This is a genomic window from Agrobacterium sp. O3.4 (assembly GCF_041414895.1).
GTDB classification, from domain to species: Bacteria; Pseudomonadota; Alphaproteobacteria; order Rhizobiales; family Rhizobiaceae; genus Agrobacterium; species Agrobacterium cucumeris.
In genome coordinates this window covers 171,711-287,053 of the sequence record NZ_JALPZP010000002.1, presented here as the reverse complement: position 1 = coordinate 287,053, position 115,343 = coordinate 171,711, and the positions used below count along the sequence as shown (strand labels likewise).

Genomic DNA, 115,343 nt, shown 5'->3' with positions numbered 1-115,343 from the left:
AACTGCCTCGTGCCGGTTGTGAAGGTTCTCGATGACGTCGTTGGCATCGACCATGGTTTCATGACCACGATCCACTCCTACACGGGCGACCAGCCGACGCTGGACACCATGCACAAGGATCTGTACCGCGCCCGCGCCGCAGCCCTGTCCATGATCCCGACCTCGACCGGTGCAGCCAAGGCCGTTGGCCTCGTTCTGCCGCACCTCAAGGGCAAGCTGGACGGCACGTCCATCCGCGTTCCGACCCCGAACGTTTCGGTTGTCGACTTCAAGTTCATCGCCAAGCGCGACACGACGGTTGAAGAAGTCAACGAAGCGATCAAGTCCGCTTCCAACGGCAAGCTGAAGGGCATTCTCGGCTATACCGAAGAGCCGCTGGTTTCCCGCGACTTCAACCATGACAGCCATTCGTCGATCTTCGCGATCGACCAGACCAAGGTCATGGAAGGCCGGTTCGTGCGCGTTCTGTCCTGGTACGACAATGAGTGGGGCTTCTCCAACCGCATGTCGGACACGGCCGTCGCCTTCGCGAAGACCATCTGAGCATAAATCGCTCCATCAAAAGACCGGCAGGAGCAATCCTGCCGGTTTTTGTTTGCCGAAAAAAAGCCGGCGGGATTGAGGGATCCCGCCGGCGCCGATCCTGAAGCAAGGCGGGGACGCTTCGGATCGAAAACGGTCGCCGGCCGAAAAACTGGCCGTTCCCCAATACGACGGATGAGACAATCGCATCCGTCATCTTTTATTGTTGATGATGACCGGGCCACGGTCGCCGGCATTGCTCCAGATCGTATCGAAAGTCTGCTGCCGCAGTTCGCTTTGCTGCATCGAAAGCTTCATCATGCAGTCTGCAAAATCACGCGAACCTTCAGGGTAACCAAATACCCGACAGCGTTCGCGTTGGGCGGCCATGTTTTCAGCTGTCTGCTCCGTGCTGGAGCAACCCGAAACAATCGAGCCTGCCGCCAGTAATATAATGATGGATATTCGTTTCATCCGATCGCTCCGGTAATGATGAAAAGCAATTCGGAGGTGACAACTAGCGCAGCTGGATTATCGCTATGTTACGTGAAAACACGGCTGACGAATCTATTTCGGCAATCTTCCTGTCCACCCCAAGCAAAAGCTTCAGACGCAGAACAGACGTTGCTTCAAGCGGTGCACCTTCATCCGCTCGCCGAAAAAATTCCCATTTCCTGCCTTTGTCTGGTCCATTTTGAGACCGACAAGAAACACAGGGACAACGGTCGTGCGCAATGCACTTCGGCCCTGCCGTATCATTCGATACACCCCGCCTTGCGTCGCCTTTCAACGCCAACAACTCAAGCGCTGACAGACCGCAACCCGTGGCGCATTGGCTGCAGACGCGCAGAGCATTCATTGCGGCAGCCAACGCGGTTTGAATGAGGCGGTGGACGTGGAATCATTTTATCTTCTGTTGCTGGTGGCAACTGTTCTGGTTCTCGTCGCAGCCTTTTCCAGCCTCATCGCCTTCCGGTTCGGCGCGCCGCTGCTACTGCTCTTTCTGATGATCGGCCTTGCCGCGGGCGTGGATGGCCTCGGCATCGAATTCACCAACAATCCGCTCGCCTATATGCTCGGCTCGCTTGTGCTTGCCGTCATCCTTTTCGATTCCGGTTTTGGCACGTCGATACAATCCTTCCGGCTTTCGGCAGCACCCGCTGTCGCACTCGCCACAGTCGGCGTCATCCTTACTTCCGTCTTTTTCGCTGGCGCGGCCGCGCTGCTGCTCGGGCTTTCCTGGCTGGAGGGACTGTTGCTCGGCGCCATCGTCGCCTCCACGGATGCGGCGGCCGTATTCTTCCTGCTGCGCATCGGTGGCATTCACATCCGCGATCAGGTGCGCTCGACGCTGGAGGTGGAGTCCGGCACCAACGATCCCATGGCCATTTTTCTGACCGTCGCTCTGGTCGAAATCATTGCCAAGGGTCAGGGGCTGGCAGGCATAGACAGCGGTTTCCTGCTGCTGTTCATCGAAGAAATGGGCCTTGGGGTGATTTTCGGCCTGCTCGGCGGCCTCATGATAGCTACCGTGGTCAATCGCTTCGCAGCCGACCGCGGGTTGGCACCAATCTTCGTGCTGGCGCTGGCGCTGCTGGTCTTTTCCTTCACCGGCGCAATCGGCGGCAGCGGATTTCTCGCCGTCTATGTGGCGGGCATCGTTGCCGGCAACCGCAGGATTTTCGCCAAGGAGACCATACGGCGTTTCCATGAAGGGCTGACCTGGCTTGCGCAGATCATCATGTTCCTGATGCTCGGCCTTCTCGCCACGCCGTCACAATTTCCGGCAATCGCCATCCCGGCCGTGCTGCTGGCACTTTTCCTGATCTTCGTCGCCCGCCCGCTCGCAGTGTGGCTCAGCCTCATGCCCTTCAGCTATACCCAGCAGGAAACATCCTTCGTGGCATGGGTCGGCCTGCGCGGCGCGGTTTCCATCCTGCTTGCCATCATGCCCATTCTTGGCGGGCTGGATGATGCGCAGATCTATTTCAACGCCGCCTTCATCATCGTTCTGGTATCGCTCCTGGTGCAGGGCTGGACAATCAAGCCGGTGGCAACAAGGCTGGGGCTGATCGTGCCGCCACGCATGGGCGACGTCGACAAGCTGGAAGTGGACCTTCCCGGCACCGCCAATCACGAACTGATCTCCTACCGCGTCGCCAACGGCAGCGCCATCATGCAGGGCGAGCGAATTCCACGCTGGGCGATGCCTTCGCTGGTGGTGCGCGACGGCAAGTCGATCCGTTACCAATATGCCGGCCGGCTGCGGGAAAACGACCTAGTCTATCTTTTCATTGCACCCGGTTATTCGCGGCTGATCGACCGGCTGTTCGCCAGCGCCCTGCCGGTTGCCGATGACGATGCCGATTTCTTCGGCACCTTCCTTATCTCCCCCGCCCGACCGGCCAAGGAGCTGGATGCGGCCTATGGCCCCGGCCTTATTTCTCAGGCCGAACAGGCGATGAGCATTGCCGAATTGATCGAGGCGCGCCTTTCCGGAAAAGCCGATTATGCCGACCGCGTCCGCCTCGGCTCCATTGTCCTCATCGTCCGGACGCTGGACGAACATGAGGCCATCACCGGCATCGGTATCTCACTGGAACCAGTCGAGCCGGCCACCAGCCTGCCGATCTTCATCAGCTTCGGCGAGATCATCCGCCGGGTGCGCGACCATCTGGCGCAACGGCGTCAATCGCGCTCCGGCAACGCTATCGAAGACACTGCCGCACCTTCGAACGCCGTGAGAGAAAATGAGGGCTAACCGGCTTGCGTCGGCAATCAGGCATAGTATGGTCCGTGCCGAACTCGCAACAAATCAGGATCGACCCATGCCCGCTTTCAAGACCATCGACGACCTTAACGACATTGCCGGAAAGCGCGTTCTCGTCCGCGTTGATCTCAACGTGCCGGTTGCGGATGGCAAAGTGACGGACGCGACCCGTATCGAGCGGGTTGCACCGACCATTCTGGAACTGTCCGGCAAGGGCGCGAAAGTCATCCTGCTTGCCCATTTCGGCCGGCCGAAGGGCGAACCGGTGGCCGACATGTCGCTGTCGCAGATCGTCCCGACCGTCAAGGAAGTGCTGGATCACGCCGTTTCCTTCGCAGCCGATTGCATTGGTGCTCCGGCAGCCGATGCGGTCGCGAAGATGAATGATGGCGATATCCTGCTTCTGGAAAACACCCGCTTCCACAAGGGCGAAGAAAAGAACGATCCGGCATTCGTCGAGGCACTGGCCGCCAATGGCGATATCTATGTGAATGACGCCTTCTCCGCCGCTCACCGCGCCCATGCCTCCACCGAGGGCCTGGCGCGCCACCTGCCCGCCTATGCCGGCCGCACCATGCAGGCCGAGCTTGAGGCGCTGGAAAAAGGCCTTGGCCAGCCGGTCCGTCCGGTGGTCGCCATCGTCGGCGGCGCCAAGGTGTCGAGCAAGATCGATCTCCTGATGAACCTCGTCAAGAAGGTCGATGCGCTCGTCATCGGCGGTGGCATGGCCAACACCTTTCTTGCCGCCCGCGGTGCGCAGGTCGGTAAATCGCTGTGCGAACACGATCTGGCGGAAACCGCAAAACAGATCATGATCGAGGCCGCGACATCCGGCTGCGCGATCGTCCTTCCGGAAGATGGCGTGGTGGCCCGCGAGTTCAAGGCCGGTGCGGCCAATGAAACGGTCGATATCAACGCCATCCCCGCTGACGCCATGGTTCTCGATGTCGGGCCAAAATCGGTTGAAAGCATCAAGGCCTGGATTTCCCGCGCGGAAACACTCGTCTGGAATGGCCCGCTCGGCGCCTTTGAAATCGAGCCTTTCGATGCGGCGACCGTTGCAGCGGCAAAACACGCCGCCGAATGCACGAAATCGGGCAAACTCGTTTCCGTCGCCGGCGGCGGCGATACGGTCGCGGCGCTCAACCATGCCGGTGTTTCCGACGATTTCACCTATATCTCGACGGCAGGCGGCGCCTTCCTTGAATGGATGGAAGGCAAGGAATTGCCGGGCGTTGCCATCCTGACCGCTGCCAAGTAAACTCATTTCACTTGCCTGACACGAGGCCGGACAAGCCCTGCTTGCCCGGCCTTGTTTTTTGGTAAGTGCACATGGGAGGAAAAGTTTCAAACGATTGAAATCATTTCAATCGTTTCAATGAGTTAGCGTGCCATTTCCCTGCCCTGGAACTTCTGTTATCGGGAATTTATTGTGCCTTGGGAGAATAGCAAATGACCGAACGTCTCGAAGACATTGCAATCAAAATGGTCGCCGACGGCAAGGGCCTGCTCGCCGCCGACGAATCCACAGGAACGATCAAAAAGCGTTTCGACAGCATTAATCTGGAGTCCACCGAGACCGCCCGCCGCGACTATCGCGAGATGCTGTTCCGCTCCGACGACGCCATGAAGAAATACATCTCCGGCGTCATTCTCTATGAAGAAACCCTGTTCCAGAAGGCTGCCGATGGCACGCCTTTCGTTGACATCATCAAGGCCGCCGGCAGCCTGCCGGGCATCAAGGTGGATATCGGTGCAAAGCCGATGGCTTACCACCCGCATGAATTCATCACCGAAGGCCTCGACGGTCTTTATGAGCGTCTGCGCAAGTACCACGAGGCCGGTGCCCGTTTCGCCAAGTGGCGTGGCGTCATCACCATCGGTGAGCAGCGTCCGAGCTGGGGTTCGATCAAGGCTAACTCCCAGTCGCTCGCCCGTTACGCCGCTCTCTGCCAGCAAGCGGATATCGTGCCGATCGTGGAGCCTGAAGTGCTGATGGACGGCGAACCCGGCACGCACGACATCGATCGCTGTGCGGAAGTCACGCAATGGGTCCTCCAGACCGTGTTCGCGGATCTGTTCGACGCCCGCGTCAACCTTGAAGGCATGATCCTCAAGCCGAACATGATCATCGATGGCAAGAAGGCCCGCAAGGCTTCGGTCGAGGAAGTGGCGGAAAAGACCGTAAAGGTTCTGAAGGCCACCGTGCCTTCCGCCGTTCCGGGCATCGCCTTCCTTTCCGGCGGCCAGTCCTCCGAAGAAGCGACCGCGCATCTCTCCGCCATGAATTCCGGTTACGACCTGCCCTGGTCGCTGACCTATTCGTATGGCCGCGCGCTCCAGGACACCGCACTCAAGACTTGGGGCGGCAAGCAGGAGAATGTCGCTGCCGGCCAGCGCGCCTTCACGCACCGCGCTGCCATGAACAGCCTTGCCGCCAAGGGCAACTGGAAACTGGAACTCGAAAAGGCCGCATAAGGCCCTTCGACATGCAGTCAAAATAATCAAAGCCGCCCCGCTGGGCGGCTTTTGCTTTACGGACGCAGCAAAAGCGTCGCCGACCAGATGACAAAGGCGGCCACCGCGATCTTCCAGCAATCGCCTCTTTTCTTAAGGCCCGGCAGACCCAGAGGCCGGATGATCTGGACCACCATCGCCAGCAGTAAAAAAAGCCCGATCGCCTTTGTCATTTATTGAGCCTTTTCTTTATTTCTGCATCGTCACAGGCTGGACATTTTTACCGTTCACCAGAAGAGTGCAACTCATTCGGGTAATCCCGTTCTATGGCCTGTCCGACCGTCCGTCCGAACGCATGAGAGTGTCTTCATGAGCAGAAATCTTCTACCCGTATTCGCTCTTTTATCCAGCACTCTGTTTCTTTTTCTCGGGAACGGCCTTCAGGGCCTCGTGCTGCCGGTTCGCGGTTCGGCGGAAGGTTACTCCAATGAAATCCTGGGCTTTCTCGGCACCTCCTGGGCGGCCGGCTTCGTCATCGGCTGTTTCGTGGCGCCCGCCATCGTTCGCCGTGCAGGCCATGTGAGGGCCTTTGGCTCCTTCGTTGCGCTGATCTGCCTGACGGTGCTGATGACCGGCCTGATCGTCGATGATGTCTGGTGGATTGCCCTGCGCGCACTTACCGGCTTCTGCACCGCCGGCACCTCGATGATCATCGAAAGCTGGCTTAACGAGCGCGCCACCAATGAGAGCCGCGGCATGATCTTTTCGCTCTATATCGCCATTACGCTGCTCGGCGTCGTGGCAGGGCAGATGATCGTGCCGATGGGCGACATCAGCAATACCTCGCTGTTCATGATCTGCGGCATCATCTATTGCATCGCCATTCTGCCAGCCACGCTTTCCAAGGCGGCAAGCCCCCAACCCTTGCAGAAGGTCAGTCTGGATTTACCGGCGCTCTACCGCAATTCACCGGTCTCTTTCGTCGGCATTCTGATGATCGGCATCGCCAACGGCGCTTATGGTACGCTTGGCGCTGTCTTCGGCGCACGGGCCGGCCTTGACCCGACCATGATCGCCATCATGGTCTCCGTCACCATTTTCGTCGGCGCGCTGGCGCAGTTTCCGGCGGGTCGCCTCTCTGACCGGATAGATCGCCGTTACGTACTGGCCGGGTTGGCCGGGCTCGGCGCGGTCGCGGGCCTTGCCGTCGCGGCGGTGCAACCCCATGATGTCTATGTACTGATTGCCATGATCGCCGTTTATGGTGCCGCTGCCAACGCGCTCTATCCCATTGCCGTCGCGCACGCCAACGACTATGCCGCCTCGGAAGACTTCGTGAAGGTCTCCGGCGGGTTGTTGCTGCTTTACGGCATCGGCACCATTATCGGCCCGACACTCGGCGGCGCGGTCATGACCTATTCCGGTCCCTATGCCCTGTTTCTGGTCACGGCCGTGGCCCACGTGCTGATCACAGCATATGCCATCATCAGAAGCCGTCAGCGCGCCGCCCTTTCAACCGACGAGAAAGACAATTTCTCGACGATGATGCCAACCACACCTTCACCGCTTGTTACGCCGGAAAGTATTGCGCTTGACCCGCGCGCGCCGCAATATTCCGAAGACGATGGCGACTATGTGGAAAAAGGAGCAGGCATATGAGCCTCTTTGACGATGACCGCCCGCAAAAACCCGTGGCGCATGAGATCGGCAGCGATCTCAGCCTTCTTTCAGTCGATGAGCTGAGTAGCCGTATCGATCTTCTGCAGGCCGAAATCACCCGGCTGGAGGAGGAGAGGACCCGAAAATCCGCCGGCCGACTGGCGGCGGAAAACCTCTTCCGATCCTGACAGAAATTAAAGAAAAACCCGCAGTCAATGCCCTTCGGCGGCAAGCTGCAGCGTTGATGGTAAACGGGAATGAATATTCTGGCGCAGTCTTTCGTTTACCATTAACCAAAAATTAAGCTTTCTGAGAGATTACTATACATGTCCAGTTCTTCTGGACCTCAGGCATCTTCTCCATACGGCGAATTGGTCTGATTTTTCTCCCTGTTTTACCTTGAGAGCCGCTTTCGCGGCTCTTTTTTTACCGCGCACCGGTTTCGGTAAAACTGTGGGTATTAACCCTTCTTTAATAATTGCCTTGCGCATTTCGGGTAAAGATACCATCCTGAAAACACTAAAAGGCCGGAACAAAACATCCGAGTCTTCGTTGCCTGACAGTGTGGTGCGTGAGCAGGGATTTAAAGAAATGTCGGAACAGGTTTTAAATACCATAAGCTTTGCGGGGCGCGCTGCTGCTTCCAACCAGTTCAAAACCCTCTATACTGAGGGCATGACTTTGGTTGAGGAAACGGCAAGCTATCTCGATGGCGCCGGCCGCGTTGCCTCGAAGGTTCTGCCGCGCATGGCATCGGTCCTTTACGCAGCAGAATCGATGCGTCTCACCACCCGCCTGATGCAGATGGCCTCCTGGCTGCTTCTGCAGCGCGCCGTCAACAATGGCGAAATGACGCGGGACCAGGTTCTGAGCGAAAAGAGCAAGGTGCGTCTCGACAGCTTCAATGTCGACCGCAATGCGCCGGGCTGGAACGACCTGCCGGAATCTTTCCGTGACCTCATCGAACGGTCGCTGCGTCTCCAGAACCGCATCGCCCTTCTCGACCGCGAAATATACCGTCCGTCCGAAGCCACCAAGGTGCCGGACAATGAAAACAGCGTGCAGGCGCAGCTCAATCTCCTGCGCACGGCTTTCTCCATCAACTGAGAAAAGACGACCTTATCCGGACAATTTGAAAAGCAGGCTCATCGGCCTGCTTTTTTGTTTTGGTATTATGTCGAGTGAACGCCACCACCAAAACAGGGCAACAAAAAAGCCCGGCAAAACCGGGCTTTTTTTAAAACGATCCGTCCGCAAGTGGATCAGAGGCCAAGGCCGCCGAAACGCTTGTTGAACTTGGAAACGCGACCACCGCGGTCCATAAGCTGCTGGTTGCCGCCCGTCCATGCCGGATGGGACTTGGGGTCGATTTCAAGGTTCATGACAGCGCCTTCCGAACCCCAGGTGGAGCGGGTTTCGTATTCGGTGCCATCGGTCATGACCACCTTGATCGTGTGGTAAGCGGGATGGATATCAGCCTTCATGACAATCTTCCTGGTTAAGTGACGTGCGGTCCATTGCCGCAATTGCGTCAATTGAGCCATTTCAATAAATGAAGCCATAGACCAGATGGGCTATGGCTTCCCAATTCGATGCGGAGCCTATACATGAAGGTCGCCGAGATAACAAGAGCCTGCCATACCCTTGTGAAAGGAGATGGCCGCCAGGGCAGGAATTTTACCGCACGCCGGAAATCTTCTCCCTAAATGGCCGAAAATGGCATGGAACGAGGAGCATCAGGCACGTGGCAGACATAGAAGAGCAGAAAGCAGCAAAACAGAGAAGCCTGAAGCCACTTCTCAGCCTGTTTCCCTATCTCAGGCGTTATCGCGGCCTGATGGCGGCGGCCCTTTTTGCGCTTGTTCTTTCTTCCGCCACCACGCTGGCGCTGCCGCTTGCCGTTCGTCGCATCATCGACCACGGTTTTCAGACGCCGGATGGCGGCATGATCAACAGCTATTTCGCGGTGCTTCTGGCAATTGCCGTCCTGCTCGCGCTCGCCAGCGCCATGCGTTATTATTATGTCATGACGATTGGTGAGCGGGTTGTCGCTGATCTGCGTCGCGATGTCTTTGCCCACCTCACCACGTTGTCGCAACAGTTTTTCGATAGTAACCGCTCCGGCGAACTGACCTCGCGGCTGACCGCAGATACGGTGCAGATTCGCTCGGCTTTCGGTTCATCGGCCTCGGTGGCACTGCGCAACATCATCATGTGTTGTGGCGCAGTGGTGATGATGATCTATACCAGCCCCGGTCTTTCCGGCCTCGCGCTGCTTGCCATTCCCTTCATCGTTTTTCCGCTGATCGCTTTCGGACGGTCTGTTCGTGCCCGCTCCCGCACGACGCAGGATACGCTGGCCAATTCTGCCGCCTATGCCTCCGAGACGATCGCCGCAAGCCGCACCGTGCAGTCCTTCAATGCCGAAGCGCTGGCGAATGCCCGTTACGGCACCTCCGTGGAAGCGGCTTATCAGGGTGCACGCGCGGCGATCGGCGCCCGCTCCATCCTCACCGCCGTCGCCATTGCGCTGGTCTTCGGAAGCGTTGTCGGCATTCTCTGGTATGGCGCGCAGAGCGTCCTTTCCGGCGGCATGACGGCAGGAACGCTCGGCCAGTTCGTGCTTTATTCGGTGATTGCCGCCAGCGGTCTTGGCCAGCTCTCTGAAGTCTGGGGTGAGCTGGCACAGGCGGGTGGTGCTGCCGAACGGCTTTCCGAGCTGCTGAATGAGCGCTCGCCCGTGATCGAACCCACGGCACCTGTTGCCATGGTTGAGCCACCGCGCGGCGAGGCCGAATTTGAGAATGTCGATTTCGTCTATCCACTGGCGGCGGGACGCCCAACCCTTTCCGGCCTTTCGTTCAAGGTCGGCGCCGGCGAGACGGTGGCCATTGTCGGCCCATCCGGTGCTGGCAAGAGCACGGTGTTTTCGCTGCTGATGCGGTTTTACGATCCGCAACAGGGCCGCATCACGGTCGATGGCGCTGATATTCGCGATGTCAGCCTGACCGATCTGCGCGCGCGCCTGTCCATCGTTCCGCAGGATGTGGCGATCTTTGCCTCCTCCATTCACGATAATATCGCTTTCGGCCGGCCGCAGGCGACTCGCGAAGAGGTCCGCGCCGCCGCCATCGCCGCACAGGCAGACAGTTTCATCGAACGCCTCACCGATGGTTATGACACGCAGATGGGCGAGCGCGGCGTGACGCTTTCCGGCGGCCAGCGCCAGCGCATAGCCATTGCGCGCGCCATTTTACGCGACGCGCCGATCCTGCTTCTCGACGAGGCAACCTCGGCGCTCGATGCGGAAAGCGAAACGCTGGTGCAAAAGGCGCTCGATGAGTTGATGAACACCCGCACCACCATCGTCATCGCCCACCGCCTGGCCACCGTGCTGAAGGCAGACCGCATTCTGGTGATGGATGACGGCCGCATCATCGAGGAAGGCACGCATCAGAGCCTCATTCGCCAGAATGGCCTTTATGCACGACTGGCCCGGCTGCAATTCCAGACCGGACCGGACGAGTTGCGCGCCCAGGCCTGAGCCGTTTAAGCTAGGACGCTGCGCCCCGCAACGCGACCCGAAAACAGGCAGCCGCCAAGAAATGTGCCTTCGAGCGCATTATAGCCATGCATGCCGCCGCCGCCAAAACCGGCCACTTCACCGGCGGCATAAAGTCCCGGCACCGGCTCACCGGCAGCATCCAGCACCCGTGCCTCAAGGTCGGTATGCAGGCCACCAAGCGTTTTGCGCGTCAGCACATGCAGGCGCACCGCGATCAACGGCCCCATCGCGGGATCGAGCAAGCGGTGTGGTTTTGCCGTCCGCATCAGCTTGTCGCCGAGATAACGGCGCGCGCCATGGATCGCGGTCACCTGCGCATCCTTGCTGAAACCATTCACGATTTCCCGGTCACGCGCTTCAATTTGCCGGCGGATATGATCGATATCCAGCCGCGCGTCGCCGCTGATGGCGTTCATCGCCGCCACAAGCTCCTCCAGCGTATCGCGGACAGCGAAATCCTCACCGCGCTCCATGAAAGCCCGCACCGGTCCCGGCGGCTCCTTGCCCAACCGTTTGAGCAGCAGCCGCACATCCTTGCCCGTCAGATCCGGATTTTGCTCGGAGCCGGAAAGCGCGAATTCCTTCTTGATGATCGCCTTGGTCAGAATGAACCAGCTATGACCGCTGCCGCGCTCGCCCAGCAGTTTTAGAGTGCCGAGCGTATCGAAGCCCGGCATGGCGGGGGCGGCAAGACGGTTTCCATCCGCATCGCACCAGAAGGATGAGGGGCCGGGCAGGATGCGGATACCGTGACCCGGCCAGATCGGGTCGTGGTTCTTCACGCCTTCCGTGTAATGCCACATGCGATCGGGGTTGATGACGGCGCCGCCCGCCGCCTCGGTGATCGCGATCATGCGGCCATCCACATGTGCCGGCACGCCGCAGACCATATCTGCCGGAGGCTTGCCCAGCCGCTCCACCGGCCAGTTGCGTCTTACCAGCTCCTGATTACCGCCAATGCCGCCGGAACTGACAATAACCGCCGAGGCCGAAAGGGTGAAATTACCCTCAACTTTTCGGCTGCTCTGTTGCCCACGCAACACCGGATCCGTTGCAAGGACCGCACCGGAAACGCCAATCACCCGGCCATCGGTCGTATCCAGATGGTCAACGCGGTGGCGGAAACGAAAAGTGAGCCAGCCATTTGCCACCATGACCTTCGCCTTTTCGACAAAAGGTGCCAGCACGCCAGGGCCGGTTCCCCAAGTGACATGAAACCGCGGAACGGAATTGCCGTGACCATCGGCAAGCGCTCCGCCGCGTTCAGCCCAGCCGACCACGGGAAACCAGCGCATGCCCATCCGGTGTAACCACTCACGCTTCTCGCCAGCCGCAAAATCCAGATAGGCTTCCGCCCAGCGGCGCGGCCAATGATCCTCGGGACGGTCGAAACCGGCCGAACCGAACCAGTCCTGCCTTGCGAGATCGAGATTGTCACGCACCCGCATCCGACGCTGCTCGGGGCTATCAACAAAAAACAGACCACCTAGCGACCAGAAGGCCTGTCCGCCGAGGTTCTGCTCGCCCTCCTGATCCACGACACAGACGCTCAGTCCTCGCTCGGCCGCCTCGGTCGCCGCCACCAGCCCGGCAAGCCCCGCACCGACGATGATCACATCATATCGCTCCATCAACCCCTCCCAGACATGACGGAATTACCTTTACGCGAACGTAAATTTACTTCCGCCAGAAGGCAACCACCATGATACCGCAGCGATGTCAGCGTTCGGTGAGCTTGAGTTCGATACGACGGTTCTGCTGGCGGGCTTCCGGCGTATCGCCTTCGGCAATCGGCTGAAACTCGCCAAAGCCGGCGGCAACCAGCCGGTTTGCCGGCACGCCCCTGGAGATCAGGAATTTCACCACCGAGGTGGCGCGGGCCGAGGAAAGTTCCCAATTGTCGCGGAAACGGCCGGACCCTGAAAGCTGAACATTGTCCGTATGGCCATCCACACGCAGGACCCAGTTGATCTCGGCCGGGATTTCCTTGGCGAGATCGATCAGCGCAGCCGCCAGTTTCTCCATTTCCGCCTGCCCGGCCGGATTGAGGTCATTGCCGCCGGAAGGAAACAGCACTTCGGACTGGAAAACGAAACGGTCACCAACGATGCGGATATTTTCGCGATCCGAGAGGATTTCGCGCAGCCGGCCGAAGAAATCCGAACGATAGCGGTTCAGTTCCTGCACTCGTTGTGCCAGCGCGACATTGAGGCGGCGGCCGAGATCGGCAATCTTGACCTGGGACGAAGTATCCTTGGCTTCCGATGCCTGCAGGGCGGCTTCCACTGAAGCGATCTGTGCCCTCAGCGCCGCAATCTGCTGGTTGAGCAATTCGATCTGCGCAGACGCACGGGAGTTGGCCTGCTTCTGGTCATCCAGCTCGCCGGTCAGGCTGCCGATCCGGGCATTGGCGTTCGCACTGCTGCCCGATCCCGCATCGAGAAGCGCCTGCAGGCGCGAACGCTCATTTTCCGATGAGGCGAGCGTCGATTGCAGGCTTGCCAGCGCGTCCTCAATATCCTGCTTGTTGCCCTTTTCCATGGCCAGAAGTTCGGTCAATTCGGCAATCTGGCTGTTGAGGCGCGTCAGTACCTCGTCCTTGCCGGTAATTTCCCGCGAGAGGACAAACTGCGCCAGCACGAAGACGGTCAGCAGAAACATGATGGCCATGAGCAGCGTCGACAACGCATCGACGAAACCCGGCCAATAATCCACACCCCTGTCGCGGCGGCGGTTGCGCGCAAGCGCCATGGCTACTCGCTCCCGTTATCGTGCCGGGTGCGTCCGGAGGATTTTGTTTCGCTGTCAATGCGCGTCGACAGCCGGTCGAGCGTGCGGCGAAGCGATTTCGATTCTTCCTGTTGCGCCTCGATCCAGTCGCGCAGCATCTGCTGTTCGCTGCGCATATTCTTGACGAGGCCCTGAATGCCTTCGGCAAGGCTGGTCATGGCCGCAAGCGAACGCTCGGTGCTGACCATGGCGCCGGCTTCAGCCTTGAATTCCCTTGGGCCCTCCACCGTCGTATCGGTGACAGAAGACAGCCAGTTTTCAAGCTGTGTATAAAAGCGGTTCTGGGCGCGGCCGGCCTGAAGATCGAGAAAACCGAGGATCAGCGAACCCGAAAGACCGAGAAGCGACGAGGAAAACGCCGTTCCCATGCCGGCAAGCGGTGCTGTGAGACCCGCTTTGAGCGAGCTTAGAATATCGTTGCTGTCGCCGGCGCTCGGATCAAGCGACTGGATGACATTACTGATGGCGCCGATGGTGCCGATCAGGCCCCAGAAGGTGCCGAGCAGACCGAGAAACACCAGAAGGCCGACGAGATAACGCGACGTGTCACGCGATTCATCAAGACGTGTCCCTATGGAATCGAGGATGGTCCGCTGCGTGACGGTGGAAAGCCGAACCTCGCCGCGCTTGCCGATCAGCGTGCTCATGGGGGCAAGCAGTTTGGGCGCACGACCGACCTTTTCGGCGCTGCCGGCAGCGCGGAAGGCATTAAACCAGCGTACTTCAGAGCGCAGGCTCATGGTCTGGGTAAACACCAGAATGATGCCGATGGCCAAAACGCCGAGAATGAAGCCGTTGAGACCGGGATTGGTCATGAAGGCGGTGTGCGCCTGCCGGTAAAGAATGGCCGCCAGGAAGCCGACGAGGATCAGAAACAGAACCATCGTCCACAGAAACGGTGTGGGGCTGGACAGCTTGTGGCTGTATTGCCGCGTGGTCACCGGTTTCTCGACGCCGAGATCAAGTAACTCCGAATCCGCCATAACGTTCGCATTCCCTTCGGTCACGTATCTAGCGGAAGCTATTTGAAAATTGCGACGATTTGAAGCGAAAAGCCGGTCTTTCGTCACAGGCATTTTACAAAACCGGAAGCGGACCGTGCGCAGAAAAACAAAAACGCCCGGCAAGGGTTCGCCGGGCGCCTGAAACTTGCATTAAACGGCAGGTTTTCTGCCGAAATCGATCAGCGGCCCGGTATCGGGCGGTTGGCGACTTCCACAAGCGACTTGTGGATATATTCATTTCCGGCTGCAACGGTGCCGCTGCCGAAGATATCCGTGCCGCCCTTGATGTCGGAAGCAAAACCGCCGGCCTCACGAATCAGCACTAGACCGGCCGCCATATCCCACGGAGAAAGCTCGGCTTCCCAGAAGCCATCCAGACGGCCTGCTGCCACATAGGCGAGATCGAGTGCTGCAGCGCCCATACGGCGGATGCCGGCGGCCTCGCCCATGACGTGGCGAAGCTCGACGAGGAATTTGCCATGATTGCCGCGGCCAAGATGCGGAACGCCGCAGCCGATGACGCAATCGGTCAGCGCTTTGCGTGCAGCAACGCGAATGCGGCGATCATTGAGGAACGCGCCGCCGCCACGCTCGGCGGTGTAGAGTTCGTCGGTGGCCGGATTGAAGATCACGCCGGCGACAACTTCACCATTGCGCTCGAGCGCGATGGAAACGGCGAAATGCGGAATGCCGTGTAGGAAGTTGGTGGTGCCATCAAGCGGATCGACGATCCAGCGATGCGCGCCATCCGTGCCCTTTTCCTCGCCACCTTCCTCGCCCAGAAAGTCGTAGGTCGGGCGGGCTTTCATCAGCTCGTCGCGCACGATCTTTTCGGCTTTCAGATCCGCCTGCGAGACGAAATCGCTCGGTCCCTTGACCGAAACCTGAAGGTTCTGCACTTCACCGAAGTCACGCGACAAAGACTTACCCGCCTTGATGGCGGCCTGAACCATGACATTGAGAAGGGCTGAACGGGCCATCGAATTTGTTTCCTGGAAAGCTTGCGAACCGCCCGAAAGCGCATCGGGCAGGCACGTCATTATTTTCTTGAATTGAAAGTTTTCGGTTCAAGACCACAAAACGCGCGGAAATTCAAGGCAAAAAGCCCGCACCGGCCAGCCGGCACCGGAAGATCGGGCCTGCATCACGTCGGACGGAAACGATTTGCGGCCTCTATCCCCTTTTTCTGCTGCTCGTCGGTGATGCCGAGATAAAAATCCTCGAGAGCCGGATCCTTGAGCCCGGCGCGGCGGGAAAGCACATACCATTTGGCCGCCTCCACCGGATCTGGCCGGGTGCCGAGCGCCTGAATGTAAAGATGCGCCACCTTGTTCTGCGCAATGACATTGCCGCGCTGCGCCGCGCCATAAAGCCAGCGGAAGCCCTCTTCCAGATTTCTCTCGCCACCGAAACCGTTGACCAGCCAGATGCCGAGATCGACCTGCGCGGTATCGTATCCTGCCTTTGCGGCCCGCATCAGCCAATCCCGCGCCTTGGCCTTCTTGTCTGCCGGCACATCCTTGACCGACCAGTAAATCTGCGACACCGCATATTGCGCGTCGGCAATGCCCTGCTCGGCGGATTTTTCGTAGAATGGCATGGCCATCAGCAGGCCCTTGGCGCCGGGATTTTCCGAAACCAGTATCTGCCCCCAGTTGAACTGAGCGGACGCATTGCCGGCTTCCGCCGCCCGGCGCATGAAATCGTCGGCCTTGGCCTTGTCGCGGGTAACGAATTTGCCTTCCATCAGGATCAGGGCGAATTTGAACATGGCAACGGGATCGCCACCCTGCGCCGCCTGCTGATACCAGAAGGCCGAGGTCTTCTCGTCGCGAGCGATACCAAGGCCGCGCGACATCATTTCGGCCACCAGCGTCTGCGCGGACGCATCGCCGTTTTGCGCGCGGCTCAGCGCCTTGTCGAGCGCCTGCACATATTCGCCGCGCTGGAAATGCCCGTAGGCCTCATCTATCCTGCCCTTGAATTCCTTCTCAGGCGGCAGTGCCGGCAGGTCTGCGCCCATGCGCTGATAGACGTTGACGCCCTGCGACGGCTGCAGATCCTTCTGTTCCTCGGATTGCACCCTGCCCTGACGGGAAGGCTGCGCCTCATCCTCCATCTGGCGGGAGAGCGCATTGCTCTCGCTTTGCGGCCCGGATTGAGCAAAGGCAACGCCCGCCGGTGCGCCAAAAGCAAGCGCCAGCAGCGAAACGGAAAAGCAGAAAGGAACCGAGCGCATGAACATCGCCTGTATCAACCGCCAAACCGTGGCGCTTTTTCGTCAAGCAAAGCGTTGATTTCAGAAACCGCCTGGGCGGCACCGGCGTCATTGCCGAAAACGCCGCTGCGCATCGCCACAAATTCCACGCCGGTTTCAGCCACGGCAACCACCGAGGACGGATCCGTGCCGCCCATGACGATGGCCGGGATTTCGATCATCGACGCCCACCACTCGCCAAGCGCCAGGTTTTTGGGATGGGCCTCCGGCTTGATGTCACCTTCCAGCTTGCCAAAAAAGACGTAATCCGGATTGGCCTCACCCATCTCCAGAGCCTTGTGGCGGTCATCCGCATTGCCACCGCCGACGATCAGTTTCGGCGTAAAGTTTTCCACGGCCTCGGCAAGCGCCTCGGCATTACCAGCCACATGCAGGCCATCCGCCTTCACCCGGCTGGCGACGCGGCTGTCGCCGGCGATGAGAGCGGCAGCACCCACTTTCTGAACGGTCGGCACAATGAGTTCGGCCCACTTCTGGAAAGACGCGTCATCCAGATCGTATTGCGGAATGATGACGGAGGCCACATCGCCGCCCCGCAATGCGTCTTCCAAATCTGCCGCCTGCTTTTGCGCATCGCCCGATTGCGGGACGATCAGGACAAGGCGGCAACGGTCTTCAACTATGGTCATCGGTTCGTCCATTTCAGGCAGAAGACACTTCCGGAGCGATCTGCACTCGTTTTGATATGATAAATCCGATAAACCGGACCGGCGAAAGGATCAACCATCCATCCATGCTGACCGATTTTCATTTTTTTCTCGTCGCCATTCCCGCAGTCGTGCTTGTCGGCCTTTCCAAGGGTGGGCTGGGTGGTGCGCTGGCACTGATGGGCGTGCCGCTTATGGCACTGGCGATCCCGCCCGTGCAGGCGGCGGCGATCTTTCTGCCGATCCTGATCGTCATGGATCTCGTGGCGCTTTGGGCGTGGCGGCACCATAACCATCGTCAAACGCTCCTCATCATGTTGCCGGGCGCAATCGCCGGCATCACGCTCGGTTGGGCCACCTCGAGCCTCATATCGGCAGACGCCATGCGCCTTGTCGTCGCCTCGGTAACCATCCTCTTCGTCATGCGCTATTTTTACGAGAGCTTCAAAAGCCGAAGGGGGCAGGCAATCCCGGCCAAACCGCAACGACCGGCGGCCGCGACGCTCTGGTCCAGCCTGTCGGGTTATGCGAGTTTCGTCGCCCATGCGGGCGGGCCGCCCTTCCAGATCTACGTCCTGCCGCTAAAACTGGATCCCAAAACCTATACCGGCATGAGCGTGCGTTTCTTCGCCATCATGAATGCAATCAAGCTCATCCCCTATTTTGCGCTGGGTGCGCTTGACGCCACCAACCTCAAGACATCGGCAAGCCTGCTGCCCGTGGCGATGCTGGCGACACTCGCTGGCGCCAAAGTGGTGAAATACATGAAACCATCAGTGTTTTATCCGCTCATGTATACGATGGCGCTTGTCGCCGCATCGAAGCTGCTATGGGACGGGTTGCCGTTTTAGCCTTCGACAGCCAATAAAAAGCCCCGACTGCACCACAGGTGCTGCCGGGGCCGAAAGAGAACAAACCGTCAGTCCTTCATTTCATCAAAGGCTGCGGTGTAGCTTATTCCATTCAATGCCTAGTGGAGGCTCTGAGCCTCTGCAATTCATCCTTCAGGCGCAGTTTACGACGTTTGAGGTCGGCAATCTCCGTATCGTCCGAAGACGGGGAAGCAAGAATACTTTCGAGCTGCTCCTCCAGAGCGCCGTGTTTCTTTTCGAGCGATGCAATATGAGCCTGAATGGTCATGCGGCACGTCCTTCCTTTTTTAAACCTACCTCCAGCTCTCCATCGCTGGAGTTTCAGGTTTGCGACGACAATGTGACATGGATTAACGATATTGTCGAAGGCGAAATGAAGGCAATAAGTGGGCAATTTGGTCGCAAGGGATAACTTCCCGTTACCGCGATTTGATGATAGAGGCTCGTGAACGATGACATACGCGCCGGAGGCTATCCGGCTGGCATAAAATGGGGATGACAAGATGCCCGATCAGGACCAGGCGGACATCAGGCTCACGCTGGCGCGGCTGCGCCAGGAGCATGAGGACTATGACGCGGCGATCAACGCGATGATCCAGACCAGCTGCGATGCGCTGCGGATACAGCGCATGAAAAAGAAAAAGCTGGCCGTCAAGGACAAGATGACCCAGATCGAAGATCAGGTCATTCCCGACATCATCGCCTGATCCGGAGAAATCACGTGACAGCAGAAACACCCCCCGTCGCCATCATCATGGGCAGCCAGTCGGACTGGGAGACCATGAAGAACGCCGCCGATACGCTCGATGCGCTTGATGTCGAATATGAAGCGCGCATCATTTCCGCCCACCGCACGCCGGACCGGCTTTATGATTTCGCCAATGGCGCCAAAGACGAAGGCTTCAAGGTCATCATCGCAGGTGCTGGCGGCGCCGCCCACCTGCCGGGCATGACCGCCGCCATGACGCCTCTGCCTGTCTTCGGCGTTCCGGTACAGTCCAAGACCATGTCCGGACAGGACAGCCTCTACTCCATCGTGCAGATGCCGGCCGGCATTCCCGTCGGCACGCTTGCCATCGGCAAGGCCGGCGCCATCAATGCCGCACTTCTGGCGGCTGCGGTTCTGGCGCTCAGTGACGAGGATCTGGCCGACCGGCTGGATGCATGGCGCGCGCGCCAGTCGGCAGCCGTCGCCGAATATCCGATGGACAGCGCCCAGTGATGGCGAAGATGAATGATCTGACCATCGGCATCATTGGCGGCGGGCAGCTTGGCCGCATGCTGGCGATGGCGGCCGCGCGTCTCAACCACCGTACCATCGTGCTGGAGCCGCAGGCTGATTGTCCGGCCGCCCAGGTTTGCAACGACCAGATCGTCGCGGATTATGACGATGAAAGCGCCCTTGCGGAACTCGCCCGTCGCTGCGATGTCGTGACCTATGAATTCGAGAACGTGCCTGTGGCGGCAGCCGAAATGCTCGCCGCCTCCGTTCCCGTCTATCCGCCGCCACAGGCGCTCAACGCCTCGCAGGACAGGCTGACCGAGAAGCGCTTCCTCAACGGTTGCGGCATTCCGACGGCCGATTTTCGCGCCATCGACAGCCAGGAAGAACTGGAGGCCGCCCTGGCGGCTTTTGGTGGCAAGGGCGTGCTGAAAACCCGCCGCATGGGCTATGACGGCAAAGGACAGCGCCTGTTCCGCGGTGGCGAGGACGGCGCAGGTGCTTTCGACGCGCTCGGTGGCGTGCCGCTCATCCTTGAGAGCTTCGTCGCCTTCGAGCGGGAAATATCGATTATCGCCGCTCGCTTCAGGGACGGCACCGTTGTCTGCTACGATCCGGCTGAAAACGTCCATCTGAACGGCATTCTGCACACATCGACCGTGCCGGCTGCGCTCTCGAAAGCGGCTGCGGCAGTTTCCGTCCAGTCTGCGGAGAAGCTTCTGGCGGCGCTGGATTATGTCGGCGTCATCGGCATCGAATTCTTCGTGCTGTCCGATGGCTCTCTGGTTGCCAATGAAATGGCGCCGCGCGTGCACAATACCGGCCACTGGACGGAAGCCGCCTGTGTGATCTCGCAATTCGAGCAGCATATACGGGCAGTGTCCGGCCTTGCGCCCGGCAGCGCGGCCCGTCATTCGGATTGTGTCATGACCAACCTCATCGGTGACGACATTGATGATGTTCCGGCATGGCTGTCGAAAAAAGACTGTCTCGTACACCTCTACGGCAAGACGGAAGCACGACCCGGCCGCAAGATGGGCCATGTGACCGAGCTTTTGCACACAGGAAAAGCCTCAGTCTTTTAAGGCAAAGACACCTGCAAGTGTTGACAGGCAGGGGTCAAACGGGTATTTGCCTGCCAACCGAAAAGAGCGCGCCCCGTTGCGCGCTTTTGATTGTTTGAATAAGCACGGTAAAAGCCGTGCAAAACTGCGGACCAGTAAAATGAAAATCAAGAATTCGCTTAAAGCGCTTAAGGCCCGTCACCGCGATAACCGCCTGGTTCGCCGCAAGGGCCGCGTCTACATCATCAACAAGCAGAACCCGCGCTTCAAGGCTCGTCAGGGCTGATTGACTGCGACTGCGGTTCGCGCTCAACGTCGCGGATCACTTTGTTGACAGAGCAAAACTTTGCATTTGATATTGGGCGCAGGCGGGTTAATCTTTAACCCATGCGCCCAAATCGTTTTTGCATGGCTATTATCGTCGCTCAGGGTCTCCTATTATCAGGACTGACCTCCATCGCTCATGCCACGGATGGACAAACGCCTGCGGCCACGCAAGCCGCGCCTTCACCGGCCGGAACCATCGACACGCTTTTTGCATCGTTGAAAAAAGAGCGAAATGCGGTCAAGGCGCGCAGCATCGCCAACCAGATTGCATCCGAATGGAACGATTCCGGCAGCGCGACGATCAATCTCCTGATGCAATGGGCAGGCGAAGCCTCCGACGAAAAGCGCAACGCCGCGGCTTACGATTTTCTCGATCAGATCATTCTGCTCGATCCGGGTTATGTGCAGGCGCCCTATCGCCGCGCCATGGTGCATTTTGCCGATGGCGACACCCGCAAGGCGATGGCGGATATCAACCTGACGCTCGAAAAGGAGCCGCGCTATTTTCCAGCGCTGGCGAGCCTTGCCAATATCCTCGAAGCCTCCGGACGCGACGAACTGGCGCTGAAAGCATGGGAGCGTTATCTGGCGCTTTATCCAGCTGACAAGGACGCCCGCAAACAGGCCATCGATCTTTCCGAGAAGCTTGCCGGCACACGCGGCTGAGTTCCAAGGGGCCAAACAAAAATCGCCGCAAAAGCGGCGATTTTTTATTGAGTGACCGTCAGCCGATCATTCCATGCCAAGTGCTGCCATATAGGTCTGCAGGATGGTTTCTTCCTCGATGCGCTCGTTGGCATCCTTCTTGCGCAGGCGGATGATGGTGCGGATCGCCTTGGTATCGTAACCACGACCCTTCGCCTCGCCCATGACATCCTTGATGTCGCCCTGAATGGCAGCCTTTTCTTCTTCGAGACGCTCGACGCGCTCGATGAACTGGCGCAGTTCGGCGGCGGCGACGGTTTCGGTGGTGCTCGTTTCGTCCATCATATCATCCTTCGTAGTGGCGGCTCTTTCGCGTGAGCCCTGTTCATTGCATCCGGGCTAAAACTTTCGCCGGTCGCCGCCAGCCGGGCGGCACAAATTCAGGCCTGTGAACTGCCCATTGCCGGGCTTCACGTCAAGTCGTTTCCGTCGATCGGGGGTTATTCCTTCGGTCTGTTCTGCTCAAAGGCGGCTTTCTGGGCGTCGCTCGCCTCCGCCTGATATTTTTCCTTCCAGTCATCATAAGGCATGCCATAGACGATTTCACGGGATTGATCCTTGCTGAGCGGAGCGCCAGCCGCCTCAGACGCTTCCCGGTACCAGTTGGAAAGGCAATTGCGGCAGAAGCCGGCAAGATTCATCAGATCGATATTCTGCACATCGTGGCGCTCACGAAGATGCTGCACCAGACGGCGGAAGGCAGCCGCCTCGAACTCGATCTGCTGTGTGTCGTTCTCTTTCGTCATGGGGCAACTCCAGGCTCAATAGGGGCCGGTGCGGGAGGCGAATAGCTGATATTCATGCAAAACCGGATCGTCGTTCATTGCGGCGAAAATGGGAGCAAGACGGTTCGACCAGGCCGCAATCCCCTCCTCATCTGCGATCAGATCCTGCCGAACCTCCAGAAGCGCATGCGGTATGCCCTTCATCATGCAGTGGCGATACATGGTATCGCCCTTCAACGCCCCGTCATAGGGCTCGTTGTCGCCGACGAGAATGTCGCCGGTCGCACGCAGATGCGCCAGGAGCGGGTCGACCACGCGGTTATCCGTGTCCCACAGAACCGCCGCATGCCAGGGGCGCGGCGTTTCCTTCCAGAAGGGCGTGTAGGAATGCAGCGACAGAACAAGCGGCGCTTCACCCGAGGCTTCGGCAACGCCGGTCAGCACGCGGTCAACGGCATTGTGATACGGGCGGTGAAAAATCTCGATGCGTCTTTGCCACTCCTCATCCGAAATCGGGTGATTGCCGGGAATGATTGCCCCGTCGGAAATTTTCATGATGAGGGTAGGGTCATCCTCGCCGCGATTCGGGTCGATCAGCAGCCGCGAAAACCGTCCGAGCACCGCCGGCACGCCAAGACGGGCCGCGAGCGACCGCGTCAGCCCTTCTATGCCGATATCAAATGCGATATGGCGATGAAAAGCGGTTTGCGGAAGGCCAAGTTTGCCGTAGTGTGCCGGCAGAAGGTTCATCGCATGGTCCGCCAGAAGAACCATGCCTTTGTCATATTCGCCTTCTATGATTTCATAAGGTATGAAGTCGTTCATCGATGATTTTCTGGGGCAGGATTGAGGAGAAAAGCTTGATGGCATGGCTTGAGGCCGGGCGCAAGTTTCGGCGGAAGAACAGCCATCTACCTTACCGCACTCACGATCCCACGAACAATATAATCGATTAAACTCGCGTTGACTTTCTTTGGCGGCCACGCCAAGAAGTGTGTTCATTATAACCATGGAATCCGGATGGAAGCCGTGACTCAGTCATCTCTCGCTCGTCCTCGCCACATCAGGCACCTTGCCCGTCTTTTTTCCGCAGCGGCATTGTTTATGACCCCGTTTGTGTTCGTGGAAACCGCACATGCGGATTTTCGCGTCTGCAACAGCACGCAAAATCTCGTGGGGGTCGCAATCGGCTATCGGGCACAGGAGGGCTGGGTCAGTGAAGGCTGGTGGCAGGTCCCCTCCTCGACCTGCGCGACGCTGATCGAGGGTGAGTTGCAATCGCGTTATTATTATCTTTATGCCGAAGATGCCGCCCATGGCGGCCGCTGGACCGGTGACGTCAACATGTGCGTGGCGGAAAACGAGTTCAAGATCGGCGGCGTAGATGATTGTTATGCCCGCAGCTTCCAGAGAATGGGTTTCAAGGAATATGACACGGGCAGACAGGGCAGCTGGATGGTCCAGCTTTCCGATACGCCAGGCACACAGGGAAATCAAAACTGATGAAGCGTAACCGCAAAGTCAAAATTCTTGCAACTCTCGGCCCCGCCTCTTCGGAAGAGGCGATGATCGAGAAGCTGCATCTCGCCGGCGCCGATCTCTTCCGGATCAACATGAGCCATGCGAGCCATGACGTGATGCGGACGCTCATTCAGCGTATCCGCTCGGTCGAAAGCCGTAACGGTCGCCCCATCGGTATTCTTGCCGACCTGCAGGGTCCCAAGCTGCGCGTCGGCAAATTCGCCGAAGGCAAGGTCGATCTCGTGGCAGGCCAGACCTTCACGCTGGATAATAACGACACGCCCGGTGACAACACCCGCGTTTTCCTGCCGCATCCTGAAATTCTCGAAGCGGTCAAGCCAGGCCACCGCCTGCTGATCGATGACGGCAAGCTGCATCTGCGCGCTGAAAAATGTGACGGCAAGAGCATCGTCACGACCGTTGTTTCCGGCACCAAGATTTCAGACCGCAAGGGCATCAGCCTTCCCGACACCCTGCTCGGCGTTGGCGTCCTCACCGATAAGGACCGCGTCGATCTCGATGCCGTTCTCGCCACCAACGAGGTGGACTGGGTTGCACTTTCCTTCGTCCAGCGTCCTGAAGACCTTGCCGAAGTGCGCAAGATCGCGCGCGGCCGCGTTGGCCTGATGTCGAAGATCGAAAAGCCGCAGGCCGTCGAGCGCATCGAGGAAATCATCGAGCTTTCCGACGCCTTGATGGTCGCACGCGGCGATCTTGGTGTAGAAATGCCGCTCGAGGCCGTTCCGGGCATCCAGAAGCAGCTGACGCGCGCCTGCCGCCGCGCCGGCAAGCCGGTCGTCGTCGCCACGCAGATGCTGGAATCGATGATCACCGCGCCCGTTCCGACCCGCGCGGAAGTATCCGACGTCGCTACCGCCGTCTTCGAAGGTGCTGATGCCATCATGCTTTCGGCTGAATCCGCCTCCGGCGACTATCCGGTAGAAGCCGTTTCCACCATGGCCTCCATCGCCAGCACCGTGGAACAGGATCCGCATTATTCCAACATCATCTATGCGCAGCGCGCCCAGCCGGAGCCGACAGGCGCCGACGCCATTTCGCTCGCTGCCCGCCAGATCGCCGAAACGCTGAAACTGTCGGCGATCGTTACCTATACCTCGTCCGGCACGACGGGTCTGCGTGCAGCACGCGAACGGCCGCAGGTGCCGATCATTGCCCTTTCGCCGATCATCCAGACCGCACGCCGCCTGTCGGTCGTCTGGGGCCTGCACTGCGTCGTCACCGGTGATGCGAGCGACCTCGACGACATGGTGAACCGCGCTTGTCGCATTGTTGTTTCCGAAGGTTTCGGCAAGCCGGGCGACCGCATCATCATCTCTGCCGGCGTGCCGCTCGGCACCCCCGGCGCCACCAATATGGTGCGTATCGCCTATATCGGCTCGGACGGCCAGAGCGGCGTCTGATAAAGGAATATCCAGGAATTAAAAAACCCGCCGGCAACGGCGGGTTTTTTGTTGGCCTTTCGGCCACATCAGAAAAAGCAGGCTTCAGTGCATCTTCACCGGTGTGCTGAAGCGGCTGGACTCGATTGCTGCCGCACCCGGCTTGAAGCTTGCCGACGTGGCCGAAGCCGACATGTCGTGGCTGAGCATGCGGTTGGCGATAACGCGCGGCGCCTTTACCGAGCGTCCAGTCGTACCCTTGTTCTGGTTGAGCGCCCAGTCAGAGATCGAATCCTGCGTCAGGCGACCACCGCCGACCATCGCCTGGTGGGAAACGGCGGCATCCTGCTTGCTCGGGCGCGAGCCCTTGGTCGGCAAGCCGGCAGTGAGGCCGCCATTGATGGCAGGCTTCAGATCGAACGCATCGCCGAAACCTTCCTGCGGCTCCGCCTTGGCGGTTTCAGCCGGTGCAACGGTGACCTTGTGGTTGACGGCAGCCGGGAAGGGCGCGGCGGTCGGCATGGCAGCGGACTGGACCTGCGAACGCGCGGCCTGACCGCTCTGTTCAAGCGCCGCAACCACCGTCGGAGAAAGCGTATCCTGCCGCGCCTCGGCGAGATCGTCTTCGCCTTCCGGATCGGCATTGGCGGCAGCAAGAAGGGCTTCAGCCACGGCCGGGCGATTAGCGGGAACCGGAACAGAGGCAAGCTCACCGGTTGCCGCAGGGGTCGCACCATCGGCAGACGCCGTCAGGATCGATCCTTCCGCATCACCTCTCATGCCACGCGGGCCGAGAAGTGTGGGCACGGGCACGGAGACTTCAGCCAGATCGGCAAATTGCTGGCGTTCGGCCGGAGCGGAAGCCGGCGTTGGCGTCGTCGCGGCCTGCAGGGCATCCTGCGCGGCATTGCGGGCCGGGGAGTAAAGTGCAGTGGCAAGACCGGTATTGGCCGGCGGCTGATTACCAAAGGCAGGGCGAGCCGTCGGCAGCGGTGCATCGTTCACGCCCGGAAGAGCTTGGGCGGAAGCAACCGCAATCGTCGGTTCTGGCTCAGGTGCTGCCTGCTGCGGCGTTGCCGGGCGAGCGACGGCCGGGCGTTCCGCCGGCGCCGGCGCTGCGATGCTATCGGGATCTTCATCCTCATCACCACCACCGCCAAACAGCGCCTGCAACAGCGTCTTGCGCTTGCCACCACCACCAGAGGAAGCGGGACCGGCACCGGCGCTGGATGCAACCTGAACGGAGGAGGAGTTGACGCGCTTCTTGTAATCCGCCAGCGCCTGCTCATAACCGGGAAGCGGCTTGCCGTCGGATGGAACGTGCAGCGTGTTGCCTTTCGGGAAGATACGCACGAGTTCCTGGCGGCTCATACGTGGCCAGGCGCGAACGCCGCCGACATCCATGTGCACGAAGGGGGAACCTGAGCTCGGATAAAAGCCGACGCCGCCGATCTGCATCTGCATGCCTATTTCACGCAGGGTCGAAAGCTTCACGCCGGGAATGTAAAAATCCATGGCCTTGCCGAGCATATGCTGGCTTTTTTCTGCGACACCCTTGGTGCGCGAACGCAAAAGACCGTTGGTCTCTGGCGAACGGAAGGCCGAGACGACATTGATATAATCGGTCGCGCCGCTGCGGCGATAGACTTCCCAGACGAGATCGAAAAGGCGCGGGTCCATGCGTGTGGGCTGGTTGCGACGCCAGTCGCGCAGGAAGCGGTTCAGTTCCTGCAGGCCCTTCTGATCATATTTTCCATTGCGCTTGAAGGTAATGACCGCCTTCTCGCGTGTGTGGATATAATACAGTTTGAGGCTGCGCGTTTCGGCGGCGGCTTCCGTCGCCGAAACACCTACGAAAGGCATGGCGGCGAGCATCAGGCAGGCAAAGGTGACAGCGCGCGCCGACAGCTTCGTGCATATATCCTTGATCAAGCCGCGCGCAATCTTTGTCGAAAGCGCGTTATTGCGATGCAGATATGGCAATTCGATCCCCGCCTGGAAGACAATTTATGTCACATTGCCTCAAATGAACGTCAAATACGGTGACACGATGGCAAAATTGCCACACACATGCAACCTTCCTCTATATAGTGAATCAGCCACTAACAAGAGGTTTATAGACGGTAAGCGGATATCCTTGCTCAGAAGTTAACAAATTTCACGATCTGCCGGGCAATGCGCCATTTGCGGCGTCATGCGGCATCTCGAAGGGGATCGTCGGGATCGATGCCGTAATCCTTCAGTTTTCGATAAAGCGTCGAGCGGCCGATGCCGAGTTTTCTGGCGACCTGGCTCATTTGCCCGCGATAGAAACGCAGCGCGAAGCGGATAAGCTCCTCTTCGATCTCGGCCAGCTTTCGAATATTGCCCGCCTCGTCCATGCTCGAGATCAGGTTTCCGCCCCGATATATGGTGGTGGAAACATCCGTTGTCTCTTCCACAACAGCGTGGCTTTCGGCGAGCGGAGGCGGCGGCGAATAGACGGCCAGCTTCAGCGACGACCCGGATGGGGACCGGATGGCGTCACCCGCATCGTCCATCGCCGCGAATTCCGGGAGCTGCAACGCGATCTGCGGAAAATCGGTATCCGCCAGTTCCTCGCCCTGCGACAGGACAACGGCGCGGAAGACCGCATTTTCAAGCTGGCGAATATTGCCGGGCCAATCATAGGCCGTCAGAAGCGCCAGCGCGCTGGCATCAAGGCCGACGGGATTGGGCAATTTCTGTTCGGCGGAAAAACGCTCGGCAAAAACCCGCGCCAGATGCGGGATATCTTCCTTGCGACGGCGCAGCGCCGGAATGGTGATCGGGAAAACATTGAGGCGATAATAAAGGTCTTCGCGGAAACGGCCTTCCTTCACCTCTTCGATCAGGTTCTTGTTGGTGGCGGAGATCAACCGGACATTGACCTTCTGCACCCGCGCCGAGCCGACGGTTTCGATTTCGCCCTGCTGAACCGCGCGCAACAGCTTCACCTGCACGTCCAACGGCAGATCGCCGATTTCATCGAGGAACAGCGTGCCGCCATCCGCTTCCATGAATTTGCCGATGTGTTTTTCCGTAGCACCCGTAAAAGCGCCCTTCTCGTGGCCGAAGAGAATGCTCTCCACCAGATTATGCGGGATGGCGCCACAATTGACGGTGATGAACGGCTTGTTCGCCCTGTCGCCTGCCGACTGGATGGCACGGGCAACCATTTCCTTGCCGACACCCGATTCGCCTTCCAGCACCACGGGAATACTGGACTGGGCGGCGCGCTGCGCCAGTTCTATCACCCTCAGCATTGCCGGGCTGGCGGAAACGATATCGGTAAAATTCACTGCATTGCTCCGTCCACGCCTGCCCGTGCGGGCCTTTGCTTCTCTCCTGTCCAGTTTGAGGGCATTGGAAATGGCCGCGCCGATCCTTTCCGGCGAGACTGGCTTGACGACGAAATCAAAAGCGCCGGCGCGCATGGCCTGCACGACGGTATCGATGCCGCCCTGCCCGGTCTGAACGATGACGGGAACATCGGTGCCGAGTTCGCCAACGGCTTTCAGAAAGGAAAGACCGTCCATTTCCGGCATCATGAGGTCGAGGACGATGACATTGATCTCACCGCTATATTGCTTGAGCAGCTCCAGCCCCGCCCTACCGTTTTCGGCAAGCAAGGCCATATGCCCATAACGTTCCACCGCATTTTTGAGCAGGCGGCGCTGGACGGGATCATCGTCTATCACGAGAACATGCGCGGTCATTTTTGGCTCCGGTTTCCGGTTTATGGACCTGCGTCATGCGGTCCCTTGTGCCGCACTCTGGCACGGGAGACTTGAACATCCAGTTTTGAGATTTGCTTGCATTTTATCCATTGCTGCGGGAAACAAAGGCCCCATATGCTTCGCAAGCATAATCAGAAGGACGTGTTCGATGACCCTCAATCGCCTCACCCCGCAACCCGCATTCTCCCTTGCCGAAACCTCCGGTCCCGTGCTCGGAGACCTGCCCGGCTGGAAGCTCTCGGATCTCTACCCGTCGGGCGATTCACCGGAATATAAGGGCGATATCGAAAAGGCGGCGGCCATGGCGACCGCTTTCGAGGATAAGTGGAAGGGCAAGCTTGAGGCGGCTGCAACGGCCACGGGCGGAAAAGGCATCGGTACTGCGCTGAAGGAATATGAGGCGCTGGACGATCTTATCGGCCGCATCGGCTCCTTTGCTGGACTGACCTATTTTTCCGATACATCGAACCCGGCAAACGGCAAGCTTTATGGAGATGCCCAGGCGAAGCTGACGGATATTTCCGCACATCTTCTGTTTTTCACGCTTGAACTCAACCGCATCGACGACGCGACGATGGACGCCTGCATGGTGAACGACGCCGCTGCAGGACACTACCGGCCGTGGCTGGTGGATTTGCGCAAGGACAAGCCACATCAGCTGGACGACCAGCTGGAGCAGCTGTTCCTCGAAAAATCGATGACCAGTGCTGCTGCCTTCAACCGCCTGTTCGACGAAACGATGGCCGATCTGCGTTTCGACATCGACGGCGCGAGCCTTCCGCTGGAAGTGACGCTCAACATGTTGCAGGAGCCGGAGCCAGAGACCCGAAAAAAAGCGGCGGAAGCGCTGAGCGCTACCTTCAAGGATAATCTGCGGGTCTTCACCCTCATCACCAACACGCTTGCCAAGGACAAGGATATTTCCGACCGCTGGCGCAAGTTCGAGGATATTGCCGATAGCCGCCATCTGGCCAACCGCGTCGAGCGCGAAGTGGTCGATGCGTTGGCCGCCGCCGTGAAGAAAGCCTATCCGCGTCTTTCGCACCGTTATTACGCCATGAAGGCCAGGTGGCTCGGCATGGAGCAGATGAATTACTGGGACCGCAACGCGCCGCTTCCCGATACATCGAACACGATTATTCCGTGGGACGAGGCCAAGGACACCGTGCTTTCGGCCTACGGCAACTTCGCGCCTGAGATGGCCGATATCGCCCGCCGTTTCTTTGACGAGGAATGGATCGATGCCCCCGCCCGTCCCGGCAAGGCGCCGGGCGCATTCGCACACCCGACCGTGCCTTCGGCTCATCCCTACGTGCTCGTCAACTATCTCGGCAAACCGCGCGACGTCATGACGCTTGCCCATGAGCTTGGTCACGGCGTGCATCAGGTGCTGGCCGGCCAGCAGGGTGCCTTGATGTGCGCAACGCCGCTGACGCTTGCCGAAACCGCCTCCGTCTTCGGTGAAATGCTGACCTTCCGCAAATTGCTCGACGACACGAAGGATGTCAGGGAGCGCAAGGCCATGCTCGCCCGCAAGGTCGAGGACATGATCAACACCGTCGTGCGCCAGATCGCCTTTTATGAATTCGAGCGCAAGCTGCACACTGCCCGCAAGCAGGGGGAGCTGACTTCCGAACAGATCGGCGAATTGTGGCTCTCCGTGCAGGCCGAAAGCCTCGGCCCGGCAATCCGCATTTCCGAAGGCTACGAGACATGGTGGACATACATCCCCCATTTCATCCATTCGCCCTTCTACGTGTATGCCTACGCTTTCGGCGATTGCCTGGTGAACTCGCTTTACGCGGTTTACCAAAAGGCCGAGACGGGCTTTCAGGACAAATATTTCGAACTCCTGAAAGCGGGCGGGACCAAACACCATTCCGAGCTTCTGAAGCCCTTCGGCCTCGATGCCACCGATCCCTCCTTCTGGGACAAGGGACTTTCGATGATCGAAGGACTGATCGACGAACTGGAAGCGCTGGACAATAAACAGGCTTAACCCCGCCAGCCGGCAAGGCTATCCTATTTCGGACAAGCTTTGCCGGTTGATAGTGCCGGCGCAGAAACCGACCATCATGACAGGCGACGAGCACAGGCAATGAAACGCAAACCTGCCGATCTGACCTTGAGGGAAACCCTGCGCTGGGAGCCGCAAACCGGCTTTCAGCGCATCGACCAGCATATGCGCCGGCTGCTGCGGTCGGCCGATGCGCTCGGTTTTCGCGCCCCGGCCAATGCAATTCAGGCGCTGGAAAAGACGGTGGGCGGCGAAAAACCGCTTTGCGTCCGGCTGGTTATGAACTACAAGGGCGAACTCGATATCGAGACGGCCGATTTTAGTCCCGTACAAACAAATGCGGTCTGGCGCGTTCGTATCGCGACAAAAACCACGCTTGATTCCACGGATACCTTCTATCGCCACAAATCATCGCGTCGCGAGCCCTATGATGCCGCCCGCGCCGAATTTTCAGCCGAAGAGGCGGATGAAGTTCTCCTGCTCAATGAACGCGGCGAATTGTGCGAGGGATCATCGACCAGCATTTTCGTCGAAATGCCGGACGGGCAGTTGCTGACGCCGCCGCTCGACAGCGGCATCCTGCCGGGCGTGCTGCGTGCCGACCTGATCCGCGAACGCAAGGCGCGCGGACAGGCGCTGAAACCGCAGGATATTACCGGCCGGAAGTTCTTCGTCGGTAATTCGCTGCAAGGGCTGATTGCGGCGGAACTGGTTTAAACAGTCACCGCCAGAAGCCGGTCGCGGCCTTTTTCCTTGGCCGCATAAAGAGCCTGATCGGCGCGCATAAAAACATCATCGGCGCTTTCCGCCATCCGATACGTCGTCATGCCAGCCGAGCAGCTGTAGGAGAAATCGGGAAAGTCGGCCAGAGGTCTTGAAAGCCGCACCTTTTGCAGCAGCCGCTCGGCAATCTCGCGGCCTTCGGCGACCGAACTGCGCGGCAGCACAAGCATGAATTCCTCACCGCCGATCCGGCCGAAACAATCCACCCGCCGGATGACGGAATGGGCGATGCCGACAAAATCGCGCAACACTGCATCACCACATTTATGGCCGAAACGATCATTGATCTGCTTGAAAAAATCGATATCGAGCGTGCAGAGGCAAAAGGGTGTTTCAAGCCCCTTGCCAACCCGTTCCACCTGCAGTGCCAGCTTGGCGAAAACGAAACGGCGGTTCGCCGTTCCCGTCAACTCATCCGTCTGCGAGGCGCGCACCGCCAGATCCCGGTCCTGCCGCAGCGCACGGTAACCCTGGCGCAATTCGGTCACGTCACTGGCAATGCACAGCATCCAGCCATCCTGCTGCACCGTTTCCGTCATCCAGAACCAGCGGCCGTCATACATGTCCATCTCGAAGGCGCGATAAGGCAGCTTGCCGCGCCGGGACTGCGCCGACAGGAGCCAGCCTTCGAAATCCCTGTGTCGAACGACAACACCGGTTTGCAGGCGGTGGTTCAGCCGCATGATATCCGCCCAGGTCGGAAATTCTTCCGGGGTAATTTGAAAGCTTTCCCGAAACGACGGGTTGGCATGCCGCAGCCGGTCTTCGGAATCGTAGAGGGCAATCAGAACGGGGGTGGCACTTTGAAGCGCTGCGACACGCTCGATGAAACTGTTCAACAGGCAATTCTCCTGTGATGGCAAAAACTCCCTGTCGTCATCGGCCAAAGCCCCCCAGCAGCTGGTCTCAAGACGAAAAGAAGAACTTGATTATAAACGCAGTCTCTAAAATGCGAAGAGGCAGAATGCGCGTGCACGGCTGCTTTCACCCCGACCGTCATATGTCCGTCATCCACCTGCCCTTTATTGTGGCACGCTTTTGTGATCTAGCTTACTTATTGGCTGAAAAAGGAAAATTGACGAATGACGGACGCAAACCATCCGATTTACGGCGATATTGACGGCCCCATCATCATGATCGGCTTCGGCTCCATCGGGCGCGGTACTCTTCCGTTGATCGAACGTCATTTCAATTTCGACAAGACCCGGCTCGTCGTCATCGATCCGCGCGAAGATATCGCCGCGTTTCTGGCCGAGAGGAATATTCACCACATCCGCACGCATCTGACCAAGGAGAATTACAAGGAAGTTCTGAAGCCGCTGCTCAAGGGCGTTCAGGGCCAGGGCTTCTGCGTCAATCTTTCGGTCGATGCTGCCTCCGTCGATCTGATGCGGCTCTGCCGCAAACACGGCATGCTTTACATCGACACCGTGGTCGAGCCATGGCCCGGCTTTTATTTCGACGCCGATGCCGACAATGCCTCCAGAACCAATTATTCGCTGCGCGAGACCATGCTGAAGGAAAAGGCGCGCAAGCCGGGCGGCACGACGGCCGTTTCCACCTGCGGGGCGAACCCCGGCATGGTGTCATGGTTCGTGAAGCAGGCGCTGGTCAATCTCGCCAAGGATACCGGCCTTGCTATCGAAGAGCCACAACCGCATGATCGGGAAGCCTGGGCAAAGCTGATGAAGCAGCTCGGCGTCAAGGGCGTGCATGTGGCCGAGCGCGATACGCAGCGGGCAAAGGACCCAAAACCTTTCGGCGCTTTCTGGAACACCTGGTCTGTGGAGGGTTTTATCGCCGAGGGTTTTCAGCCCGCCGAACTCGGCTGGGGCACCCATGAAAACTGGATGCCGAAAAACGCGAAAAAACAGAAGAAGGGCAGCAAGGCGGCGATCTATCTCGACCAGCCAGGCGCCAATACGCGGGTGCGGACATGGTGTCCGGGACAGGGGCCGCAATATGGCTTTCTGGTCACCCATAATGAGGCGATCTCGATTTCCGACTATTTCACCGTCCGCAATGACGATGGCGACGTGACCTACCGGCCGACCTGTCATTATGCCTATCACCCCTGCAACGACGCCATTCTTTCCCTGCACGAACTCTTCGGCAATGGCGGCATTCCACAGCCGGTGCAACATGTGCTGGGCGAAGATGAGCTGGTGGATGGCGCCGACGAGCTGGGCGTTCTGCTTTATGGCCACGACAAAAATGCCTATTGGTACGGCTCGCGGCTGAGCCTGCAGGAGGCGCGTTCGCTCGCCCCCAACCAGAATGCGACCGGACTGCAGGTCAGTTCAGCGGTGCTGGCCGGAATGGTGTGGGCCATCGAAAATCCGCAGGTCGGCATCGTCGAGGCGGACGAAATGGATTATCGCCGATGCCTGGAGGTGCAGCGTCCTTATCTGGGCCCGGTCGAAGGACACTACACGGACTGGACGCCGCTCGACGGCCGCCCCGGCCTGTTTCCCGACAATATCGACACGTCCGACCCCTGGCAGTTCCGCAACATTCTGGTGCGGTGAGGACGCCGCGTCTCATATTTGTCACATGGATGCTTTCATGCGGCATATGAGGAACCAGCAAGAGCAAGCAACGTTGCCTTGAAATAAGGAACGCTTCACGGCATGGTCGAAACACAGAAAGTTTCATCGAATCGCAGGAGAACAGGCTCATGAACTTCAAGACAAGCGCTGCTTTGCTTTGTGCCGCCATCGCGGTGTCTTCATGCGTCGCGCCGGGTCCCTCGCAGCAGACCTCGATGGCGCCTTCGCTTTCCCGCGGCCCGGCCGTCGATGGCCGCTGGATCGATCGCAACGGCATCGTGTCGACCTTCCAGAATGGCGCCTTCTCCACCCGTTCGACAGACACCAACACGCTTCTGGCCTCCGGCACCTATGTGACGATTTCGCCGACGCTCTACGAAATCAACATGACATCGCTGGTGCGCAACACGCAGTCGCGCGTCAACTGCGCCCTCGTCTCGCCTTCACAATTGAATTGCACGACAGACAGCAACAGCCAGTTCTCGCTGACGCGCCAAGGCTGATATAGCTGCCTTTTCAACGAGATAGCTTTCTTAAACGCACGCTTCCGGCGTGCGTTTTTCTTTGTTGCGTACCTGTCATAATTTCGCTTGCGGCAATGGCCGCTAAATGGAAACATCCGGCTTTGAAAGCCTGACATACTTTCAGATTAAAGAATGATCGGAGCACGGGCGGATGATGATCGGCAAGCCCGTATTATGTTTCAGACAGGAGAGAGGGACGATGAAAAGAATTTTGGGACTGGGCATGCTGAGCGTTTCCGCAATAACGCTTTCAGCCGGGGTCGCTCTGGCCGACTACAAACTTAACATTCTTCACATCAACGACCTGCACTCACGCATCGAAGCGATCAACAAATTCGACTCGACCTGCTCTGCTGCCGAAACGGAAAAGAACGAATGCTTCGGCGGCATCGCCCGCGTGAAGAGCGCGATCGACGCACGCCGGGGTGAACTGGGCAGCGACGCCAATCTTCTGGTTCTCGACGCCGGCGACCAGTTCCAGGGCTCGCTGTTCTATACGCAGTACAAGAGCGGACCGGTCGCGGAATTCATGAACGGCATCGGTTTCGATGCGATGGCAATCGGCAACCATGAATTCGATGACGGCCCGGAAGAGCTATTGAAATTCATCAATGCGCTGAAGTTCCCGATCATTTCCGGAAACACCAAGGCAGCGACCGATTCCATCCTTGCCGATAAATACAAGGGTTATGTCATCAAGGATCTGGGCGGCCAGAAGGTTGCCGTGGTTTCCGTGCTTGCGACCGACACCAATGAGACGTCGTCTCCTGGCGACAAGATCAGTTTCGAAGACGAGGTCACCTATCTGAAGGGCGCCGTAAAGGAGATTCAGGATCAGGGCGTCAACAAGATCGTGCTGCTTTCGCATGTCGGTTATGTCAAGGATCAGGAAATCGCCCGCGCTGTGGACGGAATCGACGTCATCGTCGGCGGCCATAGCCACACCCTGCTTTCCAGCACTGACCCGAAGGCTGCCGGTGCTTATCCCACTCTCGTCAAGAACCCGTCCGGGATCGATGTCCCGATCGTCACTGCCTATGCCTATTCGAAATATCTCGGTGACCTGACGGTGACCTTCGATGACAACGGCGTGGTTAAATCCGCCGAAGGCGCACCGAAGCTTCTCGACGCTTCCGTCACGCCCGACGAGGGCTTCACCAAGCGCGTGACGGAACTTGCCGGCCCGCTCGAGGAAATGAAGAAGAAGGAAATCGGTTCTTCTGAAGCTCCCATCGACGGTTCACGGGAAGTTTGCCGCGCCAAGGAATGCACGATGGGTAACCTCGTTTCCGACGCGTTGCTGGACCGCGTCAAGGACCAGGGCATCACCATCGCCATCCAGAATGGCGGCGGTCTGCGTGCCTCCATCGATGCCGGCACAGTGACGATGGGCGAAGTCCTGACGGTTCTGCCGTTCCAGAACTCCATCGCCACATTCCAGTTGAAAGGCTCCGACGTTGTGGCCGCCCTTGAAAATGGCGCCGGCCAGATCGAGGAAGGGGCCGGGCGCTTCGCCCAGGTCGCCGGCCTCAAATATTCATTCGACCGTTCCAAGCCTGCCGGCAGCCGCGTCGTTTCCGTCGAGGTCAAGGAAGGTAACGGCTTCGTGCCGCTCGATCCGGACAAGACCTACGGCGTCGTCTCCAACAACTACATGCGCTCGGGCGGCGACGGTTATAAGGTTTTCGCGACCAAAGCCGTCAATCCCTATGACTTCGGCCCGAGCCTTGAAGATGCGGTTGCGGCCTATATCAGCGCCAACAGCCCCTATAAGCCACAAACCGACGGACGTATCACCGATGTAACGCCGGCGGATTACGTTGCGCCTGTAAAACAGCCGGCACCGGCAGCTCCCGCACCCACTGCGACAGCACCTGCTGCCACGGCACCGGCACCGGCACCCGCCACCACGGCAACTCCGGCGCCTGCTGCAACCGCACCCGCTGCCCCGACGCCTGCGGCCGCAGCCGCCGCTGCCAGCAAATATGTTGTCGAAAAGGGCGATTCTCTCTGGAAGATCGCAGCGGAAAAATATGGCGACGGCGCGCTTTGGACCAGAATTGCCAAGGCGAACACTCTGAAACAGCCGAACCATATCGAGATCGGCGAAGAACTCGAACTTCCGGCTCAATAAGCCGGAAGCCGAAAGACAGGGCAATTTGCCGCAGCTGGAAGCCGGCCCCCAACCAAGGGGCCGGCTTCTTATTTTTTCCATAAAAAACAGCATGTTGTGCGCTGCCAATCATTAAAAAGCAGCGTGACCGCTCATTGAATGCGCAAATCACACCCGTTGGTGGTTCAATCCGGAAAAAATTCGTCTAGAACACGTGAACAAATCGACGGCACGGGCGTATAGCTCGGGCATTTCCGGTAAAAGCCATCACGGTTCGCATCCGGTATGCATAGACAGAAGATTGAACCTTTCCGCCTCTATTCCAGACGGAAAAGCTCTCACGCAAACAGTCCGAGTTTCAGGGTGTCATTCATGGCGACAGAACTATCCGCACTCCCCGTAGACCATCCCCGTATAACGTTCGGCAAGGTTGGCGTCCTGCTCGTCAATCTCGGCACGCCTGACGGTACGGACTACTGGCCGATGCGCCGTTATCTGGCGGAATTTCTGAGCGACAAGCGCGTCATCGAGTGGTCGCGCCTCTATTGGTATCCGATCCTTTACGGCATCGTTCTCAACAAGCGCCCGCAGAAAGTTGGCAAGGCCTATGAGGAAATCTGGAACCACGAACGTAACGAAAGCTACCTGCGCACCTTCACCCGCAGCCAGGGCGAACTGATGGCACAGGCGTTGAAGGATCTGCCCAACGTCGTCGTCGACTGGGCGATGCGCTACGGCCAGCCTTCCATTGCCTCGAAAATCGACGCTTTGAAGGAGCAGGGTTGCGAAAAAATCCTGCTTTTCCCGCTTTACCCGCAATATGCCGCATCGACCACGGCAACGGTGAACGACAAGGCATTCGAACATCTGATGAAGCTGCGCTGGCAGCCCGCTATTCGCACCGTGCCGCCCTATCACGACGATCCGGCCTATATCGAGGCGCTCGCAACTTCCGTCAAAAACCATCTGGCGACGCTGGACTGGGAGCCGGAGATGCTGATCACCTCCTTCCACGGCATTCCGCAATCCTATTTCAAAAAGGGCGATCCCTATTATTGTCATTGCCAGAAAACCGCACGCCTGCTGCGGGAGGCTCTTGGCCGGACCGACAAAAATTTCATGATCACCTTCCAGTCGCGTTTCGGGCCGGAAGAGTGGTTGCAGCCCTATACCGACAAGACCGTGGAAAAGCTGGCATCCGAGGGCATCAAGCGCATCGCCGTCATGAACCCCGGCTTCGTATCGGATTGTCTTGAGACGCTGGAGGAAATTGCCGGTGAAGCCGGAGAAATCTTCCTGCACAATGGCGGCGAGAAATTCACCCATATTCCGTGTCTTAACGACAGCGCCGAGGGCATGAACGTTCTCGAAAAGGTTGTAAGACAGGAGTTGCAAGGCTGGGTGTAATCTTGCCATAACGCTACTGGGGTAAAACCCAGATGGTTCTGATCCTTGGAGGGAAAGTAATGATTGCATTGGGCGGTTTCGACATCGTCGTCATAGCGGCGGTTGTTCTGGTTATTCTGGTGCTGTTTGCCGGCATCAAGACCGTGCCGCAGGGGCATCGTTACACGGTTGAACGGTTCGGGCGTTACACCCGCACACTCGAACCCGGCCTGAACCTCATCGTGCCATTCTTCGAAAGCATCGGTTCGAAAATGAATGTCATGGAGCAGGTGCTTCATATTCCAACGCAGGAAGTCATCACCCGCGACAATGCCAGCGTCTCGGCCGACGCCGTCACCTTCTATCAGGTGCTCAATGCCGCACAGGCTGCCTACCAGATTTCAAATCTGCAGATGGCGATCGAAAACCTTACCATGACCAACATCCGCTCGGTGATGGGTTCGATGGACCTCGACGAGTTGCTGTCGAACCGCGATGCCATCAATGACCGACTGCTGCGCGTGGTGGACGAGGCAGTGGGACCATGGGGCATCAAGGTCACCCGCATCGAAATCAAGGACATCGCGCCGCCGAAGGATCTCGTGGATTCCATGGCGCGGCAGATGAAGGCCGAGCGCGAAAAACGCGCGCAGGTGCTGGAAGCCGAAGGCGCCCGCAACGCCCAGATTCTGCGCGCCGAAGGCGCAAAACAATCCGCCATTCTGGAAGCCGAAGGCCAGCGCGAGGCAGCATTCCGGGACGCCGAAGCCCGTGAACGTCTGGCAGAAGCCGAAGCCAATGCCACCCGAATGGTGTCGGAAGCCATCGCCGCCGGCAACGTTCACGCCATCAACTATTTCGTTGCCCAGAAATACACCGAGGCGCTGGCCGAAATCGGCACGGCCAAGAATTCCAAGATCGTGCTGATGCCGATGGAAGCCTCGGCGCTGATTGGTTCACTCGGCGGCATCGGCACCATTGCGAGAGAGGTTTTTGGTGATAAGGGCGATGCGCCATCCGCCCCGGCCCCAGCCCCGACCCGCTCCGTGCCGCCAACCCGGCCTTCCCCCTTCGGTTCCTCATCGGAGAGATAACGATGCTGCAACGGCTTGCCACTGAGCTGGGACCATGGAGCTGGTGGATCGTCGGCTTTGTGCTGCTGGCCGCCGAGCTCATTGCTCCGGGCGTTTTCCTGATCTGGATCGGCCTTGCCGCGCTGGTCATCGGCGCGGTGTCGCTGCTTTTATGGGATGCGGCATATTGGGCCTGGCAATTGCAGCTGGTGTTGTTTGCCGCGCTCTCCGTCGCCTTTGCCCTGCTCGGCCGGAAATATTTCGGCAGGAACCGGGCCGCCACCGATGAACCGTTCCTCAATCAGCGCGAGGCAAGCCTTGTCGGCCGCACCGCAACGCTGCAGGAGCCAATTGTCGAAGGACGTGGCCGGATAAGGCTGGACGACACGTGGTGGCCGGTAAATGGCGAAGACCTTCCGGCCGGAACCCGCGTGAGGATTGCGTCAGCACGCGGCCGCACGCTGACGATCGAGCCCATAGACCGATAGAAAGCCCTGTGGCCTCAGGCCACGCCGATTCTCAACAGATCGTGGAAATGCACAAGGCCGATCGGCCTGTTGTCATCATCCACCACGATCAGCGCGCCGATATGGAATTTTTCCAGTGTCGCCAGCGCGCTGGTCGCCAGCACCGATTTTTTGACCGTCTTCGGAGTACGGGTCATGATATCGTCCACCGTCAATTCGGCGAGGTTGCGCGACAGGTTGCGGGCCAGATCACCCTCGGTGACGATGCCGCACAGACGGCCATCCTCATCCAGAATGCCGACACAGCCGAAATGCTTACGGGAGAGAACGCCGACCGCTTCCGGCATGGCTGTTCCCCTGATCACCAGCGGCACACGATCGCCGGTATGCATGATATCGCTGACCAGTGTCAGGCTGGCGCCCAGTTTGCCGCCGGGATGAAACACCCGGAAATCACCGGCAGTGAAATTGCGGGCCTCCAGAAGTGCCACGGCAAGGGCATCACCCAGCGCCAGCTGCATCAAGGTGGAAGTGGTGGGTGCCAGACCAAGCGGACAGGCTTCCTGTTCATTGGGGACCAGCAGCACGATATCGGAGGCCTTCGCCAGCGATGAAGTCTCGGAACAGGTGAGTGCGATCAGCGGAATGGAGAAGCGGCGCGAATAGTTGATGATGCTGCGCAGTTCAGCACTTTCACCACCTTTGGAGATCGCCAGAACCACATCGTCGCCACCGATCATGCCCAGATCGCCATGATTGGCCTCGGCCGCATGTACAAAAAACGCCGGTGTGCCGGTGGAGGCGAAAGTGGCGGCGAGCTTTGCGCCGATATGGCCGCTTTTACCGACCCCGGTGATGATGAGACGGCCATTCGACTGGCCGATTGTCTCAATCGCCTTGCAGAAAGGCTCGGAAAGACCGTTGGTGAGAGCGGCCTCAAGGGCGGCAAGACCAGCGCGCTCCATCGAAATCGTCCGCACAGCGGATGAGATGGCATTGTCTTCGACCAGTTTGACGGCGCGCGTAATCATGGCCGACTGTTACTCTTTCACCCGGGATAAGTCCACTCTTCAGCCGGCCAGTGCTGCTTTTTAGTGCCGCAGGTCCGGCGGAGAGATTTCCTCGATCGTTCCCAGCCGCTTGAAAGGGATGTTTTCTTCATCGACCAGATATCGCCCGACTGTCCTTACCCATGATACCGAACCATCGTCCCGGCGCACGGCATATTCCTGATTGTAAAAGCTTGCCGCCTTCAGGGTGATCAAAGCGGTCTCGATCACACGATTTCGATGATCCAGATGTACTTTTTCAAGCATTTGAAAAATGCTGATGCCCTGCATCGCCTGTCTTAGCGGAATTCCGAAGAGTTCCGCACAGACCTCATCCAGATAGAATTGGTCGTTGGTAATATCCCAGCAATAAAAACCGACCTGCTTGATGTTCGAAACGGAATTCATGAAACGACGCTGTCACATAAAATAAAAATCAATAGAATTTACCAAGCAATGGAAAGCCCATTACCCTTAAATCATAGGGCGATTCCGTGCCAAATTGAAACGTTTAAATCTTATCATATTAGAAATATTTTGCACTGCGGTACGGTTTTCCGTTCCTCCGGCTGGCAGAATTCTGATTGCAAACCGTGAGCGCGAGCCTCACCGATTTTCACGCGGTAGCCAAAACGCTGAAATCCCAGCGATCTTTATCAACTGTTAACCATAAAAAACCTATTGTTAAAGCGATGTTAAAACTTGCGTCGCCTGTCGGGTCCCTGGTTTGTCCACGTCATTTCATCGGCCTCTCATTCATTTGGCCCGGGGAAGTGTTTTGGCGAATTGTCGATCCGGCATCGGCCAAATTCGCCGGGTGAAGAGGAATGAATGTGAAGGGCGCCGCCACACGTCTGCAGACGTCGCGGAAAGCAGCAACCCTGTTGCTTGCCTGCACGCTTCTTTGCTCCACCACGACAAACCTTTTCGCCCAAACCACCGTTACAGCCACCCCCTTATTGCCCGGCACCGCTCCCGCCGGCGACGGAACAACTTCGGCCACCCCGGCAACGGGCGTTGGAGCAGCGGCGGATGCAGAACAGGCTGCACCTGCGGCCGCCGCGCCTGCGCCACAGCAGCTCTGGCGCCCCTCGAACAATCCCGGCGACCCGATTTACGAACAGCAGGACGATGCGGGCCAACCCTATGCCGAGGCTGAAAACCCCTATGAACCGACGGTGGATGGCGGTGAAAATCCGCAGATAGCGACTGAGCCTGGCCAGACCCCCGGCATCCGGCTCGGCACATTCCTGCTGCGTCCCGCAATCAGCCAGACCATCAACACGGAAAAACAGACAAATACCGGCGGTCCCTCCAGACGCAACTATCTGACAACAGGCATCCGCGGCACGCTTACCAGCGACTGGTCCCGCCACGCGCTGACCGTGACGGGCGACGGCGCCTGGGAGAGAAACTTCGGTGGCGACAAGGATGGCGAAGAGCCCCGGGCGCGGATAGAGGCCGATCTGCGCCTCGATCTCGGCGAAGAGACGAAGGCCAATCTCAAAGCCGGTTACGAGTTCAGCCGCGAAGACACGACGGACCCCAATGCTCTGACCGGCGCTGCCGTGCAGGGCGGTGAGCACCGTTTCACGACTGGCGCGTCGATAGAGCGGGATTTCGGCAAGCTGCGTGGGCTTGCGGCGCTCGATCTCTCCCGCACGGTCTATACGGATGCGAAAGGCCTTGATGGCCGGCCGATCAGCCTCAGCGATCGCGACCAGAACGGTGCGAACCTGCGCGGGCGCATTGGTTACGAATTATCGCCGGCGCTGATCCCGTTCCTGGAACTGAATGCGGGAAAGACCAAATATGACAGTCGGCTGGATAATTCCGGTTACGCCCGCTCCTCCAATTCCTATGGTGCGAAGATCGGAACCGAGGTCGATCTCGGCGAAAAGACCCGTGGCGAGGCCGCCATCGGTTATCTGCGCAAGCAATATGATGACGACCGTCTTGCCTCCATCGGCGCCTTGACGCTGGACGGCGAACTCAACTGGTCGCCGCAGCGCGGAACGAATGTCAATCTCGGCCTGCGCACGACGATTGAGGATTTTGCCGGCGGTCCGCAGGGCGGCTGGATTTCCTATCGGCTGGATGCCGGGCTTACCCACGAATTACGCAACAATCTGGTCGCACGTTTGACGGGACAGATCGTGCACCGCACATTCCCCTCCTCCGACATCGAGAATGCCGTGGAATATACGGCAGGTGCCGGTCTAACGTGGGGGCTGAACCGCTATCTAGACCTGACCGCCGACGTCAGCTACCAGTGGACGCCGGTTTATGACAGCAACGAATTCCGCGTCGGTGCAGGACTTGTCCTGAAGCGGTAATCACCAAACAAAAATCCCGGCGCGAAGGCCGGGATTTTGTCGTGTTCTGGTCGGTTACTTCAGTCCCTCGATCAGGGCCTTGATCGGCTCTTCGATCGCCGGACGAATATCACCACGTTCAAGAGCGAAGGCGACGTTGGCGAGGATGAAGCCGTCCTTGGCGCCGCAATCGAAAGTCTGGCCGCGGAAGTGATAGCCGGCAAACTCCTGCGACTGGGCAAGCGTCAGCATGCCGTCCGTCAGCTGGATTTCATTGCCTGCACCACGCTCCTGATTTTCGAGAATGTCGAAAATCTCCGGCTGCAGGATGTAACGACCGTTGATGTAGAAATTCGACGGTGCCGTACCCTTGGCAGGCTTTTCGACCATCTCTGTGATCTTGAAACCTTCGCCCACGGCATCGCCCACACCAACGATACCGTATTTGTGGGTCTGGTCGGGAGCGCATTCCTGCACCGCGATCACGTTGCCTGCAGTCTGGTCGTAAAGTTCGACCATGCCTTTCAGGCAGCTTTTCTGCGAATGCATGATCATGTCCGGCAACAGCACGGCGAAAGGCTCGTCGCCGACGATATCGCGGGCACACCAGACCGCATGGCCAAGACCGAGCGGCACCTGCTGGCGCGTAAAGCTTGCCGTGCCGGCTTTGGGCAGAAGGCCGGCCAGCAATGTCAGCTCGGCATTCTTGTTGCGCTCACGCAGCATCTGTTCGAGTTCAAATTGAATATCAAAATAATCTTCGATCACCGCCTTGCCGCGGCCGGTGACAAATACAAAATGCTCAATGCCTGCTTCCGCCGCCTCATCGACGACGTATTGAATGACCGGCTTGTCAACGACAGTGAGCATTTCTTTCGGAACCGCCTTGGTTGCGGGCAGGAAACGGGTACCGAGACCTGCGACCGGAAATACGGCCTTCCGAATTTTTTTCTGTTCTACCACATATCCCTCCTGAGAGATAAAACTTGATCACAATCCCCGCACGCTGTTGTTATTTCAAAAATAACAACGTTTTGTAAAGGGTGACGCTACCATCTATTAATGGTAAAGAATTTGTTGACGTTCTTTTGTTATCCCTGCTGATGCCCGATGCGTTTTCGCAATCGAAATGACATTCGAGAGAACGAAAGACTGACGATGACAAAGATGATCCTTTCAGATGTCCGCAAATTCGGCTGCATGATGGTTGCAGGCCTGGTGATCTCCCTGACCCCTGTTTCGGCCCATGCCGACGCCGGATTCAGACAGTGGATCAACCAGTTCTACGCAACAGCGGCAAAAGAAGGCATCAGCAAGGCGACCTATCAGAAGGCCTTCGCCGGCGTTAGCGAACCGGACCCGGATGCGCTGCGCAAGGCAACCTTTCAGCCGGAATTCACCACCCAGATCTGGGATTATCTCGATTCCCGCGTCAACCCCTATACGGTGCGGATCGGCCGCGAGATGAAGATGAAGCATGCGACGACCCTGAACTGGATCGAGCGCAACTTCAATGTCGACAAGCACATCATTCTCGCCATCTGGTCGATGGAATCCAATTACGGCGCGGTTCTCGAAAAGCCGGAGCGGCTGCACAACATCCCGCAGGCTCTTGCGACGCTTGCCTATTCCGATCCCAAGCGCGCCAAATTCGCGCGCACGCAATTGATCGCCGCCCTCAAAATCCTTCAGGCGGGCGATGTCACACCGAAACAGCTGACCGGCTCCTGGGCGGGCGCGATGGGGCACACCCAGTTTATTCCGACCAGCTATCTGCTTTACGCGGTAGATGCCGACGGCAATGGCAAGCGTGACATCTGGCACTCGGTTCCCGATGCGCTGGCGACAGCCGCAAATCTTCTTTCCAAGAACGGCTGGGAACCCGGCCGGACCTGGGGTTATGAAACCGCCGTGCCGCGCGGCGGCGCACGTTATGAAGGCCAGACGAAGACGATTTCGGAATGGGCAAAGCTCGGCTTTGCCCGCCCGAACGGCAAGAATTTTACCCGCGGCTCCGATCGCGCCATGCTGAAATTGCAGGGTGGAGCAAGCGGTCCGGGCTTCCTGATGATGAAAAACTTCTTCACCATCAAGAAATACAACGCATCGGACAGCTATGCGCTGGCCGTCGGCCTGCTCGCGGATGAAATCGCCGGTTATGGCGGCATGCAGCAGAAATGGCCGCGCCCCGATGGCACGCTCGACATTCGCGAAAAATTCGAGCTCCAGACCCGCATGAAGGAACTCGGTTATTACGACGGCGAGATTGACGGTAATTTCGGCTCCGGTTCGAAAGCAGCCATTAGCGCCATCCAGTCGCGCATGGGCATGGAAAATGACGGCCAGCCGTCGCAGAGATTGCTGAGAGCCCTGCGCAATTGATAATATGCCGGCGAATTCGGCGGGGGTTCACCACCGCCGAAGCATCCGGAAAGGTCGATGTTATGAATTGGAAACCAACGGTGAATAGCAAAAAGACCGGATGGCGCATCTGCGCCATCATTCTTTCTGCTGCCCTTTGCGTGCCGCTCGTTCCATCCCAGTCCTTTGCCCAGGAACAGCGGCGTACCCTGTTCGAAATGCTGTTCGGCAGGCCGGTAGGCCGCGATGGCTCATCCGGACGTGAATACCAGCCCCGCAGCCGGCGGGATTTCCCCTCTGCCCCGCGCGAAAGATCGGTCACACGTCCGCAACCTGCGCGAAAGGCACCTTCGGTGGTTCAGATGCGAACCGCAAAGCCGGAGCCGGCCGCCAAGCTTGAAAATGCACGACGCGTTCTCGTTATCGGTGACTTCCTGGCCGGCGGCATGGGGGAAGAGCTCGTCAATGCCTTTGCCAGTTCGCCGGCAATTGCCGTCGATGTGCGGGCGAATGGTTCTTCCGGTCTCGTCCGCACGGATTATTACGACTGGTTTTCCAATCTGCCGCAATTCATAAGCGAGACCAATCCGGCCACCATCGTCATCATGATGGGCTCGAACGATCGCCAGCAAATGCAGATCGGCGATATCCGGGAAAAATTCGGCACCGATGTCTGGTTCAAGGAATATGAACGGCGGATCGATGAACTCCTGACCCTTGCCGGCCGGCCGAAAGTGCCACTGCTCTGGGTTGGCCTTCCCGCCTTCCAGTCCCCCTCGCTTACAGCCGATCTCGTCGGCTTCAACCGGCTCTACCGCAGCCATGTCGAAAAATATGGCGGTGAGTTCGTGGATGTATGGGACGGATTTGTCGATGAAGGCGGAAAATTCGTCATCACAGGTTACGACATGAACGGCCAGCAGGCCCGTCTGCGCGAGGCTGATGGCATCGGCATGACACAGGCCGGCAAGCGCAAGCTCGCCTTCTACGTCGAGAAATTCGTGCGCAGACACCTCGATAGCGCCGGCCCGGATCTCGTGAAGCTGGACGGCAGCAATCTTCCGGCGCTCACCTCGCTGCCGGCGCTTGGCATCGATGCGGGGCAGGTGCGCACGCAGCCGATCAGCCTTACCGATCCCAATCTCGATGGTGGCGACAAGCTGCTGGGCGATGCACCTTTGACAGCCGGGCCGACACGGGTCTCGGTGGTGGAATCGCCACGTGAACGGCTGACCAAGCGTGGCGAAATGGCCGATGCGCCAGCCGGCCGCATTGATGACTATCGGGTCGTCCCGGAGAATGTGCAAGCCCGACAATAGGCGCTTCTCCACCGGCATCACAAACGCGGCCGGGCGTAATGTTTAGGCAATGCGAAAATGGCAAGGTAACGGAAGTTCTGCAGGGATGCGGCCTGTAGCCGCATTCTGTATGGCGATATTTCTTCGTTACCACCACAAAGCTGTCATTTTTACTTCATGCACGGCCCACGTGAGCCGCGTCAAGATTTTGCCGAGACCAATTCATGCGCCTGCTGCTAGTTGAAGACGAACGCGAAATGGCAGCAGCCCTGTCCGCCGCGCTTCACCGGTTCGATATCATCGTGGACAATGTCGGCACGCTCGACCTTGCCCGTCATGCCATCATGGACGGTGTCCACGATCTTGTCGTTCTCGACCGGCAATTGCCCGATGGAGACGGTATCCAGCTTATAGAGGATCTGCGCGTTTTACCGGTCACTCCGCCGATCATCGTATTGACGGCGCAGGGCGCACTTGCCGACCGCGTGAAGGGCCTGAACCTCGGTGCGGATGATTATCTGGCCAAGCCCTTTGCCGTCGAAGAACTTCTCGCCCGCATCCGCGCCCTGATGCGACGACCCGCCAGCGCGGTGACGATGACGGCGAAGCTGGGCAAGCTGGAATTTTGCTTCGAAACCCGTGAAGTCCGCATTGCGGGCGAGTTTCTTGCCCTGACCAGGCGGGAACTGCTCATTCTTGAAGCGCTGTTGCGGCGGCAGGGCAGAACGGTGCTGCGTTCGCTGCTGGAGGAAGCCGTCTATAATTTCGATGATGAAATCCAGTCCAATGCCCTCGATTCCCACATTTCCCGTTTGCGCCGCAAATTGCTGTCCGCCGATGCGGGGGTGGAGGTCCATGGCATTCGCGGCGTCGGCTATCTTTTGAGAGCGACATCATGAAACCGGCCAAGAGAAAATCGCTCAAGCGCCGCCTGACCATTCAATTACTGCTGTTCCAGATCGGCAGCCTTTTCATCGTCAGCGCCGGCTTCGTCGCCTATCTGTCCACCGGCGGCGGAAGCAGCGCACTGCTCAGCCCACAGGCAGCCCAGATTACCGCCAATGCGCTGGTGCGGGACAAGGATGGCCGGCTAGTTCTGAAGGAAACGAGTGAATTCGCGCAATTGCGCAGTAGCACACCCGACTTCTGGTTCGCCGCCGTCAGCGAAACGGGAGAGGTCATACAGGGTGGGCAAGTTCCCGAAGCGTTCAGCAACATGGGTCAACAGCTGAGCGATATCAGGCTCTCGGATATACGCGAGGCGGCGTTGTCCTATTCCTATCTCGCCGTCGTGCGTATTGCCATCGTTCGCCGCGTTTCCGGGCCGGCCGGCGAATTCGCCATGATCGGCAAAGGCGGACCGTTCAGCATGACATTCCCCGTCCTGCTGTTTTCCAACATATTGATCATGCCGATCCTCATTCTCATGTCGATTGTCACAATCATGACCATTCCCTGGATCATTCGCAGGGAATTTCTCGCCCTCTCCGCCATTGCACGCACGGCAGAGACCATCGACATCGACAAGCGCGGATATCGATTGCCGGATGGCGATATTCCAAGAGAGGTGCAGCCGCTTGTGCATGCCGTCAACGGCGCGCTGAAACGGCTGGACGATGGCTACGAACGGCACAAGCGCTTCATTCTCGACGCTGCCCATGAATTGCGAACCCCCGTCGCCATTCTCCAGACCCGCGTTGAAACGTTGCTGGACGGCCCGTCCCGGAGCAGGATATTGGCTGATGCCAGCCGCATTGCCGTGCTGGCCGAACAATTGCTTGATCTGCAGCGTCTCGGCGGACAGAAAGCGCCGCTTATTCCGCTTGATCTTGTCAGCCTGTGCAGGTCGGTCGTTGCTGACATGGCGCCGCTTGCCATCTCCCAAGGCTATGAGCTTTCTTTCGAGCCGGAAGAAGAACCAATCCTTGCTCTGGCCGATGACGCCTCATTGCAACGCGCCCTTATGAATATCGTGCAGAATGCCATCGAACATGGCGGCAATCGCGGAACGATCACCATAAAGGTCGCCGCCAATCGCGTTATCGACATATGCGACGAGGGCAGTGGGATTCCGGAAGAGGACCGGGAGCTGGTGTTTGATGCATTCCACCGTTTGAGACCGAAAGATCGCGGCACCGGGCTCGGTCTCAATCTCGTTCAGGAAATCATCCGTTACCATGGCGGAGAAATCACCATCAGCGATTCCTCCACTGGGGGCGCTTGTTTCCGTATCAGCCTCCCCTATTGCTGACACACCGTTCTTCGCAAAAAAGCTGCTTTTCGAAAAAACCCGTAATGCCGGTGTAATTCATAGGCGCGATATTTTGCCTGTCCCCAAGGATGCGACACCCCAATCGCATTTTTGGTCGTCCGGTCAAGCGAAAGGCCTGTTGTGTTTCGCACAACAGGCCTTTTGTTTTTCTTCGTGCGGCTTACGCCGACATTAATCCGCTCAGCGTGGCAATAGGCTTGCACCCATCAGGGCTTCATCGATCGCACGCGCCGCCTGCCGGCCTTCGCGGATCGCCCAGACCACCAGCGACTGGCCGCGGCGAACGTCGCCCGCCGCCCACAGCTTATCGACGGAGGTTTTGTAATCAGTCTCGTTGGCGATCACATTGGTGGAGCCGCGACGGTCGGTGTTGAGCGCCAGCTTGCCGTTCATTTCCTTCAGCACGCTATCGGTGAAGGGACCGGAGAAGCCAATGGCGATGAAAGCGAGATCAGCCTTGATGATGAATTCCGTGCCGGCAATCGGCTTGCGGCGGTCATCCACCTGACAGCACTTCACGCCGGTCAACACGCCGTCTTCACCGACGAACTCAAGCGTCGCCACCTGAAATTCGCGAATGGCGCCTTCGGCCTGCGAGGACGAGGTGCGCATCTTGGTTGCCCAGAAAGGCCAGACCGCCAGCTTGTCTTCCTTTTCCGGCGGCATGGGACGAATGTCGAGCTGGGTGACCTTCACCGCGCCCTGACGGAAGGCGGTGCCGACGCAGTCGGACGCCGTATCACCGCCGCCGACAACGACAACATGCTTACCACCAGCGAGGATCGGATCGGCCGGCCAGCCGACGCTGTCGATGTTCTCACGGCCGACGCGACGGTTCTGCTGCACGAGATACGGCATGGCGTCGTAGACACCATGCAGATCTGCGCCGCCGATACCGGCAGGACGAGGAGTTTCCGAACCACCGCAATAAAGCACCGCATCGTGATCAGCCAGGAGCGCCTCGACGGTCACATCAACGCCGACATTAACGCCGTAATGGAAGGTGACGCCTTCGCCCTTGATCTGCTCGACGCGGCGGTCGATGAAGTTTTTCTCCATCTTGAAATCCGGAATGCCGTAACGCAGCAGGCCACCGGCCTTCGATTCACGCTCATAAACGTGCACCTCGTGACCGGCACGGCCAAGCTGCTGAGCGGCCGCCATGCCCGAGGGGCCGGAACCGATGATGGCAACCTTTTTGCCGGTGTGGATCGTCGCCGGCTTCGGCACGATGAAACCCAGCTCATAGGCCTTGTCGGCAATCGCCTGTTCGACGGTCTTGATGGCGACCGGCGCATCCTCGAGGTTCAGCGTGCAGGCTTCCTCGCAAGGCGCGGGACAGACTCGGCCGGTAAATTCCGGGAAGTTATTGGTCGAGTGCAGGTTGCGGATCGCCTCTTCCCAATTGTTGTTATAGACCAGATCGTTCCAGTCGGGGATCTGGTTGTGCACGGGACAGCCCGTCGGGCCGTGACAATAGGGAATGCCGCAATCCATGCAGCGCGCCGACTGCTTCTGCACTTCGGCATCCGACATCGGAATGGTGAATTCGCGGAAATGGCGGATACGATCCGATGCGGGCTGATACTTGCCCACCTGCCGGTCGATTTCCAGAAAACCTGTTACCTTGCCCACGTTTATGTCCTCACATCAAAGCGGAGCGCCTGTCGGGCCCCAGTACCAGTAAGCGAAACCGAAAGCCGCCCCCAATACGATGAACTCAAATCCGGTCTCGCCGCTCGTCCGGTAGATCGCCGTGGGAACGGCGACCGCGATCAACAGCGAGACCAGTTGGTGTAGTATCTTCACGCGGCGGATTACTCCGCTGCCACGCCCATCTTCATCCGCTCCATGTCCTCAAGCGCACGACGGTACTCAACCGGCATGACCTTGCGGAACTTCGGACGGAACTCGCTCCAGCGGTCGAGTATATCCTTGGCGCGCGCCGAGTTCGTGTAGTGGAAGTGGTTGGAGATCAGCTGGTAGAGGCGCTCTTCGTCGTGGCGCGTCATGTCCTCGGAAACGTCTACACGTCCCTTGTGCATGAGGTCGCCGCCGTGATGGTGCAGCTTTTCCAGCATGTCGTCTTCTTCCGGAACCGGCTCCAGCTCGACCATAGCCATGTTGCAGCGGGTGGCGAAATCACCGGTCTCATCAAGAACATAGGCCACGCCGCCGGACATGCCGGCTGCAAAGTTACGCCCCGTCTCACCGAGAACCACCACGATACCGCCGGTCATATATTCGCAGCCATGGTCGCCGACACCCTCGACAACCGCGACAGCACCGGAGTTGCGCACCGCGAAACGCTCGCCCGCCACACCGCGGAAATAGCACTCGCCGGTGATCGCGCCGTAAAGCACGGTATTGCCGACAATGATTGAGTTTTCCGCGACAATCCGGGCGTTTTCCGGCGGGCGCACGATGATGCGGCCACCCGAAAGGCCCTTGCCGACATAGTCATTACCATCACCCACCAGATCGAAGGTGATGCCACGCGCGAGGAACGCGCCGAAGGACTGACCGGCCGTTCCCTTGAGGGTGACGTGGATCGTATCGTCCTTCAGGCCCTTATGGCCCCAGCGCTTGGCAAGCGCACCTGACAGCATCGCGCCAGCGGAACGGTCGACGTTCTTGATCGGCACTTCGAACACGACAGGCTCGCGGTTTTCGAGCGAGGGCAGCGACTTCTCGATCAGCTTGCGGTCGAGAATATCGTCGATCGGGTGCTTCTGGCGCTCGGTCCAGAAGGTTGCTTCCTTGGGAGCCTCGACCTTGTGGAAGATGCGGCTGAAATCCAGCCCCTTGGCCTTCCAGTGCGCCAGCATCTCATCTTTTTCGAGCAGTTCGGAAGCGCCGATGATCTCGTCCAGCCGGGTAACGCCAAGCGAGGCCAGGATTTCGCGCACTTCTTCGGCAACGAAGAAGAAATAGTTGATGACGTGTTCCGGCGTGCCCTTGAAGCGCTTGCGCAGAACCGGGTCCTGCGTCGCAACGCCAACGGGACAGGTGTTGAGGTGGCACTTGCGCATCATGATGCAGCCCGCCGCAATCAGCGGCGCAGTGGCAAAGCCAAATTCATCCGCACCGAGCAGAGCGCCGATGATGACGTCGCGGCCGGTCTTCAGACCACCATCCACCTGCAGTGCCACGCGTGAGCGAAGGCCGTTCAGCACCAGCGTCTGCTGGGTTTCTGCAAGGCCGATTTCCCAGGGGCTGCCCGCATGCTTGAGCGAGGTGAGCGGCGAAGCGCCGGTGCCGCCATCGAAGCCGGAAACGGTGATATGGTCGGCGCGCGCCTTGGCAACGCCGGCCGCAACCGTGCCGACGCCGACTTCCGACACCAGTTTCACCGAAACATCGGCTTCCGGGTTGACGTTCTTCAGATCGTAGATCAGCTGCGCCAGATCTTCGATCGAATAGATATCGTGGTGCGGCGGCGGCGAGATGAGGCCGACGCCCGGCGTCGAATGCCGGGTCTTGGCAACCGTTGCATCCACCTTGTGGCCGGGCAGCTGACCGCCTTCACCGGGCTTTGCGCCCTGCGCCACCTTGATCTGCAGCATGTCGGCATTGACGAGATATTCCGTCGTCACACCAAAGCGGCCCGAGGCAATCTGCTTGATGGCCGAGCGTTCCGGGTTCGGCTTGCCGTTGAGCAACGGCAGGTAGCGGTCGGATTCTTCGCCACCTTCGCCGGTGTTCGACTTGCCGCCGATACGGTTCATGGCAACGGCAAGCGTCGCATGCGCCTCACGGCTGATGGAACCGAAGGACATGGCGCCCGTCGAGAAACGCTTGACGATATCAGCTGCCGGTTCGACATCATCGATGGAGACCGGCTTGCGGCCGAGTGCTTCCGCTGACTTGACATTGAACAGGCCACGAATGGTGTTCATGCGCAGCGCCGTGTCATTCACCATGCCGGCGAATTCGCGGTAGCGATCCTGGCTGTTGCCGCGCACGGCATGTTGCAGCGAAGCGACGGCATCCGGCGTCCAGGCGTGGCTTTCGCCACGCATGCGATAGGCATATTCGCCGCCGATATCGAGCGTGTTGGCAAGGATCGGGTCCTTGCCGAAGGCCGCCGTGTGGCGCGTCACGGTCTCTTCCGAAATTTCCGTCAGGCCGACGCCCTCGATGGAGGTGGCGGTACCGAAGAAATATTTCTCGACGAATTCCGAAGACAGGCCGATGGCGTCGAAGATTTGCGCGCCGCAATAGGACTGGTAGGTGGAAATGCCCATCTTGGACATGACCTTGAGAATGCCCTTACCAACCGCCTTGATGTAGCGATAAACGACTTCGTCGTCGGACACTTCCTTCGGGAAGGCGCCGTGCTTGTGCATGTCGAGCAGCGTATCGAAGGCGAGATAGGGGTTGATCGCCTCGGCACCATAACCGGCGAGCAGACAGAAATGGTGGATTTCACGCGGCTCGCCGGTTTCCACCACGAGACCGACCGAGGTGCGAAGACCCTTGCGGATCAGGTGGTGATGCACGGCAGCCGTCGCCAGAAGTGCCGGGATCGCGATACGATCAGGGCCGAGCTGGCGGTCGGAAAGAACGATGATGTTATAACCGCCGCGCACGGCCGATTCAGCCCGTTCGCACAGGCGGTCGAGCATATCGGGCATGCCTTCCGCGCCACGTTCCACATCATAGGTGAAGTCGAGCGTCTTGGTATCGAAACGGTCTTCCGTGTGGCCGATGGAGCGGATTTTTTCCAGATCGCCATTGGTCAGGATCGGCTGGCGCACTTCCAGACGCTTGGCGCGGGCAGCACCTTCGTGGTCGAGAATGTTCGGGCGCGGACCGATGAAGGACACGAGGCTCATCACAAGCTCTTCGCGGATCGGGTCGATAGGCGGGTTCGTCACCTGCGCGAAGTTCTGCTTGAAGTAGGTGTAGAGCAGCTTCGACTTGTCCGACATGGCCGAGATCGGCGTATCGGTACCCATGGAACCGATGGCTTCTTGGCCGGTCGTCGCCATCGGCGACATCAGCAGCTTGGTATCTTCGCTGGTGTAGCCGAAGGCCTGCTGGCGGTCGAGCAACGACACGTCGCGGCGCAGCGCGCGCGGTTCCACCGGCTTCAGCTCTTCAAGGATGAGCTGCGTGCGGTCGAGCCAGGTGCGGTAAGGGTGCTTGGCGGCAAGCTCGTGCTTCACTTCCTCGTCGGAAACGATGGAGCCCTTTTCCATGTCGATCAGCAGCATCTTGCCGGGCTGCAGACGCCACTTCTTGACGATGCGCTCTTCCGGCACCGGCAGTGTGCCGGCTTCCGACGCCATGATGATGCGGTCGTCGTCAGTGACGAGATAACGCGCCGGGCGCAGGCCGTTGCGATCAAGCGTCGCGCCGATCTGCTTGCCATCGGTGAAGGCGACGGCGGCCGGGCCGTCCCACGGCTCCATAAGTGCCGCGTGATATTCGTAGAATGCCTTACGCTCGGCCGACATGGACTGGTTGCCGGCCCATGCTTCCGGGATCAGCATCATCACGGCATGGGCCATGGAATAACCGCCGCGCACGAGGAATTCGAGTGCGTTGTCGAAACAGGCGGTGTCCGACTGGCCTTCATAGGAAATCGGCCAGAGCTTGGAAATATCGTCGCCGAACAGTGCAGAGGAAACCGACGCCTGACGCGCCGCCATCCAGTTGACGTTGCCGCGCAGCGTGTTGATTTCGCCGTTATGGGCGACCATGCGGTAGGGGTGCGCGAGCTTCCACGACGGGAAGGTATTGGTCGAGAAACGCTGGTGCACGAGGGCGACGGCGGATTCAAAACGCGGATCGGCCAGATCCTTGTAGTAGGCCCCAACCTGATAGGCGAGGAACATGCCCTTATAAACGATGGTGGAGGAGGAGAGCGACACGGGATAGAAATCCTGTGTTTCCTTGCCGCCGCCCTCGTCATAGATGCGATTGGACAGCACCTTGCGGATCAGGAACAGCTTGCGCTCAAAATCGGCATTGGTCGCTGCTTCGCGCCCCGCACCGATGAAGACCTGAACATGGTGCGGTTCTGTCCCGGCAATATCCGGGGCCTTGGACAGCGAAGAATTGTCAACCGGCACATCACGGAAGCCGAGAAACTGCTGTCCCTCCTCGCCGATGACGTCGACGATGACTTTCTTGTAGTGCTCGATGCGGGACGGATCGCGCGGCATGAAAATGTGGCCAACGGCATATTCGCCAGCCTTTGGCAGCGTCACACCCTGGCTCGCCATTTCCTCGCGGAAGAAACGGTCGGGGATCTGCACGAGAATGCCGGCACCATCACCCATCAGCGGATCGGCACCGACAGCGCCGCGATGCGTCAGGTTTTCCAGAATGAACAGGCCGTCCTTGACGATCTGGTGCGACTTCTGGCCCTTCATATGGGCAACAAAGCCGACGCCGCAGGCGTCATGTTCATTGGCGGGATCGTAAAGACCCTGCTTTTCCGGCAGGCCGCCCGCGAAACGCGCTTTCGCAGAAACGGGTGCGGCCACAGCCGCGGTGGGACAGTCTGTGGTCAGGGTTGCGGCGGCGATCTCTGCCTGCGGCTTGTGCGTCATGTTTGTCCCTCCTGCAAAATTACTTGCATGGTTTCATGCGAAGATCCGGCTCGACCACGAATTCTCGCTTCCAGCAAAAATCGCACTCAACCCGGCTCGATCAAATTTAGGACAGCAAAGCTGTCTCAATTCACGAGGATTTTGGCAGAAACCGGCGGAATTGGCAAGGGTGCGAATCCAATTAGTCAGACCGTCCTTTTGCAGTGAAGTTTCGATACTGACCTATTGCGCGAAACTTTCTTGTCACAAAACCGGCCGAGCTATTGCTTTCATTACCGGATTTGCCAATCGCAAGGTTAGGTCCTAGAACTTTCCCCGTCATCGCTTCACGCAGCCCCAAAACAGACCCTCAGCTATCGGAAAGCCTTCAGAGATGTTTTTTGCTTCAGACAATTGGGCTGGCGCCCATCCGGCCGTCAACGAACGGCTTTCGCGGGAATCCACCCGCTTTGCCGCCGCTTACGGCACCAGCGAACTCGATCTCTCCATCGAAAAGCGCTTCAACGAGATATTCGAGCGCGAGGTCGCGGTGTTTTTCGTCGCCACTGGCACGGCGGCCAACTCGCTTTCGCTGGCCAGCATTGCCCGCCCCGGCGGCCTGACCTTCTGTCATTCGGAAGCCCATGTGATCGAAGACGAATGCGGCGCGCCTGATTTCTTCAGCGGCATGCGCATGGTCGCCGTCGAAGGGCCGGATGGCAAGATGCTGCCGGAAAACCTGATCGAACGTATCGCGCGTTATCCGCAGGACGCCGTTCACCATGGCCGCGCCGCCGCCATCACCATGACGCAGGCAACCGAGGCCGGCACGGTCTATACGCTCGATGAAATCGACGCCATCGCCAGGATCGCCAAGGACAACGGCCTGCCACTGCATATGGATGGCGCGCGTTTTGCCAATGCGCTTGCCGCACTCGGCACCACGCCGGCCGAAATGACCTGGAAACGCGGCGTCGACGTCCTGTCTTTCGGCGGCACGAAAAACGGCTGCTGGTGCGCGGAAGCGATCGTCTTCTTCGATCCCTCGCTCGCCCGGGACTTCTCCTTCCTGCGCAAGCGCACCGCCCAGCTTTTTTCGAAATCGCGTTTCATCGCCGCGCAGTTCGAAGCCTATCTGCAGGACGATCTGTGGCTCGGTCTCGCCGGCCACGCCAATGCCATGGCCAACCGGCTGCGCGCCGGCTTCGGCTCGCTCAACAGCGCCCGCCTCGCCTGGCCGACACAGGCTAACGAAGTGTTCGCCATTCTGCCGAAGGCAGCCGCCGAAGCCGCAACGGCCAAGGGTGCGAAGTTCTATGACTGGCTGGAGCCGCGCGACATGCCGGAAAAGGTCGGCAAGGACGAAATGCTGATCCGTATGGTCACCAGCTTTGCGACGACCGAGGCCGACGTGGACGAATTCCTGTCGATCTGCGCCTCTGTCTGACACAACATTTGAGGGCGCTCCATAATGGCGCCCTCAAACCTCCTGAAGCCGGTAACCGACACCGGTTTCCGTCAGGATATAACGTGGCTGGTCCGGGATTTTTTCGATCTTCTGGCGGAGCTGGCGCACATAGACCCGCAAATATTGCACGTCGGTCAACTCGTCCCACGCATGCTCAAGTAAAAATCGGTGCGTCAGCACCTTGCCCGCATGCTGCACCAGAACCCGCAGAATATCATACTCCTTGGGCGAAAGTTTCACCTCGCGGTCCTCCACCTTGACGATGCGCCGGACGAGATCGACCGAAAGATCGCCGGTTTGGAATACCGGTCTTTCCCCCTGGCTCTGCAGGCGGTGGCGCAGGGCGACGCGGATGCGGGCGACAAGCTCGTTCATGCCGAAGGGCTTGCTTATATAGTCATCCGCCCCCAGTTCCAGCGCCTTGACGATACCTGCCTCATCCGTGCGGCTGGAGAGAATGATGACCGGCAACGCCAGTCCTTCGCCACGCCATTTCGCCAGCAGATCATGCCCCGACATGTCAGGCAGGCCCAGATCGAGAATGACGAGATCGGGCTTGTCCTGCTCGACGAGCTCCATCGCCACCTTGGCATTCATGGCCTCGCTCACCGCATATCCTTGCGTCGACAGCCCCACCCGCAAAAGCTTGCGGATCGGCGGTTCATCGTCGACGATCAGAATGCGGACGGCGGAATTGGTCATTCCCGATCTCCCTTAGCGGCACGACAAAGCACGTGAATGATTCTCTTCTGAAATCGCGCCCTAATCATGATCTAGCACGGGAGCGTCAGGGGAAGCGGGCAGGCTTATGATAAATTGCGCGCCTGAGCGACCTGACCTGTTCTCCGCCCGGATCGACCCGCCCATGGCCTCGATGAAACCCTTGCAGATGGATAGCCCGAGACCCGTGCCGGCCTGCACATGGTCCACCTTGCGCACCCGGTAGAAACTGTCGAACACCCGCTCCGTATCATCAGGGGGGATGCCCGGCCCCTCATCCGCAACGGACAGGAGGACATGCCTGCCCTGTCGCCACCCTCTGATCTCGATGGCCGTCTGTTCAGGTGCATATTTGGCTGCGTTGTCGATCAGATTAAACAACACCTGCTCGAAAAGCACCGGATCGACCTTCAGCATTGGCAGATCGGAGGGAATATCGAGAACGATCTCATGCCGGACAACGATTTTCGCCGCGCGCGAAAGCGCCGTGCCGACCATATCACCAACAAAATGCAGCCCGTAATTCGGTTCCATCGCACCTGAGCCAATTCTTGTCATATCCAGCAGATTGGAGATGAAACGGTTCAGCCGCTCGGACTCCTCAATGATCGTCGAAAGTAACTCAGTGCGCGCATCTGGCGGAATGTCGTCGGCAAAATCCTTGAGCGTTCCGGCAGACCCCAGAATGGCGGCAAGTGGCGTCTTCAGGTCGTGGGAAATGGAGGTAAGGAGAGCGGTGCGCAGCCGGTCGGTTTCCGCCGCGAGCCTTGCCCGGTCAACATCCGAGACAAGCTGGATACGTTCAACGGCAAGCCCCGCCTGATCGGCCAGTGCATCGAACAGCCGCTGCTGTTCGGGTGTCAAAAGCGGGCCAACCCGGTCGTCATCCAGCCCCACCACGCCGATGGCGCCACTGCCGGTGCGCAACGGCAGATAAAGGCGCTTGGCGCCCGGCAGCGTATCCGCGCCGCGACCCGTGGCTCTGTTATGCTCCCATGCCCATTGCGCAGCGGCAATATCGGCATCCGCCAGCGTATCATCCGGCGGATACCCCGCCTTGACGGTAATCGTATTGTTTTCCGGCAGCAGCAGAACGACCCGGACCTTCAGCATCGAAGCCATCTGGTAAGCGGTTGCCCACAGCACATCATCCAGCGTGCCCGTGCCTGCCAGTTTTTTCGAGAACAGATAGAGGTCCTCTGTCGTGCGTGCCCTCGCCCGCGCCGATGCCGCCTGCCGCTGCACCGCGACGGCCAGATTGGAGGCAACCAGGGCCACCCCGAAATAAAACAGCAGCGCCACGACACTGTCCGGCGCGCTCACCGTCAGCGTGTAACGCGGCTCCAGAAAGAAGAAGTTGAAGGCGAAGGCGCCAAGCAGCGAGGCATAAAGTGCCGGCCCCAGCCCGCCGCGCACGGCCGCAGCCAGAACCGCCATCAGGAAGACCAGCGCCAGGTTCCGGACGTCGAGCATCTGGTCCAGCCCGATGCCGACAACGATAGCCACCACCACCAGTAGCGTACTGCTGAGATAGGCCTTGATCCGATTGCCAAGGCGCGGAGATGCCTGCTTTACCGTCGGTGCCGACTTTTCCGCCGTCTTGTCGCCGGAAATGACGTGGACGCTGATATCACCCGCATGGTCGATCAATTCATGGGTGAGCGAGCGCTGAAACAGGCGCTGCCACCAGTTCTTTTTCGGACGGCCGATGATGATGTGAGTGAAATTATTGGCATTTGCATAGGCGATGATCTCGCGTGTCAGATCAAGCGCCGGCAGGGTTACCGTCTCGCCGCCCAGCTTCTCGGCAAGCCGCATGGTGCCGGCCAGCCGGTCCTTCTCCGTCTCCGACAATTGCTGCGAACGTGGCGTATCGAGATGCAGCGCCGTCCATGGCGCGCGCAGCCGGTCTGCCTGCCTTCGGGCATAACGCACCAGACCCGGGCCATTGCCGCCGTGGTCCAGACAGACCAGAACCCGGTCTCCCGCGGCCCATGGTCCGGAAATGGCGTGCGACTGCATGTGGTTGAGCAATTGCTCATCCACCCGCTGCGCCGTGCGTCGAAGCGCCAGTTCACGCAACGCCGTCAGGTTGCCGCGCGAAAAATAATTCTCGATGGCGCGCCGCGCGGTGCGGGGCATGTAAACCTTGCCATCCTGCAGGCGTTTCAGCAGATCGTCGGGGGTGATGTCGATGATTTCGACATCGTCGGCCCTGTCGATGATGCTGTCAGGCACGGTTTCTCGCACACGGATGCGGGTGATCTGAGCCACCACGTCATTCAGGCTTTCGACATGCTGGATGTTCAACGTCGTATAGACGTCTATTCCCTGTGCGAGGATTTCTTGAACATCCATATAGCGCTTGGGGTGGCGGCTGCCGGCGGCATTGGTATGGGCAAGCTCGTCGACCAGCACCAGCGCGGGGCGGCGGGCGAGTATCGCATCGAGATCCATCTCCTCCAGCATCTGACCGCGATAATCGATGCGCTTGCGGGTGATCACCTCCAGCCCTTCGACCAGCGCCTCGGTTTCGCGGCGGCCATGGGTTTCCACGACGCCGATGATCGTGTCGACGCCATCCGCAAGCTTCGCACGGCCGGACATCAGCATTTCATAGGTCTTGCCGACGCCGGGGGCTGCGCCTAAAAAAATCTTCAGCCGGCCCCGTGCCTCGCGCCGGGCATTTTCCAGCAGCGCATCGGGCGACGGTCGGCTCGGCATATTGCTGATATCGTCAGGCATATAACCCACCAGTGGTCGAAGCTATGGCTTCCGAAGAAGCCATAGCCATTTCAGTTCATGAGCCGGCTGCGTCAAGAGCCATGTTGAGCGCCAGTACATTTACGACGGGTTCGCCCATGAAGCCCAGTTCCGATCCCTCGACATGACGCTCGACAATGGCACGCAACGCGGTTTCATCCATGCCCCTTGCCTTTGCGACGCGCGCAACCTGAAAATAGGCGGCCTCAGGCGAAACATGCGGGTCGAGACCGCTGCCCGATGCCGTCACCAGATCGGCCGGCACTTCGGCTGCCGGGTTTTCGGCTTTCGCCGTCTCATAATCCTGTTTCACCCGGTCGATCAGCTTGGCGCTGGTCGGGCCAAGATTGGAGCCGGAAGAGGAGGCAGCGTTATACCCGTCACCAGCGGCCGACGGCCTGCCGTGGAAATATTTCTCACCGGTGAAGGCCTGTCCGATCAATTGCGAACCCACCACGCTGCCGTTTTTCTCGATCAGGCTGCCATTGGCCTGAAAGGGAAAGAGCGCTTGCGCAAGGCCCGTCATGCCCAGCGGATAGGCAAGGCCGGTGATGGCGGTGGTGGCAAGGATCAGCACCAGTGCGGGACGAAACTGTCTAAACATTGTCTTTACTCCTCAGGCAAGACCAAGCGCCGTAATAGCGAGGTCGATGGCCTTGATGCCGATAAAGGGAACGATGATGCCGCCGAGGCCATAAACGACCAGATTGCGCGACAGCAGCGCGCCGGCGCCGATCGGACGGTATTTGACGCCCTTCAACGACAGCGGGATGAGTGCGATGATGATCAGCGCGTTGAAGATGATGGCGGAAAGGATCGCGCTTTGCGGCGTCGAAAGCCCCATGACGTTCAGGACGCCAAGCTGCGGATAGAGCACCAGGAACATCGCCGGGATGATGGCAAAATATTTGGCGATATCGTTGGCAATGGAGAATGTCGTCAGTGCGCCGCGCGTCATCAGCAACTGCTTGCCGATCTCGACGATCTCGATGAGCTTGGTCGGGTCGCTGTCGAGATCGACCATATTGCCCGCCTCGCGCGCCGCCACCGTGCCGGTGTTCATGGCGACGCCGACATCGGCCTGCGCCAGCGCCGGGGCGTCGTTGGTGCCGTCGCCGCACATGGCGACGAGTTTGCCCTTCGCCTGCTCCTCGCGGATCAGTTCCAGCTTGTTTTCCGGTGTCGCCTGGGCGAGGAAATCATCGACGCCTGCTTCCGCCGCAATGGCAGCCGCCGTCATCGGATTGTCGCCGGTGATCATGACGGTGCGGATGCCCATGCGGCGAAGCTCGGCGAAACGTTCGCGAATGCCGCCCTTGACGATATCCTTCAGCTGCACGACGCCAAGCAGTTTTCCATCGCGCACCACGGCAAGCGGCGTGCCGCCAGCCTTGGCGATCTCTTCCGCGATAGCACGGATCCCACGCGTGGCATCGGTTTCGGTTTTGACGGCCAACGCCGCATTGCCCTGTTGCGCAACGCCGCCATCGACATAGGACAGCACGGCATCGACGGCACCCTTGCGAATGGAGGCGCCCTCAAAATCGACGCCGCTCATGCGGGTCTGGGCGGTGAAGGGCACGAAGGTGGCATGCAGCTTCTGCATGTCGCGGGCGCGGATGCCGTATTTTTCCTTGGCGAGAACGACGATGGAGCGGCCTTCCGGCGTCTCATCGGCAAGCGAGGCAAGCTGTGCGGCATCGGCAAGCTCCTGTTCGGAAACGCCGGCGATAGGCCGAAACTCGGTCGCCTGCCGGTTGCCAAGCGTAATCGTGCCGGTCTTGTCCAGCAGCAGCGTATCGACGTCACCTGCCGCTTCGACGGCGCGGCCGGACATGGCAAGCACGTTGAAGCGCACCAGCCTGTCCATGCCGGCAATACCGATGGCGGACAGAAGAGCGCCGATGGTTGTCGGGATGAGCGTCACGAACAGCGCCACCAGCACAATGATCGGGATGGAGCCGCCGGCATAGGTCGCGAAACTTGGAATCGTCGCGGTGGCCAGAACGAAGATCAGTGTCATCCCCGCAAGCAGGATGTTGAGCGCAATCTCGTTCGGTGTCTTCTGGCGCTCGGCACCTTCAACCAGCGAAATCATCCGGTCGAGGAAGGTGGAGCCGGCAGCAGCGGTGATGCGCACCCTTATCCAGTCCGACAAAACCTGCGTGCCGCCGGTGACGGCCGAACGGTCGCCGCCGGATTCGCGGATAACCGGGGCGGATTCACCTGTTATCGCTGCCTCGTTGACGGAGGCCACACCTTCAACGACTTCGCCATCGGAGGGGATGATATCGCCGGCTTCCACCAGCACGACATCGTTGACCTTCAGGCTGGTGCCCGCCACCATCTTGTACTGGCTGCGGTCATCGCCGGTCAGCAGTTTCGCCTGGGTTTCGGTGCGGGTCCGGCGCAGCGAATCCGCCTGCGCCTTGCCGCGCCCTTCGGCAACGGCTTCGGCAAAATTGGCAAACAGCACGGTGAACCAGAGCCAGAGGTTGATCTGGAAGGAAAAGCCGAGATTGCCGCTGCCGATGATCAGATCGCGGATGAAGAGCACGGTCGTCAGCACCGAGACCGTCGCCACCACGAACATGACCGGGTTGCGGGCAAGCGTGCGCGGATTGAGCTTTTTGAATGCGGCGGCAATGGCCGGCACGAGAATGCGAGAATCGAGGATGCTCGCTTGTTTGGACTGGCTCATGAAGAGGCTCCAGCGTTTGAAACAGGGCGACCGATAAGGGTCGATCAGCCCGTGAGAACTTCGAGAGCGACGACGGCGGCGAACAGGGCCGCCATCATCGCAAGAATGAGATTGGACGCGCACCAGCCGCCGGGACCGGCGCTCCTTTTGACGGGAGCACCAGTGCGGACAGGAAGGTTGCGGCGGTATCGAGGGGTGTCATTGGTCATCGTGCCACCTCAAAAGACCTGGCCCGCGGCCATCACCAGGTGTTCCGCCACCGGACCAAGCGCCAGCGCCGGCAGGAAGGTGAGGCCACCGACAATCAGGATCGTGCCGACGAGCAGGCCGACAAACAGCGGACCATCCGTCGGGAAGGTGCCGGCCGATGCCGGAACGGTCTTCTTGGTGACCAGCGAACCGGCAATGGCCAGTGCCGGAATGATCACCAGAAAACGCCCCATCAGCATGCCGAAACCAAGGGTAATGTTGTACCAGGTGGTATTGCCGGTGAGACCGCCGAAAGCCGAGCCGTTATTGGCAGCTGCCGAAGTATAGGCATAGAGGATTTCGGAGAAACCGTGCGGTCCAGCCGTGCCGATCGACGCCACCGCCGATGGCAGGACCGTCGCCGTGGCGGTGAAAGCCAGCATGGCGAGCGGCAGGCAGAGAATGGCCAGAATCGCCATCTTCATTTCCTTGGCCTCGATCTTCTTGCCGAGATATTCCGGTGTGCGGCCAACCATCAGACCCGCCACGAAGATGGCGATGATGATGAATAGCAGAATACCGTAAAAACCCGCGCCGACACCGCCGACGATCACTTCACCCAACTGCATGTTGATGAGCGGGACGAGACCGCCGAGCGCCGTGAAACTGCCATGCATGGCGTTGACCGCGCCGCAGGACGCGGCTGTGGTGATGACCGCAAACAGCGACGAAAGCGCCACTCCGAAGCGAACTTCCTTGCCTTCCATATTGCCGCCCGCAAGACCAAAGCCGTGCATCAGCGGATTTCCGGCCGCTTCCGCCCAATAGGTGACGGCGACGCCGGCGATGAACAGAACGCCCATGGCCGAAAGGATCGCCCAGCCCTGGCGCTGGTTGCCCACCATGCGCCCGAAGACATTGGTGAAGGCCGCCCCGATCGCAAAGATCGAAACCATCTGGATCATGTTGGAAAAGGCATCGGGGTTTTCAAACGGATGCGCGGAATTGGCGTTGAAGAAACCGCCGCCATTGGTGCCGAGCATCTTGATCGCCAGCTGCGATGCCACCGGCCCGACCGCAATCGTCTGCTGCGCACCTTCGAGCGTTTGTGCCGTGACATAGGCACCGAGCGTCTGCGGCACGCCGAGCCACACATAGACAAGGGTCAGGACGATGCAGAGGGGCAAAAGCACGTAGAGCGTCGCACGGATCATATCCACCCAGAAATTGCCGATGGCCTTGCCCGAAGCGCGCGAAAAGGCGCGGATGAGGCCGATGGCAATTGCCATGCCCGTGGCGCCGGAAACAAAATTCTGCACGGTCAAACCAGCCATCTGGGTCAGATAAGACATGGTGCTTTCGCCGCCATAATTCTGCCAGTTGGTATTGGTGACGAAGCTGACCGCCGTGTTGAACGACAGTTCCGGCCCGACGGCCGGCATTGCCTGCGGATTATAAGGCAGCACGGCCTGAAAACGCATCAGCGCGTAAAGCAGGGCAAAACCGAGGAGGTTGAAGAGCAACATGGAGAACGCATAGGTCGTCCAGTGCTGTTCCTCGCGCTCGCTTGTTCCGGCAAGGGCATAAAGGCCGCGCTCGACGGGTGCAAGAACCGGTGAAAGCAGGGTGCGTTCACCACTAAAGACACGCGCCATATAGAAGCCGAGCGGCTTCACCAGCGCAAAAATGATCCCGCAAAACAGCAGAATCTGAAACCATCCATTGAGGGTCATTGTATTGGACTTTCAATAGCCGCCGCTTCCCGATCAGAAGCGTTCGGGGCGAATGAGAGCATAGGTGAGATAGGCGGCGATAAAGACGGTGACGGCACCGCTGAGGACATAGTCGAATATCATCGCAGCCTCCGTCTAAAGCCGGTCGCAGGCGCGCGTATAGGCAAAGCAGAGGGCGAAGAACACCGTCGCTGCGCCGATCAGAACAAGGTCCATCATGATGGGACTCCTTTTTTCCACGAGGAGCCTGACAGGAAGAAAAGCGCCGCCATGTGGGACGTCGCTTTTCATTCTTTCTGGCTCAGGAAGGGAACACCATCCCTTCCCGAACAGAAGAATGCACCCGAACCGCATAAAGGTTCGAGACGGCCTCAGAGGGAATAAAATAGGAATCCTATAGGAATTTCGATGCCCGCAGACGCGGGCACCGCTGCCGTTTCTTAGAGAGAAAGCGGCTCGCCGAAAGCGGAAACGATGGTTTCCGCGGTGCTTTTGCCGGCCAGCAGCGCCGCCAGCAGAATGCGGGCCTGGCCCGGGCGAAGTGTGGAAGAATGCACGGCACCGGCCGCGACAAGGTCATGTCCGCCACCGCCGCCGCCATAACTTGCGACAAGACGGCCTTCCGGCACACGGCTGGAAACGACGACAGGGACGCCACGTTCCGCGCAGCGTTTCACCGCCTCGGCAATATCTGGATTGGCGTTACCGGATCCGAGCGCCGCAAGTACGATGCCTTTAGCCCCCGCCTGCAGGCTAGCGTCGATATGGGTGGCGTCACAGCCGGGATGGATGGCGACGATATCAACCCTGATATCGGCGACGGGAGCAGCAAGGTTTGGCGCTGAGGCCTGAAGTACCGGTCGCGCCGAGCGAAAGGCGTCCGCCGCATCCGCACTCAGCTTGTAAAGCCCCCAGGCCGGCAGACAGCGACCGCCGAAGGACAGAAGCACGCCCTTTGCGGCATTCTGCGGATCGAGCGCCGTTTCTATCGCCTGCACCAGATTGGCCGGTCCGTCCGCATCCGGGTGGTCCGCCGTAAACTGTGCACCGGTGAAGACCACCGGCTTGGTGAGACTATTCTGCAAATTGACGAGTAGCGAGGATTCTTCCATGGCGTCGGTGCCATGCAGAACAACGACGCCCGCCACCGCGGGGTCGTTAAGTTCCAAGCCTACCGCATCGCTGATGCGCTGCATGTCTGCCAATGTCAGGCTGGAGGAATCCTTGGCCATCAGATCGACCGGCTTCAGCCGGGCGCTGATCTGCGGCACCAGCGACAGCAGGTCCTCGCCGGAAAGACTGGGCGTACTGGCGCCATCGGCACCACGCCGGCTGGCGATGGTGCCACCGGTGGCGATGACCGCCACCAGTGAAGTTTCACCCTGCCCGCTCAATGCGACGGCCCCGCGCCAGCCACACGTTCAGCCGCCAGACGGTGGATACGGTCGCGCAGCAGATACCAGCCAATAATCAGCGCCGGGATGATGACCAGCAAAGACGCGATGGTCCAAGAGCCGACGGGATAATCAAACGCCATCAGCACAAGTACGCCGAACAGGAAGATGAGCGTGAGAATGCCGGTGTAAGGCGCGCCGAACATGCGGAAATCCGGGCGCGCCAGTTCGCCGCGCTGCGAAAGCTGCCAGAGCTTCAGCTGGCAGAGCACGATGACGGCCCATGCGCAGATGATACCAAGTGCCGAGAGGTTAAGGGCAATTTCGAAGGCCGAAGCGGGAACGACGGCGTTCAAGGCCACGCCGAGAACGGTGACCACGGCGGTGACCGCAATGCCACCATAGGGCACGCCGGCCTTGTTCATCTTCGCCAGCGCTGCCGGAGCCGAGCCGGAAACGGCCATGGAGTGCAGAATGCGGCCGGTGGAATAAAGACCGGCATTAAGCGAGGAAAGCACGGCGGTCAGAACCACGAGGTTCATGATCACATCGGCACCCTCTACGCCGATGGAGCCGAAGAAGGTGACGAAGGGGCTCTCACCGGCCTTGTAGGCGGTATAGGGCAGAAGCAGCGTGAACAGCAGCACCGAACCGACGTAAAACACCACAAGGCGCAGAACGACGGCGCGGATGGCGCGGGGCATGACCTTGCGCGGGTCTTCGGTTTCACCCGCCGCCGTGCCGATCAGCTCGATCGAGGCATAAGCGAAAACGACACCCTGAATGATGACGAAGGCCGGAAGAATGCCGTTCGGGAAGAAGCCGCCATTATCGGTAATGAGGCTGAAGCCTGTGACATGGCCCTCGATGGGCGTGCCGAAGATGACGAAATAAACGCCGACGACTAGAAAAATTGCAAGCGCCAGAACCTTGATTAGGCTGAACCAGAATTCAAGCTCGCCGAAGACCTTCACCGACAGCATGTTCATCGCCAGCACGACCAGAAGCGCCGTCATCGCGAAGACCCATTGGTCGATGCCCGCCAGCCACGGAACATATTGCTTGAAGAAATTCATGTAGAGGGCAACGGCGGTCACATCCGCCACCGAAGTCATCGCCCAGTTCAGCCAATACATCCAGCCGGCGGCAAAGGCCATTTTCTCGCCGTAGAACTCACGGGCATAGGATACGAAGGAACCGGAGCTCGGGCGGTGCATGATAAGTTCGCCAAGCGCGCGCAGGACCAGAAACGCGAAGAAGCCGCAGAGCGCATAAACAAACACCAGCGCCGGACCTGCCTGCGCCAGCCGGCCGCCGGCGCCAAGAAACAGGCCGGTGCCGATCGCGCCGCCAATGGCGATCATCTGGATCTGACGCGGCTTGAGGGCCTTGTGGTAACCGAGGTCCTCTTCGACGAAGACCTCACGTTCGGCAGGCGCCGTTTTCCCAGAATGCATGGATTTATCCTCCCGATAAACTGCTTTAGTCGGCGATAAGCCGGAAATCAAAATGAAACTGGCACAGTCCGTGCTGGAAATATGGCCAGCATGCGCATGCATGCTGTAAAGCTGCATGACAGATTTTCGCCCCTCATAATGGCAGATAATGCCGTTCGTCAAGGGTATTCCATATGATTGACCTTCTCCTCAGCCCAGATTAAGGTCAAAAAATCTGTAAGACAGCTTTACAGATATAGCAACACTTAAAAGCCAGTGGAGGAAAAAGTGAGTGTGACGCGCAGGGAGCATGATTTGCTCGGAACGAAGGAAATTCCGGCTGATGTCTATTGGGGTGTGCACACCGCACGCGCGGTAGAAAACTTTCAGATCACCGGGGTGACCATCGGCCACAACCTCTATCTCGTGCGGGGATTAGCCTATGTGAAGGAGGCGGCGGCGCGCGCAAATCACGAACTCGGTCTGCTCGATACCGAGCGAATGGAAGCAATCGCTGCGGCCTGCCGCGAAATCCGCGCCGGCGCGCTGCACGAGCAATTCGTGGTGGATGAAATCCAGGGCGGAGCCGGCACCTCCACCAACATGAATGCCAATGAGGTCATCGCCAACCGGGCGCTTGAACTGCTCGGCCACCAAAAAGGCGATTATGCCCGCCTTCACCCCAATGATCATGTCAATCTCAGCCAGTCCACCAACGACGCCTATCCGACGGCGGTCAATATCGGCCTGATTGAATCAATCGACGATCTGGCGGTCTCCATGGGCGTGCTGAAGGACGCTTTTGACCGCAAGGCGCAGGAATTTGCCGGCTTCATCAAGATCGGGCGCACGCAATTGCAGGACGCCGTGCCGATGACGCTCGGCCAGGAATTCCGCACTTTCGTGGTGATGCTGGGTGAAGATCAGGCCCGCCTGATCGAATCCGCGGCCCTGCTGCACGAGATCAATCTTGGCGCCACCGCCATCGGCACCGGCCTTAATGCGCCGCGCGGTTATGCGGCGCTTGCCTGCCAGCATCTGGCAGCGCTGACCGGACGGCCGCTGGTGACCGCGGTAGACCTTATTGAAGCGACACAGGACCCCGGCGCATTCGTGCATCTGTCCGGCGTGTTGAAACGCGTGGCCGTCAAGCTGTCGAAAACCTGCAACGACCTTCGCCTGCTCTCCTCCGGTCCGCGCGCCGGTATCGGCGAAATTACCCTGCCGTCGGTTCAGGCGGGTTCCAGCATCATGCCGGGCAAGATCAATCCGGTCATTCCCGAAGTCGTCAATCAGGTCGCCTATGCGGTCATCGGCAACGATATCACCATCACCATGGCCGCCGAAGCCGGGCAGCTGCAGCTGAACGCCTTCGAACCAATCATCGTGCGTGCCCTTTCCCAGAGCATCAGCCAGCTCAGCGCCGCCTGCCGGACACTGGCGGAACGCTGCGTTGACGGCATCGTCGCCAACCCCACCATCATGGCGCAGCGTGTGGAAGAATCGATCGGCCTTGCCACCGCACTCAATCCGCTGATCGGCTACTACGCGGCAACGGAAGTGGCCAAGGAGGCGCTCGCCAGTGGCCGCACCGTGCCGCAGGTGGTTCTGGAACGCGGATATCTGACGGAAGCGCAATTGCAGCAGGCGCTGAGCCCGCGGCACCTTGCCAACCTGCCGGCACTTACGGTTGACGAGCCCGATCTTCTCCAATGATCGTCGTCACCACCTGCTTCACCTGCCCAAGGTGAAGCTCCATCGCCTCGCGCGCCTCGGGTGCTGAACCCCGCCGGATCGCCTCAACGATCCGGCGGTGCTCGTAATTCGACGCAACGCGACGGCCCGCCATCAGATTGACCATCTCGGATTGCTGGGACACAGCCTCGCGGGCGTCAGCGACCACCTTGGCAAAGAGAGCATTGGCGGAAGCTTCCGCGATGGCGCAGTGGAACTGCCCGTCCAGCAACACCCAGGGGTGCGGCCTTTCTTCGGCGTCCATCCGGTCGCAGAGGTGCAGCAAAACCTGCAACTGGGCATCCGTGCGCCTGAGCGCCGCCCAGCCGGCCGCCGGCACTTCAATGAAGGGGCGGGCCTCGATCAGATCGCGGGCGGAATAAGCGCCGTAATTCAGTTCGGAAGGCGGCGTTGGCGTCATTACATATGTGCCGCTTCCAGTGCGGGTCTGCGTCAGCCCCAAAGTCTGGAGAGATCGCAACGCCTCGCGAATGATCGGCCGGCTGACGCCGTATCTTTGTGCCAGATGCGCCTCGGACGGCAGCCGCGTGCCGACCGCGATCTGCCCCGAAGTAATCGCTGAGCGGATATCTTCAAACACCGCTTCCGCGGCATTCTTGCGATTGATCGGCTGTGCATCCGCAAGCCAATCCGACAACCCGCCCATCTTTAAACCCTCCGCACCCTCAATATGCCTGCCATCCAGCATGAAAGGACGGCGGCCGCTCACGCGGCTAAGCCGACCTTCCTAACACTATCCGGCCGGATGGAACAACGACGGCGGATATTTTTATCGGAGGAAAGGAAGCGGCGGCCGCTTCCCTTCAGTATCACACCTTCACTTCCTGTCCCTCCGGCTCGTCATCCTCACGCGGAATGCGAAACCAGGCGACATAAAGCGCCGGCAGGAAAAGCAGCGTCAGCGCCGTGCCGACCACGATGCCGCCCATCATCGCATAGGCCATCGGCCCCCAGAAAATCTCCCGCGATATGGGAATGAGGGCAAGGGTGGCCGCCGCCGCCGTCAGCATGATCGGCCGCATGCGGTGCTCGGTCGCCTCGACTACCGCGCGCCAAGCCGAGACGCCCTCGCTTCTCAGATGCTCGATCTGGACGACGAGGATGACGGAGTTGCGGATCAGGATGCCGATCAGCGCCAGCACGCCGAGAATGGCGACGAAGCCCATCGGCGCATTGGAGAGAAGCAACGCCACCACCACGCCAATCAATGCGGTCGGCGCCACGGCGAAGACCAGGAACAGCCGGCTGAAGCTTTGCAGCTGCAGCATCAGGATGGTCGCCATCGCAAACAGCATCAGCGGTACCACGGCAATGATCGGCGCTTGCGAATCCGCACTCGATTCCACCGAACCACCCGTTTCCAGCTTGTAGCCGACGGGAAGTGTTTTCTGGAACGCCTCGATCTTCGGCTTCAACTGCTCGACGATCGTTGCGGGCTGCGTCGGGCCGATAATGGCAGCCTTGACCGTGATCGTCGGGATCCTGTCGCGGCGCCAGATGGTCGGCTGTTCCAGCTCGTAGCGGAAATTGGCGATGGCCGACAGCGGCACGGCCTTGCCGTTGGTCGCCGGCAATTGCAGGTTCTGCAATGTCTCGATGGAGCCGCGCTCCGACATCTGCGCCCGCGCCACCACATTGACGAGATAGATATCGTCCCTGACCTGCGTGACCGTAGACCCTTCGACAATACTGTTCATGGCATTGGCGATGTCTTCCGACGAGACGCCAAGCTGGCGGGCCTTGTCCTGCAGAACGTCAACCTTGACCACACGCGTCGGCTCGTTCCAGTCCATGACCATGTTGGACAGCAGCTGATGTTCGCCGACGATACCCGACAATTGTTGTCCAAGCTCACGGACCTTCTGGATATCGGGACCGCTCAGGCGATATTGTACCGGTTTCCCGACCGGCGGGCCGATATCAAGCAATTTCACGAAGGCATCGGTGCCGGTGAAGGTCCGGTTCAGGTAATCCTGCAACTCGGCACGCACCTTGTCACGCACATCGAGCCCCTTGGTGACGATGACCGTCTGGCCGAAAGTCACATCAGGCGTCTGCACATCGAAAGACAGGATGAAACGTGGCGCGCCTTCGCCGACATAGGTCGTCCAGTGATCGATATCCGTATTCTTGGCCAGCATCTCCTGTTCGAACTGCGCCATCTGCCGGTTGGTTTCGGCAATCGAACTGTTCTGCGGCAGGTTCCAGTCGACAATCAGTTCCACGCGGTCGGATGACGGGAAGAACTGCTGCTGAACGAGGCTCATGCCTCCGACGGAAAGACCGAACAGCGCAATGGTCAAGATGATCGTCACCCAGCGCCAGCGCAGCGCCCGGCCAAGAAGCCAGGAAAAGCCGGAGGCGAAACGGCCCTTCTTTTCATGGTGCGATTTCATCGTCTTTGGCAGGATCGTCACGCCGAGCAGCGGCGTGAACAGGACCGCGACGATCCACGACACGATCAGCGAAACCGCAATCACCACGAAGAGCGTAAAGGTGAACTCACCCGCCGCGCTGTTGTTGAGACCGACGGGAATGAAGCCGGCGACGGTGACCAGCGTGCCCGTCAGCATGGGGAAGGCAGTCGAGGTGTAAACATAGGTCGCCGCCTTTCTGAGATCATCGCCGACCTCCAGACGCGCGACCATCATCTCGACGGCAATCATCGCGTCATCGACAAGCAGCCCAAGCGCAATGATGAGGGCGCCAAGCGAGATGCGTTGCAGCGAAATGCCGGTATATTCCATGTAAACGAAGGTGATCGCCAGCACGAGCGGGATGGAGACGGCAACCACCATGCCCGCCCTGAGGCCAAGGCTGATGAAGCTGATGACGAGAACGATGGCGATCGCTTCGAAGAGCGCCGAAGTAAAGCCCGATACCGCCCCGTCAACCACGGCCGGCTGATCGGATACCCGGTGCAGATCGACGCCGATTGGCAGGTCCGCGACGATGCGCTTCATCTGCGCATCCAGCGCCTCGCCGAAATGCACGAGGTTCGCACCGGTTTTCATGCCTATGGCAAGACCGATGGCCGGCTGGCCGTTAAAGCGGAACAGCGAAGATGGCGGATCGACATAACCGCGCCGGATCGTCGCCACTTCCGTCAGCGGGAAGAACCGGTTGTTGACGCGCAGGTTGATGGACCGCAGGCTGTCTTCCGAGGTGAACTGGCCGCTGACCCGCAACGCCACACGCTCAGGTCCGGCATTAACGAAACCAGACTGGGTAACGGCATTCTGGGACTGCAGCGTCTTGATGATCGACTGCTGATCGATGCCGAGCGCCGCGATCTGCCGGGTGGAAAATTCCAGATAGATTGCCTCGTCCTGCGCGCCGATGACATCGACCTTGCCGATATTGTCGACGGTCAGAACTTTTGCGCGGGCATCTTCCACCAGATCGCGCAATTGCCGCTGGCTGAGGCCATCGCTGGTGAAAGCGTAGATATTACCATAGACATCGCCGAAACGGTCGTTGAAGAAAGGACCGACGACGCCCGAGGGGAACTCGCCCTTGATATCGCCGATCATGTTGCGCACCCGCACCCATGTCGGTTCAACGTTCCTGGCCTTGGTTTCCGGCACCAGCTCCACGAAGATCGTGGTGCGGCCGGCCACCGTCTGGCTGCGCAGATGGTCGAGATTGTCGAGTTCCTCGAGTTTCTTCTCGATCCTGTCGGTCACCTGCCGGGCCACGTCTTCTGCCGAGGCACCGGGCCATTGCGCACTGATCACCATCGTCTTGATGGTGAAGTTCGGATCTTCCTCACGGCCAAGGTTAAGATAGGAGAAAACGCCGGCGAGAACGAACACCACCATGAAGTACCAGACGAGCGAACGGTGTTCGAGCGCCCAGTCGGAAAGATTGAATTTCTTCACTGACGGACCTCCTGATCGATCCTGATGGCTTGTCCATCCTTAAGCTTGTGAACGCCGGCGCTGGCAACACGCTCGCCGGGCTTGACGCCGCCGGTAATGCGCACGCTGCCGCCGTCAACCGGCTCGCCCGCTATCGTAACCGGGCGCAGCGTCACCGTTGCCGTATCGGCATTGACGATCCAGACGCCCCATCCATTGTCGGTTTTCAGCAGGGCTGATGCGGGAAGCGCAATCTGCGGTTCGGATGCGGCAAGCGCCGAGGCCGTGACGACGGAGCCCAGCCGGAAGGCCGCGGGCGCATCCTGCAGGCTGATCTTCGTGCGGCGCGTGCGCGTCGCCGTTTCGGCCTCGGGAGCAATCTCGCGCACCACACCCGTGGTGCGGATTTTCGGATCGAGCTGCAGGGCGATATCGAAGGTCGAGCCGATCTCCAGCCACTGCGCCGCAAATTGCGGAACATCCACCACCACATCACGCACTTCCGGGCGGGCGATCGTCACGACCGTCTGACCGGCCGAAACGACCTGGCCGATTTCGCCCGATGTGGCGGTGACCACGCCGTCAAATTCCGCACGCAGCTGCGCATAACCCAGCTGCTCTTCGGCCTTGTCCAGATTGGCGCGGGCCTTGGCGACGGAAGCATTGGCGGTGCGGGTGGCCTGCTCGGCCTCTTCCAGTGCCGCTTCCGTGCCGCTGCGGGCTTCCGCCAGCACGCGCTGGCGCTGCTCGGTCGTCACTGCATTGGACAGCTGCGCTTCCGCATTGGAGAGGTCGGATTGCGCGCTCTTCACCGCAAGCTCAAGCGCGAGCGGATCGATTGACGCCACCACGTCGCCCTTCTTCACCAGATCGGCCACATCGACATTGCGGGCGATAATGCGCCCGAGCACACGAAAACCGAGATCGGTCTGAATGCGCGATTCCACCGTGCCGGTGAGCCGCAGCGCATCGGGCGACTTCTCCTCCACCACAACGGAGAGTACCGGGCGCGGTGCCTCCGCGGCGGCTTCCTGCTTTTCCTGGCAGGACGAGACCGCGATTGCCGCAACGAGCAAAAACAAGCTTCTGTTTATCCTGAACATTATTGTGCCTGCCCCTTTTCATAGGCGACCTTTTCACCGGCCCGCAGAAATTTAGTCCCGACGGTGACGACGATATCGCCGGGGTTGAGCCCATCCGCGACGACGAATTGGCCGGTCTCGTAGTCGGCGATGGCGATCCGGCGCATGGCGATTTCCGATGATTGCGGATCGACAACCCAGACGGCGGGAAGGCCGTTCTGCGATGTCATCGCCGACCATGGAAGCTCGATGGCATCGACTTGTTTGAAGCGGAAATGGCCGGATACGGGCGCGCCGAGTGGCATGGTCAGATCGCCGTTGAGGCCAACCTTGACCCTGATCGTCCCATTGTCCGGATCGATCGTCGGTGAAATCTCCCGCACCGGTGCCGCAACCGTGCGGGACGGATCCGACAGGAGGCTGACATTGACGAGATTGTCGATATCGCGCTCGAGGAACAGCGATTCGTAGACATCGAAAACCGCATCGCGCGGCCCGTCATGCGCCAGCGTGAAAACAAGTTGCGCAGCCTGCGCCACCTGGCCAACCTCGACATTACGTGCCGTGATCACTCCGTCAGCATCGGCCCTGAGTTCGGTATAGGAAAGCGCATCGCGGGCCGTATCGAGCTGCGCCTGCGCCGATCTCACCGCGCCCTGCGTGGTGAGCAAGGTTTCCTGGGCCTTGTCGACCGCTGAACGCGAAGTGACCTGTGTCTTGAACAGGCTCTGCTGGCGGTCGAACGTCAGTTGCGCCTGCGTCTGCTGCGCTTCGGCCGATTGCAGGTTGGCGAGCGCGACATCGATGTCGGCCTTCTGCTCTTCGGGATCGATGCGGGCGAGCAGTTGCCCGGTCGTCACCCGCGCGCCCACATCCACAAGCCGCTCGGTGATCTTGCCGCTGACCCGGAAGGACAGGTCCGTCTGAACCCTCGCCCTCACTTCGCCGGTGATAACGCTGCCGCGATCTACCGGCTTTTTCACCGCCGTGACCACGTCGACGGTCCGCAGTGGCTTTTCGGCCGGCGGCTCTTCATTGCTGCAGGACGACAGGGCAAAAACACCGCCAACCGCAAGCGCGATAAGAATGGTTTTCATGGTGACCTCTTGATCTTCGCCCCATCCTATAATATTTGACTGACTGAATAGTCAATGAAATTCTTATGCCGCCAATCCGGGAACCGTTCGGGCTTAACGCCGGGCTCCCGGATGATTATCGAAGATTTACCCGGGCGTTCTTGGGAGACACCGGGAATAAGGCTGAAAGAATGAACCACGCACCACCTGCAAAAATCGATTCCGGTTTTTGCGCCGGTGCGATAGGCAGGCCACCAATGACGTCCGCCGCTCACGACGGATAGAAGGGCACGCGCCGAAAATACCTGAGGAGCCGGGGTCATGACGAAAACAAAACTGACACGTGCAGAACAGAAGATACAACGTCCGTTGCAAATTCTCGATGCCGCATTTGAGGAATTCACCAAAAGGGGATTTACGGCGACGCGGGTCGAGGACATTGCCGACCGGGTGGGGGTGACGAAGGGGACGGTCTATGTCTATTTCGAAACCAAGGAAGCCCTGTTTGCCGCGATGATTGAGCATGTCGGCCGGCCTTTTCAGGAGGCTTTCAAAGCCTATGCCCGTACCTCCGACGACCCCGTCGACGAGCTTCACCTGCTGCTCGAATTCCTGTTCGAAACCCTTGTCGATGACAGGCGAATGCGGGAACTGTTCCGCTTCGTCGTTGCGGAGGGCGCGAAGTTTCCTGATCTCATCGACCACCACCATGATGTTCTGATGGCGCCAGTGTTGGGACGCATCAATATGATCCTCGATGAGGGCGTGGCGAAAGAGAGGTTCAGGGCCAATCCGCCCGAACTCGCCAAGGTCGTCATGTCACCCATGGTCGGCACCTTGGTGTTCCGGCTGATTTTCGATGATCGGCGCAGTCTGGACAGGCAGGCCGTTCTGAAAGTTCATCTCGACCTGCTTATGCGCGGACTGCTGGCATAACCCCCGGCAGCCTGCTTTCAGCTAATGCCACCAATGCAGACATATTTGAGTTCGGTATATTCCTCGATACCGTGGTGAGACCCTTCCCGTCCGAGCCCCGACATCTTGACCCCGCCGAACGGCGCTTCCGCAGTGGAAATCGCCCCCGTATTGACGCCGACCATGCCGTATTCCAGCGCCTCGGCAACCCGGAAGACGCGCGAGAGATCACGCGCATAAAAATAGGAGGCAAGGCCGAAATCGGTATTGTTGGCCTGCGCGATCACATCCGCTTCATCCTCAAAACGGAAGAGCGGGGCAAGCGGCCCGAAAGTTTCCTCACGCGCTACCTGCATGCCGGCATCGACATTGCGCAGGATCGTCGGCTCGAAAAAATTGCCGCCCAGCGCGTGTCTTTTGCCGCCTGTGGCGATCTCGGCGCCTTTCGAAAGCGCGTCGGCAATATGTGCTTCCACCTTGGCAACGGCGTTGCCATCGATAAGCGGACCGAGAATGCTTGCTTCCTCCAGCCCGTTACCGACTTTCAACTGCGAGACGGCGTGTGCGAATTTTTCAGCGAAGGCCTCATACACGCCGCCCTGCACATAAAGACGGTTGGCGCAGACGCAGGTCTGGCCATTATTGCGGAACTTCGCAAGGATAGCGCCTTCTACGGCGGCATCGAGATCCGCATCGTCAAAAACGATGAAGGGCGCATTACCACCAAGCTCCAGCCCCAGTTTCTTGATGGTCGGCGCGCATTGTCTGTAAAGGTATTCTCCCGTGCGGGTAGAGCCTGTGAAGGTCAGAAGACGGATATCCGGGCTTGCCGTAAGCACCCCGCCTATTTCAGCAGCAGGACCGGTCACGATGCTGAAAAGTTCGAGCGGCAGGCCGGCGCGCTCGGCGAGAATGGCAAGTGCTATGGCCGAAAACGGCGTCTGCGGCGCAGGTTTCAACACCACCGCGCAGCCGGCGGCCAGCGCCGGGCCGACTTTACGGGTAATCATGGCATTGGGAAAATTCCACGGCGTAATGGCCGCAACCACGCCAACCGGCTGGCGCAGGACCAGAATGCGCTTGTCCGGCTGATGGCCGGGCACCGTTTCGCCATTGATGCGGCGTGCCTCTTCGGCAAACCATTCGATGAAGCTCGCGCCGTAGGCGATTTCGCCTTTGGCCTCAGTAAGCGGCTTTCCCTGTTCCAGCGTCAGGATCATGCCGAGATCGTCGCGGTTTTCCATGACGAGCCGGTGCCACGTCTTGAGAATAGTCGCACGCTCACCGGCGGTGCGGCGCGCCCATGCCTTCTGGGCAATCACGGCGGCAGCGATAGCCTCCTGCGTTTCCGCTGCGCCGAGTTCGGGAACCTGCCCGACGATCTCCCCCGTCGCGGGGTTATGAATGGTCGCGGTTTCGCGGCCATCGCAGCCGATCCAGCGGCCAGCCACAGGCACTTTTTCACCCAGAAGTGTGGGATCATTCAGATGCATGGGCAAATCCCTCAACAGAAAACCTGAGCCGACGCTGGATCGAAGGCGAGATGCACGAGATCGCCCCGGTTAAGACCGGAAATCGCTTCGTGGCCGAAGGGCAGACGGACCGCAAGCGGTTCACCGGAACCGGTATGGGCAACCACGTGGACGTTGTTGCCAAGGAAGGTGATGTCGCTGACCGTTGCCTGAAAACCGGCGGAGGACCCCGGCCGGTTGCGGCTGAGCTGCAGGCGCTCCGGCCTTAGCATCAACGCCGCCTTCTTGCCCAGCGCGGCCTCGCCATGCATCGGAATATGATCGAAGACGATATCCCGGCCCAGTGAAACCGTTGCCTTGCCACCCGATGCGGCGAGGAGATCGCAGGCGATAAAATCACTGTCGCCGATGAATTCGGCCACGAAGCGGGTGGTGGGGTGGGCATAAAGCTCCGGCCCCGTACCAATCTGGTCGATCACCCCTTTCGAAAACACGGCGATCCGATCGGAAAGACGCAAGGCCTCTTCCTGATCGTGGGTGACGTAAAGGATCGTCACTTCCGTCTGCTGGTGGATGCGGCGAATTTCGAACTGGATTTCTTCGCGCAGCTTCTTGTCGAGCGCCGAAAGCGGCTCATCCATCAGAAGTACCGGCGGATCATAGGCAAGTGCGCGCGCCAGCGCCACGCGCTGCTGCTGGCCACCGGACATCTGCGCGGGCTTCCTGTCCTCGAAACCTTCGAGGCGGACAAGCCGCAGCATTTCCTTCACCTTGGCATCGATTTCCGCCTTGCTTTTGCGGCGGACCTTCAGCGGGAAGGCGATGTTCTCCCCGACCGACAGATGCGGAAACAGGGTGTAGCGCTGGAAGACCATGCCGATATTACGCTTGTGCGACGGAGTGGACAGCAGGCTCTCGCCGTTCAGCAGGATGTCGCCCGCGGTCGGCTGCTCGAAGCCGGCCAGAATATAAAGCGTCGTGCTCTTGCCCGAGCCGGACGGCCCGAGAAATGTCATGAACTCGCCCGGCTGCACGTCGAGATTGACGTCCTGAACGGCGACGACCGGCCCATATTGTTTGCGGATGCCGCGAATTTGCAGGAGCGGTTTGGTCATGTTTTCAGTCCTTTTCGCACAGCCGCGACAAGCAGCATGAGAATGATGGTCACCGCGATGAGAAGCGTGGAGGCAGCGGCGATGACAGGCGTCAGATCCTGACGCAGCGTCGCCCAGATTTTCACCGGCAGCGTCTGCAATGTCGGGCTTGCCATGAAGATCGCCAGCACCACCTCATCCCAGGAGGTGAGGAAGGAAAAGATCGCCGCCGAAAACAGGCCGTGACTAATGGCGGGCAGCGTGATGCGGATTTTCGCCTGTAACGGAGTTGCACCGCACAGCACCGCCGCATCCTCGATCGATTTGTCGAAACCTTCCAACGCACCGGTCAGCGCCAGAATGGAGAAGGGCAGCGCCACGACGAGATGAGCGATGACGAAACCGGTCGTGGTGCCCGCAAGGCCGAACTTCAGGAAAAAAGCGTAAAGCGCCACCGCCAGCACCACGACGGGCAGGATCATCGGCGTCATGAACAGCGCCCGCAAAGTGCCGCGCCCGATGAAACGGCCGCGCACCAGCCCGAAGGAGGCGACAAGACCGATGAGCACGGACAGCACGGTTACCATCAGCGCGATGCGCAGGCTCGTCCAGGCAGCATCCAGCCATCTCGGGTCTGCGAAGAAATCCGCATACCATTTCAGCGTCCAGCCGGGCGGCGGAAAGATCAGCCATTGTGACGAACCGAAGGACAAAGCGGCGATGAAGATGATCGGGAGGATCAGAAATGCCGAGGTCAGCACGGTGATGAGGAGGAGCAGCCATTTCCAGAGGCCGAGGCTGTTATAGTTCAAAAGCATGTCAGCGCCCCCCTGCCCCGGCCGCGCCGAAGAATTTGAGCTGCACGGCGTAGAGAGTGAGCGTCACCACCAGAAGCACCAGCGCAGCGGCCCCGCCCATGCCCCAGTTGACGAGCGACTGGACGAATTGCGCGATGAGTTCGGCCAGCATCATGTTTGCCGTGCCGCCAAGGAGCGCGGGGGTGACGAAATAACCGAGCGACATGACGAAGACCATCAGCGCGCCAGAGATCATGCCGGGTGCGGCAAGTGGAATGAGAATACGGGTCAGCGCCTGCCAGCGGGTTGCCCCACACAGCGAAGCCGCCTGCAGAATGGCCGGGTCGATCTTGCGAATGACGCCGTAGAGCGGAATGATGATGAAGGGCAGCATGATATAGGTCATGCCGATGGTAACCCCGGTGAGATTGTTGACCAGCGGCAGAGGCTGATCGATGATGCCAAGGCTCATCAGCGTCTTGTTCACCACACCCGTGCGCTGCAACAGCACCATCCAGGCATAGGTGCGCGCCAGAAGATTGGTCCACATCGAGAGCAGCAGGATAGCGAAAACGATGGAGGCAAGCCGCGCCGGCATGATGGCAAGCGCCCAGGCGACGGGAAAACCGATCACTAGCGAGACCACCGTTACCAGCGCCGACACCACGAAGGTGTTGAAGAAGATCTTCAGATAGGTGGAGCTGCCCAGCAGTGCCGCATAGTTGCCAAGGCCGAAGTCGGTAACGCTGCGCGACAGCAGGATCAGAACCGGCACGACGAAGAACAGGACAAGCAGAACCAGCGCCGGCAGGGTGGCGGCAAAATTGCCGGGCCGAAAGGGCATTCGAGCTCTCACCTTCGTGCTGACTGTTTCATCGGTTAGCGAGACCATGTCCAAACCTCCCCGGACGTGGAAAATCGCGCGGGCGCTTCGCTGCCCGCGCCGTTATCTTATTTCGCCTGCCAGGCGTACCAGCGCTCGCCGATTTCATCGCGATGCTGTGCCCAGTAGCTCATATCGGCATCGACCTGGCTCGCGGTCTGCTGGTCCGGCAGGGTTTTTGCCGTTTCCGGATCCATCAGCTTGGCGGATTCGATATTAACAGGGGCGTAACCGGTCGCGGTCGCCATATCCGCCTGCGCCTGCGCAGAGGTGGCGAGTGCGATGAACTTCATCGCCGCGTCCCTGTTCTTCGTTCCCTTGGGCACGACGAGGGAATCCGCTGCGGTGATGTTCTGTTCCCAAGAGGTCTCCACCTTCACGCCGCTCTTCTCAAGCGCCGTCATGCGGCCGTTCCAGACGCTGCCGAAGGGCGCTTCCGCCGATGCGATCAGCTGCTGCGACTGCGCGCCGCCCGACCACCAGATGATATCGGATTTGATCGTATCGAGTTTCTTGAAAGCGCGATCGAGGTCAAGCGGATAAAGCTTGTCGGCGGCCACACCATCGGCCAGAAGGGCAGCTTCGATCACGCCCGGTGCGGACCACTTGTAGAAGGTGCGCTTGCCGGGAAACTTTGCCGTGTCGAACAGATCGGCCCAGCTTTTCGGGCAGGCGGCCACGGCATCGACATTGCAGCCGATGACGAAGGAATAATAAAAGCTGCCGACGGAATAATCCGTCACGAAACGCGGATCGAGTTTCGTCTTGTCGATGACGCTGAAATCCAGCTTTTCAAGCAGACCCTTGGGCCCAGCCTGCGCGGCATAGTCGCCTTCGACATCGACCACATCCCATGTCACGCCGTTTGCCTCAACCATGGCCTTCAGCTTGCCATAGTCGGTCGGGCCATCCTGAAGCACATTGATGCCGCTCGACACCATGAATTTTTCGGCCCAGGCCGCCTTCTGGGCGTCCTGCGTGGTTCCTCCCCAGCTGGAAAAGACCAGATCATTCGCCTGTGCGGCTGCACCGAGGGCGAAAAGTGCTGCACATGTCGTCAATACCAGTTTCGATCTCATGTTCCCTTACTCCGTTTTAGAGCTTGTCGTTGGCATGCACGTCGCGGCCAGTGGCTTTCACACAAGCGGAGAAAAACGCGCCGGCTTCATGATCTTGTTTTCGGCGACTTCGATGAGGTCGCGAATTTTCGGCAGAAACGATAACCAGCGCGGATCGGCCATCAGCTTTGCGCGCCGCTCCTCCCGGTCATCAAGGCTTGCAAAAGCCCAGATATGGACAATTTCGTTGATCGGGCCGATCTCGGAAAAGAAGTAACCCACCAGTTCGCCGAGGTGGCTTTTCTGGATTGCGATACCCTCTTCCTCCACGACCTTGAGATAGGCCGGGATGGCGCCGTTCTTCAGCCTGTAGGTGCGGATCTCGTAAAACATCGGCTCACCGCATCACGAAAGGATCAGGGATCGGGTCATCGGAGGTACGCAGCCATATGGTCTTGGTACGCGTGTAATCGAGCGCCGCCGCAAGCCCGCCTTCGCGTCCATCACCCGAGAGGCCAAAGCCACCGAAGGGCGCGATCGGTGAGACCGCGCGATAGGTGTTCACCCAGACGATGCCGGCACGGATCACCTTCATCAGCCGATGGGCGCGTGTCAGGTTCTGCGTGAAAACGCCGGAGGCGAGGCCGTAGACGGTATCATTGGCAAGCGCGATGGCTTCGGCCTCGGTCTCAAAGGAAACGACCGAAAGAACGGGACCGAAAAATTCCTTTTCCATGGAAGGCGAACGGATGCCATCACAATCAAGAATGGTCGGCCTATAGAAATAGCCGTCACCATCCAGAGGCTCACCACCGGTAACCACTTTCGCACCGGCATCCACGGAAGCGGAAACCAGTGAGACGATGTGCTTGCGCTGGCGCTCCGTCGCCAATGGCCCCACTTCCGTCGCCATCTCCAGCGGCGAACCGATGCGAATCGCCTCAGCCTTCGCAGCCAGAATCTGGAGGAAACGGTCCTTGACGCTTTTTTCGATAATCAGCCGCGAGCCAGCGACACAGCTTTGGCCGGTCGCGGCAAAAATGCCCGCCACCTGCGCATTGGCGGCGCTCTCAAGATCGGCATCGGCGAAAACAAGGATGGGCGACTTGCCGCCGAGTTCCAGCGATGTCGAGGCAAGGTTTTCAGCCGAATTACGCACGATGTGACGCGCCGTTTCCGGCCCGCCGGTAAAGGCGATGTGCGCCACCTTCGGATGTGTAGTGAGCGCGGTGCCGCAGGACGCACCGAAACCGGTGACGATATTAACGGCGCCAGCCGGAAAACCGGCCTCATGCACCAGCCGGGCAAATTCCAGCAGTGGCGCGGGTCCATCTTCTGAGGCCTTGACGACAATGGTGCAGCCGGCGGCAAGCGCCGGGCCGATCTTGACGGCGGCGAGAAACAGCTGGCTGTTCCACGGCACAATGGCTGCTACCACGCCAACCGGCTCGCGCCGCAGCCAGACATCCATATCTGGCTTGTCGATCGGCAGATAAGCGCCCTCGATCTTGTCGGCGAGCCCGGCATAATAGCGGTAATAATCCGCGACATAGGCGATCTGCGCGGAGGTTTCGCGGATGATCTTGCCGGTATCGCGGGTTTCGAGCTCGGCCAGCGTCTTTGCATTTTCCGCAACCAGATCGGCCAGCCGGTAAAGCAGCTTGCCGCGCTGCGTCGCCGTCAGCTTCGACCAGGCCACATCCTCATAAAGCGCCCGGTGCGCGGCATTGACGGCGCGGCCGATATCCGCTTCCCGGCTTTCCGGCATTTCGGCCCATGCCGTGCCGGTTGCCGGATCAAGGCTTGAAAAGCTGGCCTCGCCATCCTCGAAACGTCCGTCGATATAGCACTGAAAACGGCGCATCACTTACTCCTTGAAAGCCGGCATGACATCGGAAAGGAAACGCTCCAGTGAGGCTTTCTTCCGCTCGAAGCTCATGCCGGTGTCGATCCAGAAGGAATATTCGTCGTACCCCATGGCCTCATAGGCTTTAAGCCGGGTAATGACTTCATCGGCATCGCCGACGACATTGTTCTTGCGCATGACATTGCCGGAAAGCATGGCGTTTCCAGCAATATCCTCCGGCGCAATGCGCTCGATGAGGCCCTGATGAACCGGCTTCTCGTTTTTGAACCAGGCGAAGAAGTAATTGTAATAAACGCTCATTTCATGCGCCGCCTGGGCGATATCGGCTGCATCGGAACCCACATAGGTGTGGCGCAGCAGCATGATTTTCGGCCGCTGTTTTTCGGGGTTTTTGGCGCACGCATCGTTGAAGCGGCCCATCAGGGTTTCCACCTCGTCATCGCCCTGCCACAGCGGTGTCACCTGCACGTTGCAATCATTGGCGACGGCGAATTCATGCGAATTCGGATCACGCGCCGCCACCCAGATCGGCGGAAAGGGTTGCTGCAATGGCTTCGGGGCCGACGTGGTGGCCGGAAATTGGAAGAACTCGCCGTCATGGGCATAGTCGCCCGCCCAGACGCCTTTAACGGCCGGGATCAGCTCGCGCATGCGCTGGCCGGCACCCCAGGCGTCGAGGCCGGGAAGCAGCCGTTCATATTCAAAGGAATAGGCACCGCGGGCAATGCCGATATCAAGGCGGCCATCGCAGATGAGATCCGTCATCGCCGCTTCACCCGCCAGTTTGATCGGATGCCAGAAGGGCGCGATGACCGTGCCGGTGCCGAGACGTGCCGTCTTCGTGCGGCGCGCAAGATCGGCAATCGTTACGAAGGGGTTCGGGGCAATGGTAAAATCCATGCCGTGATGTTCGCCGGTCCAGATGGCATGCATGCCGCCACGGTCGGCGATTTCGCAAAGGGTGACGAACTCTTCATAAAGCGTCTTGTGATCCTGCGAGGCGTCCAGCCGTTCCATGTGGACGAAGAGCGAAAATTTCATGGGTTTGCCCCCTTCATGGAAATGGGATGGACCTTGCCGGCGGTCTCGTTGCCGACATAGACACCGAAATTGCCGATGGAACTTTCCAGCGCAAAACGATTGACGATATCCGCTGTCGCGGCGGAATCGAATTTTGTGGAGCCAAGCGCACTCGGCAACAGGAAACGACCCTGTTCCGGTGCGTCGTCACCCTCGGCAAGCGCGTGGTAGACGATATGCTGGCGTCCATCCGCCTTGTTTTCATAAACGGAGTAGAGAAAGCCCGTCCTGACGGAGAGGCCCGTCAACTCCTCAAGGCGCGATGTCAGCGCCACGACGGGATCACCGCCTGCGACGACGCAGCCGGGCAGCGACAGCACGTCATCACCAACGAGGTAAATCTCGCCGCGCCGCTCCAGCACCGCGCCAACCGTAATTTCGCCCTCGGCTGCCGCCGAGACCGCCTTGGCGGCCAGCATCGGCGTGAAATAACCGCCACGCGCATAGCCCAGACCGTTCAGGCCGCTATTGTCGAAAGCACCAATGCGACCGAGCAGGATGACATGGTCGCCCGCCTCGATAACCTCCTGCATCGTGCACTCAAACCAGGCCGCAACCTCAGCGAAGACTGGCGATCCCTGCGGTGCATCCGACCAGGCGGCGGCGGCAAAACGATCCTCCACCGGGCGGGCGAAGGTGTTGGACAGGTCCTTCTGGTTTTCCGACAGAATGTTGACGGCGAAGTTTTTCGCGCCGGTCATCGTCGCGAAATTGCGCGAGGTGCGTGCGAGGCAGATCAACAGCAGCGGCGGATCGAGCGAAACGGAAGTGAAAGAATTTGCGGTGAAGCCAACCGGCTTTCCCGCGTCATCCCGCGTGGTCACGATCGTTACTCCCGTCACGAAAGCGCCGAATGCGTCGCGCAAGGCGCGCGGGTCAAGGTTTGCAACAGTCATTGCGGCTCCTCCTCAATAGCCAGCCATTCGGCCATCAGTGCATTGACAGTTTCAGGTGCGGTCAGATTGACCATATGCCGGTGCGCATCAACGATGCGAGCGTAACCACGCGGCGTGATTGCCGCCATCTGCTCGGCCATCTGCGGCGTCGAATTCGGATCATCAGAACCAGTCAGGAAAAGCGCGGGGCAAGCGACCGAAGGCCAGCGATCCGCATAGGTCTCATCCCCGCCCGCAAAGGCCGTGTAGGCAACTGCGTAACCTTCCGGGTCGACCATTTCCAGCCAACCGCGTGTCAGTTCCCGCGCATGCTGGCTCTTGGCGTCATCGCCGAACCAGCGCAACAGTGGACCTTCCTTGTCCACGCCCTCGGTGCGAATTGCCGCCGCACGGGCAAGCACCGCTGCTTTTGCCACCGGATCACGGCGATAGACGCCGTTCAGGTAACCGACGCGCGCAATCCGATCTCCGAAGGTTGCTGCCGCTCCGCCGGAAATCAATGCGCCCATGGAATGGCCGGCAACATTGGCGCGTGCGATCCGCATATCGTCAAGAAAACGGCCGAACCAGCCGACAAAATCCGTAAGCGTGCTGCCCGCGGCCAAACGTGCGCTGCCGCCATGGCCCGGCATATCGACCGCAATGACACGGTGCGTCCGGGAAAAAACTTCGATCTGCGGCTCCCATGCTTCAAGCCGCATGCCGACGCCGTGGATGAGGATCAGATCCTCACCCGCACCGGCTTCGAAATAAGCCGCCCCGCCCTCGGTCGTCTTGCGAGGGAGCGCGGCAGCACCTGCCTTTGCAACATTGACCCTTGAGGTGGTGGCGGCCTCCTGCATTGACGTCGCCCTCAAACGCCGGCCGGGTTGGCGACATCCTGACCGAGATCCTGCAGATCCTGGTAACGGTCGCCAATACGGTGATGGGGCCGGCCGCCAACCGAAGCGCCGAGTGCGACGACGATCTCATCGGCAGCCGGGGCATCGGGAATGGCGGTCTGAATGGTCAGATAATGCGAACGGCGGCCTTCATCATTCTTGTCCATCAGCGGGATCATGATCGGTGCATTGCCCGGACCACGGGTGTTACAGAAGGCCAGGTAAGATTTCGCGCCAACCGCTTGGCGATAGTGATTGCCAAACCGCAACGTGTGGATGAGCGCGGACGCATGTTCGATCTCACCATCCAGCCCGACGACCGCCGCCTTGCCATAGGCCTCCACAGCTTCGCCCGAGCCGACGGCATCAAGGATCATCTTCGTCAGCAACTCGCCAAGCACGGGCGCACCGGCATGGATTTCCGGCTTCAGGTTTTCCACGAAGCCTTTTCCCGCCCAGGGATTTTTCACGACCGCAATCGCGCTGAACAGCTTCAAGGGCGTAGCGGCAGCCTTGCCTCCCTCAATCAACGTCGTTTCGACCTGCAGCAGGGTCTTGCGGATCTGGATGGACATGGGCGTTCTCTCCGTAAATATGATGTCTTATGGTATGCCATAATACATTACTGTCAAGGGCCAGATGATTTTCGTTTTCAAAATCGAAAATCATTAATTTTAACAGTATGTTACACCTTAAAATTCCGCGATGCTTCCGTCATAGGCGAGCTCGTACAGACGCGTCATTTCGGCAATTGTGGGCACCCGGGGGTTATTGGCGGGCGTGCCAGACGCAAGGCCCTGACGCACCATTTCCGGCAACAGTTCGAGATAGCGGCTCCTGTCGATGCCGAACTCTTGCGGGGTCGGCACCTTCAGCCGCCTGTTCAGGCCGATGAAGGCCTCCACCAGCTTTGTGCCGGCAATCTGGTCGCTATCCGCCGCGCTGGCACAACCCAGGGCACGGGCGGCGGCGGCATAATGCGGCAAAGCGGAATTCAGCGAAAACTGCGTGACCAGTGGCAGTACCATCGCATTCGACATGCCATGCGGCACATGGAAAAAAGCACCGACCGGCCGGCTGAGACCATGGATCAGCGCAGTCGATGTGTTGGAAACGGCAAGCCCGGCATGGGTTGCGCCCAGCATCATCGCTTCGCGCGCATCCCGGTCATCAGGATTATCAGCCACTTTTTCAAGATTTGCGCCGATCAGCTTCAGCGCGGAAAGCGCCAGCGCTTCGGAATGGGCGTTGCCGTTACGGTTGACCAGCGCCTCCAGCGCGTGGGTCAATGCATCGATGCCTGTATCGACGGTGACGCGGTAGGGGCAGGTCAGCGTCAGCTCGTAGTCGATGATGGCGGCGACAGGCAAAGCGGCGGTGCCAAGGATCAGCATTTTTTCGCTTGCCACCGTATCGGTGACGACGGCGGCGCGGGTCACTTCCGATCCGGTGCCGGCGGTGGTGGGGATAGCAATCACCGGCATGGCGGCGAAATCCACGATCCGCGGCACCTTTAGGGTGCGCAACTCTTCGCCGCTGGTCGCGACGATGGCGCCTGCCTTTGCGGTATCCATGGCGCTGCCGCCACCGAGGGCGACAAGACCGTCATGACTACCATCGGAAATGCGCTTCACCAAAGCAGCGATCGATATGTCCGTCGGGTCTTCAACGACTTCGGAGAAAATGGCGCCGTCTATGCCTTCGCCTGAAAGCGCCTGCAAAAGCGCATCGGCATGGCCGAGCTTCTGCATCACGGGGTCACAGACGAGCAGAGGACGATTGACGCCGAGCGATTTCAGCATGGCCGGCAATCGGAAACGGCTACCGCCGCCGATCAGCATTTCGCGGGGCATCAGGACACGGTTTATCATTGCAGTTCTCCGCCACTCTCATTCTGCATTGTTCGGAAAGGCCGAAGGCCAGATGACCTGAAGCGGAATATCGTTATCCCGCTCAGGCCGAGACGAGCCTAATGCGCCAGGATTTTCGACAGGAAGGAGCGGGCACGCTCCGTCTTCGGATCGGTGAAGAAACTGTCGCCCTCACCGATTTCGACGATTTCGCCGCCATCCATGAAGACGATGCGGTCCGCCACCTTGCGGGCAAAACCCATCTCATGCGTCACCACCATCATCGTCATGCCCTCCTGCGCGAGCGAGACCATGACGTCGAGGACCTCGTTGATCATTTCCGGATCGAGCGCCGATGTCGGCTCATCGAACAGCATGGCGACCGGGTCCATCGCCAGCGCACGGGCAATGGCGACGCGCTGTTGCTGACCGCCCGACAACTGCCCGGGATATTTCCTGGCATGCGCCGTCAACCCCACCCGTTCGAGAAGGGCATTGGCCTTGGCAAGCGCTTCCGCCGGCGAACGGCCCAGAACCTTCTCCTGCCCGATGCAGAGATTTTCAAGGATCGTCATATGCGGGAAAAGTTCGAAATGCTGAAACACCATGCCCACCCTGGAGCGCAGTTTCGGCATATCGGTCTTAGGATCTGTCACCTCCACACCGTTGACCGTGATGACGCCGTTGCCAATCGTCTCCAGCGCATTGACGCATTTGATCAGGGTCGATTTTCCGGAACCGGAAGGCCCGCAGATCACGACGACTTCCCCCTTGGCGACATTCAGGCTGCAATTGGTCAGAACCTGAAAATTCGGGCCATACCATTTATTGACGGATTGTAGTTCGATCATGCTGATTGCTTGCGACATCGGACCGCTCCTTAATGCACGTCAGTCGACATGGGGCCATAGGCCTTGCCGAACCGCTTTTCGATCCGGCGCTGGATCAGTTCCCAGGCGGTCGTCATGGCGAGGTAATAAAGGGCTGCGACCATGAAGAGTTCGAGAACCAGGAACTTTTCCTGAATGAGCACCTGCGTGCGGCGCAGAAGCTCTTCCATGGAAATGATCGAAGCGATCGACGTCGTCTTGAGCACGCCGTTGACGGAATTGCCGAGCGGCGGAATGATGATGCGGAAAGCCTGCGGCGCAACGATGTACCGCATCACCTGCGCCTCGGTCATGCCGATGGCGCGGGCCGCATTGATCTGGCCCTTCGGAACCGCGGCAATGCCCGCCCGGACGATTTCCGACAGATAGGCCGCTTCACAGAGCGACAGGCCGATCAGCGTTGATTGCAGAACCGTCAGCTTGATGCCGATCTGCGGCAGACCGGTATAGATGATGATGAGCTGCACCAGAAGCGGGGTGCCGCGAAAGATCCAGGTGTAGAAATAGGCCGGCCCGGACAGGAACCGGTATTTCGACATGCGCATCACCGCAATAACGAAGCCCAGCGCCAGACCCGCCGTCATGGCGAAAACAGTGAGGCCGAGCGTCACCAACGCGCCCTCGAACAGATAATAATTCGTCAGATATTCGAAGAAACCTTCCCAGTTCCAACCCTTCACGTCTTTCTCCAATTCATGCGGGAACGGTCGCGGCGAGAGCTTTCCCGCCGCGATGACTATTCAGATGGATGGAATTCAGCCTTCCGGGCCGAGAACGGCGAGATCGCCCGGCGCAATGCTGACGCCATACCCGCCCATCAGCTTCTCGAGTGCACCATCGGCCTTCATCTCCTTCAGAGCGGCAGAAACGGCGTCGGCGACATCCTTGTTACCGAAGGAAAGCGAACCGGGTGTGGGATACATGCCGGAAAGCGCATGGGTGAATTCGCCACGATCCTGATATTGCTTGGCAACCGGATCGATCGATACCGCTGCCTGCACCTGGCCGGCGCGCAACGCCTGATAAACCGTCGCGTAATTGTCGAAGAGGTTGATCGTCATCGGCGCCAGACCGCGCTTCTTGAAGTCTTCGTTCAGTTCCTTGATCTTGCGTTCGGCATAACCGCCAATATCGGTGCTGACGGCCTTGCCGGCGAGATCATCGACCTTGGTGATGGGATCGGACGCGCCGACCGCCGTGGAAATGCTGATGGCGAGGTTTTCATAGGGGATCATGAACAGGATCTTGCGTCGCTCTGCCGTTACGAACAGGCCGGCATTGATCATGTCCCAGCGGCCACCCTGCAGGCCCGGCACCATGGTCGCATATTCGGTGCTGATATATTCCGGCTTCAGGCACAGACGCTTGGCGATTTCATAACCCAGCTCAATGCGCAGCCCTTTAAGGACGCCCTGCTGATCGGCATAGGCCATGGGCGGCAGGGTCGGGCTGGTGGCCATGACGAGATGACCGGGCTTGATGAGGTGATCGTCGGATATTTTCGGTGTGCAGTCCTGAGCAACAGCAGCACCGGCAAAAAGAGTGATGGCAACGCCCGCCAGAAAGGTTTTGGCGCGCACGGCTGTGCATTTCCGGGAAATCGGATTCCAGTTCATATTAAGCTCCGCTCTTTATATTATTTATTATGGCATACCATCACACCAAACGGTTTGCCCTGTCAAGAAGCGGCTAAGGATTTTTCTAAATTACTGAAAAACAACGATAAACATAATAATCGCAACCTTGCGGCTCCCGGCAGGGTAACCACAAGGGCGGGATAATCGGAGCACCGAAAACCGTCAGTCGGCGGTTTTTTGCGCCGTCAGAACGGCTTCGGCGATGGCGCAGGCGCTTGTGACATGGTCGAGCGCGGCCTTGTAGGCAGCGTCACCGTCACCCTTTCGGATGGCCTCAACGATCTTTTCCATCTGCGCCGGACCGTCAGTGTCGCGGCTTTTCGTCTTGATGGTCATGGAGCGCAGATGGTTGATCCGAACCGTCAGCAGATTGACGACGCCCCAGGCGACATGCCGGTCGATCTTGCTGAACAAGGTCTGGTAAAAGGATGAGGTATGTGCCAGCACGCCCGGCATATCCTTCGCGAGATAACTTTCACGGATGTGCCTGAGCGAAACCTCCAGCGCCTCGACGATGGCGGGATCGCGGCGTTCGGCGCAAAGGCGTGCCGCCATTCCCTCCAGCGCACCGCGAATTTCGTAAATCTGCTTGGCCTCATCCAAATCGAGCAGCGCGACCATGGGCCCCTTGTTGGGCAAATTCGCCACCAGCCCCTCGGATTCCAGATGCCGCAGGACCTCGCGCACAATGGTGCGGGAAACGCCGAGCTGGGCGCAGAGATCACGCTCCACCAGACGGTCTCCCGGGCGGAAATAACCATTCACGATGGCATCCCGCACCTTGTCGAGCGCAAGTTCCCTCAGCGTCTTCGTCGGACGCTCAACGCGAATGGCAGTTCCCTGCAAAGCACCGGTCATGGTATCACCTCGTTTGGCACATTCCGCTTCGGCTCGCCGCACGCCAAAGCAGGTTCTGGCTCTTGATATTATGGCGTACCAACTTATTTAGCCGCGCATCATCTTTATGGCAACAGCAGACCGTGCGGCAGGACAGCCTGCCGCGGCACCGGGAAACCTTATCCCATTCTTTCCGAGGCATAGGAGCCGGGACCGGGCGGAAACACCACGGTTCGGCTGCCGTTCAGGAATACCCGCCGGTGGATGTGGGCGTGAATGGCCCGGGCCAGCACCTGTGCTTCCACATCGCGGCCAAGCGACACGTAATCCTCCGCACTCTGGGCGTGGGTGATGCGCACGATATCCTGCTCGATGATCGGGCCTTCATCCAGATCCGCAGTCACATAATGCGCCGTCGCGCCGATCAGCTTCACACCGCGCTGATAGGCCTGTTTATAGGGGTTGGCGCCCTTGAAGGATGGCAGGAAGGAGTGGTGGATATTGATGATCTTTCCCGACATCGCCGCGCACATCCTGTCGGATAGCACCTGCATGTAACGGGCGAGCACGATGAGCTCCGTTCCGGTGCTTTCAGCGATCTCCATGATCCGGGCTTCGGCCTGCGGCTTGTTTTCTTTCGTTACCGGAATGTGGTGGAAGGGAATGTCGTGGTTGACGACGACCTTCTGGTATTCGAAGTGGTTGGAGACCACGCCGACAATATTGATCGGCAGGGCGCCGATGCGCCAGCGATACAGCAGATCGTTGAGGCAATGGCCGAAGCGCGACACCATCAAAAGAACCTTCATCCGTTCGGACTGGTCGTGCAGCGCCACCTCCATGCCGAACTTTTCCGAGATCGGTGCAAGCCCGGCCATAAGCTCGTCGCGTTTTGCTCCCTCCTCCGAAATGAAACCCACACGCATGAAGAAGCGACCTGTGCCCAGATCATCGAACTGCGAACTGTCGATGATGTTGCAGCCCTTGTCAGCCAGAAAGCCTGAAAGGGCGGCGACGATGCCACGGGTGGACTTGCATGTTACGGTCAGGACGAAATTCGTCATCTGGCGTTCTCTCTGTCATCAATAAGGGAAAAACCCGCGCCGTTTGACGAGCGCGGGAAGAGCCGCAAGGGCGGCGGGGAAAACCGGGTCAAACGTCGAGCGTGGTCTGATGCTCCCAGGCGGTGAACTGCGAGCAATAGCTGTTCCACTCACCCTGCTTCAGCTTGAGATAGGCCTTCGAGAATTCAACGCCCAGCGCCTGCTGCAATTCCGCATCCTTCTCATATTCGCGCAGCGCATCGAGAAGATTGAGCGGCAGCTTCGGAGCATCCGTGACCTTGTGGCCCTCGCGATACATGTCGATGTCGTGATGCGGACCGGGATCGGCCTTTGAACGGACGCCGGAGAGGCCGGCGGCGATGATGATGGCCTGCAGCAGATAGGGGTTCACAGCGCCATCCGGCAGGCGCAGTTCAAACCGCCCCGGCCCCGGTACGCGCACCATATGCGTGCGGTTATTACCGGTCCATGTCACCGTGTTTGGCGCCCAGGTAGCACCCGAAATGGTGCGCGGCGCGTTGATGCGCTTGTAGGAATTGACCGTCGGATTGGTAACCGCCGCAAGAGCCGACGCATGTTTCATGATGCCACCGAGAAAGGTCTTGCCCTTGGCAGAAAGCCCGAAAGGCATTGCCTTGTCGGCAAAGGCATTGATCTTGCCGTCGAGATCCCAGACCGAAATATGGGCATGGCAGCCGTTGCCGGTTAGCCCCTTGAAAGGCTTCGGCATGAAGGTGGCGCGCAGCCCGTGCTTTTCGGCGACGGATTTGACCATGAACTTGAAGAAGGAATGCTTGTCGGCGGTCTGCAGCGCGTCATCATATTCCCAGTTCATCTCGAACTGGCCATTCGCGTCCTCATGGTCGTTCTGGTAGGGCTTCCAGCCCAGTTCCAGCATGTAATCGCAAATCTCGGCGATCACATCGTAACGGCGCATAACAGCCTGCTGGTCGTAGCACGGCTTTTCCGCCGTATCGTATTCGTCGGAGATTTTCGCCCCGTCAGGCGAAATCAGGAAAAATTCCGGCTCAACGCCGGTCTTGACCCGCAGCCCCTCGCTTGCCGCTTCCGCGATGAGTTTTTTCAGAACCACGCGTGGCGCCTGTTCCACTGGCTGGTCTTCCATGACGCAATCGGCAGCGACCCAGGCGACATCCCTTTTCCACGGAAGCTGGATGACCGACGAGGCATCGGGTACGGCAAAAAGATCGGGATGAGCCGGCGTCAGATCGAACCATGTGGCAAAACCGGCAAAACCCGCCCCGCCCTTCTGCATATCGGCAATGGCTTCCGCAGGAACCAGTTTGGCGCGCTGGCCGCCGAAGAGATCGGTATAACTGATCATGAAATATTTGATGCCCTTTTCGGCAGCAAATTTGGAGAGGTCCAGTGTCACGTCATTCCCCTTTTTTTGGTATCAGACACTTCATTGAAAAAAGACGGGCACATCCTCCCAAATGCGCCCGTCCGTTCTTTATGGCTTAAAAGCTGCCTTTCCCCGGGAACCAGTTCGTTCCCGCCAGCGGAACCTGCGCCATTGCCGCAGCCTCCATGGTCAGCGCCACCAGATCTTCCGGCTCCAGATTGTGGAGATGGTTCTTGCCGCAGGCGCGCGCGATGGTCTGCGCCTCGAGCGTCATGACCTTCAGGTAATTGGCGAGGCGGCGGCCGGCGGCAACGGGATCGAGGCGTGCTGCCAATTCCGGGTCCTGCGTGGTGATGCCGGCGGGGTCTTTGCCCTCATGCCAGTCATCATAAGCGCCGGCGGTGGTGCCAAGTTTCTGATATTCCGCTTCCCAATGCGGATCATTGTCACCCAACGCCACCAGCGCCGCCGTTCCAATCGCAACCGCATCGGCACCGAGCGCCAACGCCTTGGCGACATCAGCGCCTGAGCGAATGCCGCCGGAGACGATGAGCTGCACCTTGCGGTGCATGCCGAGATCCTGAAGCGCCTGCACGGCGGGGCGAATGCAGGCAAGCGTTGGCATGCCGACATTTTCGATGAAGACATCCTGCGTAGCGGCCGTGCCGCCCTGCATGCCGTCAAGCACCACTACATCGGCACCGGCCTTCACCGCCAAAGCCGTGTCGTAATAGGGGCGTGCACCACCGACCTTGATGTAGATCGGTTTTTCCCAGTCAGTGATTTCGCGCAGTTCTAGGATCTTGATTTCCAGATCATCCGGGCCGGTCCAATCAGGGTGGCGGCAGGCGGAGCGCTGGTCGATGCCCTTCGGCAGGTTGCGCATGTTGGCGACGCGATCGGAAATCTTCTGGCCGAGCAACATGCCGCCACCGCCCGGCTTCGCGCCCTGGCCGACCACGACCTCGATGGCATCCGCACGGCGCAGGTCTTTCGGGTTCATGCCGTAACGTGAGGGCAGATACTGGTAAACCAGCGTCTGGCTATGGCCGCGCTCCTCATCCGTCATGCCGCCATCGCCCGTCGTGGTGGACGTGCCGGCGATGGTCGCGCCACGGCCGAGCGCTTCCTTGGCATTGCCCGAAAGCGCGCCGAAGCTCATGCCGGCAATGGTGATCGGCGTTTTCAGCGTGATCGGCTTCTTGGCGAAGCGCGTGCCGAGCGTGACGGTCGTATCGCATTTCTCGCGGTAACCCTCGAGCGGATAACGCGAGATCGACGCGCCAAGAAACAGCAGGTCGTCGAAATGCGGCACCTTGCGCTTGGTGCCCGCACCGCGAATGTCATAGATGCCGGTCGCCGCCGCGCGGCGGATTTCCGCCAGCGTGTGATCATCGAATGTTGCGGATTTGCGCGGCGGGGTGAAGGGGTTGTGATAGCTCATCGGAATATCCCTTGCCTCAATACGCGTCGGCGTTTTCGATGTTGAAATTGTAGAGCGTGCGGGCCGAGCCGTAGCGCTTGAACTCACCGGGGCTGACATCGGTGACGCCGGCCTTTTCGAGGAGTTCGGCAAGCTTTTCGAGATGTTCGGGCAGCATCTCCTTTTCGATGCAATCGGCACCCAGGCTCTTCACCGAACCGCGCACGAAAAGCTTCGCCTCATAAAGGGAATCGCCCAGCGCATCCCCCGCATCACCGCAGACGACGAGGTGGCCGGACTGGCCCATGAAGGCGGACATGTGGCCGATATTACCCTTCACGACGATATCGATGCCCTTCATGGAAATGCCGCAGCGGGAGGCGGCATTGCCCCTGATAACCAGAAGCCCGCCGCGACCGGTGGCGCCGGCATATTGCGAAGCATCACCCTCGATGACGACGGTGCCGGACATCATGTTTTCCGCAACGCCCGGCCCGGCCGAACCGTGCACGGTGACGGTGCCGCCATCATTCATGCCCGCACAATAATAACCGACAGAGCCGCGTACATCGACGATCACAGGGCTGTCGATGCCGACCGCCACGGCATGATGGCCGCGCGGATTGACCACTTCGAATTCGGTGTCGTTGGCTCCAGAGGAAAGGCCGTGGAGCGCACTGTTGAGTTCACGCAATGGCGTGTGGGAGAGATCGAAAACTGGCATGGATTATGACTTTCAAAACAGGCGCCGATGACGGGTCTCAGGCAGCCTTTTCATGGTCCCAGAAATAGACGGTTGCCGGTTCCGGCTCCCAGACGCGGGCATTTTCAATGCCGGGCAGATTGACCAGCGCGCGATATTCCGAGCCGAAAGCGACATATTGGTCGGTCTCGGCCATGACAGCGGGCTTGCAGGCGATGGGATCACGCACCACGCCAAAGCCGGATTTGGTACCGACGACGAAGGTGAAGAAGCCGTCGAGATCATCGAGCGCACCCTCGAGCGCCTCGCCCAGATCCTTGCCCTTGGCCATCTCAGCCGTGAGATAGGCGGCGGCGACTTCCGAGTCGTTCTGGGTCTCGAACGTCATGCCCTCGCGCACCAGTTCGCGGCGCAGATTATTGTGATTGGAAAGCGAGCCATTATGCACGAGGCACTGGTCGGCACCGGTGGAGAAGGGATGCGCGCCAAGCGTCGTCACCGCCGATTCCGTCGCCATGCGGGTGTGGCCGATGCCATGGCTGCCGGCCATGGAGCGCACGTCGAAACGGGCGACAACGTCCTTCGGCAGGCCAGTTTCCTTGTAGATTTCCACACTGTCGCCGGAGCCCATGACCCGGACATCAGGACGGATGGCGGCAAGAACCGCACGAATACCACCCAGCTTCTCGGCGGGAATATCGAGAACAGCATGGGTGCTTTTCACCGTGACCACGGCATCAACGCCATTTTCCTTCATCGCTTCGGCGAGGCCGGAAAAATCGACGGCGGGATCGGCCGACTGGATCGTTACTTTCGCCCGGCCATTGGCAGCGTTGCCATAGATCGCAATCCCGGCCGAATCCGGGCCGCGATCGGTCATGGTGACGAGCATGTCAGAGAGCAGCTGACCCAGCTGCGGTTCAAGGCTTTTGTCTTTCAGGAATAGTCCAACAATGCCGCACATCGACAGGCACCTCCATTCGTTTCTGAATGAAGGGCTAACATATGGAATTCCAATTCGTCAACTATCAGGAATATTTTTTTCTTCTAAGGCAAATTTCAATCACTGGTCACCCGCCTTTGCGGATAGGAAATGATCGACAGATAACGGGCGGGGAGCTTTACCAATTCCTCCGGCCCGTGCGGCGCATCGGCGTCGAAAAACAGGCTGTCACCAGCCTGCATGGTGAAAAGCTGCTCGCCGTGGCGATAGACCACCTCGCCCTCCAGCATGTAGAGAAACTCCATTCCCTCATGCTGGAAGGTCGGAAACACATCCGAATCCTTGGTGAGCGTGATGAGATAGGGCTCGACGGTGACGCCGCTGGTATTGTTGTCGATATGGCCGAGCAGGCTGTATTGGTGGCCGGCCCGGGTGCCCCTGCGTTCGATATTCACCCCTTGCCCCGCTTTGACGAAGGTCGCACTGCGCGGCTCCTCGAAACCGCGAAAGAACGCGGTGATCGGCACGCCCAGCGCCTTTGAAAGCGTCTGCAGCGTGGTGAGTGATGGCGAGATATTGCCGTTCTCAATCTTGGACAGCATGCCCACGGAAACACCGGTGGCCGATGCAAGATCGGTGACCGTAATGCCGAGTTTCTTGCGATAGGCGCGCACCTCATGACCGATCGCCATTTCCAGATTGTTGACCCTCGGCTCGCGAACGGCATGCGGGTCCTGGGACAGGAACTGCGCCTGCTCGGTCTTGGTGGTATCCTTGGCCATCGGTTCCTCCGGCATTTTCGTGTTTTCCCTTCTTTACAGGAAAACTATTTTAATTCAGGGGAAATCTTTGTCGCATGGCATTCGGTGTTTGCCCGAAGCGGGCCTTGAAGCATGCCGAAAAATGGCCTGCACTGGAAAAGCCCGTGGCGAAGGCCACTTCCGCGATGGAGAGCGGGCTTTGCTCCAGCAATCGCCGGGCGTGGTCAAGGCGAATGGCGCGGTAGGTCTCCAGAAAACTCGACTTCAGATGGCTCGCGAAAAGCCGGTCGAGATGCCGCGCGCTGGTTCCGGCCAGCTTTGCCATGGTCTGCCGGTCAAGCGGGCTTTCGATGGTCGTTTCCATTTTTTCCAGCACGGTCAGCAAGGCCGGATGGTGGGTGCCATGACGTTCCGCCGAGGAGCCCCGCTGCGGCGCGCCGGGTTCGGCGACCGCCGTGTGCAGATACCAGTCGCTGACACGCCTTGCGAAATGGGCGCCCATTCTCTGTGAAATCATCGCATGCATCATGTCGAGGGGCGCAACGCCACCGGCGCAGGTAATGCGGTCCCCATCGATGACGAAGCGGGCCTGTCTGGGCGTGAGATGGGCGAAGGCTTCCCGGAGTACCGGCGCGTGTTCCCAGTGGATCGTGAAATCACGATTATCCAGCAGGCCCGCTGCCGCCAGCAGGTAAGCACCGCTGGAAATACCACCAATCCTGACGCCCTGGCGCGCCAGCCGCCGCAGCATGCCAAAAGAACCTTCCCCCACGGCCCAGTCCTGCGGCCCACCGCCAGCACAGACGAAGATCGTATGGCATCGCTCGCCCACCATGGCGAGTGACTGGCAATCGACGAGGATTCCCGACGAGCTTCTGACGGCTTCACCGCCGAAGGACAAAGGCACGACCTCATAAAGATCGGTCCCGGCAATGAGATTGGCAGCCCGCAGCGGCTCCGCCGCCGAGGCGTAGGACATCAGCGCAAAATTCGGGACGAGGACAAAACCGATATGCTGAGTATTTTTTTGCTCGATGACGGTCATGTCTCGTTTCTAATTCATAATGTCCCTTTTCTGCAATCGCCTTTGGAGCCGTGTCGATAAGCTTGCGTGATATCGTTCGAGGTACGCCAGATGCGCTATTCCGCCTTTTCCATTTTCATGAACGGCCTTCTTGGCAATAAATCGTGGAAGCCCGCATGGCGGGATGTGTCACCGAAACCGCATTATGACGTCATCATCGTTGGCGGCGGCGGGCACGGGCTGGCCACCGCCTATTACCTTGCCAAGGAATTCGGCATCACCAATGTCGCGGTGCTGGAGAAAAACTATATCGGCTCCGGCAATGTCGGTCGCAACACCACCATCATCCGCTCCAATTACCTGCTGCCGGGCAACAACCCATTCTACGAGCTTTCAATGAAGCTGTGGGAAGGGCTGGAGCAGGATTTCAATTTCAACGCCATGGTTTCCCAGCGCGGCGTGCTGAACCTTTTCCATTCGGATGCACAGCGCGATGCCTATACAAGGCGCGGCAACGCCATGCGGCTGCACGGCGTCGATGCCGAACTTCTGGACCGCGCCTCGGTCAAGGCAATGCTGCCGTTTCTCGATTTCGACAATGCCCGCTTTCCGGTTCAGGGCGGCCTGCTGCAAAAGCGCGGCGGCACGGTGCGGCATGATGCCGTTGCCTGGGGTTATGCCCGCGGTGCAGATAGCCGGGGCGTCGATATCATTCAGGGCTGCGAGGTGACGGGTATTCGCCGCGAAAACGGCATGGTCGTGGGTGTGGAGACAAGCCGCGGCTTCATCGGCTGTGGCAAGCTGGCGCTCGCGGCAGCGGGCAATTCCTCGCAGGTGGCCGCCATGGCCGGCCTGAAACTGCCGATCGAAAGCCATGTGCTGCAGGCTTTTGTGTCGGAAGGGCTGAAGCCCTTCATCGATGGCGTCGTCACCTTCGGGGCGGGCCATTTTTACGTTTCGCAATCGGACAAGGGCGGCCTCGTCTTCGGCGGCGATATAGACGGTTACAACTCCTATGCCCAACGCGGCAATCTGGCGACGGTCGAACATGTCGCCGAAGCCGGCAAGGCGATGATACCGGCGCTTTCCCGCGTCCGGGTCCTGCGCTCCTGGGGCGGCATCATGGATATGTCGATGGATGGTTCACCAATCATCGACCAAACTCCGATCGACAATCTCTATCTCAATGCAGGCTGGTGTTACGGCGGCTTCAAGGCGACGCCCGCTTCAGGTTTTTGCTTCGCCCATCTTCTGGCGCGCGGCACACCGCAGGAAACGGCAACAGCCTTCCGGCTGGACCGCTTCCGACGCGGTTATCTCATCGATGAAAAGGGTCAGGGCTCACAGCCCAACCTTCACTAAATCTGTCGCGGGATTTCAGGCGAAAACCGCTCACACTTTTCGGCATCCCGCTATCTGGCGGATCAAGGACATCTGAAATGGCAAGTCTCGTGCCCTGCCCGCATTGCGGGCCAAGACCCAGGCAAGAATTCACCATCAAGGGCGCTGCCCTTCAGCGACCGGCGGCGGATGCCGGTGCTGAGGAATGGTTCGATTATGTCTATCTGCGTGACAATCCGCGCGGCGCCTATGAGGAATATTGGCACCACACCTCCGGCTGCCGCCGCTGGCTGATCGTCGCCCGCGACACCGTCACCCATGAGATATCCGCCTGCCGCGATGCCGCCGAAGAGAAGGAAGCGACAAGCGCATGACATCCAGCCGCATGAAGACCGGCGGTCTGATTGACCGCACCCAGCCGCTTTCCTTCACCTTCGATGGCAAGGTGATGCAGGGTTTTGCAGGCGACAGTCTCGCCTCCGCCCTGCTCGCCAATGGCCAGCAGCTCGTCGGCCGCAGTTTCAAATATCACCGCCCGCGCGGCATATTGACGGCGGGTGCCGCCGAGCCGAACGCGCTGATGACGATCGGCAGCGGCGGGCGCACGGAGCCGAACACGCGCGCCACCATGCAGGAGCTTTATGCCGGGCTGGAAGCGAAAAGCCAGAACCGCTGGCCCTCTCTCGATTTCGATATCGGCGCATTGACCGGCCTTCTTTCGCCATTTCTCGGCGCGGGTTTCTATTACAAGACCTTCATGTGGCCTGCCGCCTTCTGGGAAAAAATCTACGAGCCCTTCATCCGCAAGGCGGCCGGTCTCGGCAAGGCAAGCTACGCGGCAGACCCGGACGCCTATGACAAATGCTGGGCACATTGCGACCTGCTGGTGATTGGCTCCGGCGCGGCAGGGCTTACCGCAGCCCTTGCTGCTGGGCGCGCCGGCGCGCGCGTCATTGTTGTCGATGAACATTCCGTGGCAGGCGGCGGGCTCCTTTCCGAAACCGCGACCATCGGCGGCAAGAGCGCTGCGGATTTCGCGGCGCTATGCGTCGCCGAACTCGAAGCCCTGCCGAATGTGACGATGCTGACACGGACCACGGCCTTCGGCTGGTACGATGGCAATGTCTTTGGCGCGCTGGAGCGTGTGCAAAAACATGTGGCCCACCCGAAAGCCCACGTGCCGGTGGAGCGCCTGTGGCGCATCGTCGCCAAACGTGCGCTGCTCGCCACGGGCGCGGAAGAGCGGCCGCTGGTCTTCGGTGGCAATGATATTCCCGGCGTGATGATGGCCAGTGCCATGCGCAGCTATCTCAACCGTTATGCCGTAAGCCCCGGCACGGCGACGGCAATTTTCACCACCAATGACAGCGGTTATGCGCTTGCCCGCGATCTGGAAGCACAGGGTGTCACTCTTGCCGCCATCATCGACAGCCGCGAGCAAAGTAATCCGGGCTACGAAGGCAAGGCGCGTGTCATCAAGGGTGGTGTCGTCTCGAACGCAAGGGGCGGCAAGGCACTTTCCGCCATGGAAATTTATGCCAATGGCCGCACGGAAAGCATGAATATCGATGCGCTCGCCATGTCGGGCGGTTTCAGCCCCGTCATCCATCTTGCCTGCCATCGCGGCGGAAAGCCGGTCTGGTCGGAAGACAATGTTGCCTTCCTTGCCCCCGCAAATCTCAAGGGGCTCGAACTCGCCGGCGCGGTATCCGCGATCAATGGCATCGCCGCCTGCCTTGAAGACGGCGCGCGAAAGGGTGCGGCGCTTGCGCAGGATCTCGGTTTTGCAGCGACCACACCAACATTTGGCGTCGTGGAAAACGATATTGTCGCCCCGCCCGCAAAGCCACTCTGGTCCATCCCCGGCATCAGGGCCAAAGCCTTTGTCGATTACCAGAATGATGTTCACCGCAAGGATCTCGGTCTCGCCGTCAGCGAAGGTTACGGCCATGTGGAACTGGCCAAGCGTTATACGACGAACGGCATGGCGACCGATCAGGGCAAGCTTTCCAACGTCAACGCCATCGGGCTGTTGGCCGAGGCGCGCGGCGTTTCCCCGGCAGAAGTCGGCACCACCACCTTCCGGCCGTTCTACACACCCATCTCCTTTGGCGCGCTCACCGGTGCTTATCACGGCCAGCATTTCCAGCCGGTGCGCAAATCGCCGCTGCATGGCTGGGCCGAGAAAAACGGAGCGATCTTCGTTGAAACCGGCCTATGGTATCGCTCCTCCTGGTTTCCCCGCAAAGGTGAAGACAGCTGGCGGGAAAGTGTCGATCGCGAGGTTCTGAACGTTCGCAAGAATGCCGGCCTCTGCGATGTATCGATGCTCGGCAAGATCGAGATTTTCGGCAAGGACGCCGCCGAATTCCTCAACCGGGTTTATTGCAATGCCTTTCTCAAGCTGCCGGTCGGCAAGGCGCGATATGGCCTGATGCTGCGTGAAGATGGCATGATCTATGATGACGGCACCACCAGCCGGCTGGAGGAGAATCGTTTCTTCATGACGACCACCACGGCCTATGCGGCGGGTGTCATGAACCATCTGGAATTCTGCGCCCAGGCGCTCTGGCCGGATCTGGACGTGCGGCTTGCCTCTGTCACCGATCAATGGGCGCAGATGGCGATTGCCGGACCGAAGGCGCGCACAATTCTGCAAAGAATCGTCGATGAAGATATTTCCGACGAGGCTTTCCCGTTTCTTGCGGCCAAAGACGTCTCACTGTTTGGCGGGCAATTGCATGGACGCCTGTTCCGGATTTCCTTCTCCGGCGAGCTGGCCTACGAGCTTGCCGTTCCGGCCGGTTACGGTGAAAGCGTTGCCGATGCGCTTATGGAAGCAGGAAAGCCGGAGAATATCATGCCCTATGGCGTCGAGGCGCTTGGTGTGCTGCGCATCGAAAAGGGCCATGTCACCCATAATGAAGTAAACGGCACGGTGGTGCCCGCCGATCTCGGCTTCGGCAAAATGGTCTCCGCCACCAAGGCCGATTTCATCGGCCGGCGAATGCTGGAGCGCGAGGGGCTTTCCGCTGCCGACCGTCCAAGCCTTGTCGGCGTCGTGCCGCTGGATAAAAACCAGTCCTTCCGCACCGGTTCGCATATTCTCGAAAGGGATGCGGCGGCAATGCTGGAAAACGATCAGGGTTATGTGACCTCAAGCGCGTTTTCACCCCATCTCGGTTCGACCATTGGCCTCGCCCTCGTCAAGAATGGCCCTGCGCGGCATGGCGAGGAAGTCGTGGTCTGGAACGGTCTGCGCAATGAATTCACCGCCGCCCGCCTGTGCCATCCGGTTTTCTTCGACCCTGAGAACGAGAAGCTCCATGTCTGATTTCAAGCCCGATTTCAAATCTGGTTTCCGGCCGACGCTCCGCCCGCCGGTGCTGGGCAAAAAGGCAGCGATTGCTTCAACCGCCATCAAGCTCTCTCCCCTGCCGGAAGGCGCGATCATTCATGTGCTGGCCTCGCCCGGCACAGCGGATATGGAAGTCCGCCTGCGCAGCCTCGCAAAAGGCGATGTGCGGGCGGTCTCTCCCGGCCAATGGCTCATCGTCGGCGAAGAGCCGCTGTCCCACGCGGAGATGAAGGCGTTTCTTGCGGCGCTTGAGCCGCAGGCGACGGGTGTGGACCAGAGCCAGGGACGCGTGCGTATTCGTATCGAAGGCAGGATGGTCGAGCGGGTGCTGGCGAAAGGAACGGCGGTCGATCTTTCCACCGCGGCTTTTCCGGCGGGACGCTCCGCGACGACGCTGATCGGCCATATCGCCGCGCATCTCACCCGGCTTGATGGGCAGGTGTTCGAAGTCGTTGTTTTACGCGGTTTCGCTGAAAGCCTGTGGGACGATCTTGCCCGGATGAGCCTTGAATTCCAGTGATCTTATCGGCCTAGGTCCAGATGCTTTCGGGCGTCAGGATTTCAAAGGGAACGATCCGCTGTTCGACGGAGGATATATCGCCATTCTCGACGCGCCGTAACATCACGTCGATCAATTGCTGCGGCATCCTGTCGAGGGGAAGCGGCAGAGAGGCGGTAATCAGCCCCTCATTCAGACCCTTGCGCGTTTCCGGGCCGATATCATTGCAAACGATCTTTATGCCGCGCTGCTTTTCCATGGGCAGTTCCCGAAGTGCCCGCAAAACGCCGGATATGCCACCGCCATTGACATAAATCCCCTTGAGACCGGGTTCGGAAGCGATCATGTCACGGATGATGACATAGGCATTTTCAGGCTCTTCGAAGGTCAGCAGTGTTTCCGCCACCTGCAATTCAGGTGTGTTCTCGCGGATATAGGAGCGGAAGCTGGCATCCGAAACATCCTGACACTGATAGCGGTTGCTGCCGATCAGCGGCACGACCACCCCCTCGCCCTTTACAGTCTGGCTGAGGAACCATGCCGCAGTCCGACCGCGTTTCCAGCTGTCGGTTCCAACAAACCCCGCGCGGCTCGCCGCCGACAGATCAGATACGTAGGTTACCACGGGAACGCCCCTGCCCCGCAGCTCGTCGATTGCCTGGCTGACGAGTGGATGATCGGCCGTCACCACCGCGATCGCGCTGCAGGATTGCCCCATCTTCAGGAGATTGGCGGAAACGGCCTCCGGTGAGAGGTCGTCCTCGAACACGACATCCGGCTCGATGACGCTGTCCGGCCTTTGGCGTGCAGCGATAACGATCCCCTCCGCCCACAACCGGTAGAGCGGCCGATGGGATTGTTGCAGCAGAAAACCGAGCCTGTAGTGGGGCATGGCCTCACGACGGCGGTCCTTGATGGTGCCGAGACCATAAAAACCGATCTCTTCCGCGGCCTTGAGAATCTGGTCGATCGTATCCTGACGCACGGCGGTCGAACCGTGCAGCAACCGGTTGACCGTGGAGATGCTGACACCGGCTGCCTTGGCGAGGTCGGTAATGGTCGGGCGGTTCATGGCACCTCACAATCGTATCATCAATGAATGACATGGAATGATACGAAATGCAACATTAAATGAAATATAAATTCCATTCTCAAGAAAATGAAAGATATAAATCATCCTGTCATTTTGGCCCATCGGGAGAATGGGCAGGGAGGAAACAATGGCATTTTTCAGGAAATTTCTCATCGCGGGTGCTGCATCGCTGGTAATGGCATCCGGCGCGTTTGCGGCCAATATCGCCGTTGTCGGTGGCAAGAACGACGACGCATTCTGGAACATCATCAAAAAAGGTCTGGATGACGCACGCCTCGTGGTCGAGGCAAATGGCGGCAAGGTCAATTATCTGCGCCTGCAAACCTACGACAATTTTGCGCCCGATGTGGTGCAGCTGATCCAGACCGCCATCAGCCAGAAGGTCGATGGTCTCGTGATCCCGAACTGGGTACCGGAAGGCGAAGACCCGGCGATCCGGGAAGCCATCAATGCCGGCATCAAGGTCATTCTCATGAATGCCGGTGGGCACGAAAAGGCCAAGGAACTCGGCGCGATCAACTATATCGGCTCCGACGAATATCTGGCGGGTGTGGCCGGAGGCGAATATTTCGCCAAGCAGGGCAAAAAGAACGTCATCTGCGTCAATACCGTTCCGGGCGCCGCCAATCAGGAGGCGCGCTGCAAGGGCGTCATCGACGGTATCACCAAGGCCGGCGGCGCCGGCAAGCAGCTGCCGCTTCCGGCCACCAGCTTCGGCGACGCCACCGCCGTCGCCGAGGCCATCAAGGCGACATTGCTACAAGACAGCAAGATCGACGGCGTCCTGACCATTTCGGCGGGCGATGCGGATTCGGCCGCCATCGGCGTCATGCAGGCCGGCAAGACCGAAACGGCCCTGCTCGGCACCTTCGACCTCAACCAGTCCGGCCTCGACCGGATCAAGGACGGGACGCAGGGTTTCGCAATCGACCAGCAGCCCTATCTGCAATCATTGCTGGCGGTAACGCTGCTGGCCTCGGCCATCGATTTCGGAACCGATCTGCCGACCGCCCCACTGCTGACGGGACCGAACATCGTCGACAAATCCAACATCCAGACCACGCTTGCCGGCGTCGCCAAGGGAGCGCGTTGAGCGGTTATCCGTAGCCACCTCCGATCCCCAAGGAAACCGGGGGTCGGGGTTTGACGGCAAAAGGATATCCCCTCGGCACTTAGGGCCAATATTGGAGTGAACGACGTGAAAAATTTCTCTTTGGGCGACCTTCTGCGCCGCCCGGAATCAGGCGCCTTTCTCGGCCTTGTTTTCGTTCTTGTCTTCTTCGTTGTCTTCGGCAGCATCGAATTCCTGAAACCGGCGGGTGCCGCAAGCTGGCTGAATGTCGCCGCCAATCTCGGCATCGTCGCCATTCCCGTCGGCCTTCTCATGATTTCCGGCGAGCTGGACATTTCCATCGGCGCGATGATCCCGGCCGGCGCTCTGACGGTCGCCATCATCACCGGTTATTACGGCATGCCAATCTGGCTCGGCATCATCGGCGCGCTTGGCCTTGGGATGCTTGTCGGGCTGATCAACGGTTTTCTGGTGATACGGACCGTGGTGCCGTCACTGATCGTCACGCTCGGCACGCTGTTTGCGGTGCAGGGGCTAATCCTCGGCTTTTCCGTGCTTCTGACCGGCACGACCAGCGTGGCGCTTAGCCCGGCGCAATCCGGCCCCATCGCCAAATTTCTCTTCGGACATTTCATCGGCGGCAGTTTTCAGGTCAGCATCGTCTGGTGGCTGCTGCTGACGGCGATCTATATCTTCTACGTCCATTATTCGCCCTTCGGAAACTGGATCTTCGCCATGGGCGGCGACCGCGTGAGTGCCCGCAATGCCGGCATTCCCACAGACAAGCTGACGGTGACACTTTTCGTCCTTTCCTCCGTCAGCGCCTCCTTCGTCGGGGTCTGTCAGGCAATCCTGTTCAACGTCGCCCAGGTTTCGGCCGGCATGACCTTCATCTTCAACTCCATCATCGCGGTCGTCGTGGGCGGGGTGCTGTTGACGGGCGGTTTCGGTTCGGTGATCGGCATTTTTCTCGGCACCATCACCTTCGCCATCGTCAACCAGGGCATCTATTTCACTTCGTTTGACCGCAACTGGTCGAGCCTCATCATCGGCGTCATGCTGCTCTTGGCGGTGCTGATGAACAACACCTTTCGCGTCATGGCGCTCACCTATTCGCCGAAGAAGAAGTGAGGCTGGATGATGACCACACCCATTCTCGAACTCAGAAACGTCAACAAGTCCTTCGGTCCCATCGATGTTCTGCACGATATCTCGCTGAAGGTGCGCGCCGGCGAGGTGCTCTGCCTGCTGGGCGACAACGGTGCTGGAAAATCCACACTGATCAAGACACTGGCCGGGGTTTATCAGCCCAGTTCCGGTGAGTTGCTGATGGATGGCAAGCCGGTCGATTTCGACGGGCCGCGCGATGCGCAGCGCATGGGCATTTCCACCGTGCACCAGTTTGGCGGAACCTTTCCGCTGATGAGCATCGGCCGCTCCTTCTTCATTGGCGCAGAACCCACGAAAGGTTTCTGGCCCTTCCGGATTTACGACCGCAAGAAGGCCAATGAAATCGCCGTCAAGGCGGTGCAGGAATTCGGCATCACCCGCATCGATGACGGCGACCGCTTTATCGGCGGGCTCTCCGGCGGCGAGCGGCAATCGCTCGCCATCGCCCGCGCGGTGCATTTTGGCGCACGCGTTCTGATCCTCGACGAGCCGACGGCGGCGCTGGGCGTGAAACAGGCGTCCCATGTCCTGCGCATCGTCCTTGAAGCGCGCAAGCGGGGGATCGCGGTGATCTTCATCACCCATCAGGTCACCCACGCCATCGCCGTCGGCGACCATTTCGCCGTGCTCATCCGCGGCGCAGTCGCCGCCAATTTCCGCAAGGGCGAAAAATCCCGCGAGGAGATCACCGACCTGATGGCCGGCGGTGAGGCGCTCGCCGATCTCGGGGCTGAGGTGGAAAATTACATGGCCAGCCATGACGGCCATCCGCCGCAGCCGCCATCCAGTTAAGACATAGAGAAGGATCAAGACCGATGAAAATCGCCATCGACCCCCACATGCACCGTTTCACCAGCCTCGATGAGCTGCCCGCCAAGGTGAAGGAGCTTGGCTTCGACTGGATCGAACTCAGCCCCCGCGCCGATTTCCTCGAATGGTTCAAGGCGCCGCGTGTTTTTCCCGAGCGCATCAGGTCTTTCAAAAAGGCGCTGAAAGACGCCAATGTCGGTATCGCCTCGCTGCTGCCGATGTATCGCTGGGCCTCAAATGACGAGACCGAACGGCAGGCGGCGGTAAAACACTGGAAACGCGCCATCGAGACCGCCATCGACCTGGAGGTCGACACGATGAATTCCGAATTCGGCCGCGGACCGCATCCCGACAAGGGTTCATGTTATTGCTGCCATACCGGCTCGATGATTGAAGCCTGCGAGGACGCCTGGTGGCGCTCGATGGAAGAACTGGTGCCGATCTTCGAACGCGAAGGCATCAACCTGCATGTCGAGCCACATCCGGAAGACTGGTGCGAGACGCTGCAGCCGGCGCTCGACATCATCCGCACCGTCAATTCGAAGAACGTCAAATTCCTCTATTGCGCGCCGCACACCTTCTATTTCGGTGACGACACCAAGGCGATGCTGCGCGAAGCGAAGGATGTGCTCGCCCATGTGCATGTGGGCGACACCTTCAACCACAAGGCCAGCTCCGGGCTTCGTTATATCCTCAACCCGCCGGGCACGCAGGCGCGGGTGCACCAGCATCTCAATATCGGCCAGGGTGAAGTGCCATGGGACGACTTCTTCAGCACGCTTTCCGAAATCGGCTTCGACGGCATCATGACCTCCTGCGTCTTCGCCTGGGAAGACAGGGCCGATGAATCGAGCCGGTTCATGCGCAGCAAGATGCAGGACTATATCGACCTCTATTTCAAGAAATAACGCGGCAAACCGGCGCTGAAGCTGACGCGAACCCAGCCTCCAGCCACGGCCATTCGTAACATCAAATGGAAAGACGACTGACATGATCAACGGAGAAAGACTGATTTCGCGCCCGATGCGCTGGGCCATGGTGGGCGGCGGACGCACGGGACAGGTGGGCTACAAGCACCGCACGGGCGCCCTGCGCGACGGCAATTACCAGCTCGTCGCCGGCGCATTCGACCTCGATGCCGAAAGAGGCCGTGACTTCGGCGTCAATCTCGGCGTTGCGGCGGAACGCTGCTATGCGGATTACAAGGCGCTGATTGCCGGCGAAACGACACGCGAAGACGGTGTTGACGTCGTCTCCATCGCCACCCCCAATTTTACCCATTACGAAATCACCAAAGCCTGCCTTGAGGCCGGGCTGCATGTCATCTGCGAAAAACCGTTATTCTTCACCGTGGCGGAATGTGACGAGGTGGCACGGCTGGCCGAACAGAAGGGCCTGATCGTCGGCGTTACCTATGGTTTTACCGGGCACCCGCTCGTCCACCAGATGGCGGCCATGGTCAAGAAGGGAATGCTGGGCGACATCCGCATCGTCGACCTGCAATATACCCACGGCTTCAACGCCGGTGACGATGTGGACGCGGGCGAGGCCGTCAAATGGCGCACCAATCCCCGCACCGCCGGCCCGACCTTCGTGCTGGGCGATATCGGCACGCATCTTTATTATCTCTCGGAAGTCGTGCTGCCGCATATGAAGGTGGAACGCCTGCTCTGCGACCGCAAGGCTTTCATCCCCACCCGCGCGCCGCTGGAGGACCATGCCACCGTTCTGATGCATTACGACAATGGCGCACGCGGTCGCCTCTGGGTCTCCTCCGTCAATGCCGGCAATATGGGATCGCAGCGTTACCGTTTCGTCGGCTCCAAAGCCTCGCTCGAATGGTCAGATTCTCATCCCGACCAGCTGATCTACGAGGTTCAGGGCGAACCCGGCCGCATCCTGCATCACGGCATGCCCTATCTCGAACAGGAAAGCCTCGCCATCGACCGCATGGGCGCGCTGCATACCGAAGGTCTCGGTGACAGCTGGTCGAACATCTATCTCTGGATTGCCCAGGCGATCGATGCGGCAAATCGTGGTGACAGGGTTTTTCTGAAGACCCACCATTATCCCGGCATCACGGCTGGCACCGAAGGCGTTCGCTGGCTGGAAAACTGTGTCCGCTCGGCCGATGCCGACGCCGCCTGGGTCGATTTCGCATAACCAGTTTGGGGGCGCGCCGGACCACTCTCCCGTCCTCCTCCTCATCAAGCGCGTCCCCATGCCTCTTTCGAAAGATGAAACGATGAAACTCGCAATTTGTACTGATGTCATGGCAAACCTGCCCTTCACCGATATGCTCGACAAATGTGTCGCGCTCGGCGTCGAGGGCATCGAGATGACCGGCGGCGGCTGGTCCAGCGGCCCGCATTTCCGCGCGGACGAACTTCTGGCGGACAGGGGGCTGCTCAAATCCAAGCTGAAGGAAATCGAGGCCCGCGGCCTCGAAATCGCCGCGCTGAATTGCTCCGCCAATCCGCTCGATCCCGGCGACATGGGTAAGCGCCACCTTAAGGAGATGCAGGACACCATCCGGCTGGCCGGAGAGATCGGCGTGACCAAGATCGTCACAATGTCCGGCCTGCCGGAGGCAGCGCCCGGCGATACGGTGCCGAACTGGCTCGTCTACACCAAGAGCTGGCCGACCGAGATGCCGGAGCGCGACCGTTATCAATGGGAAGACCGCGCCTTCCCGCTCTGGCATGGGCTCGTGAAGCTCGCCAAGGAAGCCGGCGTCGAGAAATATGCACTCGAGAATTTCTCGGCCATGCTCGTCTGGAACCCGGAAACCCTGTTCCGCCTGCGCAACGAGGTTGGCCCGGCGGTGGGCATGAATCTCGATCCCTCGCACCTGATGTGGATGGGTGCCGATCCCATTGCCTCTGCCCGGGCACTCGGCGGCGCGATCCACCATTGCCATGGCAAGGACACCCGCATCGAGCGCGGGGTAGCGGATGTGAACGGCCTCCTGGAGCTGAAAGAAGTGACTGATGTAGCCAACCGCAGCTGGAACTATGTGGCTGTCGGCGCCGGCCGCGACCTGCAATGGTGGAAGGAGTTTTTCTCCGTCGTGCGCATGGCCGGCTACAATGGCTGGGTGAGCCTCGAAATGGAGGATTTCACCATGTCCACCGAGGCGGGCATCCAGTCCTCCATCGACGCCCTGCAAGCGACCATCAGCCGCTGAGACGAGCTCCCGGGCCGCAGAATGCGGCCCGGGACCAATCGCACTACGAGGATGCCATGACCAACCCGATCACCATCACCACCGCTCCCTGCTGCTGGGGCGTCGATGACGTCAAAAACCCCCATCTGCCCCATTGGGAAAAGGTGCTGGATGAGGCGAAGGCCGCCGGTTTCGGCGGTCTGGAACTTGGCCCTTATGGCTATCTGCCGCTTGATCTCAAGCGCGTTTCACAGGCGCTGGACGAGCGTGGCCTGAAGATCGTTGCCGGCACGATCTTTGACGATCTGGTCTCACCTGACAACCGCGACAACCTGCTGCGCCAGACCGACGAGATCTGCGCATTGATCACCCGCCTGCCGAAGCCGGAAACCCATACCGGCCAGCGTTTTCCCGCGCCCTATCTGACGGTGATGGACTGGGGCCATGATGAGCGGGACTATGCCGCCGGCCATTCCGACCGCGCACCACGCCTCGATGAAGCCGCGTGGCGGGGGATGGTCGAAAACATACGCGCCATCTCAACGCTTGCCCGTGACACCTATGGCGTGCGCGCCACCATCCATCCCCATGCTGGCGGCTATATCGAATTTGCCGACGAGTTGCAGCAGATCATTAAGGACATTCCCGCCGATCTTGCGGGCTTATGCCTCGATACCGGCCATATGGCCTATTCCGGCATGGACCCCGTCGCCACGCTTCGCCGTTATTGGGACCGCGTCGACTATATTCATTTCAAGGATATCGACGCCGCGGTTTTCAAGGAGGTGATGGCAGAACACATCCGCTTCTTCGACGCCTGCGCCAAGGGCGTGATGTGCCCGATCGGCCGCGGCTCTATCGATTACCCAGCGATCCGCAGCCTTCTAACTGAACTCGGTTACGGCGGTTACATCACTATCGAGCAGGAACGCGACCCGCGTAATGCCGGCAGCATTCTGAACGATCTGGCGGCCAGCAGGGCGTTTCTTGCCAAAAGCGGTTTCTGAACCGAACGGAGTAAAACCGTGACGCCCCGCGAGAGGCCGAGCCAATCGCGATCGAAATAATGGTCATTTCCGGCACATAAGAATCCTTCAGCCTGAAAACCCATGCTTTTATCCGTCACATCCATGTAAAAGCCACATTGGAATATGAGCAGAAGTTTCAGAACGATTTAGCTTTGTTGACAGCAGCTTTGGGCAAATCCAAGATGCGCACCCATAAGCTGAAGCATCGTTTTCTTTGCGTTTTCATGGTGATACGATGATGACCCGCCGCCAGACACTGCTTTTTGCCGCTGCTGCCACCGCTGGCCTTTCGGCCTCGTCCCATCAGGGCCGGACGGCAGGCCCATCGGCCCGTGCCGCCGGATTTTGGTATCCTGAGGAAACCGAACCGCATGAACGCACTTTCATGCAGTGGCCGGTGAACCCCGCCGTGCATGACGATCCCGATTTCCTTGATGACCTTCAAAAAACCATCGCGAAAATCGCCAATACCATTTCGGAGTTCGAGCCAGTCGTGATGCTGGCCGCGGCGCAGTACCATGGCGCGATCCGCAAACAGGTGTCGCGCAACGTCGAATTATGGGACATCCCGACCGATGATCTGTGGTGCCGCGATTCCGGGCCGTCCTTTGTTGTAGATGGCAAGGGCGGGCTCGCCATCACGCAGTTCAACTTCAACGGCTGGGGCAACAAGCAAACCCACAATGCCGATGGAAAGATTGCCGCGCGGATAGCCGAACGTATGGGCCTTCCGATTTTTGATGCAGGGCTGGTGGGCGAGGCTGGAGGGGTGGAAACCGACGGCCACGGTACGTTGATCGCCCATGAAAGCAGCTTCATCAATGCCAATCGCAACCGCGGCGACAAGGCAGAAATCGAACGGCTTCTCCTCGACACGATGGGCGCACGCAAGATGGTGTGGGCACCCGGAATCATCGGAGCTGACATCACCGATTACCACATCGATGCGCTCGCCCGTTTCGTCAAGCCGGGGCAACTGCTGATCCAGATGGGAGACAAGATCGACCACGACGAACCGTGGTCGGTGGCAGCCTTCGAAACCCATGATATTCTGGCCGCAGCCACCGATGCCGAAGGCCGCAAGCTGGATATGATCATCTTGCCGGAACCCTACGACATTCGTGTCGACAGCGCCGATTTCGTATCTTCCTATGTCAATTATTATGTCTGCAACGGTGCGGTCATCGCCGCCGAATTCGGCGATCGGGAGGCCGACGAACGAGCCGCAGCGATTCTTGGCAGGCTTTATCCCGGCCGGGAGATCATCACGTTAAATATCGACCCGGTAGGTGAGGTAGGCGGCGGCATTCATTGCGCCACCCACGAGCAGCCCAAGGTCTGATCACGTGGGGCTTTGACGGCTAGATGTGCGGGAGATCGAAACCGGCACGAAAATGGCGTCGAAGACTGAAATGACCTCGACGCCACTCGACCAATCCACTGGCAAGAACCGCCACTACGACCTTCAGGCTTCGACAGGCTCGTGAACATCATCCAGAAGAAAATGCACGGTCACATAACGTGTCGTGTATTTCTGGCCGCTATCAGACACGCTTTCGACGCTGCCACCGTCGGAGGGGTGCCATTTCTGGTAATGAGGGTTGTTGGCAATCAGCGTGATCGCCTTGCCCGAAAGCCGGCCGCTCAACCGATAACGAGCCTCTGCCAGGGGCCAAATCTTCTCAAAATCCTGTTGGCTGATACGGGCTTTCAAGGCCTTCCGGGATATCGTTTCCCCGGACGAACCATCTTTGTGCTCCATCGGTGGAATATGCAGGTCAACCTCTTCCGCACCATCAAGCAGAAAGGCAAATTCATCTGGCCACATCCGTCTCACGTATCGCTCCTCCCAAAGCCTACCACCTTACAACACGATTATGATAACGCCTCCGCCGCGAGAGGCAATGGCGGATATGAACCTGCGCGTGCCAGCCTTCCCCCTATTCTTCCAGGTCGATGCCGCATGATCTCCAGATTATTATGAAAGATCACGCATCGGATGCCCTCGCATGGCATCGATCTTCACTAAGGGGGACGGCGCATGCTCCCATCAGCGACTTCATATAGTGCGGGGTATGGCCATAGCCATTTCCGCCATCAGTTTCAAATGAACGGAGTTCATAAATTACGGAGAAACCTTGCCTGTCCAATCA

Annotated in this window: 106 protein-coding genes and 1 pseudogene (2 of these 107 cut by a window edge); 45 read left to right on the top strand and 62 right to left on the bottom strand. The window is 59.4% G+C overall.

Features of this window, described 5'->3' with window-relative positions:
* On the top strand, positions 1–543 hold the 3' portion of the coding sequence (gene gap, locus M0412_RS14005; protein WP_269699015.1) for a type I glyceraldehyde-3-phosphate dehydrogenase. It extends 468 nt beyond the left edge of the window; 543 of the gene's 1,011 nt are visible here — the last part of the coding sequence; its start codon lies beyond the left edge, outside the window; it ends in the stop codon at positions 541–543.
* A 192-nt stretch (positions 544–735) separates the two neighbouring features.
* Here gap and M0412_RS14000 read toward each other — a convergent pair whose 3' ends face one another.
* Positions 736–996 carry a hypothetical protein gene (locus M0412_RS14000; protein ID WP_269699014.1) on the bottom strand — a complete coding sequence of 87 codons (261 nt, stop codon included), beginning with the start codon at positions 994–996 and terminating at the stop codon, positions 736–738.
* A 421-nt stretch (positions 997–1,417) separates the two neighbouring features.
* Here M0412_RS14000 and M0412_RS13995 point away from each other — a divergent pair, with 421 nt between their 5' ends.
* From M0412_RS13995 to M0412_RS13985, 3 genes are all read left to right on the top strand, one after another.
* Positions 1,418–3,283: a potassium/proton antiporter gene (locus tag M0412_RS13995; protein WP_142841547.1), complete on the top strand. Its 1,866-nt coding sequence runs from the start codon at positions 1,418–1,420 to the stop codon at positions 3,281–3,283.
* Positions 3,284–3,350: 67 nt separating this feature from the next.
* Complete coding sequence (gene pgk / locus M0412_RS13990; protein WP_269699013.1) at positions 3,351–4,553, top strand: phosphoglycerate kinase; 1,203 nt, start codon at positions 3,351–3,353, stop codon at positions 4,551–4,553.
* Positions 4,554–4,744: 191 nt separating this feature from the next.
* Positions 4,745–5,770 (top strand): class I fructose-bisphosphate aldolase, encoded by a 1,026-nt coding sequence (locus M0412_RS13985; RefSeq protein ID WP_142841549.1) that lies wholly within the window; start codon positions 4,745–4,747, stop codon positions 5,768–5,770.
* A 56-nt stretch (positions 5,771–5,826) separates the two neighbouring features.
* On the opposite strand, the gene M0412_RS13980 is transcribed toward M0412_RS13985, so the two are convergent.
* Entirely contained in the window at positions 5,827–5,982 is a 156-nt protein-coding gene (locus M0412_RS13980; protein ID WP_003497629.1) for a hypothetical protein, read from the bottom strand.
* 136 nt (positions 5,983–6,118) lie between these two features.
* On the opposite strand from M0412_RS13980, the gene M0412_RS13975 reads away from it, so the two are divergent.
* The 3 genes from M0412_RS13975 to M0412_RS13965 all read left to right on the top strand — a co-directional run bounded on the left by M0412_RS13975 (position 6,119) and on the right by M0412_RS13965 (position 8,515).
* Positions 6,119–7,408, top strand: coding sequence for an MFS transporter (locus M0412_RS13975; RefSeq protein ID WP_142841550.1), 1,290 nt, complete (start codon positions 6,119–6,121; stop codon positions 7,406–7,408).
* Positions 7,405–7,596, top strand: a complete 192-nt coding sequence (locus tag M0412_RS13970; RefSeq protein ID WP_142841551.1) for a DUF1192 domain-containing protein — start codon at positions 7,405–7,407, stop codon at positions 7,594–7,596. The genes M0412_RS13975 and M0412_RS13970 overlap by 4 nt, the downstream gene beginning before the upstream one ends.
* Positions 7,597–7,999: 403 nt before the next feature.
* Positions 8,000–8,515, top strand: a complete 516-nt coding sequence (locus tag M0412_RS13965) for a DUF1465 family protein (RefSeq protein WP_137087995.1) — start codon at positions 8,000–8,002, stop codon at positions 8,513–8,515.
* 155 nt (positions 8,516–8,670) lie between these two features.
* Here M0412_RS13965 and rpmE read toward each other — a convergent pair whose 3' ends face one another.
* A complete protein-coding gene (rpmE, locus tag M0412_RS13960; protein WP_003506183.1) occupies positions 8,671–8,892 on the bottom strand; it encodes a 50S ribosomal protein L31 in 222 nt (73 codons plus the stop codon).
* Between the two features lie 260 nt (positions 8,893–9,152).
* Between rpmE and M0412_RS13955 the strand changes: the two genes are divergently transcribed.
* Complete coding sequence (locus tag M0412_RS13955; protein ID WP_269699009.1) at positions 9,153–10,952, top strand: ABC transporter transmembrane domain-containing protein; 1,800 nt, start codon at positions 9,153–9,155, stop codon at positions 10,950–10,952.
* 5 nt (positions 10,953–10,957) lie between these two features.
* Here the strand turns inward: M0412_RS13955 and M0412_RS13950 are convergent, their stop codons facing one another.
* The 6 genes from M0412_RS13950 to M0412_RS13925 form a co-directional block, all read right to left on the bottom strand.
* Positions 10,958–12,604 (bottom strand): FAD-binding dehydrogenase, encoded by a 1,647-nt coding sequence (locus tag M0412_RS13950; protein ID WP_269699008.1) that lies wholly within the window; start codon positions 12,602–12,604, stop codon positions 10,958–10,960.
* Between the two features lie 88 nt (positions 12,605–12,692).
* Positions 12,693–13,724 carry a peptidoglycan -binding protein gene (locus tag M0412_RS13945; RefSeq protein WP_142841555.1) on the bottom strand — a complete coding sequence of 344 codons (1,032 nt, stop codon included), beginning with the start codon at positions 13,722–13,724 and terminating at the stop codon, positions 12,693–12,695.
* Between the two features lie 2 nt (positions 13,725–13,726).
* Entirely contained in the window at positions 13,727–14,746 is a 1,020-nt protein-coding gene (locus M0412_RS13940; protein WP_269699006.1) for a flagellar motor protein MotA, read from the bottom strand.
* A 200-nt stretch (positions 14,747–14,946) separates the two neighbouring features.
* Positions 14,947–15,747, bottom strand: a complete 801-nt coding sequence (locus M0412_RS13935) for an inositol monophosphatase family protein (protein ID WP_142841557.1) — start codon at positions 15,745–15,747, stop codon at positions 14,947–14,949.
* Positions 15,748–15,911: 164 nt separating this feature from the next.
* Positions 15,912–17,012, bottom strand: a complete 1,101-nt coding sequence (locus M0412_RS13930) for a tetratricopeptide repeat protein (RefSeq protein WP_269699004.1) — start codon at positions 17,010–17,012, stop codon at positions 15,912–15,914.
* 8 nt (positions 17,013–17,020) lie between these two features.
* Positions 17,021–17,674: a thiamine phosphate synthase gene (locus tag M0412_RS13925; protein ID WP_269699002.1), complete on the bottom strand. Its 654-nt coding sequence runs from the start codon at positions 17,672–17,674 to the stop codon at positions 17,021–17,023.
* Between the two features lie 104 nt (positions 17,675–17,778).
* Here M0412_RS13925 and M0412_RS13920 point away from each other — a divergent pair, with 104 nt between their 5' ends.
* On the top strand, positions 17,779–18,543 hold the full coding sequence (locus M0412_RS13920; RefSeq protein WP_269699001.1) for a sulfite exporter TauE/SafE family protein: 765 nt from the start codon (positions 17,779–17,781) through the stop codon (positions 18,541–18,543).
* Between the two features lie 112 nt (positions 18,544–18,655).
* On the opposite strand, the gene M0412_RS13915 is transcribed toward M0412_RS13920, so the two are convergent.
* Positions 18,656–18,832, bottom strand: coding sequence for a YdcH family protein (locus M0412_RS13915; protein ID WP_142841561.1), 177 nt, complete (start codon positions 18,830–18,832; stop codon positions 18,656–18,658).
* 235 nt (positions 18,833–19,067) lie between these two features.
* Here M0412_RS13915 and M0412_RS13910 point away from each other — a divergent pair, with 235 nt between their 5' ends.
* The 5 genes from M0412_RS13910 (at position 19,068) to M0412_RS13890 (ending at position 21,843) form a co-directional block, all read left to right on the top strand.
* Complete coding sequence (locus M0412_RS13910) at positions 19,068–19,271, top strand: YdcH family protein (RefSeq protein ID WP_006314698.1); 204 nt, start codon at positions 19,068–19,070, stop codon at positions 19,269–19,271.
* A 47-nt stretch (positions 19,272–19,318) separates the two neighbouring features.
* Entirely contained in the window at positions 19,319–19,786 is a 468-nt protein-coding gene (gene purE / locus M0412_RS13905) for a 5-(carboxyamino)imidazole ribonucleotide mutase (protein WP_035216131.1), read from the top strand.
* Entirely contained in the window at positions 19,786–20,871 is a 1,086-nt protein-coding gene (locus M0412_RS13900) for a 5-(carboxyamino)imidazole ribonucleotide synthase (protein WP_269698997.1), read from the top strand. The genes purE and M0412_RS13900 overlap by 1 nt, the downstream gene beginning before the upstream one ends.
* Before the next feature lie 139 nt (positions 20,872–21,010).
* Positions 21,011–21,136, top strand: a complete 126-nt coding sequence (gene ykgO, locus M0412_RS13895) for a type B 50S ribosomal protein L36 (RefSeq protein ID WP_003497670.1) — start codon at positions 21,011–21,013, stop codon at positions 21,134–21,136.
* 101 nt (positions 21,137–21,237) lie between these two features.
* Positions 21,238–21,843, top strand: coding sequence for a tetratricopeptide repeat protein (locus M0412_RS13890; protein ID WP_309568462.1), 606 nt, complete (start codon positions 21,238–21,240; stop codon positions 21,841–21,843).
* Between the two features lie 66 nt (positions 21,844–21,909).
* On the opposite strand, the gene M0412_RS13885 is transcribed toward M0412_RS13890, so the two are convergent.
* The 3 genes from M0412_RS13885 to M0412_RS13875 all read right to left on the bottom strand — a co-directional run bounded on the left by M0412_RS13885 (position 21,910) and on the right by M0412_RS13875 (position 23,432).
* Entirely contained in the window at positions 21,910–22,167 is a 258-nt protein-coding gene (locus tag M0412_RS13885) for a DUF2312 domain-containing protein (protein ID WP_006314683.1), read from the bottom strand.
* A 155-nt stretch (positions 22,168–22,322) separates the two neighbouring features.
* The gene (locus tag M0412_RS13880) at positions 22,323–22,628 is read right to left on the bottom strand and encodes a DUF1244 domain-containing protein (RefSeq protein WP_269698986.1); all 306 of its coding nucleotides are present in this window, start codon (positions 22,626–22,628) and stop codon (positions 22,323–22,325) included.
* 15 nt (positions 22,629–22,643) lie between these two features.
* Positions 22,644–23,432 (bottom strand): N-formylglutamate amidohydrolase, encoded by a 789-nt coding sequence (locus M0412_RS13875; protein ID WP_142841565.1) that lies wholly within the window; start codon positions 23,430–23,432, stop codon positions 22,644–22,646.
* A 279-nt stretch (positions 23,433–23,711) separates the two neighbouring features.
* Here M0412_RS13875 and M0412_RS13870 point away from each other — a divergent pair, with 279 nt between their 5' ends.
* Positions 23,712–24,110, top strand: coding sequence for a DUF1036 domain-containing protein (locus M0412_RS13870; protein WP_225244082.1), 399 nt, complete (start codon positions 23,712–23,714; stop codon positions 24,108–24,110).
* Positions 24,110–25,549 (top strand): pyruvate kinase, encoded by a 1,440-nt coding sequence (pyk, locus tag M0412_RS13865; RefSeq protein ID WP_062653036.1) that lies wholly within the window; start codon positions 24,110–24,112, stop codon positions 25,547–25,549. The genes M0412_RS13870 and pyk overlap by 1 nt, the downstream gene beginning before the upstream one ends.
* 84 nt (positions 25,550–25,633) lie before the next feature.
* Here the strand turns inward: pyk and M0412_RS13860 are convergent, their stop codons facing one another.
* Both M0412_RS13860 and M0412_RS13855 read right to left on the bottom strand, forming a co-directional pair.
* Complete coding sequence (locus M0412_RS13860; protein WP_161991348.1) at positions 25,634–27,511, bottom strand: DUF882 domain-containing protein; 1,878 nt, start codon at positions 27,509–27,511, stop codon at positions 25,634–25,636.
* 209 nt (positions 27,512–27,720) lie between these two features.
* Positions 27,721–29,265 carry a sigma-54 dependent transcriptional regulator gene (locus tag M0412_RS13855; RefSeq protein ID WP_269698985.1) on the bottom strand — a complete coding sequence of 515 codons (1,545 nt, stop codon included), beginning with the start codon at positions 29,263–29,265 and terminating at the stop codon, positions 27,721–27,723.
* 169 nt (positions 29,266–29,434) lie between these two features.
* Here M0412_RS13855 and M0412_RS13850 point away from each other — a divergent pair, with 169 nt between their 5' ends.
* Both M0412_RS13850 and M0412_RS13845 read left to right on the top strand, forming a co-directional pair.
* Positions 29,435–31,285 (top strand): M3 family oligoendopeptidase, encoded by a 1,851-nt coding sequence (locus tag M0412_RS13850; RefSeq protein WP_269698984.1) that lies wholly within the window; start codon positions 29,435–29,437, stop codon positions 31,283–31,285.
* A gap of 99 nt (positions 31,286–31,384) precedes the next feature.
* Complete coding sequence (locus tag M0412_RS13845; RefSeq protein WP_142841569.1) at positions 31,385–32,020, top strand: aminotransferase class IV family protein; 636 nt, start codon at positions 31,385–31,387, stop codon at positions 32,018–32,020.
* Here the strand turns inward: M0412_RS13845 and M0412_RS13840 are convergent.
* The gene (locus M0412_RS13840; protein WP_269698983.1) at positions 32,017–32,925 is read right to left on the bottom strand and encodes a GGDEF domain-containing protein; all 909 of its coding nucleotides are present in this window, start codon (positions 32,923–32,925) and stop codon (positions 32,017–32,019) included. The two genes, M0412_RS13845 and M0412_RS13840, sit on opposite strands and share 4 nt — an antisense overlap.
* 243 nt (positions 32,926–33,168) lie before the next feature.
* On the opposite strand from M0412_RS13840, the gene M0412_RS13835 reads away from it, so the two are divergent.
* The 6 genes from M0412_RS13835 to M0412_RS13810 all read left to right on the top strand — a co-directional run bounded on the left by M0412_RS13835 (position 33,169) and on the right by M0412_RS13810 (position 40,219).
* Entirely contained in the window at positions 33,169–34,614 is a 1,446-nt protein-coding gene (locus M0412_RS13835; protein WP_269698982.1) for a homospermidine synthase, read from the top strand.
* 149 nt (positions 34,615–34,763) lie between these two features.
* Entirely contained in the window at positions 34,764–35,138 is a 375-nt protein-coding gene (gene omp10 / locus M0412_RS13830) for an outer membrane lipoprotein Omp10 (protein ID WP_046799940.1), read from the top strand.
* A gap of 220 nt (positions 35,139–35,358) precedes the next feature.
* Positions 35,359–37,293, top strand: a complete 1,935-nt coding sequence (locus M0412_RS13825; RefSeq protein WP_269698981.1) for a 5'-nucleotidase C-terminal domain-containing protein — start codon at positions 35,359–35,361, stop codon at positions 37,291–37,293.
* A gap of 351 nt (positions 37,294–37,644) precedes the next feature.
* The gene (gene hemH, locus M0412_RS13820; RefSeq protein ID WP_142841573.1) at positions 37,645–38,679 is read left to right on the top strand and encodes a ferrochelatase; all 1,035 of its coding nucleotides are present in this window, start codon (positions 37,645–37,647) and stop codon (positions 38,677–38,679) included.
* 59 nt (positions 38,680–38,738) lie between these two features.
* On the top strand, positions 38,739–39,752 hold the full coding sequence (locus M0412_RS13815) for an SPFH domain-containing protein (protein WP_142841768.1): 1,014 nt from the start codon (positions 38,739–38,741) through the stop codon (positions 39,750–39,752).
* A gap of 2 nt (positions 39,753–39,754) precedes the next feature.
* Positions 39,755–40,219: an NfeD family protein gene (locus tag M0412_RS13810; protein ID WP_269698980.1), complete on the top strand. Its 465-nt coding sequence runs from the start codon at positions 39,755–39,757 to the stop codon at positions 40,217–40,219.
* Positions 40,220–40,233: 14 nt separating this feature from the next.
* Here M0412_RS13810 and M0412_RS13805 read toward each other — a convergent pair whose 3' ends face one another.
* Both M0412_RS13805 and M0412_RS13800 read right to left on the bottom strand, forming a co-directional pair.
* Entirely contained in the window at positions 40,234–41,229 is a 996-nt protein-coding gene (locus M0412_RS13805; protein ID WP_269698979.1) for an SIS domain-containing protein, read from the bottom strand.
* 60 nt (positions 41,230–41,289) lie between these two features.
* A complete protein-coding gene (locus M0412_RS13800) occupies positions 41,290–41,655 on the bottom strand; it encodes a PAS domain-containing protein (protein WP_269698978.1) in 366 nt (121 codons plus the stop codon).
* 419 nt (positions 41,656–42,074) lie between these two features.
* On the opposite strand from M0412_RS13800, the gene uppP reads away from it, so the two are divergent.
* Positions 42,075–43,583 (top strand): polysaccharide biosynthesis protein UppP, encoded by a 1,509-nt coding sequence (gene uppP / locus M0412_RS13795; RefSeq protein ID WP_269698977.1) that lies wholly within the window; start codon positions 42,075–42,077, stop codon positions 43,581–43,583.
* A 54-nt stretch (positions 43,584–43,637) separates the two neighbouring features.
* Here uppP and galU read toward each other — a convergent pair whose 3' ends face one another.
* Positions 43,638–44,525 carry a UTP--glucose-1-phosphate uridylyltransferase GalU gene (galU, locus tag M0412_RS13790; RefSeq protein WP_082185327.1) on the bottom strand — a complete coding sequence of 296 codons (888 nt, stop codon included), beginning with the start codon at positions 44,523–44,525 and terminating at the stop codon, positions 43,638–43,640.
* Positions 44,526–44,720: 195 nt separating this feature from the next.
* On the opposite strand from galU, the gene M0412_RS13785 reads away from it, so the two are divergent.
* The 4 genes from M0412_RS13785 to M0412_RS13770 all read left to right on the top strand — a co-directional run bounded on the left by M0412_RS13785 (position 44,721) and on the right by M0412_RS13770 (position 49,472).
* Entirely contained in the window at positions 44,721–45,944 is a 1,224-nt protein-coding gene (locus M0412_RS13785; RefSeq protein WP_142841578.1) for a lytic murein transglycosylase, read from the top strand.
* Between the two features lie 62 nt (positions 45,945–46,006).
* Positions 46,007–47,242 carry an SGNH family hydrolase gene (locus tag M0412_RS13780; protein WP_142841579.1) on the top strand — a complete coding sequence of 412 codons (1,236 nt, stop codon included), beginning with the start codon at positions 46,007–46,009 and terminating at the stop codon, positions 47,240–47,242.
* A 203-nt stretch (positions 47,243–47,445) separates the two neighbouring features.
* The gene (locus tag M0412_RS13775; RefSeq protein ID WP_142841580.1) at positions 47,446–48,120 is read left to right on the top strand and encodes a response regulator transcription factor; all 675 of its coding nucleotides are present in this window, start codon (positions 47,446–47,448) and stop codon (positions 48,118–48,120) included.
* Positions 48,117–49,472: a HAMP domain-containing sensor histidine kinase gene (locus tag M0412_RS13770; RefSeq protein WP_142841581.1), complete on the top strand. Its 1,356-nt coding sequence runs from the start codon at positions 48,117–48,119 to the stop codon at positions 49,470–49,472. The genes M0412_RS13775 and M0412_RS13770 overlap by 4 nt, the downstream gene beginning before the upstream one ends.
* A 201-nt stretch (positions 49,473–49,673) precedes the next feature.
* Here the strand turns inward: M0412_RS13770 and M0412_RS13765 are convergent, their stop codons facing one another.
* The 3 genes from M0412_RS13765 to gltB are packed head-to-tail and all read right to left on the bottom strand — an operon-like array spanning position 49,674 to position 56,056.
* A complete protein-coding gene (locus tag M0412_RS13765) occupies positions 49,674–51,128 on the bottom strand; it encodes a glutamate synthase subunit beta (RefSeq protein WP_046799952.1) in 1,455 nt (484 codons plus the stop codon).
* Between the two features lie 15 nt (positions 51,129–51,143).
* On the bottom strand, positions 51,144–51,302 hold the full coding sequence (locus tag M0412_RS13760) for a hypothetical protein (RefSeq protein WP_269698976.1): 159 nt from the start codon (positions 51,300–51,302) through the stop codon (positions 51,144–51,146).
* Between the two features lie 8 nt (positions 51,303–51,310).
* Positions 51,311–56,056 carry a glutamate synthase large subunit gene (gltB, locus tag M0412_RS13755; RefSeq protein ID WP_269698975.1) on the bottom strand — a complete coding sequence of 1,582 codons (4,746 nt, stop codon included), beginning with the start codon at positions 56,054–56,056 and terminating at the stop codon, positions 51,311–51,313.
* 373 nt (positions 56,057–56,429) lie between these two features.
* Between gltB and M0412_RS13750 the strand changes: the two genes are divergently transcribed.
* A complete protein-coding gene (locus tag M0412_RS13750; protein ID WP_142841583.1) occupies positions 56,430–57,482 on the top strand; it encodes a low specificity L-threonine aldolase in 1,053 nt (350 codons plus the stop codon).
* Between the two features lie 33 nt (positions 57,483–57,515).
* On the opposite strand, the gene M0412_RS13745 is transcribed toward M0412_RS13750, so the two are convergent.
* The 10 genes from M0412_RS13745 to M0412_RS13700 form a co-directional block, all read right to left on the bottom strand.
* Positions 57,516–58,205, bottom strand: a complete 690-nt coding sequence (locus M0412_RS13745; protein WP_142841584.1) for a response regulator transcription factor — start codon at positions 58,203–58,205, stop codon at positions 57,516–57,518.
* 60 nt (positions 58,206–58,265) lie between these two features.
* Positions 58,266–60,968: a sensor histidine kinase KdpD gene (locus tag M0412_RS13740; RefSeq protein ID WP_269698974.1), complete on the bottom strand. Its 2,703-nt coding sequence runs from the start codon at positions 60,966–60,968 to the stop codon at positions 58,266–58,268.
* A 55-nt stretch (positions 60,969–61,023) separates the two neighbouring features.
* Positions 61,024–61,590: a potassium-transporting ATPase subunit KdpC gene (gene kdpC, locus M0412_RS13735; protein ID WP_269698973.1), complete on the bottom strand. Its 567-nt coding sequence runs from the start codon at positions 61,588–61,590 to the stop codon at positions 61,024–61,026.
* Between the two features lie 12 nt (positions 61,591–61,602).
* The gene (gene kdpB / locus M0412_RS13730) at positions 61,603–63,687 is read right to left on the bottom strand and encodes a potassium-transporting ATPase subunit KdpB (protein WP_269698972.1); all 2,085 of its coding nucleotides are present in this window, start codon (positions 63,685–63,687) and stop codon (positions 61,603–61,605) included.
* Between the two features lie 44 nt (positions 63,688–63,731).
* Positions 63,732–63,896, bottom strand: a complete 165-nt coding sequence (locus tag M0412_RS13725; RefSeq protein ID WP_174031935.1) for a hypothetical protein — start codon at positions 63,894–63,896, stop codon at positions 63,732–63,734.
* Between the two features lie 9 nt (positions 63,897–63,905).
* A complete protein-coding gene (gene kdpA / locus M0412_RS13720; protein ID WP_269698971.1) occupies positions 63,906–65,609 on the bottom strand; it encodes a potassium-transporting ATPase subunit KdpA in 1,704 nt (567 codons plus the stop codon).
* A 33-nt stretch (positions 65,610–65,642) separates the two neighbouring features.
* On the bottom strand, positions 65,643–65,732 hold the full coding sequence (gene kdpF, locus M0412_RS13715; RefSeq protein ID WP_035226808.1) for a K(+)-transporting ATPase subunit F: 90 nt from the start codon (positions 65,730–65,732) through the stop codon (positions 65,643–65,645).
* A 12-nt stretch (positions 65,733–65,744) separates the two neighbouring features.
* Positions 65,745–65,900 (bottom strand): hypothetical protein, encoded by a 156-nt coding sequence (locus tag M0412_RS13710; RefSeq protein ID WP_156316058.1) that lies wholly within the window; start codon positions 65,898–65,900, stop codon positions 65,745–65,747.
* Positions 65,901–66,049: 149 nt separating this feature from the next.
* Positions 66,050–67,003 (bottom strand): asparaginase, encoded by a 954-nt coding sequence (locus tag M0412_RS13705; protein WP_269698970.1) that lies wholly within the window; start codon positions 67,001–67,003, stop codon positions 66,050–66,052.
* Positions 67,000–68,460 carry an amino acid permease gene (locus M0412_RS13700; RefSeq protein WP_269698969.1) on the bottom strand — a complete coding sequence of 487 codons (1,461 nt, stop codon included), beginning with the start codon at positions 68,458–68,460 and terminating at the stop codon, positions 67,000–67,002. Before M0412_RS13700 ends, M0412_RS13705 begins: the two co-directional genes overlap by 4 nt.
* Before the next feature lie 267 nt (positions 68,461–68,727).
* Between M0412_RS13700 and M0412_RS13695 the strand changes: the two genes are divergently transcribed.
* The gene (locus tag M0412_RS13695) at positions 68,728–70,155 is read left to right on the top strand and encodes an aspartate ammonia-lyase (RefSeq protein ID WP_269698968.1); all 1,428 of its coding nucleotides are present in this window, start codon (positions 68,728–68,730) and stop codon (positions 70,153–70,155) included.
* On the opposite strand, the gene M0412_RS13690 is transcribed toward M0412_RS13695, so the two are convergent.
* From M0412_RS13690 to M0412_RS13675, 4 genes are all read right to left on the bottom strand, one after another.
* Positions 70,124–70,840: a FadR/GntR family transcriptional regulator gene (locus M0412_RS13690; protein ID WP_142841591.1), complete on the bottom strand. Its 717-nt coding sequence runs from the start codon at positions 70,838–70,840 to the stop codon at positions 70,124–70,126. The two genes, M0412_RS13695 and M0412_RS13690, sit on opposite strands and share 32 nt — an antisense overlap.
* Positions 70,841–71,003: 163 nt before the next feature.
* A complete protein-coding gene (locus M0412_RS13685; protein ID WP_269698967.1) occupies positions 71,004–74,075 on the bottom strand; it encodes an efflux RND transporter permease subunit in 3,072 nt (1,023 codons plus the stop codon).
* Positions 74,072–75,157: an efflux RND transporter periplasmic adaptor subunit gene (locus M0412_RS13680; RefSeq protein ID WP_269698966.1), complete on the bottom strand. Its 1,086-nt coding sequence runs from the start codon at positions 75,155–75,157 to the stop codon at positions 74,072–74,074. The genes M0412_RS13685 and M0412_RS13680 overlap by 4 nt, the downstream gene beginning before the upstream one ends.
* On the bottom strand, positions 75,157–76,233 hold the full coding sequence (locus M0412_RS13675; RefSeq protein ID WP_142841594.1) for an efflux RND transporter periplasmic adaptor subunit: 1,077 nt from the start codon (positions 76,231–76,233) through the stop codon (positions 75,157–75,159). Before M0412_RS13675 ends, M0412_RS13680 begins: the two co-directional genes overlap by 1 nt.
* Positions 76,234–76,533: 300 nt before the next feature.
* Here M0412_RS13675 and M0412_RS13670 point away from each other — a divergent pair, with 300 nt between their 5' ends.
* On the top strand, positions 76,534–77,148 hold the full coding sequence (locus tag M0412_RS13670) for a TetR/AcrR family transcriptional regulator (RefSeq protein ID WP_142841595.1): 615 nt from the start codon (positions 76,534–76,536) through the stop codon (positions 77,146–77,148).
* A gap of 17 nt (positions 77,149–77,165) precedes the next feature.
* On the opposite strand, the gene M0412_RS13665 is transcribed toward M0412_RS13670, so the two are convergent.
* The 23 genes from M0412_RS13665 to M0412_RS13555 form a co-directional block, all read right to left on the bottom strand.
* Complete coding sequence (locus M0412_RS13665) at positions 77,166–78,620, bottom strand: NAD-dependent succinate-semialdehyde dehydrogenase (protein WP_269698965.1); 1,455 nt, start codon at positions 78,618–78,620, stop codon at positions 77,166–77,168.
* Positions 78,621–78,631: 11 nt separating this feature from the next.
* The gene (locus M0412_RS13660; RefSeq protein ID WP_269698964.1) at positions 78,632–79,714 is read right to left on the bottom strand and encodes an ABC transporter ATP-binding protein; all 1,083 of its coding nucleotides are present in this window, start codon (positions 79,712–79,714) and stop codon (positions 78,632–78,634) included.
* Entirely contained in the window at positions 79,711–80,511 is an 801-nt protein-coding gene (locus M0412_RS13655; RefSeq protein ID WP_052819411.1) for an ABC transporter permease, read from the bottom strand. The genes M0412_RS13660 and M0412_RS13655 overlap by 4 nt, the downstream gene beginning before the upstream one ends.
* A 1-nt stretch (position 80,512) precedes the next feature.
* The gene (locus M0412_RS13650; protein ID WP_269698963.1) at positions 80,513–81,334 is read right to left on the bottom strand and encodes an ABC transporter permease; all 822 of its coding nucleotides are present in this window, start codon (positions 81,332–81,334) and stop codon (positions 80,513–80,515) included.
* A gap of 107 nt (positions 81,335–81,441) precedes the next feature.
* Positions 81,442–82,452, bottom strand: coding sequence for an ABC transporter substrate-binding protein (locus M0412_RS13645; protein ID WP_142841600.1), 1,011 nt, complete (start codon positions 82,450–82,452; stop codon positions 81,442–81,444).
* A gap of 57 nt (positions 82,453–82,509) precedes the next feature.
* On the bottom strand, positions 82,510–82,824 hold the full coding sequence (locus M0412_RS13640; RefSeq protein WP_269698962.1) for an NIPSNAP family protein: 315 nt from the start codon (positions 82,822–82,824) through the stop codon (positions 82,510–82,512).
* Between the two features lie 4 nt (positions 82,825–82,828).
* The gene (locus M0412_RS13635) at positions 82,829–84,295 is read right to left on the bottom strand and encodes an aldehyde dehydrogenase (protein WP_269698961.1); all 1,467 of its coding nucleotides are present in this window, start codon (positions 84,293–84,295) and stop codon (positions 82,829–82,831) included.
* A 3-nt stretch (positions 84,296–84,298) separates the two neighbouring features.
* On the bottom strand, positions 84,299–85,339 hold the full coding sequence (locus M0412_RS13630; protein ID WP_269698960.1) for an LLM class flavin-dependent oxidoreductase: 1,041 nt from the start codon (positions 85,337–85,339) through the stop codon (positions 84,299–84,301).
* Positions 85,336–86,274: a flavin reductase family protein gene (locus M0412_RS13625; RefSeq protein ID WP_269698959.1), complete on the bottom strand. Its 939-nt coding sequence runs from the start codon at positions 86,272–86,274 to the stop codon at positions 85,336–85,338. The genes M0412_RS13630 and M0412_RS13625 overlap by 4 nt, the downstream gene beginning before the upstream one ends.
* Positions 86,271–87,116 carry an alpha/beta fold hydrolase gene (locus tag M0412_RS13620; protein WP_269698958.1) on the bottom strand — a complete coding sequence of 282 codons (846 nt, stop codon included), beginning with the start codon at positions 87,114–87,116 and terminating at the stop codon, positions 86,271–86,273. Before M0412_RS13620 ends, M0412_RS13625 begins: the two co-directional genes overlap by 4 nt.
* Before the next feature lie 11 nt (positions 87,117–87,127).
* Complete coding sequence (locus M0412_RS13615) at positions 87,128–87,730, bottom strand: amino acid synthesis family protein (RefSeq protein WP_006316014.1); 603 nt, start codon at positions 87,728–87,730, stop codon at positions 87,128–87,130.
* Between the two features lie 117 nt (positions 87,731–87,847).
* Positions 87,848–89,026: an iron-containing alcohol dehydrogenase gene (locus M0412_RS13610; RefSeq protein WP_269698957.1), complete on the bottom strand. Its 1,179-nt coding sequence runs from the start codon at positions 89,024–89,026 to the stop codon at positions 87,848–87,850.
* Between the two features lie 98 nt (positions 89,027–89,124).
* Positions 89,125–89,856: an amino acid ABC transporter ATP-binding protein gene (locus tag M0412_RS13605; RefSeq protein WP_110758157.1), complete on the bottom strand. Its 732-nt coding sequence runs from the start codon at positions 89,854–89,856 to the stop codon at positions 89,125–89,127.
* A gap of 29 nt (positions 89,857–89,885) precedes the next feature.
* The gene (locus M0412_RS13600) at positions 89,886–90,575 is read right to left on the bottom strand and encodes an amino acid ABC transporter permease (RefSeq protein ID WP_046799979.1); all 690 of its coding nucleotides are present in this window, start codon (positions 90,573–90,575) and stop codon (positions 89,886–89,888) included.
* A 75-nt stretch (positions 90,576–90,650) separates the two neighbouring features.
* Positions 90,651–91,511 carry a transporter substrate-binding domain-containing protein gene (locus M0412_RS13595; RefSeq protein ID WP_065117328.1) on the bottom strand — a complete coding sequence of 287 codons (861 nt, stop codon included), beginning with the start codon at positions 91,509–91,511 and terminating at the stop codon, positions 90,651–90,653.
* Positions 91,512–91,694: 183 nt separating this feature from the next.
* Positions 91,695–92,390 carry a GntR family transcriptional regulator gene (locus M0412_RS13590; protein WP_065117327.1) on the bottom strand — a complete coding sequence of 232 codons (696 nt, stop codon included), beginning with the start codon at positions 92,388–92,390 and terminating at the stop codon, positions 91,695–91,697.
* A gap of 158 nt (positions 92,391–92,548) precedes the next feature.
* Positions 92,549–93,433 (bottom strand): formyltetrahydrofolate deformylase, encoded by an 885-nt coding sequence (gene purU, locus M0412_RS13585; protein WP_269698956.1) that lies wholly within the window; start codon positions 93,431–93,433, stop codon positions 92,549–92,551.
* 88 nt (positions 93,434–93,521) lie between these two features.
* Entirely contained in the window at positions 93,522–94,829 is a 1,308-nt protein-coding gene (glnT, locus tag M0412_RS13580) for a type III glutamate--ammonia ligase (protein WP_065117325.1), read from the bottom strand.
* A gap of 85 nt (positions 94,830–94,914) precedes the next feature.
* On the bottom strand, positions 94,915–96,243 hold the full coding sequence (locus M0412_RS13575; protein ID WP_046799983.1) for an FMN-binding glutamate synthase family protein: 1,329 nt from the start codon (positions 96,241–96,243) through the stop codon (positions 94,915–94,917).
* Positions 96,244–96,259: 16 nt separating this feature from the next.
* A complete protein-coding gene (locus tag M0412_RS13570) occupies positions 96,260–96,946 on the bottom strand; it encodes a GXGXG domain-containing protein (RefSeq protein WP_269698955.1) in 687 nt (228 codons plus the stop codon).
* A gap of 37 nt (positions 96,947–96,983) precedes the next feature.
* Entirely contained in the window at positions 96,984–97,889 is a 906-nt protein-coding gene (locus M0412_RS13565; RefSeq protein ID WP_269698954.1) for a glutamine amidotransferase family protein, read from the bottom strand.
* Positions 97,890–97,984: 95 nt separating this feature from the next.
* Complete coding sequence (locus M0412_RS13560) at positions 97,985–98,665, bottom strand: XRE family transcriptional regulator (protein WP_161991349.1); 681 nt, start codon at positions 98,663–98,665, stop codon at positions 97,985–97,987.
* Between the two features lie 34 nt (positions 98,666–98,699).
* Positions 98,700–99,674, bottom strand: a complete 975-nt coding sequence (locus tag M0412_RS13555) for a GlxA family transcriptional regulator (protein ID WP_269698953.1) — start codon at positions 99,672–99,674, stop codon at positions 98,700–98,702.
* 90 nt (positions 99,675–99,764) lie between these two features.
* Here M0412_RS13555 and M0412_RS13550 point away from each other — a divergent pair, with 90 nt between their 5' ends.
* The 4 genes from M0412_RS13550 (at position 99,765) to M0412_RS13535 (ending at position 104,872) form a co-directional block, all read left to right on the top strand.
* Positions 99,765–101,015: a sarcosine oxidase subunit beta family protein gene (locus tag M0412_RS13550; protein WP_269698952.1), complete on the top strand. Its 1,251-nt coding sequence runs from the start codon at positions 99,765–99,767 to the stop codon at positions 101,013–101,015.
* 77 nt (positions 101,016–101,092) lie between these two features.
* Complete coding sequence (locus M0412_RS13545; protein ID WP_269698951.1) at positions 101,093–101,368, top strand: sarcosine oxidase subunit delta; 276 nt, start codon at positions 101,093–101,095, stop codon at positions 101,366–101,368.
* Positions 101,365–104,328, top strand: a complete 2,964-nt coding sequence (locus M0412_RS13540; RefSeq protein WP_269698950.1) for a sarcosine oxidase subunit alpha — start codon at positions 101,365–101,367, stop codon at positions 104,326–104,328. The genes M0412_RS13545 and M0412_RS13540 overlap by 4 nt, the downstream gene beginning before the upstream one ends.
* Positions 104,321–104,872 carry a sarcosine oxidase subunit gamma gene (locus M0412_RS13535; RefSeq protein ID WP_269698949.1) on the top strand — a complete coding sequence of 184 codons (552 nt, stop codon included), beginning with the start codon at positions 104,321–104,323 and terminating at the stop codon, positions 104,870–104,872. The genes M0412_RS13540 and M0412_RS13535 overlap by 8 nt, the downstream gene beginning before the upstream one ends.
* A gap of 10 nt (positions 104,873–104,882) precedes the next feature.
* On the opposite strand, the gene M0412_RS13530 is transcribed toward M0412_RS13535, so the two are convergent.
* Complete coding sequence (locus M0412_RS13530; RefSeq protein ID WP_269698948.1) at positions 104,883–105,923, bottom strand: LacI family DNA-binding transcriptional regulator; 1,041 nt, start codon at positions 105,921–105,923, stop codon at positions 104,883–104,885.
* Positions 105,924–106,071: 148 nt separating this feature from the next.
* Here M0412_RS13530 and M0412_RS13525 point away from each other — a divergent pair, with 148 nt between their 5' ends.
* The 7 genes from M0412_RS13525 (at position 106,072) to M0412_RS13495 (ending at position 113,169) form a co-directional block, all read left to right on the top strand.
* On the top strand, positions 106,072–107,037 hold the full coding sequence (locus M0412_RS13525) for a substrate-binding domain-containing protein (protein ID WP_269698947.1): 966 nt from the start codon (positions 106,072–106,074) through the stop codon (positions 107,035–107,037).
* A gap of 105 nt (positions 107,038–107,142) precedes the next feature.
* On the top strand, positions 107,143–108,147 hold the full coding sequence (locus M0412_RS13520; protein ID WP_269698946.1) for an ABC transporter permease: 1,005 nt from the start codon (positions 107,143–107,145) through the stop codon (positions 108,145–108,147).
* A 9-nt stretch (positions 108,148–108,156) separates the two neighbouring features.
* Positions 108,157–108,978 (top strand): ATP-binding cassette domain-containing protein, encoded by an 822-nt coding sequence (locus M0412_RS13515; protein ID WP_269699521.1) that lies wholly within the window; start codon positions 108,157–108,159, stop codon positions 108,976–108,978.
* A gap of 23 nt (positions 108,979–109,001) precedes the next feature.
* Complete coding sequence (locus M0412_RS13510) at positions 109,002–109,904, top strand: sugar phosphate isomerase/epimerase family protein (protein ID WP_269698945.1); 903 nt, start codon at positions 109,002–109,004, stop codon at positions 109,902–109,904.
* An 82-nt stretch (positions 109,905–109,986) separates the two neighbouring features.
* On the top strand, positions 109,987–111,159 hold the full coding sequence (locus M0412_RS13505) for a Gfo/Idh/MocA family protein (protein WP_269698944.1): 1,173 nt from the start codon (positions 109,987–109,989) through the stop codon (positions 111,157–111,159).
* Between the two features lie 82 nt (positions 111,160–111,241).
* Positions 111,242–112,183: a sugar phosphate isomerase/epimerase gene (locus M0412_RS13500; RefSeq protein ID WP_269698943.1), complete on the top strand. Its 942-nt coding sequence runs from the start codon at positions 111,242–111,244 to the stop codon at positions 112,181–112,183.
* Between the two features lie 56 nt (positions 112,184–112,239).
* Complete coding sequence (locus M0412_RS13495) at positions 112,240–113,169, top strand: sugar phosphate isomerase/epimerase (protein WP_269698942.1); 930 nt, start codon at positions 112,240–112,242, stop codon at positions 113,167–113,169.
* A 157-nt stretch (positions 113,170–113,326) separates the two neighbouring features.
* On the opposite strand, the gene M0412_RS13490 is transcribed toward M0412_RS13495, so the two are convergent.
* Positions 113,327–113,710 carry a hypothetical protein gene (locus M0412_RS13490; RefSeq protein WP_269699532.1) on the bottom strand — a complete coding sequence of 128 codons (384 nt, stop codon included), beginning with the start codon at positions 113,708–113,710 and terminating at the stop codon, positions 113,327–113,329.
* Between M0412_RS13490 and M0412_RS13485 the strand changes: the two genes are divergently transcribed.
* Entirely contained in the window at positions 113,600–114,532 is a 933-nt protein-coding gene (locus M0412_RS13485; protein ID WP_269698941.1) for an agmatine/peptidylarginine deiminase, read from the top strand. The two genes, M0412_RS13490 and M0412_RS13485, sit on opposite strands and share 111 nt — an antisense overlap.
* Positions 114,533–114,655: 123 nt before the next feature.
* Here the strand turns inward: M0412_RS13485 and M0412_RS13480 are convergent, their stop codons facing one another.
* Positions 114,656–115,018 carry a hypothetical protein gene (locus M0412_RS13480; RefSeq protein ID WP_269699520.1) on the bottom strand — a complete coding sequence of 121 codons (363 nt, stop codon included), beginning with the start codon at positions 115,016–115,018 and terminating at the stop codon, positions 114,656–114,658.
* A 317-nt stretch (positions 115,019–115,335) separates the two neighbouring features.
* Between M0412_RS13480 and M0412_RS13475 the strand changes: the two are divergent.
* A pseudogene (locus M0412_RS13475) lies at positions 115,336–115,343 on the top strand (hypothetical protein) (its annotated part continues 276 nt past the right edge of the window); the annotation flags it as partial.

Excerpts from the sequence above, each read along its gene's own strand:
- M0412_RS13980 (WP_003497629.1), bottom strand. The coding sequence starts at position 5,982 with ATGACAAAGGCGATCGGGCTTTTTTTACTGCTGGCGATGGTGGTCCAG.
- M0412_RS13805 (WP_269698979.1), bottom strand. The coding sequence starts at position 41,229 with ATGATTACGCGCGCCGTCAAACTGGTCGAAGACAATGCCATCTCATCC.
- omp10 (WP_046799940.1), top strand. The coding sequence starts at position 34,764 with ATGAACTTCAAGACAAGCGCTGCTTTGCTTTGTGCCGCCATCGCGGTG.
- M0412_RS13535 (WP_269698949.1), top strand. The coding sequence starts at position 104,321 with ATGTCTGATTTCAAGCCCGATTTCAAATCTGGTTTCCGGCCGACGCTC.
- M0412_RS13930 (WP_269699004.1), bottom strand. The coding sequence starts at position 17,012 with ATGTTCATGCGCTCGGTTCCTTTCTGCTTTTCCGTTTCGCTGCTGGCG.
- M0412_RS13780 (WP_142841579.1), top strand. The coding sequence starts at position 46,007 with ATGAATTGGAAACCAACGGTGAATAGCAAAAAGACCGGATGGCGCATC.
- M0412_RS13910 (WP_006314698.1), top strand. The coding sequence starts at position 19,068 with ATGCCCGATCAGGACCAGGCGGACATCAGGCTCACGCTGGCGCGGCTG.
- M0412_RS13680 (WP_269698966.1), bottom strand. The coding sequence starts at position 75,157 with ATGTTCAGGATAAACAGAAGCTTGTTTTTGCTCGTTGCGGCAATCGCG.
- M0412_RS13515 (WP_269699521.1), top strand. The coding sequence starts at position 108,157 with ATGACCACACCCATTCTCGAACTCAGAAACGTCAACAAGTCCTTCGGT.
- purU (WP_269698956.1), bottom strand. The coding sequence starts at position 93,433 with ATGACGAATTTCGTCCTGACCGTAACATGCAAGTCCACCCGTGGCATC.
- M0412_RS13635 (WP_269698961.1), bottom strand. The coding sequence starts at position 84,295 with ATGCGCCGTTTTCAGTGCTATATCGACGGACGTTTCGAGGATGGCGAG.
- M0412_RS13815 (WP_142841768.1), top strand. The coding sequence starts at position 38,739 with ATGATTGCATTGGGCGGTTTCGACATCGTCGTCATAGCGGCGGTTGTT.
- M0412_RS13630 (WP_269698960.1), bottom strand. The coding sequence starts at position 85,339 with ATGAAATTTTCGCTCTTCGTCCACATGGAACGGCTGGACGCCTCGCAG.
- M0412_RS13640 (WP_269698962.1), bottom strand. The coding sequence starts at position 82,824 with ATGTTTTACGAGATCCGCACCTACAGGCTGAAGAACGGCGCCATCCCG.
- M0412_RS13570 (WP_269698955.1), bottom strand. The coding sequence starts at position 96,946 with ATGCCAGTTTTCGATCTCTCCCACACGCCATTGCGTGAACTCAACAGT.
- M0412_RS13885 (WP_006314683.1), bottom strand. The coding sequence starts at position 22,167 with ATGATGGACGAAACGAGCACCACCGAAACCGTCGCCGCCGCCGAACTG.
- kdpA (WP_269698971.1), bottom strand. The coding sequence starts at position 65,609 with ATGACCCTCAATGGATGGTTTCAGATTCTGCTGTTTTGCGGGATCATT.
- M0412_RS13545 (WP_269698951.1), top strand. The coding sequence starts at position 101,093 with ATGGCAAGTCTCGTGCCCTGCCCGCATTGCGGGCCAAGACCCAGGCAA.
- M0412_RS13925 (WP_269699002.1), bottom strand. The coding sequence starts at position 17,674 with ATGACCATAGTTGAAGACCGTTGCCGCCTTGTCCTGATCGTCCCGCAA.
- M0412_RS13965 (WP_137087995.1), top strand. The coding sequence starts at position 8,000 with ATGTCGGAACAGGTTTTAAATACCATAAGCTTTGCGGGGCGCGCTGCT.
- M0412_RS13495 (WP_269698942.1), top strand. The coding sequence starts at position 112,240 with ATGACCAACCCGATCACCATCACCACCGCTCCCTGCTGCTGGGGCGTC.
- M0412_RS13610 (WP_269698957.1), bottom strand. The coding sequence starts at position 89,026 with ATGATAAACCGTGTCCTGATGCCCCGCGAAATGCTGATCGGCGGCGGT.
- kdpF (WP_035226808.1), bottom strand. The coding sequence starts at position 65,732 with ATGATATTCGACTATGTCCTCAGCGGTGCCGTCACCGTCTTTATCGCC.
- M0412_RS13480 (WP_269699520.1), bottom strand. The coding sequence starts at position 115,018 with ATGTGGCCAGATGAATTTGCCTTTCTGCTTGATGGTGCGGAAGAGGTT.
- M0412_RS13650 (WP_269698963.1), bottom strand. The coding sequence starts at position 81,334 with ATGCCCTTTCGGCCCGGCAATTTTGCCGCCACCCTGCCGGCGCTGGTT.
- M0412_RS13900 (WP_269698997.1), top strand. The coding sequence starts at position 19,786 with ATGGCGAAGATGAATGATCTGACCATCGGCATCATTGGCGGCGGGCAG.
- M0412_RS13555 (WP_269698953.1), bottom strand. The coding sequence starts at position 99,674 with ATGACCGTCATCGAGCAAAAAAATACTCAGCATATCGGTTTTGTCCTC.
- M0412_RS13665 (WP_269698965.1), bottom strand. The coding sequence starts at position 78,620 with ATGCATCTGAATGATCCCACACTTCTGGGTGAAAAAGTGCCTGTGGCT.
- M0412_RS13855 (WP_269698985.1), bottom strand. The coding sequence starts at position 29,265 with ATGACCGCGCATGTTCTCGTGATAGACGATGATCCCGTCCAGCGCCGC.
- M0412_RS13530 (WP_269698948.1), bottom strand. The coding sequence starts at position 105,923 with ATGAACCGCCCGACCATTACCGACCTCGCCAAGGCAGCCGGTGTCAGC.
- gltB (WP_269698975.1), bottom strand. The coding sequence starts at position 56,056 with ATGACGCACAAGCCGCAGGCAGAGATCGCCGCCGCAACCCTGACCACA.
- M0412_RS13890 (WP_309568462.1), top strand. The coding sequence starts at position 21,238 with ATGCGCCCAAATCGTTTTTGCATGGCTATTATCGTCGCTCAGGGTCTC.
- M0412_RS13490 (WP_269699532.1), bottom strand. The coding sequence starts at position 113,710 with ATGGTACTGCGCCGCGGCCAGCATCACGACTGGCTCGAACTCCGAAAT.
- M0412_RS13785 (WP_142841578.1), top strand. The coding sequence starts at position 44,721 with ATGACAAAGATGATCCTTTCAGATGTCCGCAAATTCGGCTGCATGATG.
- M0412_RS13870 (WP_225244082.1), top strand. The coding sequence starts at position 23,712 with ATGACCCCGTTTGTGTTCGTGGAAACCGCACATGCGGATTTTCGCGTC.
- M0412_RS13670 (WP_142841595.1), top strand. The coding sequence starts at position 76,534 with ATGACGAAAACAAAACTGACACGTGCAGAACAGAAGATACAACGTCCG.
- M0412_RS13850 (WP_269698984.1), top strand. The coding sequence starts at position 29,435 with ATGACCCTCAATCGCCTCACCCCGCAACCCGCATTCTCCCTTGCCGAA.
- M0412_RS13810 (WP_269698980.1), top strand. The coding sequence starts at position 39,755 with ATGCTGCAACGGCTTGCCACTGAGCTGGGACCATGGAGCTGGTGGATC.
- M0412_RS13645 (WP_142841600.1), bottom strand. The coding sequence starts at position 82,452 with ATGAGATCGAAACTGGTATTGACGACATGTGCAGCACTTTTCGCCCTC.
- M0412_RS13710 (WP_156316058.1), bottom strand. The coding sequence starts at position 65,900 with ATGAAAAGCGACGTCCCACATGGCGGCGCTTTTCTTCCTGTCAGGCTC.
- M0412_RS13655 (WP_052819411.1), bottom strand. The coding sequence starts at position 80,511 with ATGCTTTTGAACTATAACAGCCTCGGCCTCTGGAAATGGCTGCTCCTC.
- M0412_RS13935 (WP_142841557.1), bottom strand. The coding sequence starts at position 15,747 with ATGGCCCGTTCAGCCCTTCTCAATGTCATGGTTCAGGCCGCCATCAAG.
- M0412_RS13725 (WP_174031935.1), bottom strand. The coding sequence starts at position 63,896 with ATGACCAATGACACCCCTCGATACCGCCGCAACCTTCCTGTCCGCACT.
- M0412_RS14000 (WP_269699014.1), bottom strand. The coding sequence starts at position 996 with ATGAAACGAATATCCATCATTATATTACTGGCGGCAGGCTCGATTGTT.
- M0412_RS13845 (WP_142841569.1), top strand. The coding sequence starts at position 31,385 with ATGAAACGCAAACCTGCCGATCTGACCTTGAGGGAAACCCTGCGCTGG.
- M0412_RS13595 (WP_065117328.1), bottom strand. The coding sequence starts at position 91,511 with ATGAACTGGAATCCGATTTCCCGGAAATGCACAGCCGTGCGCGCCAAA.
- M0412_RS13745 (WP_142841584.1), bottom strand. The coding sequence starts at position 58,205 with ATGACCAATTCCGCCGTCCGCATTCTGATCGTCGACGATGAACCGCCG.
- M0412_RS13675 (WP_142841594.1), bottom strand. The coding sequence starts at position 76,233 with ATGAAAACCATTCTTATCGCGCTTGCGGTTGGCGGTGTTTTTGCCCTG.
- M0412_RS13835 (WP_269698982.1), top strand. The coding sequence starts at position 33,169 with ATGACGGACGCAAACCATCCGATTTACGGCGATATTGACGGCCCCATC.
- hemH (WP_142841573.1), top strand. The coding sequence starts at position 37,645 with ATGGCGACAGAACTATCCGCACTCCCCGTAGACCATCCCCGTATAACG.
- M0412_RS13540 (WP_269698950.1), top strand. The coding sequence starts at position 101,365 with ATGACATCCAGCCGCATGAAGACCGGCGGTCTGATTGACCGCACCCAG.
- M0412_RS13950 (WP_269699008.1), bottom strand. The coding sequence starts at position 12,604 with ATGGAGCGATATGATGTGATCATCGTCGGTGCGGGGCTTGCCGGGCTG.
- M0412_RS13940 (WP_269699006.1), bottom strand. The coding sequence starts at position 14,746 with ATGGCGGATTCGGAGTTACTTGATCTCGGCGTCGAGAAACCGGTGACC.
- M0412_RS13945 (WP_142841555.1), bottom strand. The coding sequence starts at position 13,724 with ATGGCGCTTGCGCGCAACCGCCGCCGCGACAGGGGTGTGGATTATTGG.
- M0412_RS13880 (WP_269698986.1), bottom strand. The coding sequence starts at position 22,628 with ATGACGAAAGAGAACGACACACAGCAGATCGAGTTCGAGGCGGCTGCC.
- M0412_RS13620 (WP_269698958.1), bottom strand. The coding sequence starts at position 87,116 with ATGCAGGAGGCCGCCACCACCTCAAGGGTCAATGTTGCAAAGGCAGGT.
- M0412_RS13590 (WP_065117327.1), bottom strand. The coding sequence starts at position 92,390 with ATGACCGGTGCTTTGCAGGGAACTGCCATTCGCGTTGAGCGTCCGACG.
- M0412_RS13560 (WP_161991349.1), bottom strand. The coding sequence starts at position 98,665 with ATGCCGGAGGAACCGATGGCCAAGGATACCACCAAGACCGAGCAGGCG.
- M0412_RS13615 (WP_006316014.1), bottom strand. The coding sequence starts at position 87,730 with ATGTCCATCCAGATCCGCAAGACCCTGCTGCAGGTCGAAACGACGTTG.
- M0412_RS13575 (WP_046799983.1), bottom strand. The coding sequence starts at position 96,243 with ATGAGCTATCACAACCCCTTCACCCCGCCGCGCAAATCCGCAACATTC.
- M0412_RS13770 (WP_142841581.1), top strand. The coding sequence starts at position 48,117 with ATGAAACCGGCCAAGAGAAAATCGCTCAAGCGCCGCCTGACCATTCAA.
- purE (WP_035216131.1), top strand. The coding sequence starts at position 19,319 with ATGGGCAGCCAGTCGGACTGGGAGACCATGAAGAACGCCGCCGATACG.
- rpmE (WP_003506183.1), bottom strand. The coding sequence starts at position 8,892 with ATGAAGGCTGATATCCATCCCGCTTACCACACGATCAAGGTGGTCATG.
- M0412_RS13525 (WP_269698947.1), top strand. The coding sequence starts at position 106,072 with ATGGCATTTTTCAGGAAATTTCTCATCGCGGGTGCTGCATCGCTGGTA.
- kdpB (WP_269698972.1), bottom strand. The coding sequence starts at position 63,687 with ATGAGCCAGTCCAAACAAGCGAGCATCCTCGATTCTCGCATTCTCGTG.
- M0412_RS13975 (WP_142841550.1), top strand. The coding sequence starts at position 6,119 with ATGAGCAGAAATCTTCTACCCGTATTCGCTCTTTTATCCAGCACTCTG.
- M0412_RS13500 (WP_269698943.1), top strand. The coding sequence starts at position 111,242 with ATGAAACTCGCAATTTGTACTGATGTCATGGCAAACCTGCCCTTCACC.
- pgk (WP_269699013.1), top strand. The coding sequence starts at position 3,351 with ATGCCCGCTTTCAAGACCATCGACGACCTTAACGACATTGCCGGAAAG.
- kdpC (WP_269698973.1), bottom strand. The coding sequence starts at position 61,590 with ATGTTTAGACAGTTTCGTCCCGCACTGGTGCTGATCCTTGCCACCACC.
- M0412_RS13605 (WP_110758157.1), bottom strand. The coding sequence starts at position 89,856 with ATGATCGAACTACAATCCGTCAATAAATGGTATGGCCCGAATTTTCAG.
- M0412_RS13565 (WP_269698954.1), bottom strand. The coding sequence starts at position 97,889 with ATGTGCGGCATTGTTGGACTATTCCTGAAAGACAAAAGCCTTGAACCG.
- M0412_RS13550 (WP_269698952.1), top strand. The coding sequence starts at position 99,765 with ATGCGCTATTCCGCCTTTTCCATTTTCATGAACGGCCTTCTTGGCAAT.
- M0412_RS13970 (WP_142841551.1), top strand. The coding sequence starts at position 7,405 with ATGAGCCTCTTTGACGATGACCGCCCGCAAAAACCCGTGGCGCATGAG.
- M0412_RS13875 (WP_142841565.1), bottom strand. The coding sequence starts at position 23,432 with ATGAACGACTTCATACCTTATGAAATCATAGAAGGCGAATATGACAAA.
- M0412_RS13660 (WP_269698964.1), bottom strand. The coding sequence starts at position 79,714 with ATGACCAAACCGCTCCTGCAAATTCGCGGCATCCGCAAACAATATGGG.
- M0412_RS13510 (WP_269698945.1), top strand. The coding sequence starts at position 109,002 with ATGAAAATCGCCATCGACCCCCACATGCACCGTTTCACCAGCCTCGAT.
- M0412_RS13825 (WP_269698981.1), top strand. The coding sequence starts at position 35,359 with ATGAAAAGAATTTTGGGACTGGGCATGCTGAGCGTTTCCGCAATAACG.
- M0412_RS13750 (WP_142841583.1), top strand. The coding sequence starts at position 56,430 with ATGTTTTTTGCTTCAGACAATTGGGCTGGCGCCCATCCGGCCGTCAAC.
- M0412_RS13800 (WP_269698978.1), bottom strand. The coding sequence starts at position 41,655 with ATGAATTCCGTTTCGAACATCAAGCAGGTCGGTTTTTATTGCTGGGAT.
- ykgO (WP_003497670.1), top strand. The coding sequence starts at position 21,011 with ATGAAAATCAAGAATTCGCTTAAAGCGCTTAAGGCCCGTCACCGCGAT.
- uppP (WP_269698977.1), top strand. The coding sequence starts at position 42,075 with ATGAATGTGAAGGGCGCCGCCACACGTCTGCAGACGTCGCGGAAAGCA.
- M0412_RS13920 (WP_269699001.1), top strand. The coding sequence starts at position 17,779 with ATGCTGACCGATTTTCATTTTTTTCTCGTCGCCATTCCCGCAGTCGTG.
- M0412_RS13625 (WP_269698959.1), bottom strand. The coding sequence starts at position 86,274 with ATGACTGTTGCAAACCTTGACCCGCGCGCCTTGCGCGACGCATTCGGC.
- M0412_RS13700 (WP_269698969.1), bottom strand. The coding sequence starts at position 68,460 with ATGCATTCTGGGAAAACGGCGCCTGCCGAACGTGAGGTCTTCGTCGAA.
- M0412_RS13985 (WP_142841549.1), top strand. The coding sequence starts at position 4,745 with ATGACCGAACGTCTCGAAGACATTGCAATCAAAATGGTCGCCGACGGC.
- M0412_RS13740 (WP_269698974.1), bottom strand. The coding sequence starts at position 60,968 with ATGCCTGACGATATCAGCAATATGCCGAGCCGACCGTCGCCCGATGCG.
- pyk (WP_062653036.1), top strand. The coding sequence starts at position 24,110 with ATGAAGCGTAACCGCAAAGTCAAAATTCTTGCAACTCTCGGCCCCGCC.
- M0412_RS13690 (WP_142841591.1), bottom strand. The coding sequence starts at position 70,840 with ATGGGCGGGTTGTCGGATTGGCTTGCGGATGCACAGCCGATCAATCGC.
- M0412_RS13775 (WP_142841580.1), top strand. The coding sequence starts at position 47,446 with ATGCGCCTGCTGCTAGTTGAAGACGAACGCGAAATGGCAGCAGCCCTG.
- M0412_RS13505 (WP_269698944.1), top strand. The coding sequence starts at position 109,987 with ATGATCAACGGAGAAAGACTGATTTCGCGCCCGATGCGCTGGGCCATG.
- M0412_RS13915 (WP_142841561.1), bottom strand. The coding sequence starts at position 18,832 with ATGACCATTCAGGCTCATATTGCATCGCTCGAAAAGAAACACGGCGCT.